The following is a 107,102-nucleotide window of genomic DNA, read 5'->3' on the forward strand; positions in this document are numbered from 1 at the left end:
GGATAAGTCTGTCTGGGGATTGGGGTCGCTCGGCCTTTAACTGATTTGTGCAACAAAGCCCATCAGAGCCTTCAAGCAGTTGATACCCATGATTCCACATTGCCAAATATTTTGATATTGGTAACTTATTTCTTCCGCTTCGAAGGTTGGGGAGATGCATGCTCTCTCCATCTTTAGGATCATGTGGCGAAAAATATCTATCTTGTTGCTGGGGTGTTGGCATGGTTGTAGGCCATTTCCCTTGTTGCTTGGACTCTAAAATAAATGCATGAAATTCGATAAGTCGTTTGAAAGGTGGATTGACCCACTTTCGCGGTGGATTTTTCCCAAGCTGTATCTGATCCAGATCGGCTTCAGGTAGAACCAGAGAAAACAATGGTATTCGCTCCATGCGATAAACATCACTGCAAAAAAACTGACTGTCACAAAACTCAACATCAAGGCAAGCTAATAGTGAAATCAAATCGTGCCAAGTGCTTACGCCTGCGGCCTGATGAATTATTTCAATATCATCTGTGCCTTCCTGCAGGGCTTTTCGGAGTTCTTGCAGAATTTTATCTTCTTTTATGTAAGTGACAGCGTCACTGCTGTAGAGGGGGTGGCCAAGCAACTTGGTGCGCCGTGCTTTAGTATGCTCAGGGGGGAGGGCATTCCCAATCCACCCAAGCTAAGAATTAGCGAGGGCACACATATCAAAAAGTGGCCGTATAAGGATATATTTCAGTGATTTCAGAGCACTTTGCTGATCGGTTGAGTAATGCTCGAACACTCCCGAGAAGTCACTTCTCTTCTTGCTGTGGCCTGCCGGCTCCAGGACGTTTACCACCTAGTTTTTTTCCTATGAGTTCTCGACTCTGGTGCCAGCCCTCGGCCCTGAGAAGCATCGGCCAGATCAAAACTGGATGAGCCTGGATGTGTGCGTTGACGATTCGATACAGCGACGTAGCCTTATATGACAAGCCTTCTGGGTCATGCAAAATACTCAAAATAAGTTGTACGGCATTTTCATCCGTTAGTGCGTGCTGGGCATGTCCAAGCTCGCGCCAAACAGCAGGGCGCCGTTCTGCAAGCCATGATGCAACATCATGCTCAGGAAATAGCATCTGGTCTTGAAACTGGCTGTCGTGAAACCTGATCACTTCGCGAGTCAGAATGTGATTGATGACATCCTCTAATAGCTCTTTTTGCCTTACCCCTTCTTTGTAACGCGCAGCTGCTTTGCGCGTGTCACTCCCAGGCAGCATGGGATCACTTGGCGCATGGTATCCGCATAGTTTTCGGCCGGGTAACGGTTGGCGCCAGCACAACTCACAGAAACGCAATGGATCAATGTGTCGATGGTTTTGAGGATATCGAATGTCCTCCACCGAGAGATGCAGATAGCCGCAGTGCTGAATGAAGATATTCACTTCAATTGGTACGAATTCCAGGTCCCTTGGTGGTTGCTTCGTATGGGAGTGCACGAGCTTTACAGCAGATGCTATCTGCTGAAGTTTTTTATCGTGTTCAGCACAGAAGCCAAGGGCGCCGTACAAGAAGTAGATGCTGTCCCAGCTCGCCTTCTTCTCCTTGTCAAATACGGCACGCCCTTCCGTGGATGCTAGTGGTCGCAAGTAGCAACGGATTAGTTTCTGAGCTATTGCAGGGGTAACTGCGCCCGCAGAAGCAACAACCTTGATGAATCGCAGGCCATATACGACCTCCATGTTCGTAAACCGCGCACGGATGAACTCATCGTCGACATAGAGCGGCATAAATCAAATGTCCATTCTGGGCAGTAGCATGAGCCATGGCGCATCAATAGCATGAGCAGTCGTGATATTGAGGGGTGTCAAGGGTGAAACCGTGGAAACGATGACAGTCGCCGAAGTTAGCCAGATCTTGCGGATATCGGAACATACGGCACGCAACCGGCTAAGTTTGGGCTTGCCCATGCCGCCATCATTCCGTGTCGGTCGGAGGCGACTGTTTCTGCGTTCGGAAGTGGAGCGCTGGCTTGCCGAACGAGCAAATCTTATCCAGCCTACAAATTAACAGTTTGAATCAACGCCGGAGACGTAGATGTAACTAGAAAACGAACGCGTAGAACGATCACTGCAATTTTCGAGAGTAGAAAAGACAAACCCCCGAGCTATCGGTCAGTTGGCGCTGAACGATTCGGGGGTCTGCTGACAATTCTTGCGGGACTGTCACAGGCATCTTGGCTTTTCTAGGACGGGCTGTCAAGCGCATTCTGCGCTTGCGCCCTCTCTCGCCCGTTTGAACCGCACAGCGGCGGGCAAAGCCCGGCCAGAGAAGCCTCATGTCTTGTCATGTCCAGCTGTTCCGCACTTTTGCGGAACACTTGCAATCCGATGAATTCCGAGAGAGCGCACGTCACCCCGAACGTCCCACAGCATTCACCCGAAAAGGCGGAAAGCTGCCCCTACCTAGCTTGATTGCAGTCATGATCAGCGGTATGCGCATGAGTGTTCGTGCTGAACTTGACCAGTTCTTTGCCCATCTGCGGCAACAAGCACAGCTGGTTCATCACGTTTCTGAACAAGCATTTGCACAAGCACGAGCCAAGGTGTCCGGTGCCGCGATCCCCTCTCTCAATGATTGGTTTATCCGACACGTGGATGCTGCCGGGTTAATCCCTCGGTGGAAAGGCTTAAGGTTAGTGGCCGCAGATGGGTCAAAACTACACTTCGGTTTAAGGGAAAGTCATATACCACGTGCCGCCAGCACTGAACAGAACGCATTCGCGCTGTTCCTGCCTGGTGTTGAAATGACGCTAGCGGCAACGCTTTATGATACCAGCGTAGGTGAACGTCAAATGCTGTTTGAGCACCTGGAAAAGCTGGGAGCAGATGATGTGCTCTTGCTTGATCGTGGCTACCCGTCTCGGTGGCTAGTCGCTACGCTAAATCAAGCAGAAATCAAGTTTTGCATGCGTGTGGACCGAGCAGACAAGGGGGGCTTCGAATGCGTGCGTAAGTTTTTGCGTTCTGAAGATGTAGAGACCATTGTCACGCTGAACGCGCCGGACCAAAGTGATGTTGCTGATTACGGTTGCCCAGATACGCCGCAAGAAGTTCGCCTTGTACGCAGCATTTCCCCTGATGGCAGCACCACTCATGTGTTGATGACCAACTTGCTTGATTCCCAAACATTTCCAGTGGCCGAGTTTAGTGAACTTTACCACCAACGATGGCGGATCGAAGAGGCCTTCAAACGGCTGAAGCATCGCCTGAATTTGGAACACGTGTCTGGACTGTCTCAACTGGCGGTGATGCAAGATTTTGCTGCCAAGGTGTTATGTGACAATTTGCAAGCTTTGGCTTGCCTCGCTGCGGCGGCAGATAAACCGCTTCGAGAGCAGAAAAGAATTAATCACGGATATGCTCATACGGTACTAAAGCGAGTACTACCCCCTATCCTTTTGCTGGCTGCAAACGCGACTTCACTGCTCAAGGATGCTTTTCTACTGATTGCGAGCAGCACCTATCTTCATCAGGATGGGTTATCTAAACCAAGAAAATCAAGGGGCAAGCCACATAAGCACTTGAGCAATAAGCCATGCTGAGGCCGGAGGTGAGCACGTTCATCAAACAGGTTATTGCCGCGAATCTGAATCAACAGCCACCGAATGACTCATAACGCAGCATCCAGCAGCACTACGCCGACTCATTGGCATTACAGCCGTTCAGCCCCTCGCGCTTGAATGGCTGCAGTAGAGGACAAAGCTGACAGCGCAGTCTCGACGAAACTCGAGCCAATTCAACCCGAAATTGGACACCAGTGCAGACGCCACTATGCCCCCCCAAAAGCTAGATGCCACCTATGGATTAACGATCGTCATCACTACTCCCCTCTGGTAGACTTTCTCCGATCTACATCGACTCTAACATAGAATAGTTGAGCACCAATGCCATGAACACCGAACCGTGGGTCACCGCCGAGCATGTCGCCCAGCATTTGGGCGTGGCCAAGGACACTGTTTATCGCTGGCGCGAGCGCAAAGGACTGCCCGCGCATCGCGTCGGACGACTGTGGAAATTCCAGTTGTCCGAGGTGGACGAATGGGTACGTGCAGGCGGTGCGGATGAAGAACAACAAAAGCAAGACTGATCGAGAACTGAATTATGCGTACGACCAAAAAACCGGCACACAAGCCCAGCCAACCTTTCCCGTTAGCAGCCGACACCCTGCATCAGGAAGGCAATTGGCTGTGGATTCCGTTGCGCAAGGAGTGGCGCGACGTCACAAACAAACCTGAGGAAATCGTTCGCCAGAAGTTCATTCGAACACTGGTCGAGCATTATGGCTATTCCCTCGATCAGATGGATCAAGAGCAGCGCACACAGTATGGGCATCGCAGTCCGCGCGCCGATATCGTTATCTGGCAGTCTGCTGATGAAAAACACAAAAAATTCCCCATCCTCGTCATTGAGTGCAAGACTGACACCATAGAGATTCAGGAGCGCGACTACTACCAGGCTGCGTCTTACACCGTGGCATCTGGCTGTGAGATCTTCATCGCCACCAACCTGCGCCATACCGCAGTATTTAAACTGGTGGCCCGCATGCCCGGCGAGTTCGTCGCCATTAATGAAATCCCCAAGGCCACAGACTGGGGCGACGCCAAGCGCCTGAAGGAAGTGCTCGACAGCCTACGCGCCTTCAATCGCAAAGAGTTTCAGGACCTGCTGTTCGTTTGCCACAGCATCCTGCGCGATGTGCACAAGATGGATCCTGGTCGTGCATTCGACACCATTTCGAAGATCCTCTTCATTAAGATGTATGTTGAACGCTCGGGGCAGCATGGAACCTTCACCACTGACTACCTCGACCGGCGCGCCGCCGTGCGCCTGCCCACCGATCTGGCTGTGCACGATGGTCTATTCGAGCAGACCAAGGCTTTCTATCGCGCTGACGAACTATTTACCGCTACCGATAAACTGGACATTTCGGAAGAGACTTTCCGTCGTATCGTCAAGCAACTCGAACGCTTTGATCTCTCCAAGACCGGAGACGACATCAAGGGCCTAGCCTTCGAGAAATTTCTCGGCACTACCTTCCGGGGGGAGCTTGGCCAGTTTTTCACCCCGCGCCCGGTGGTGGAATTTATGGTTGATCTGCTCAATCCGCAGGAAGGGCAATTAATTTGCGACCCAGCCTCGGGTTCGGGCGGTTTCCTTATCCGCGCCTTCGAGCATGTCCGCGCCCAGATCGTGGCCGACGTCCAACGCCAGAAGGACGATGCACGCGCTCGGATCGAAGCGAAGTACCTGCCTTCAGAGAACGAGTCTGACGAGCAACGAGACGCGCGAGAAGACAAGACCGAGCGCGAAATCGAGCAAGAATTTGCACGACTCAACCATCAATTGCTGCCAAGCGGTGACGACAACAAGCCTATCGATACCCGCGTGGGGCGCTTGGCCTGGAAATGCATCTACGGCACCGACGCGGAACCGCGTGCCGCTCGCACCGCCAAGATGAATATGATCATGCACGGTGACGGGCATGGCGGCATTCACTATCACGACGGTTTGCTCGACATCAACGGCATCTTCAATGGCCGCTTTGATCTCGTGCTGACCAATCCGCCTTTCGGCTCCAACGTCGGCAACGACCAGAAAGTTGGAGGCAGTGATGAGACCCGCGTACCCACCGACGAAGCCTATATCACCCGTTGTCGGGAACGCGGCTACGGTGATGCTTGGGAAGAAAGCCATCAACGCCTGCTGGATGCCGCTGCCGCCAAGACCCCGATCCTTGACCTGTTCGAGATCGGCAAGGGCAAGAACAATCGGCCCACCGAACTGATTTTCGTTGAGCGATGCCTGAACCTGCTCAAGCCCGGTGGGCGCATGGGTATCGTCCTGCCCGATGGCAATCTCAACAATCCCTCGCTGGCCTGGCTGCGCCGCTGGGCCGAAGGCCGCGCCAAGTTGCTGGCTGTGGTCAGCTTGCCCGAGGAAACCTTCAAGTCGAGTAACGCCACGGTCAAAGCATCCTTGGTGTTTCTGCGCAAATTCACCGATGACGAATCGATTGCGTGGGAAGCCGCATGGACTCAAGCTCATTCCGAGCTTGATGCAGACTTTGATACGCAGCGCACAGCGCAGCACTTGGCTTACGCATCGCGCATCGTCAGCGGCGAAGATGCAGAAGTACAGCGCTTGCTGGATGAACTGGCAGCACTTGGCTTGAACCGCACCTTGCTGCCCTGGCAGCGCGGCGAAGCACCGGCGTATCCGCGCACCTGCCGACCGACAACCCAAGGCAAGCCGGTCTGGCTGGGTGACGTCGCCAGGGAACACAAGAAGGCAGTTGTCGAATTTAAGAAACAAGCTGCAGCTGCGTTGGCTGGCGTACAAAAGCACAGCGATGCACTGCTGTCGGAGTTGAAGTCCAAGTACAAGAGCATCGACGAAGCCCACTCCGTCGCCCTGTGGGCGCGCGTGCGCGAGTTGTTTGATTACCCGGTATTCGTGGCCGCCCCCAAAACTGTCGGTATCACCTCCACCGGCGAAACTGGTGAAGGCGTGGCGACAGAGCTACCCGATTTACTCAAAGCTTATCGCGAGTTTGAAAACTGGTTAGCGCAAGGCGCGCAGCCGGAGGCCACGCCAAATTTTCCGGTGCCCTCCGCTGCGTAATCCGGCGGTGGAGGGACATAGAACGCTGGGTTGAGACGGCAGCCGGTGAAGTACGCGCCAGTGGCTTTCCGCTACACCCCTTGAGTGAGTTAATCATTCCGCGTCACGAACCCGTGCGCGTTAACGGCACGCTTGGTGACTGGCAGGCCATCACCATCAAGTTTTCGGGCGAGGTACTGCCACGTGATCGGGCCGAGGCCTTCAAGGGGGCAATGTTTGCGGCGTATCCCGGCGATCTGGTTTTTTCCAAAATCGATGCACGCAATGGCGCGGTGGGGCTGATCCCTGGCAGCATTCCCAAGGCGGTCATCACGCCCGAGTACCCAGTCTTTACGCCCAAACCGGAAAAATTGCGGCCCGCATTCCTGAACCACCTGTTGCGCGCCGCGCATTTCAAGGCTGACTTGCAGCGTAAGGCATCGGGAACCAGTGGTCGAAAGCGGGTCACGCCTGAGAGCTTCTTAAGTCTCGTCGTGCCGGTACCACCCCTGAACGAGCAAGATGCACTAGTCACCGCCTACACCGAAGTCTTGATTCGTGCTGCGCAAATGGAGCAAGAGGCCGATGCCATCGAGCGCGCAGGCTGGCAGGTGTTTGAAGCCGCGCTGGGCGTAGCCCCGCCACCGCCTCTGCCAGACAAGCCGGTGTTCGTGGCCCGCTTCAAGAATGTAGAGCGGTGGAGTCACGAGAGCATTTTGCGTGGAACCACACCGGCTCCTGACTCGGACAGTGGCGTCCCTACAGTTCCGCTCGGGCAGATTGGCAAAGTCAGCTACGGCATTCAGAAGTGCCCAGCAAATCGCCCCGCTGTGCACTCCCGCCCGTATCTGCGCGTTGCTAATGTGCAGCGCGGCGCACTTGACTTGGATGAGATCAAGTACATCAACGTCCCCGACGAGGAAATGCCAAAGCTGCGACTCGAAGTGGGTGACGTGCTGCTGTGCGAGGGGAATAGCCCTGATCTGGTCGGGCGGGGTGCAATCTGGCGAGGCGAAATCGAGGACTGCGTCCATCAGAACCACGTCCTTCGCGTGCGCGTTGATCGCGAACGCCTACTTCCCGAGTTCGTGTTGGCGGTGATCAACTGCAGCCACGGCCAAGCGTACTTCCGCAGTAAGGCCAAGCGCACCACCAATCTAGCGTCGATCAACAGCAAGGAAGTGGCGGGCCTGCCAGTTCCGGCGCTGTCGATTGCACAGCAGCAAGATGTACTGGACGCACTGCACGCGCAGGAGCAAGCCGCGCAAACCAAACGCACCGAAGCCGCTGCCCTGCGCCAATCAGCCTGGGCCACATTCGAGGCCGCGCTGTTCACCACCACCGAGGAATCTGCCGCATGAGTGATTTCCAACAGCAATACGCCCTGTGGGATGAATTCCTGTCGGCTTGGCCCGCCTCACGGCTATCCATGATGACCCTCGAAGAGTACAGCCAGGCAGGCTCAAAGGACAGTTTCACCTACTGGATCGAATCGCGGCTCGACGAACTGGGTAGCATTTGGGGTGGCTCGTCGTTCAAGTTCGGCGTGTTTTCGCGCAAGGACACCAAGGATAAGGAGTCCGGAACGAAGCTGAGCTACTCCGACACGCACGGGTGGTATTCAACACTTGGCACAACAGCTGAGGCTGCATTCGTGCAGGTGCGCAGTTTTGTTGTGCAGGTGGCGGATTGGGCGGTCAAGGGTGATCTGGATTCGATTGAAACCTTTGAGCATCTGGGCGAGGCCTTCAAGTGGAAGATCGCCTTCCACTACCAGAACCGGCAGACTCCAGTGATCGTGGATATCTTCAAGCGTGCGCCGCTGGCTGTGTTTGTTGGTGATATCGCAAGCCAGCGAATGGCGGCATTGCAGAAGTCGGCGCTGGCTCAGCGACAGAACGATATCGGCATCCTAGAGTTCGGGCACCAGATTTGGGAGGCGTGGAGCCAGAAAAACCTGGCGATCTGGAAACTCTCGCACGGCGATCAGCCATTTACGCCAGCCGAGCGGCAAACTTTCATGGATGACTTGAAAGTGGCCGTACACAAAGACACGGGGAAAGAGCAAGGCAAGAAGTTCGCTGAGGCCCCTGTTGGCACCCTGTTTTTTCTCTGTCACGGCAACAGCCCACAGCGAATTGGACAGTTCACTTCAGTAGCCACTCCCTGTGACAAGGGTGATGGGTGGCTTCAACGAGATTACCGCCTGCTCAAGCCTGCCATACGGACAGACCGTTATACGCGGAATTCAAAGTACTGGTCGCCACAAGGCAATTCGACATTTTCCCAAGTCGGTGCCCACGATTTGCCAGAATTCGAAACCACTTTCCTCAAGCCATATTTCGGTACGGATCTAGCAGAGCTGGCTGCACTTTCTGGCGAATTTATCGAAGCGGCAAGCTTGGGGGGCGGAATGTCGCCGACCAAACCGGCACAAGCACTAATCATTGGCACCAAGCCAATTGTCACTTGCTTCAACCGCATCTACTACGGCCCGCCCGGCACCGGTAAAACGTACACGCTGATGCAACTGCTCAAGCGTGATTACGAGCCACAAGCCGCATCTATCACCACTGAGGAATGGCGCACCCAGATCATTGGAGAGAAGATCGCGGTGCTGAAGTGGTGGGAAGGCGCTGCCGCTGCGCTGTACGACTTGGGTGGCAAGGCCAAGGTGGCGGATATTGCCGAGCATCGCTTCATTCAGGCCATCACCGCCGCCAATGGATCGAATCGCAATGTGCGCCAAACGCTGTGGCGCACATTGCAGAACCACACCGTGGATGAATCCACAACGGTGAAGGTGAAAAAACGCCTGAGCCCGGCCGTGTTCGACAAGACGGCTGACTCGGTGTGGCAGTTCGCCGGTGACTGGCAGGATGCTTGCGCCGACTTGGTCACGCTGGTTTGTCAGCTCAAAGCGGGCCAGCAGGACGCCGCCACGGTACAGCGCTACAGCTTCGTGACCTTCCATCAATCCTACGGCTACGAAGAATTTGTTGAGGGATTGCGCCCCGTTCTGAATGGTGATGCCGAGGCGGGCGAAGTGGAATACGAAATTCGCCCCGGCGCGTTCAAGGAGCTGTGCCGCAAGGCCCGGCAGGCCCCCGACCAACGCTTTGCGATGGTGATCGACGAAATCAACCGGGGCAACATCAGCAAGATCTTTGGTGAACTGATCACCCTGATTGAGCCGGACAAGCGCGCCCCACTCGATGGCAGCAAGCCGCCCCTGGAGCTGACACTTGCCTATTCGGGGGAGAAGTTTTCGGTGCCTTCAAACGTAGACATCATTGGCACGATGAATACAGCGGACCGCTCGCTTGCCTTGCTGGACACTGCCTTGCGCCGACGCTTCGACTTCGTGGCGCTGTTGCCTGATACCCGCGCCGAGAAAGATGCGGATGATCCGTACAGCGCGCCACTGGCGGGCTTGGTGGTCACCACAGCAAACGGTGCGATTGATGTGGGGCGGATGCTGGAGCGTATCAACGAACGCATCGAAGCCCTGTACGACCGCGATCACTGTATCGGCCACGCTTATCTCACGGTACTGACCAATGTAGACGATGGTCATGCCCGCTTTGAAAAATTGGCCGACATCTTCCGCAATCGCATCGTGCCTTTGCTGGAGGAATACTTCTTTGAAGATTGGCGCAAGATTCGGCTGGTATTGGGTGACAACCAGAAGTCTGAGCCGGCCCAATTCATCACCGAGAGCGATGCCCACGAACAGCACTTGAGCGACTTGTTCGGCAACGACCATGGCCTGGACAGCTACGCCACCAAGCGCCGCTATCAATCGCAATCGTCAGCGTTTGCCAACCCCGCCGCGTACCTTGGCATTTACCAGTCCTTGGCTTGAGGAGGGGATCAATGTCTGGCACCACGATCTACGAATTTGATGTGCTGGCAGCTGATGCCCCCGGCGTATCCGATACCGTAGGCCTGCGTTCGGTGCCGCCGCAGGTGTTTGCCTGGCTGGAGTCGCAGGCCCTGAGCCTGGCCGAAGTGGGCGAAATCGCGTGGCTGCGACTGTCTCAACGGCGAGGTCGGTGGGCCGTACAGGTGGCCAGTTTCGTGGGCGTGATCCGGGCGCCGGATGGGTATCAGATCGAGGTGTTACCCAAAGTCGCCAAGGCCATCGGCGGCGGGGATGATGAGGCGCGTGAGCTGCTGATTGAAATGCTTCGTTGCCTGGGTGGCTTTCGCCATATCCAGACCGACAGCGCCCAGCTGGTGGCCACCCGCATGCCGTTGCTCGAGGTGTTCATCGGTGAGTTCCTGCGGGCCGTGGAGCACCTTGTCAAACGCGGCCTGCGCAGTGATTACAACCCGCAGCAAGACAATCTGTTTGCCTTGCGCGGCAAGTTGCAGATGGCAACGCACCTGCGACGCAACCTGTGTCGCCGCGACCGCTTTTTTGCGGAGTTCGACGAGTTTTCACCTGACCGGCCAGAAAACCGTCTGTTGCACGCGGCATTGCGGCGCGCGCTGGCCTGGACAACCTCGCAGACCCATCAGCAACTGGCACGCGAGCTGTGCTTTGTGTTTGCCGAGGTGCCTGCATCACAGCATCCCTCTGCGGACTTCCAGCGGGTCCGCTTGGATCGCGGCATGGCGCACTACGACGGGGCCCTTGCGTGGGCGCGATTGATTCTGGAAGACAAATCACCACTCACCGGCGCAGGCGGTCATCGGGCGCCATCTCTGCTGTTTCCGATGGAGGCAGTATTCGAGGCCTTCGTCGCCAAGCACCTTGCTCGGCAACTTGGGCAGGGGCTCACACTGCGCACGCAGGCTCGCAGCCTGTCGTTGGTCAGGCATCTTGAGAAAGACTGGTTCCGCCTCAAGCCAGATCTGCTGGTGCAGGCATCGAAAGTAAATCGCTTGGTGCTGGACACCAAGTGGAAGCTGATCGATAGCCAGCAGGCCACAGGTTCGGAAAAATACGGGCTGGACCAAGGGGACTTCTATCAGCTCCACGCCTATGGCCAGAACTATCTCGACGGCGATGGTGATGTGGTATTGATCTACCCGAAAACGGACGTCTTCAACAAGGCCCTGCCAGTGTTCAAATTCCCAAAATCATCAGGACTGCGGCTGTGGGTACTACCGTTCTGCCTGAGGGACAAGCGATTGCTGTTGCCGCCGTGCGGCAGCCTGGGTGCGCTTTTCTTAAATGCGCAGTGAGTCTCCTCAGATTTCGTAGTCACTTCAGCATCAGCTTGATCTTGCAAACAACTCTTCTGGGCGGAGTGGCCGAATGACAGAAATGGCCGAGTTGGAGACGGTCAGACCAGCTACCCTTAAGCCAAAAGTGAAGAGGAGCGGCGGGGTCATTCTGCAATTTTGTTAGCTTGGGTGGATTGAGGGCATTCCATTCATCGCAAGCAACATCCAGTGCATTTGCTAACTGCATGCTTCGTTCGTAGCGATAGAGGCCGTGACCAGAAACTATATCGATCAGAGTGGAAAATATGCCGGTAGTCCCATTGCATCTAGTCGAGGCACCATAAACGCGATCGTTAATATTTTCTTTATTCCATCCCGCGATTTTTAGCTTCTCAAATACTGTGCGTTCAATTTGCTTTTTGGCGTATTCGACTTTTTCCGGGCTTTTCGGCCCACCATTTTTCCATGTCTTGACGTCGACACCGCTAAGGTCGGCTAGTATACTTGATAATTTTTTGCCGTAGATATCTTGAAGGAGTAGCGTGCCAATCGATGCGAGCATGGAAAGTTTCCCATTCTTTAATTGGGGTGCGAGAAAATAGCCTAACAGGTGGCTTCGATACGTGATCTCGTTCTCTCATCTCTGTACATATGCACGTATCGGCAGTCGGGGAGTATGTTATTTTTGGGCGATTCTAGTCTGAAAGTCAATAGGCTAAGATGAAGCACAAGTCACCAAACGGTATGACCGCCAAGCCATTGAGTATCAGGTTTTAACGGGATGCTTAGGTGGCTGTGGCACTGCCTGTGCATTGCACGACACATGAGTTTATTCTCGATTAGTTTAAAGGATGAGTCCGCATGTAAAGCTCAGGCAGGGTAATGTCTTTAAATTGATCGAATATAATCCAATTTTTGTATCTAGGCTCCCATCGTCCACGATCACGAAAAATCGCCTCCACAATGCGATGAGTTGGCTCGTCAAAGCGGGGTGTTGTGGGTATATCCTAAGGTGCAAAAAATCTACATAGCCGCGTTGACCTGGCGATAGAGAATGACCATGCGAGTTTTCATTGCTGGCTCGATGAACATCAAACACCTTGATCCCAAGGTCAAGGAGCGCATCGACAACATCGTGGCACAGGACTTTGAGATCGTTGTTGGCGATGCCGGCGGAGCTGACACGTTGGTCCAATGGCACCTATTCAACCACGGCACGACGAGGACAACTGTCTTCTGTAGCGGTGAGCAGCCCAGAAACAACGTGGGCCACTGGCCCGTTCAGTACGTCGAGACAAACCACTCTAAGGGATCGCGTGCGTTCTTCACCGCCAAAGACATCCGCATGGCAGAGGTGGCGGACATCGGCTTGATGATCTGGGATACGAGAAGCACGGGTACGCTCAGCAACGTCATAGAACTTCTGGCGCGCAAGAAGAAGTCTGTCGTTTTCGTGAACAAGGCAAAGGTCTTCAAGAACATCGGGACTATCGAACAGCTCGAGGAACTGCTCTCGTATATGTCGGAATACGCCAAGAAGAAGGCTGACGAGAAGATCAGGCTGTTCGATCGGATTAACGAGCTGAAGCATGAACAGATGCAGATATACGTCTGCAATAGACAGCACTCGGATGAATAGGGGAATAGCTTGAATTTAAGGAACTTAAACCATCCATATTATCGCTCAGTCTCTCGCTGCGAACTCCACGCCGCCCGCATCACTTGCGCATCCTCGATGTGAATGATGTAGGCGACGATAAAAGCGCATTAAATAAATCAAGCCAGCACTCAATTCATGGGCCGTGCAAGCCGGGATAACTCCATCAAGACAATATCTTTAAATCGTTCGAAGATAATCCAGTTGTTATACCTCGGCTCCCAGCGTCCTCGACCACGACAAATCGCCTCCACAATGCGACGAGTGGGCTCATCAAAGCGGTGATAAACCGAGTAATTGCCATAGGGCAAGCGTCTGAACCAGATCCATATATTGCCGACTGCAAAGCGTTGCACATCAGGCCATGGGTCTAACTGGACAGGCTGGAGCATCAGGCTGTCTTGCTTGTTCTCTGCCGCAACCGGGTCCGCACTCATTTCAATCCACTTACGCCTGGCCAGATCGAACAACACAGTATCTTCCAGCTCGTTCCAGGCCCACGGTAGGGCGACCATATCGCTCAGATCAATCTCAAGTGTAGGCAGCTCCAGTTGGCCTAACTTGGCAGCTTTTTCGTCATCGACCTTGTGATGCACAGCAATCTCAATAGCAAACGTCCCTTGCAAGGACTCTACATAACAGTCGACAACTACATCACCGGCATCCGCCTCCAAGCGCTGCTCAAGCAGCACTTTTGTCAGATTTAGGTCGGTATCTTGTTGCAGGGAGAGTTGGCCGGCAGGGGTTTTGAGACGGCGAAATTCCAACACAACCTGTTTAGCGGCTTGATGCAAGGCTGTTTCAGCACATCCTTGAGGATCAGTACCAGCCTCATGGGCAAAGTGATGGGTTTTCTCGCGACCAGCATTCTTTGCAATCAATCGCTTATGGCATCCGGGACAGATGCACTCGCAACTCAAACCGGTTGGCATATCATCTACATGGACCATGCGGCCGTCGTCAGCGAGGGCGAAGGTCATCATCGGTTGGGTGTGGCTGGTCATGGTGTTGACTCCTGAGCGTTGAACACAGAAGTCACGCTAGAGGCAGATATGCGGTTAGAATAGTCTCAAATCGTCATAAAACTGTTTTGGACAGTTATGGAAACGTTTGAAAAGCAAGAAGAAATGATGATCGACGTGGGGCCGGTGGGTACGCAAGACTATCAGTCTGGGCTGCTATGCCTGCAGGGTTTCCTTCTGCATGTGCGAAAGGCCACGAAGCCGTATCGAGTGTTGCAGGCATGGCTGGACTATGAAATCCAACGTGTCAGGGAGGGACATGACTCCACACCATATGAAGCAGAGAACCTCCGGGCCTGCTTGGGCGAGGTTAGCGACAAGTCTGCATCGGGGTGGCTGGCCCCGATCTGGAAGGTCTTGCAAGATTTTGATGAAATCCACGGTGACGGTTTAAGAAGCTGGGCTGCCCAACATGACTACTCGGGTTTTTGCCTGCCTGCCAAGCAGGCCAGCCCTGGCGGATCTGGCAACACCTCTAAGTATTTCTTCCACTACATCGCTGTTACCCAAAAGCAAACTGCTCCCAGTCAGTCAGGGCCACCCACAGCAGGCATCACGATTCAGTACATCATGGACACCCAGATTCAACCCGCCTGGTGGGTTGGGTGGTTCCTTAAGTCAGGGTACAAGCTGTATGGCTGGAAAAAATGGGTTTTTCTCGCGTACTGCTTGATCACCTTCATTACCGTCGGTGGCTACCTCCTGCTGTCTTTTCTCTCGATAGTTTATGACCAACATAGCTTTTCTGATTTTATTAAATTAGTTGGCTCATCTGTCGGTGTAGGTATCATTGGCTACCTTTGTCTTGGGCCTTATGTTCGGCTTGCCAACTGGCGCATTACGATGGCCCCGCTGCTATTCACGGCATTCAACGAGGTAGACCACGCACAACTGGAGTTGGTGACTCTTTCAGAGGATCCATCTGGTGCGAAAAGAGAGATGCATTTGGTACGTTATAGCGCACAGTGCCCAATCTGTTCGGCTCGGGTTCTATTGAGAAGGGGAGGGCGTCAGTTTCCAAATAGACTGGTCGGGCGTTGTGAAGAGTCACCTGCTGAGCATGTTTTTAGTTTTGACAGGGTCGGTGGGCGTGGCCAAATTATGAGGCTTTGATTAAGCATGCTTGACTAACACCAGATTACTCTCAGAGGCATCGTGGGCTACGGCGGCTCTTCAAGTTACGTCTCCATTGTTCCATCATGCATTAGAGGGCAGTGCCAAGCGGAATCTGGGGGCAATACGCCAGACAGTCTCGGCCCTTGTGGTATTTTCGAATGTCTTAATAATATTAAAGGAGCATCATGAGCATTGTGATCAGGTCGGGCAAACAAGGAGATATGCCTTGGATCGTTGCCCTGCTACAAGAAGGCGCTCAACAGGGGCATTTCGGCCCCACCATCGCGAACCAAGCGGCCCCTCTTTTGAACGCGATTTTTAACGGCGGCGGCTTCATGATGATGAAGCTCCGGGGCGGGATTCAGGCCCCCTGTTTTGTTACAGCAGCGGTCCTGGTTGCCGAGATCGATGGGACCCCTGCGTCGTTCCTGATCCCCCTGAAAGATGGGAATGAAGTGGAACTACATCTGGCTGGGACTCGTAAGCAGTTTCGGCGAAATGGGTGTTTCAGGGAGCTGACGCGCCATGAAGTCGGCAAACACACTACGAAAGTGAAAATCTTCGCCCGCTGCTACAAGAAATCAACTTGGGCAGTCGAGGCCTTAAAGAAAGAGAACTTTGAGATCACCAAGAGCGGTGATCCATTGGAATTGTCATTGTCTCGCTAAAACCGTCAAAGGGATCTTCTATGTTCTCGTGGCTAAATTGGATCAAGGACAAGCAAAAACAGAAGCGCATGGAGAAGTTCGCTGAGGAGAGGCGATTCGAGCTCAATGGAGAATATGGCTTCAGTGTTGACGGTCTACTTGTCCGGGAGTTCGGGTACCTACTTTGCTATGTCACGCAGGGGAAGCATGACTCTTTCCTGAAATTTGATGAAATTGCAGACGATTTTACCGCCATCAATGGTGCCATTGTCATCGAAATGAAGCGCGACATTCCTCGCTAAGAAGAAGTTAATTTTGCCACTCACGAAGATGCAATTCGGAATTTGAAAAATCTCCAATACATCGTGAAATGTATCGCCGATTACGCCGATCTCGCCAAACAGCTCGGACTGCCCGCAAACCCTGAATTTAATTGATGCAAAGTAACAGTGGTATGCCCAAGCAAACGCTAGGCTAGCTTATAAATAATTGACTAGAAACCGCACGTGATCATCGCCGGAGTTGCCGATGTCTGATTCCAGTCGTACGTCTTCGCTCACTACCGAGTATGCAGCTGACAACGTTTGCCGCATTCTTACCCTTGATGGCGGTGGCGCAAAAGGTTTTTACACACTTGGAGTTCTCAAGGAAATTGAAGCCATGCTTGGTTGCCCGCTGTATAAGAGATTCGATCTTGTATTCGGCACGAGCACTGGCGCAATCATTGCTTCGCTCATAGCGCTCGGATACGAAGTAGACCAAATACATGCACTCTATGTCACGCATGTGCCAAGGGTCATGGCCTGCAAGTCAGCCACCGCTAGGACGGAAGCACTCCAATGCCTAGCAAAAGAAGTCTTCAAGGATAAGACTTTTGAAGATGTCATGACGGGAATTGGTATTGTTGCCACCCGCTGGATGACAGAGCGGCCGATGATCTTTAAGGGAAATATTACGCAAGCGCATGGACGCAAGGGAACCTTCAAGCCAGGCTTTGGAGTAAGTATCGCTGATGCTGTACAAGCGTCTTGCTCGGCTTATCCATTTTTTGAGAGGAAAGTAGTCGTGTCAGCGGGAGGAGACAAAATCGAGCTAATCGATGGCGGTTATTGTGCGAATAACCCCACCCTTTTTGCAATTGCGGATGCGACTGTTGCCTTAGAAAAAGAGCGTAAAGATCTCCGGGTGGTAAATGTAGGTGTCGGAATATACCCTGAGCCTAAACCTAGCATCCTGATGCGAATTGCGAAGAAATGGCTTGCAGTACAGTTGCTTCAGAAGACCCTAGAAATCAACACCCAATCCATGGATCAACTTCGCGACATCTTATTCAAGGACGTTCCAACGATTCGGATAAGCGATACCTTTGAACGGCCAGAAATGGCGACAGATCTTCTGGAGCACAACATAGATAAGCTGAATATCCTTCGGCAACGCGGCAGCGAATCGTTCGCCACACGCGAAGTGCAGTTGAGGGAGTTTCTTATATGAGGGCAAGGTGGCATGGGAATCCCTGAATCACAGCTTGAGATCTGGTCCCACCAAGGATCTATCACGCAGTCTTCCACGACTTACAACACAGTCAAGAGTGCGCTAGAAGCCACGAACACCGCATATCACGGCAAGAATTACAAGGTCTTCCTGCAGGGTTCTTATGGGAACGATACTAATATCTACGCGGAAAGCGACGTTGATGTAGTCATCCAACTCGACGATGTCTACTATAGCGATATCACCGAGCTATCGCCCGAAGACAAGAAGGCATACGACCGCGCATTTATTCCAGCTAGCTACACATACGATCAATACAAGAAGGATGTTATTGCTGCCCTCGAAGTCCGATTTGGTTCTGATGTAAAGACTGGTGGGAAAGCCATTGCCGTTGCCGCGAATGGCGGTAGGCGTAAAGCCGATGTAATTGCGGCGATGCAATTCCGTCGGTACTGGAAGTTCAGGGGTGCCTATGACTCGATATATGACGAAGGCATTTGCTTCTTCAGCGCAGCTGGCGAACGCATTGTTAATTATCCCAAGCAGCACTCAGAAAACCTAACTAGAAAGCACCAGAGCAGCAATACATGGCTGAAGCCTATGGTTCGAGTGCTGAAGAATCTTAGAGGGAGGCTTGTTGCCGACGGCACATTAAAGGTGGGGATAGCACCGTCGTATTACATCGAAGGTTTGCTCTACAACGTTCCAAATGAAAAATTTGGATCTAGCTATGTTGATAGCTTCATCAATGCGATGAACTGGATTCAGACAGAAGCAGATAAGAGCAAGTTGGTGTGTGCCAATGAGCAGTACTATCTGCTTTGGGAGGGGGCTCACACCTCTTGGGAAAGAGACGACGCAGAGGCGTTTATTGAAGCTGCTATCCGATTGTGGAATGACTGGTGACATGAAGCAGATACAAGTAGTCACCCAGAAGAAAAGGCACAGCAGTCTGTGAATTGGAGGAGTCATATATGGCAGGTCGCCTCATTTATCTTTTTATGTGGGGGTACCAGGTTAGCTACAGAATTAGCATTCAATGCTTGGCTAGAGATGTGCTAAAAAAATTAGGTGCAGAAGCGGAGGCTGAAGCACTTCTTGTAGGAGTGCGCAGTCCTGACAGCCAAAACCGTAACCAGGTGTGTGTAGAGCCGGAAGATGGAAAGTGGCCTCTGTCTCTATTTGATGGTTTGCTGGCAGCAGTCGAATCGACTTTTCAAAGCCACCACTTACAGGACATATTTTTTGGCGATGAGCCAAGTATGCGCGACAAACCAGAGTGGATGCGTCGCGATTCGGTACGCACGTCTGTAGCCAAGGCACTGGAAACCTTCGACCTCGCACATGATGTGATTTCCTTCTGCGGCGAACCTAGACGCATCGGTGATTATTACGTAGCGCCGGTAATCCAAATTCCCAAAGCAACCTTCATTCAATTTCCTGCTTTACCTCCCAAATCTATTGAAGAAGGGCGACGAGGGTACGGATTCCGAAGTCTGATACATGCAGCAATGTACGCCGTTCTTCATGAGGCAACTGAAGAGTTGCACAATCCAGATCCTGGACGTTTTACTCATCACAGCATGAGAGGCGCAGAGGAGATAATCCGTATTGCTGCGAAGGATTTTCTACACACTCCCGGACTGTCTATCGAGAAACGGTATATCCATACCAATCTTTTCGAAGCCTTGAACTTTGTCTCTTCTCTTATGTACGAGGGAGCGAAAGGTATTGGTCATATCATTCTCGTCGATCCAGAGAACGAAGCGGTTGAGTTTTTGGCGAAGTTTGTTGAGCCCGTACCTTTTCGTGAGCCCCGATGGGTTCGGAAAATTTTGCAAATGGCGACGACGGGAGTCGGAATCATCGCGAATAGTCAGTACATATATGGACTTGGTCAGCTAAAGGCGTCACATAACCCTAGTGCGCAAGATGCATTCACGGTTGCCTTCGTCGATCACTATCACTGGGAGTTACGTTGTGGCAGCCAAGTCCTGTTTCGCAGTCACTATGCAGAGCCTAAGCTTCCACAGGAACCCTTCGAAAAACCTGCCTTCCTTGCAAACTACACTCGATTGTTTCCTCTGTCGTCGCAGGAGGACGGATTGCACTTATGGAATTTACTTCTGGCTCAGATTCGCCAAGAGCATGGCAGCATGATCGTTGTCGCGGAAGATGCGGCCAGCGAGGCGCAACGACTTAGCAAACAAGCTACCAATATATTGCCAACTCGGCTTTCCGAGGAGCTGCTCCGAAGTGTAAGCAGTATCGACGGAACTATACTACTTGACCCCTGCGGGCACTGCCATGCCTTCGGCGTCATTCTAGATGGAGAGGCGAACGACAAATGCACTCCCTCAAGAGGGTCTCGATACAACTCTGGCGTGCGTTACGTACAGGAAAAAAAGCATCGAAGGCTTGCTATTGTTGTGTCAGATGATCGTACGGTCGATATTATTCCTCCACTAAGACGGCTGGTCAGCCGTCGATTGATTGAACGACACGTGGCTGCGTTTGAAGTGGCAAATCTTGATAACTATCATGATTCACGAAACTGGCTCGATAAACATCGCTTCTATATCAATGCTGAACAGTGCGAACGTATTAACATGGCGATTGCGAGGCTTGATGAACTTCCGAAAGAGGTAGGTCTGATCTACTTTGGTACAGAGAAGTTTGATGCACACCCCGAGATGGAGGAGAGCTATTATTCCGATTAGAAAATAGCATGTGACACATTTCGGGCTGCAGAGGGGCTTGATTGTGCCCAGCCTACTTGGAGACGGTGCCTCCCCACACTGAAAGCTCTCTGCGAGCTGGTAATTTCCGGGCTATGTAGGTCATCGTGAGGAGCATGATAGAACATTGCACCCCGCTAATATAAAATGGTCTACTTTATTCGCCTCATGCCAAAGCCAATTACGTGAAATTCAGTTTAAATGCAAGAACCACTACTCCGTGATATAGCCACCCGGTATCTGTTGCCGTTTTTCTCAGGTGCTCAACTGGACCCATCTTCGGCCCCCTCAACTGCACGCGAAAGCACTGTCTCTTTCGTAAATCCTCAATTGATTCACTTCAAGGTCAATCGATATGATCCATATCGACTCCAGTTCAGGCGCGATCAACCGTTCGCGCAGAAAGGGGATCCAGCGAGAGAGACTCGTCTGATTGAGGCATTTATCGATACTCTTAAGAGTATGGAGGATGCACTAGAGACAAATCTCAAGGAAGACCTGCTCTTGACATTCCCGCGACGTGTTGTTGCTAAGACGGTCGCCAGCAAGGAAGAAACCGAGCCGACTGTACTGGCAGTGATTGATCAACTATTACAGTGGGCCTCGCGTCTGTATGAGGGAGTACCCATCTCTAGTGCGGTTGGTATTACAACGATCAAAGACGAATCCTCACAACTGAATCTGAAAGACATCAGTAGTCACGATTTTGGCGCTGTTCTATCTAATGGAGTCGATACCTTGCTCGAGTTCGATCAGGGGTTGCGGTTCTTGGGACATCGCGTTCTTCAGCCGACTGCCAAAAATACAAGCTTTAGCCCTTGGAAACATCGTGCAATAGCCGACTGGACCTTAGGTGAGCCGGAGCGAGTTGCCTTGGTACTTAATAGACTCGGTGAAATTCTGATCTTCAGCCATGGGCAGTTGCTTTTTGCCAAACGAGGCGGTGCTTGGCACTTCTTGACCCATGAACCAGTCGTTCGTCAGATGTCCATCCCTAGGGACCCAACTGTCCGACGAGCCATCTACGAGACAGCACTGGATGCGTCTTTCTCCAGAACTGGTGCCTGTCTTGGTGTCGTGAGCAATGGACGCAACTACACCCAAGTTATAGATCAAGCTGATTTGCTGGCATCGTCCACTTCTGCCAAATCAGTTGCTATCCGGAAGATCATCGATCAAAAGCCTTTCCAAGATATTCCTCGTGCGCTTAGACAAGAATTAGTTGCTATTGATGGCTCAACAGTTGTCGATCACAAAGGTCGGGTGCTTGCTATCGGCGCTATATTGAAACTTCCTGGAGGAAGCAAGGGAGGGGGAAGGACAGCAGCGGCAATCGAGCTAGGAAAACTGGGGTTAGGCGTCAAGGTATCCCAAGACGGAGGCATAACTGGCTACAGTAATAAAAATGGGGAGGTGTAGTGGTCAAGTTTTTCCGGACACCGCAATAGTTACCTGACCAGTCGTTTGCCGCTCGAAGGCGTTGGGCGACTGGTAGCCTAATTTTGAATGCCGCCGGCGGGTGTTGTAGAACCCTACGATGTAGTCAGCCACGTCACGCATCGCCTCTTCCTGATTGGCGTAATTGCGCCGCCAAACGCGCTCCATCTTCAGATTGAGGAAGAAGCGTTCCATTACCGCGTTGTCCCAGCAATTGCCTTTGCGGCTCATGCTGCAGACCAGACCGTGGCGTTGCAGCAGCGCCTGGTATTCAGCGCTTGCGTACTGGCTGCCACGGTCGGAGTGCACAATCAGTCCGGCAACTGGCTGACGCTGTGCAATCGCCATCTGCAAGGCCGTGCAGACTAGTGCCGCCGGCATCGTCGGCGCCATTGCCCAGCCGACGATCTTGCGCGAGTACAGGTCAAGCACCGCCGCCAGGTACAGCCAGCCCGTCCGGGTGCGGATATAGGTTATATCCGACACCCAGGCCTGGTTTGGTGCTCCCGGTTCGAACTGGCGATCCAGCACATTCTCAGCCACAGGCAGGTTGTGTTTGCTGTCAGTGGTGTGAACAAATTTGGGTTTCCAGCACACGCGCAGGCCATGTTCGCGCATCAGTCGACGGACACGGTAGCGGCCAATCATCATGCCTTTCCCGGCCAGTTCGATCACAAGCCGGCGACTGCCATAGGTGGCCCCGCTCGCCTCAAACGCGGCCTTGACCTGCACAGCAAGGGCACAGGCCGCAGGCTCGCGAGCGGAACGCTGGCAAGCGTCGTAGTAACCGGAACGGCTGATACCGAGAAGTCGACAAACACGGCGTACGGGGATGGCCTCCTGTTGCAACTGACGAACCAGCCGCTGGCTTACTTCAGTTCCCGGGCGAAGAAGGCCGATGCCTTTTTTAATATTTCGACATCCTGGCGCAGCCGGCGATTCTCTTCCTCGAGCTGACGGATACGCTGCTGTTCTGCTGTCAGCGGCTTGCCCAGCCCGGGTTGGCCGGCCTGTTCGGCATCAAACTGCGTGAGCCAGCGCCGCACGGCGGTTTCTCCCAGTTCCATATCCCGGCAGACTTGGCTGACGCTCAAGCCCTGCTCCTTGATCATCTTGACGACCTGCAGCTTGAAGCTGGCGTCGAAGCTTCTTCGTGTTCGTGTCATTCAACTTCCCTCAATGGATGGATTATCCACCTATCGAGGTGTCCGAGGAGATTGAACCACTACAAGGTGACATTTCGTGCGATGTAAAGTGCATAATCTTAGAAATTTTCTACTGATTTAACGAGCTATCTGATGAAAAATAAATCGTTTCGCCCAGACTTCAGCAACCCACATCAGAACGCCATTGTTGGTGCGTACTGGACTGGCGACCTAGGCTACGCATATCGGGAAGGCTTCATGCAGGCGACGTTAGCTTTGCTCGCCACCGCTACCGCGGAGTCCTACGTCGACCCCATTACCGGCGAGACTGCCCTCGTCTTCGTAGACGCGCTTGTCTACCCGATTTGCTTCAATGCCAGGCATTTCATTGAGCTGTTCCTGAAAGACTCGATTCGGGCCGTCTCAGCTCTGGGTACGAATGCAGCCCAGATCGGCGTCATCGCCACTCATGACTTAACCAGGCTGTGGGCAGACTTTGCAGCCGCCATCGCGCGCGACAGTCGTCTCGTGGAGCTCGGAATGCCGCTGGAAGAGGTGTTCAAGGACATTGCCGAGGTCGACAACACCGGCATGACGTTTCGGTACTCTCATGATCTTGACGAGAACATACATCTGCCCGGCATCGAGCATATCAGCTTAGGTGTGCTCGGCGACCGCTTGCGGGAGATGTTCAAGCAGGCGGAAGAGTTCTCTGTATGCTTGACGGTGCTGCAACAGGAATACGCGCAGAGCACGTTTACTGGGAAGTTGCATCGAGCGAACATTGAGGCTATTGCTAGGCGACTACCTCCTCATGAGAAGTGGGCAGAGGAGCTCAAGCCAGTCAAGAAAGAAATATGTGATCAGCTTGGGCTGTCGTCGAACGAGTTCTGTAAAGCTCTTGTGCTGATAAAGCGTCACAGAGAGTTTGCCGGCCTAATCGGACTCGAGTTACCGCTCGCGGAGCTGCCTATAGACGTGTTCACACGCCTCGCACGCGTGCACGCTGGCGAAGTTGCCCACGATGTGATTATGAGGGATGAATGGCTGAGCTTGGATGCAGTGATGGAGATTAGCCGCTTGAACTCGTACAGCGAGGAATACGATCGGTATCTGAAGCACATCTCGGATCCTGATTACGAAGGTCCATTTGACCCCGCTCATATCGCCAGAAACGCGTACGCACGTAATCAGCGTTTGCATGGTGGGCTGGTGAAGCTCGGTCAGCGAACACTTCTGGCAGCACTTGCGGAAGCCATCCCGCACCTAGCCGAGCCCATGAAGATACCGCCTAAGCGTACCGCAGAGGAGGTTTCAGCTCTCGTGGAAGAGATGTTCACGCACCTCAGGCGTTCACATCCAGGCCCCGAAACCATTGAGGGTGACGGGCCTGGTGAGGACTGACCACGCGCCGTGGCCCTCAGCAAAGAGTTGTCCACCAGTTCTGTGGACAACCTTGTGGTGCGCAGGAGCCAAGTGCTCGCTGGAGCGCATGGAAGCACTAACTCAGACCCCGTGCTCCGTTTGGCAGCAGAGGGACCATACGCGGACAATTCGGCCAAATCTGCCAGTAGGGGCTATCAAGAAATCCTACTGATTTCATTTATTGAGCGGTTATCAGATGTGCAGTTCTAAAATGCAAATGCAGCCAGTGCAGCATCGGCTACCGCACAGTGCCGTGCGAGCGCTGGCTCAAGCTGAACCAGCCGGCGGAGCGTGAGTAGGAACTGTTTCGCAGTCTCCTTATCTTCAGCCTTGAAGGCGATCTCGGTTATCCACTCGCCTGCAAAACGTGCCCAATCTTCGAGAATCTCGAACGAGGCAGCAGCAATCATCGCAATGCGCATCTCGTTACCGGGATCGGCTGTGAGCCGCTTTCGGTGCCTCAGAACACGAGTCAGAATACGTAGTGCATCAGCAAGATCAGTTCCTCGTGTGACTGCGGCTACAATTGCCAGCCCACTAATGAGACCGAAGGTTTTGCTCTCATCTTCAGCATCCTCTATGGAGAATTTGACCCGCTGCAGAGCTGCCGCAGCCAGGTTCGACTGACCCTCTGGCAAATCGAATAGGAGGGCGGCATTGACCAGTCCTACAAAGGAGTTTGCTTCAAGGCGGTCAGCTTCAAGCGCTGATCTCACATCATTCAGAACGTTATCAGGAATTGGGAGTCTGGGTGTTATCGCACCTTCTAATGGGCCCGGAAGGATTGGAAACGGCCAGCGGACAGCGCTCGCAAGCGTTGAGTCCGGACCGAGAAGAAGTGCGCGCAAAGACTCGGTTTGAATTTTTGCTTCGTTCCGGCTGGCGGCATTCGCGATTCGTCCAATAAACTCGGCCCGGAGTTGGTCAGCACTTACGAAGTCTGGGAGCCAGCGCGGTTCGCTGCGAAGATCGATCAGTCCCTGCAGGAAGAAGATGTGGCCCAAACCTAAGCTCTGTGCCCATTGTGTAACGCTAGCCGGGTCGATACTGGATTCATTGATTGCACGGATAACGAGGGAGGCCTGTGCGATCGCAGCGTGCTTTCGATAAAACGGTGGGGCATTCTTTAGTGTGTGCCTCCTGGTCAGCTCCGAAGCTACCATGACGATCATCGCGCAGAACAGTGCGAAGCCGCTGCTATCGTTCTCCGGGTCATCTGTGACAAACCCTTCAACGATCTGTTCAATGAACGGGGCAAGCTCGGGGTGAGTATCCAGGTGAGAAAGCGCGACTTCCACCGCGCCGATGCGCGAAATCGGATCGCCATGCTCTGACAGCCACTGATAAGCGTGGGTTAGCTCCTCGCGGCCGAGATCTTCGATTCGGATGCTTTCCGCAATCAGTCCCAATGAGCACGTCAGCAGTGCATAGAGAAACCCCTGGGAGTCATTCCTGCGCTGAAGGCCTGCAATTAGCGGTTTCGCCCCAGTCTCAATGTATTCCGCGACTGTCATTGCCGAGCCGAGGTGCCCCACGAGCCGTTCATAGTAGCGAAGCTCATGCGGCACCAGGGTTGCCACATCGGCACTCCCCCGTTCCATGCCGGCCTGCAGAGTGAGGTAGTTGCTCACAGGCGTCTGTGCGATATCCTTCATCAGCTCATCAAAATTATCGTTGCTGAGCTGTGCACCTCTTAGGTTGTCCAGCCAGTTTTGGGTGGCAGCACCATCAAAGTTGATCTCTTTTGCAGTCTTCTCAAACCAGTCAGTTCTAGTGGTCATGTCTTCTGCGAGTGCAGAATAGTCCATGATTGAATAACGTGTACCGCCAGCGCAAATAGAAAACACTAGCGTTTCACCTTGCTGCTGCGTGAGCACCTCCCATGCGACATCATTTTGGTCCTGGACGGTAACCGCGATTCCCTGATTGCGGATGGCGTTCCGCATTCCATCGTAAAGCCGATCGCGAAGAAACGAAGGTCCGTTCTTGCCTAATGTTACGCTGATAACCGTCGAAATATCCAACCGCTCGAGGAATGACTTGTCCTCAACGAGAGCATGCCGGATATCGGGTGGAAGCAGATTAAGAACTGCTTCGACAAGCATGGACTGTGTCGCCTCTCTATTCATCGACAGCCTCCAGATCCCTGGCCAAAGACTCAACGTTCTGTGAGACAAATGCCTTTGCATGTTCGATCAGAAATGCATAGGTCTCGGGGTCTTCTTCCTCAATCGGGCTAAGGATGCGCGACTGAAACCAGCGCCAATATGCCTGTTTTACCGGCTCGGGCTGGGCCACGGGCAGCATCATCAGGTGTGCAACCCAGTTTTGGTACCTCTCCATCAATTGCCATGTATTCTCGTCCAGACGATTCGCCCAGCCCCTGACATCACCCAGCGCCAGAAGCCAGTCTGATCTCGCAACAGCTGCGGACTCGTCTAGGTTCGGCTTCCACTGATCCTTCAGCGCTAGAAGGCAAGCGCCGATCATGCCATCCAGCCAGGCGAGCTCTTTAGGCAGCTGGAGAAGCTCACTCATCCGGACGCGTAGGATGCTTTCACGTATCGCTCGTAGTTCCCCAGTTTCAATGAGGACGCCATTGGTGAAGGGCGCCACGGAAACAAGTCCCGACAGCTCTGTATAGTCGAGCGGCATCAAGGCAAAGTGAGCCCGACGCAACGTGGTCCGTGCCTCCTGTTTGCGCTGTACGGAGAGCACGCCGCGACGCTGCAGGACATCCAAGATATCCGGCATCGTCAGCAGTGGCTTGGTTACGGTTTCTGACGTAAAAGATGTATGCTGGTTGATAAATCGGTCATCACTAACACATACATCAGCCTCATTTATCAGCTTCAGCATAGCGAAGGTTGGATGTGCCATGATGTTCTGAGATCCGTTCTCATCGTTGACCCGGATCGCTCTGCCAAGTCGAACCTTGCCGCGCTCTAGGCCCGCCCGCACATGCGTGCGCATTCGTTCAACGATTGAAACTACGTCGGTACCCTTTGCGTCGTATGCGATGAGCGCATCTGCCTCCTCAATCTCACTTCGCGAGACTACTGCTGTGATATTGGCGCGGTGTAGTTTGGGCAGAAGACCGAGAAATTCGAGATGCGAGACAGCGAGATCGTCCAGATAAAGAACAGCCCCGTCGGCGATCTCGGGCTTAAATGGCCAAGGTACTTCGCGTATCTTGAGCGCCGCATGTGCCTCTTCGGCTTCCTGCGTCGTAAGCACACCCTTCTGCGTAAGCTTATCGACTACATCGAAACAACTGCAGAGATAGGGTTCATACCCGGTAAGATTTGCTTCCCCCTTCATGAAAGTACTGGCTCTGTGGATGGGGCCACCACGGACAACCAACCGCTGTCTTGCAGCATGGTCCTTAGATGAGGCTTCGGCAATCAGTGCAGCCAATTCTTCACCGACCTCTTTGACAAGGCTTTCGGGTGGGTTCGAGCTGCCGTCGAAGGCATGCAGATGCCGCTCGGCAATCATTCGCCGAAGCTCGCGGGCAGCGATTATCCGACTTGGCTGATGATACAAGATTCGTGCCTTCTCTTTGAGAAGCCAGCCAAAGGTGTTGTGAGGGATGATGACTTTCTCAAATGTCGAGATGCAAAGGTCGAGAATCCCTAAGAACTCTGCGGTCATTAGGGCTGTCGGATCCATGGCGATGATCTGCGGGTCAACTGTGTTTGTTCCGCGTGAACCGCTGAAGCTATAAACCTGCGGCCGTCTACGAACGTCCGGTTCACTCATATTACTGAGTGCAGGAAACAGAAAGAGGCTTAGAAGGGAGCGATTGAGAAGTCGGCCTGCTGTAAAGATGGGGATTTCAGCCTTGGCGAGTAGGCTCCAGGTATCCGTCTCGTGCTTATCCCAGCCCGGTTTGCGGTCGATCAATTCCTCGATCGATATTTGTTGAATAGGGCCGTCGCTAGCTTGTGCTGAGAGCTCAACGGATCGCTCAAGCCATTGATGAACCTCAAGACTGCTCTCCCAACCGGCAGCCGACGCTGCATGGTAGCAGCTGATAAGAATGCCCGGATCATCGGCCGCCAGATGCGCTGCCTCTCGCACGAGATCCTTCCCTCGCGCGACACCGATGAGCTGCGCGATCTGACCGGCCTGGATCAGCTCAAAAGCTGTCCGCTCTGCACGGGCGTTCCACTCACTTTCGACGAAACCCTGCAGTGACTCCCAGTCACCAGAAGCCGTGGCAAGATTAATTTGCAGTTGGCGCGCATCGGTCGAATCATTTGTTTGACGCAGTGCGTTCAGTGTCGTACGTGCTTCATCAAGACAACCTCGCTCAAACAGCGTCTGTGAGTGGAGGAGGCGAAGTTTGTCGTACCGATCTGTGAGGACGGGGTATGCGGCAAACACTGCGAGTACGTCATCGAGACGCCCTTGGTTGTACAGCGCAATCACGTAGCGGCGGGCGTCAGCGATATCGCCAGTTTGGTCTAATAGGGACTTCCCATACTCAGCCGTCTTGTCCCAGTTTTTTGCCTCGTCGTATGCGGTCACAAGGAGGCGCAGGTCTGTGATGGATTTACTATGCTCGTAAGTCGCAAGCCGCTCAGCTATAGGGTCGCCCCCCGCGAGCTCAGCTAGCAGTCGGCGAAGCCGACCCGTTTCGGCGTCAGTAAGGCCTCGATCTATGGCTTCCTGCAGACGTGCCTGGGCCTGTACAGTTTGACCAGAGGAGGCCAGCATCTCGATTTCGAAGCAGTAGATTGCCTGCCAATTAAGGTGTTCTAGGAGCTGCCTACGGTACTGATCAATATAGGCCGCAGCTGCTGCATGACTCTTCTGTGTAAAGGCGAGGGAAAAGCGTGCGATTGCTGCATTGTAGGAGGCCCCTCCACTCAGTGCGGTCTGGCGGTCGACCTCCTTCTCCACTTGCAACAGATCAAGCTCGATACCAAATTGAAGCGCTAGGTTCAGGCGCCGAAGGAGGGTCTCTGGGTCCTTGATGCTCGCGGCTAATTCCTGCTGCGCTTCAGCCATCGTCTCCGGGTCCACGAGCCGCAGCCAGAGGCCTCGGTCATCCGAGTACCCAGCAACTGAGGGCATCCCGAGCGTGTCGGCAACTGATCGCATCCGCTTGTAGAGCTTTGCCGCCGTGCGTCTATAAGTAAGGTCCTCTGGCTTGCTACGCAGAGGATAGTTCGCAGCATCGAAAGGTAGATATTGCATCAGTGACACGCGCAGCTCGTCTGGAGCCGCCTGCGCTAGATGTGCGTCCGCGGCTGCAATGATTAATGCAGGCGAGCACTCATAATCGGCTTCTGTTAGGGCGGTTGCTGCTTCAAGCGCACAGCTCCATTCGCCGTTTTCCAGCGCCCCTTGGAGATAGAAGAGCTTGGCGTCGCTATCAAGATCAGTGATTGACAGCCCGGTTTGTTGGAGCCAATTTCCAGCTTCTTCAAAGCCCTGGACTTTAAGAACGCTAATATAGGCTGCGCCGCGGCTTATCGGCGTATTGACCGTAGCCAGTTCGCCCAAAGCCTTCTGGAGCTCCCCACGCCCAACCAATATGAGGCTGTGCGCTACAGCACACAGTTCATCGCCTGGGTTAGTTACGGAGTCGAGAATTGATTGGGCTTCATCAGGCTCTGACGTTGATAGACATCTTGCGCACCACGCGCAGGCCTCATCTTTCGCTCTCCTGCTTGCTAACGCAAGGCTGCCACTCTGCAGGCTTGTTGCTAATTTCCTCGCTTCGTCTACCGTATTAAAAACAGCAAATAACCGGCCTTTGCGCAAGCGTTCCAGTTGGCGTGCCACTTCTGCATCAATCACAGCAGTGTCGACTGCCATTGCCGGCAATCCTTGCTCAATTGACTTTGCTAACTCCGCAAGAGCCTCGCGCTGTGCTTGGCTGCCCTCTGTCAGTTTCTTGAGCTGGGTCGTGTTCCTCTCCATGGCCTCCACAGTCTGCGAAAGTTGCGCAGAGCTATCAAAAGGGCGGCATATAAAGTCCCGCAGGTGGACGTAGACGTCAGTATCGCGAGTGGCAGGTTTGCAGATAGTGGTATGGCTTTCGTCGACAGTTAATGGAAGCTCTGGCAAACCAGCATCGGCGCTATTCGACCATACGATGGTCCCCGCTAGTTCAGGGAGGTTAAGACCCCAAACACGTTCTGGTCGGCCTTCCGCAAGGAGCAGGTGTTCGATGCCGTTATCACGACTGAACTGGCGGTACCAGAAATTGAGATCTTTGAGCTGAGGGCTTCCGAGGAGTAAATCTCGTGTTGCTGCAGAGGGGCGCACCAAAAACCATAGTGCCTTTCCGACATTGGCAAGCAGTGCACCTCGATGCGGCGTGCCAAGAAAGGCAACCCGCTTGATACGGGCAAGCAAATCCTCAGCCTTTCTATTGCTGGCAGAGTCACGGTCCGCGTTTCGCAGAAGCTGTTCGACTACGAGGCCGCCCAGACTGTGCACAACGAAGATGATGTTCCCTTTCTCGAGTCGTGGCTCTACAAGGAGGCGGGCAAGTATGTTGTCCGCTCGATCGGAGAGAGGCAGGCCGTGCCCGCGCCAATTGGTCTTGGCCGCAGGGTAGCCTATCAGCCAAAGCCCAATTCTGGAGACATCTTCGGCAAGCCATCTCGGCCAAAGCACTGGCGGGTTGGAGTCCTTGACGGTCCATGTCTCTGTCAAATGTCCCGATAAGCCATGAACAAATACGACATGAGTTTGAACGTCGTCATAGCTCTCGGAAAGGGCGCGGAGCTCGGCCAGATTACTCTCCTTTTAGCTGCTGGAGATGGGGTGCCATGATATCTACAGAGTGGCATCCACAAATAGCTTGAATTGTCTTGTATGGATATTATGTTTGTCACGCTTGAACTAACCTCCGGCAGGTTTGACTTTGACCACCTGCTGTTGGTTGATAGCAACCATACTAGCACAAGAGCATTATCAACTGCTTGGGCCAAGGAGCCGAAGCCCCTATCCGTAGCTGGTGCGTGACCGTTTTATAGGCAGTCACCTTCCTGCACATGACAAAGGCCCTGCAACTGCAGGGCCTTTTCTTCGAGCAAAGCAGGATTTCATGCTTTGGCTATCGGAAATTGCAAACTTTGACTACAAAATTTCAAGCTTTCCGATTTCTGACAATTAAATCAATCCCAGCTCAACGCGCCACCAGTTTGATACTCGGTGACGCGCGTCTCGAAGAAGTTCTTTTCCTTCTTCAGGTCGATCATCTCGCTCATCCACGGGAACGGGTTGTTCACGCCGGGGAACAGCTGCTCCAGGCCGATCTGCTGCATGCGGCGGTTGGCGATGAAGCGCAGGTATTCCTTGAACATGCTGGCGTTCAGGCCCAGCACGCCGCGCGGCATGGTGTCTTCGGCGTAGGCGTATTCCAGCTCGACCGCGTGGCGGAACAGCTCGGTGATCTCGGCCTTGAATTCTTCGGTCCACACTTCCGGCTGTTCCAGCTTGATGGTGTTGATCAGATCGATGCCGAAATTGCAGTGCATGGACTCGTCGCGCAGGATGTACTGGTACTGCTCGGCGGCGCCGGTCATCTTGTTCTGGCGGCCCAGCGCCAGGATCTGCACGAAGCCGACGTAGAAGAACAGGCCTTCCATGATGCAGGCGAACACGATCAGCGATTTGAGCAGGGTCTGGTCGGTTTCCAGGGTGCCGGTCTTGAATTCCGGGTTGCACAGCACGTTGATGAACGGGATCAGGAACTCGTCCTTGTCACGGATGGACTTGATCTCGTTGTAGGCGTTGAACACTTCGCCTTCGTCCAGGCCGAGCGATTCGACGATGTACTGGTAGGCGTGGGTGTGAATGGCTTCGTCGAAGGCCTGGCGTAGCAGGAACTGGCGGCATTCCGGGCTGGTGATCTGGCGGTAGGTGCCGAGCACGATGTTGTTGGCGGCCAGGCTATCGGCGGTGACGAAGAAGCCGAGGTTGCGCTTGACGATGCGCATTTCGTCTTCGGTCAGCTGGCCGGTTTTCCACTGTTCGATGTCACGCTGCATGTTCACTTCTTGCGGCATCCAGTGGTTGGCGCACTGGGCCAGGTATTTTTCCCACGCCCATTTGTGCTTGAACGGCACCAGCTGGTTGACGTCGGTGGTGCCGTTGATCACGCGCTTGTCGGCGGCGCTGATGCGCTTCGGGCTGTTGGTGTTGCTCGGGGTGGCGGTCGGGATCGGATCGTCAAAGCTCAGCATGGAGGCTCCAGTTATTTTTTAAGTTTAAAGTTTTGCTTGCGGCCAACCTTGGGTTGGCCTTTTGTTTTTCAGGAGGCAGCGCGCGGCTGCCTCCGGTGATTCAGTTGCTGCGCCCGGCCTTGCCGCTGAACGGCTGCAGGCGGATGGCGCTCAGGTCGTTGACCTTCCACACGCGGCGCATGTGGCCGAAGTCGCGTTTTTGCTCGTCGCCGAATTCCACGTCCGGCCGGTAGTCCAGATTGAAGCGTAGCTGGCCCAGGTAGACGGTTTCGCCGGCGCGGACTTCAAACGGCTTGTCGAGGCGGAAGCTGGCGTAGCCCTTGTAGTTGAACACCAGCTCGTTGCCCGGATCGTCGTTCCAGCGCGCGTAGCCGGTTTGCAGCTGGTAGCGGCCCGGTGGCAGCGTCAGCAGTTGCAGCTTGCCGTCTACCGGCGTCATGCCTTCTTCGCCAAACACGGTATCGGTGCCGAAGTTGGCGTACACCATGCCGTAGCGCTCGTTATCCAGTCCGCGCCAGCTCAGGTTGGCGGCAGCGTAGCCGGGGTTGTAGGTGCGCACGGTCATGGAAAACACGGCGTAGCCCAGGCCCGCGGGCGGCGTCAGCGATCCGTGCAAGGTGTCGGCCATCGTGGTGCAGCCTGCCAACAGGGCGGCGGCACACAGGGTCGGTAAGTGGCGCATGGTGCTCTCCTTGACGACTTGTTCCTGCTGCTTGGACTGGACGACGGGCGACCGGGTTCGGCTCATCCCTCAGCCGCCTCGCGGGAAGCGGCTGAGGGATGAAGGTTGGCCGCATGCGGCCAACCTTTAGCGGGCTACGGCCTTGCGGCCGTGCCCACGCGGGGACAACTTACTGGCAGCTCTCGCAGTCAGGGTTGTCGATGGAGCAGAACTTGGCGTCGGTGGCCGGGGTGTTGTCCACTTCCGCTGCGGCGGCTACCGGGGCGGAGGCCACGGCGTTCAGCTCGCCGCCACGGCCGGTGGATTTCTCCGCCGAGCTGGCGCCCAGGGTGCGCAGGTAGTAGGTGGTTTTCAGGCCACGAATCCATGCGTACTTGTACAGCTCGTCCAGCTTCTTGCCCGATGCGCCGGCCAGGTACAGGTTCAGCGATTGCGCCTGGTCGATCCACTTCTGGCGACGGGCGGCGGCGTCCACCAGCCATTTCGGGTCCACTTCGAACGCGGTGGCGTAGATGGCTTTCAGCTCGGCCGGTACGCGGTCGATGCGGCCCAGGCTGCCGTCGAAGTATTTCAGGTCGGCGACCATCACTTCGTCCCACAGGCCCAGTTTCTTCAGGTCGCGCACCAGGTATTCGTTGGTGACGGTGAATTCGCCGGACAGGTTGGATTTCACGAACAGGTTCTGGTAGGTCGGCTCGATCGAGGCGGACACGCCGATGATGTTGGCGATGGTCGCGGTCGGGGCGATGGCCAGGCAGTTGCTGTTACGCATGCCGTGTTCGGCGATGCGCTTGCGCAGCACGCTCCAGTCCATGCGCTCGCTGCGGTCCACTTCCAGGTAGCCGCCGCGCTCGGCTGCCAGCAGGTTGATGCTGTCGTGCGGCAGGATGCCGCGATCCCACAGGCTGCCCTTGTACGACGGGTAGCGGCCACGCTCTTCGGCCAGCTCGGTGGAGGCGAGGTAGGCGTAGTAGGCGACGGCTTCCATCGACACATCGGCGAATTCCACGGCCGCGTCGGAGGCGTAGGCGATGCGCATCTGGTGCAGGCAGTCCTGGAAGCCCATGATGCCCATGCCCACCGGACGGTGCTTCAGGTTGGAGTTGCGCGCCTTCTTCACCGGGTAGAAGTTGATGTCGATCACGTTGTCCAGCATGCGCAGCGCTACGCGCACGGTGCGGGCCAGCTTCTCGGTGTCCAGTTCCAGCTTGCCGCCGACGTCCTTCATGTGACGCGACAGGTTGACCGAGCCCAGGTTGCAGACGGCGATTTCGTCGTCGTTGGTGTTCAGGGTGATCTCGGTGCACAGGTTGGAGCTGTGGACCACGCCCATGTGCTGCTGCGGGCTGCGGATGTTGCACGGGTCCTTGAACGTCACCCACGGGTGGCCGGTTTCGAACAGCATGGTCAGCATCTTGCGCCACAGGCTCAGCGCCGGGATCTGTTTGAATACCTTCAGCTCGCCGCGACGGCCTTTTTCTTCGTAGGCGGTGTAGGCCTTTTCGAAGGCCTGGCCGTACAGGTCGTGCAGGTCCGGGCATTCGGACGGCGAGAACAGTGTCCACTCGCCGTTTTCCATCACACGCTTCATGAACAGGTCCGGAATCCAGTTGGCGGTGTTCATGTCGTGGGTGCGGCGGCGGTCGTCGCCGGTGTTCTTGCGCAGTTCGAGGAATTCCTCGATGTCGGCGTGCCAGGTTTCCAGGTAGGCGCACACCGCGCCCTTGCGCTTGCCACCCTGGTTGACGGCGACGGCGGTGTCGTTCACCACTTTCAGGAACGGCACCACGCCTTGCGATTTGCCGTTGGTGCCCTTGATGTGGCTGCCCATGGCGCGCACCGGCGTCCAGTCGTTGCCGAGGCCGCCGGCGAACTTGGACAGCAGCGCGTTTTCCTTGATGCCTTCATAGATGCCGTCGAGGTCATCGGCGATGGTGGTCAGGTAGCAGCTGGACAGCTGGCTGCGGCGGGTGCCGGCGTTGAACAGGGTCGGGGTGGACGACATGAAGTCGAAGCTCGACAGCACGTTGTAGAACTCGATGGCGCGGTCTTCGCGGTTCACTTCGTTCAGCGCCAGGCCCATGGCGACGCGCATGTAGAACGCCTGCGGCATTTCGATGCGGGTGCCGTCGATGTGCAGGAAGTAGCGGTCGTACAGGGTTTGCAGGCCGAGGTAACCGAACTGCAGGTCACGTTCCGGCTTCAGTGCGGCGCCGAGTTTTTTCAGGTCGAATTCGCCCAGCTTTTCGTCCAGCAATTCTGCCGCGATACCTTTCTTGATGAAGGTCGGGAAGTACAGCGGGTAGTGGCTGCCCATCTCTTCCTGGGCGATGGCTTCGCCGAGGATTTCGAGGCGGATGTTGCCCAGCAGCAGGCGGGCGGTCACGTAGTCGTAGGCCGGGTCCTGCTCGATCAGCGCGCGGGCGGCCAGGATGGCGGACTTGTTGACTTCTTCTTCCGGCACGCCGTCGTAGATGTTCTTCAGCGTCTCGGACAGGATGGCGTCCACGTCGGTGGCGGCCAGGCCCTGGCAGGCGGATTCGATGCTGGCGCGCAGGCGGGCCACGTCCAGCGGCTGCTTGCGGCCGTCCTTGCGGATCACGTTGATCTGGATCTGGTGCAGCGCTTCGCCACGGGCGGCGCGCTCCTGGGTGCGCTGCTCGCGGTACAGCACGTAGGCGCGGGCGACGTCGTGTTCGCCGGAGCGCATCAGCGACAGTTCAACCTGGTCCTGGATGTCTTCGATGTGGATGGCGCCGCCTTCCGGCTTGCGACGCATCAGCGCGCTGACCACGCCTTCAGTCAGCTGCGCGACCTTGTCGCGGATGCTGGCGGAGTTGGCGCCCTGGGCACCCATTACCGCGAGGAAGGTCTTGGTCATGGCGATGGAGATCTTGACCGGCTCGAACGCGACCACGGCGCCGTTGCGGCGGATGGTCTTGTACTGGCTGTAGTCGTCCTGGGGAGCGGCGGCGCGGCCCAGTTCGGCAGCCATTTTCCCGTCAAAAGTAGTGGTTTGCATTGTCATGTTTCCCTCGTGGTGGGGTGGGGTTGTTCGGATGACCCTGCGGCCTGCCTTGCAACAGCGGACGGCCCCGGGTTGGCCGGGTGGGTGGCCCGCGTTGCTCGGGTTCGTGACGGCTGTGGACAACTCTGTTGAAAAGCTGTGTGCCAGCTGTGCACAAACACAAGATGTACTGTCGTGACGCGAGAATGGCGCAAATTCTAGTGGTTAAGGCGATGCCGAACAAGTCTTGACAGGCGGCGGAAACGCGCAAACCCGCGCCGTTGCTGGCTTTGCGGCGGCAGAAATATTTTCGGGAATTTTTGTCGCTTGTGGCGCCGCTGGCGGATGTCTTGCAAAGACAAGGGTTTGCCGCCGCCGCGCCGGTTGTCATCTCATCGCAACATCATAACGATGTGGCATGGATGCGACGTTTTGCCCAAGAAAAAGGGCAGCCGCAGCTGCCCGTTGACCACAACATCTGGTGTGTTTGCTTACGGCTTGATCCAGATGAGGCTGGCCATGCGCCCGGTCACGCCATCGCGGCGGTAGGAGAAGTAGCGTTCGCGGTCGATCACCGTGCACTCGTCGCCGCCGTAGACTTCGCTGATGCCGATGGCCGCCAGCCGCTGCCGTGCCAGCAGGTAGATGTCGGCCAGGTACTTATCGTCGCCGATCGAGTCGAAGGCCTGCACCGCGTGCACGTCGTGCGCGAGGAAGGCGTCGCGCACCTCGCTGCCGACCTCGAACGCGTCCGGGCCGATGGCGGGACCGAGCCAGGCGACAAGGCTGGCCGCAGGTTCGTTCATTGCGCTGACGGTGGCTTCGATCACGCCGTTCAGCAGGCCGCGCCAGCCGGCGTGGGCGGCGCCGACCACGCTGCCGGCTCGGTCGGCCAGTAGCACCGGCAGACAGTCGGCGGTCATGATGCAGCACACCGCGCCGGGGGTGCGGCTGAAGCTGGCGTCGGCCTGCGGTGGCTGGCCGGGTGCGACGCTGGCGGCGTCGACCACGGCGATGCCGTGCACCTGCTGCAGCCAGGCCGGTTCCGCCGGCAGCCGTTCGCGCACGCGGGCGCGGTTGGCGGCAACGTTGGCCGCGTCGTCGCCGACGTGGTCGCCCAGGTTGAGGCTGGCGTAGGGTGGCGGGCTGACGCCGCCGTCACGCGTCGTGATCAGCGTGCCGACCTTGCCGGCCAGCGGCCAGTCGGCCTCGCGCCACGACAGGTCGACCGGCTCGGCGGGGGTGTCAGCGGATGTAATGGGTTTCCACATCGTAGTCGTCCTCGTCCCAGTCATCGTCGTCGTCTTCCATGGCCGCACCGAACGGCGTCTGCGCCTTGGCCTTGTTCAGCTTGATCTCGCGCTCGTCGCGCAGGATGGCCAGCAGCGCCTTCATGTCGTCCGGCAGCGGCGCGCTCCAGCTGTGGGTGGCACCGGTGACCGGGTGCACCAGCGACAGCTTGTAGGCGTGCAGCGCCTGGCGGCCGAGCTTGCGCACCGCTTCGTCGACGGCTTCGCTGCCGTGGTGGCGGGCGTTGCCGTACAGCGGGTCGCCAGCCAGCGGGTGCTTGGCTTCCTTCATGTGCACGCGGATCTGGTGGGTGCGGCCGGTTTCCAGTTTGCACTCCACGTAGCTGAAGTCGTCGTAGCGTTCCAGCACGCGCAGGTGGGTGATCGCCGGCTTGCCGCCGAAACGCACCACCGCCATGCGCAGGCGGTTGTGCGGGTCGCGACCGATCAGGGTTTCGATCTTGCCGTCGTAGGGCACCACGCCGGTGGCGACTGCGCGGTAGATGCGTTTCACGGTGCGCGCCTGCAGCTGGCGTACCAGGTCGGTCTGCGCCTGCAGCGTCTTGGCGACCACCATCAGGCCGGAGGTGTCCTTGTCGAGGCGGTGCACGATGCCGGCGCGCGGGATGTGCGCGAGTTCCGGGTGGCGGAACAGCAGGCCGTTGAGCAGGGTGCCGCTCCAGTTGCCGACCGCCGGGTGGACCACCATGCCGGCCGGCTTGTTGACCACCAGCAGGTGTTCGTCTTCGAAAATGACCGGGAAGGGTACGTCTTCCGGCACGTAGGACAGCGCTTCCGGCGCGGCGACCACTTCCACGCGCACGATCTCGCCGCCCAGCAGCTTGGTCTTGCCGGGGACGATCTTGCCGTCGACGCTGACCTTGTCGTCCTTGATCCATTGGGTCATGCGGCTGCGCGAGTAGTCCGGCAGCATCTTGGCCAGCGCGGCGTCCAGGCGTTCGCCGGACAGCTCGTAAGGCACGGTAAACTGTTTGGCCTCGCCGCCGGTTTCCGCTTCGCTATCCAGGGTGTCGTCGTCCAGTAGCTCGTCGGGGTTGGTGTCGTGTTCGTTCATGTCTTTGCTGGCGTGAGGTAAATCGGGTGATTTTAAAGGAGTCGGGCGGGATTGTCCCGTTGCTGTTTGCGCGCCGCCCGAAACGGCGGGGGTGCGCAAAATGCTGTTTTGGTTATAATCGACGGCAGTCAAACAAGGACACCTCATGAAAAAAAGTTTTGTAGCCTTGCTGGCCGTCGTGTTGATGGCAGGTTGCGCCACGGTGGATACCAAGGATGAAACCCGTGGCTGGACGGTAGAGCGCATCTACGCCACCGCGCGCGAAGAGCTGGACGGTGGCAACTACCAGCGCTCGCTGAAACTGTATGAAACCTTGCAGGCGCGCTTCCCGTACGGGCGCTACGCGCAGCAGGCACTGATGGACGAGGCCTACACCCATTACAAGGATGCCGAGCCGGAGCTGGCGATTGCTTCGGCCAACCGTTTCATCCGCCTGTATCCGTCGCACCCGAACCTGGACTACATGTACTACCTGAAGGGCCTGGTGTACTTCAATGAGGACAGTTCGTGGATGTCGCGCCTGTCCGGCCAGGACATGAGCGAGCGTGACCCGAAGGCGGCGCGCGAATCGTACCAGGCCTTCCAGGAACTGGTGGCACGCTTCCCGCAGAGCCAGTACAGCGCAGACGCCACCGAGAAGATGGTGCGCCTGATCAACGCGCTGGGTGCCAGCGAAGTGCACGTCGCCCGCTACTACATGAAGCGTGGTGCCTGGCTGGCGGCAATCAACCGTGCGCAGACGGTGGTGAAGGAGTACGCCAACACCGGTCATAACGAAGAGGCGCTGGCCATCATCGTGGTGGCCTACGAGCGGCTGGGCATGAAGGACATGGCGGCCGATGCCCGTCGCGTGCTGCAGCTGAACTTCCCGCAGAGCAACTATCTGCAGGCGCCGTGGCAGGTGCGCGAGCAGTCGTGGTGGAAGTTCTGGGGCTGATGCCCTTGCGGCCAACCCCGGCACAAAAAACGGCACCCGCGGGTGCCGTTTTTCATTGCTGCGTCAGTGGCTTATACTGCGTCTTCGTTGGTCTCGCCGGTGCGGATGCGGACCACCTGTTCCACGGCGGTGACGAAGATCTTGCCGTCGCCGATCTTGCCGGTGCGCGCGGTGCTGACGATGGACTCGATGGCGCGATCGACCAGGTCGTCGGCGATGACGACCTCGATCTTGACCTTGGGCAGGAAGTCGACCACGTATTCCGCGCCGCGATACAGTTCGGTGTGTCCCTTCTGGCGGCCGAAGCCCTTGACCTCGGTCACCGTCAGGCCGTTGATGCCGATTTCGGACAGCGCTTCACGCACTTCGTCCAGCTTGAACGGCTTGATGATCGCTTCGACTTTCTTCATTGAAGTAACTCCTTGAATTTTTGCGGGTAAGCGCGTGCGAACGGCGCCTGCTGTCAGACAAAATACGAATTCTGGCCTTATATAGACAGGGGGTTTCGTGTATTATGACGCGCTTCCCTGATCCTTGTCTTCATTGTTGCGGGTATCCAATGTCGCACGTTCTCAAGCTGCGGGGCGGTGTCGCCCTGTCCCAGTTCCGACTCGATAAACTTCTTGCTGCTGCTCGCGAAGCAGGTCTACCCGATCTGACTATTGCGGCGGAGTACTGGCACTTTACCGAAAGTGAAGCGCCACTGAGCGAGGCGCAAGTCGCCGTGCTGGAAAAATTGCTGACCTACGGCGAACCGCCGCTGGCGCAGCAGCCTACCGGCGATCTTTTCCTGGTTACACCGCGTCTTGGTACGCTGTCGCCGTGGGCCTCCAAGGCGACCGATATCGCCAGCCACTGTGGTCTGGAGCAGGTATTGCGCATCGAGCGCGGCATTGCCTACCACATCACCGCGGCCACCCCGCTGACCGAAGAGGCTCGCCAGCGTCTGGCCGGCCTCCTGCACGACCGCATGACCGAGACCGTACTGCCGTCGCTGGATGATGCCGACCGACTGTTCGTGCACATCGAGCCGCAACCGTTGTCCACCGTCGATATCCTCGGCGGCGGCAAGGCGGCGCTGGATGCGGCCAACCTTGACATGGGTCTGGCGCTGTCGCCGGACGAGGTCGACTACCTGGTCGAAAACTTCATCAAGCTGGAGCGCAACCCGACCGACGTCGAGCTGATGATGTTCGCGCAGGCCAACTCCGAGCACTGCCGTCACAAGATCTTCAACGCGCAATTCATCGTCGACGGCGTGGAGCAGGGCAAGTCGCTGTTCCGCATGATCCGCGACACCCACGACGCGCACCCGCAAGGCACCCGCGTGGCGTACAAGGACAACGCCTCGGTGATCGACGGCGCCACCATCGAGCGCTTCTACCCGCAGCCGGACAGCAATACCTACGCCTACAGCGAAGAGCCGACCCACATCCTGATGAAGGTGGAGACGCACAACCACCCGACCGCGATCTCGCCGTTCCCCGGCGCCTCGACCGGTAACGGCGGCGAAATCCGCGACGAAGGCGCCACCGGCCGCGGCTCGCGCCCGAAGGCCGGCCTGTCCGGTTTCACCGTCTCCAACCTGAACATCCCGGGCTTCCAGCAGCCATGGGAAGACGCCAGCTACGGCAAGCCGGGCCGCATCGCCTCGGCACTCGACATCATGATCGAAGGCCCGATCGGCGGCGCCGCGTTCAACAACGAATTCGGCCGTCCAAACCTCGCCGGCTACTTCCGTACCTTTGAAGAAAACTTCCAGGGCGAGCGTCGCGGCTACCACAAGCCGATCATGATCGCCGGCGGCCTGGGCAATATCCAGGAACAGCAGATCTTCAAGAACGAGATTCCGGAAGGCGCGCTGCTGATCCAGCTGGGCGGCCCGAGCCTGCTGATCGGTCTGGGCGGCGGCGCGGCATCCTCGATGGATACCGGTGCCAACAGCGAAAACCTGGACTTCGATTCGGTACAGCGCGGCAACCCGGAAATCGAACGCCGTTGCCAGGAAGTGATCGACCGCTGCTGGCAGCGCGGTGCGGCCAACCCTATCGTGTCGATTCACGACGTCGGTGCCGGCGGCCTGTCCAATGCCTTCCCCGAGCTGGTGAACGACGCCGGCCGTGGCGCCATCTTCCATCTGCGCAAGGTGCACCTGGAAGAAAAGGGCATGACCCCGATGCAGATCTGGTCCAACGAATCGCAAGAGCGCTACGTGATGGCCGTGATGCCGGCCGACCTGGAGCTGTTCACCGCCATCTGCGAGCGCGAGCGCTGCCCGTTCGCGGTGCTGGGCGTGGCCACCGACGACGGCCACCTGCAGGTGCGCGACGACTACTTCGACAACAACCCGGTCGATATGCCGCTGGAAGTGCTGCTGGGCAAACCGCCGCGCATGACCCGCGACGTGACGACCCGTACCGTGGTGACCGACGCTCTCGACGCCGCGCAATACGATACCAGGGAGTCGGCGTACCGCGTGCTGCGTAACCCGACCGTGGCCGACAAGTCGTTCCTGATCACCATCGGCGACCGTACCGTGGGCGGCATGACCGCGCGCGACCAGATGGTCGGCCCGTGGCAGGTGCCGGTGGCCGACGTCGCCGTGACCGCGATGGGCTTCAACACCACCAAGGGTGAGGCGATGGCGATGGGCGAACGCACACCTGCGGCACTGTTCTCGGCGCCGGCCGCCGGCCGCATGTCGGTGGGCGAATCGCTGCTGAACCTGGCTGCGGCCAACGTGGGCGAGCTGGGCAACGTCAAGCTGTCCGCCAACTGGATGGCCGCTGCCGGTCACCCGGGTGAGGACGCCAACCTGTACGCCACCGTGAAGGCGGTATCCGACATCTGTATCGACATCGACGTCAGCATTCCGGTAGGCAAGGATTCGCTGTCGATGAAGACGGTATGGGAAGACCAGGGCGAGAAGAAGTCGGTGACCGCGCCGCTGTCGCTGATCATCTCCGCGTTTGCCCCGGTGGCCGACGTGCGCAAGACCGTCACCCCACAACTGCAGGCCGCCGACAGCGCGCTGCTGCTGCTGGACCTGGGTGCCGGTCGCAACCGCCTCGGCGGTTCGATCTTCGGTCAGGTGTGGAACGACATGAACGGCCAGACGCCGGACGTGGATCAGGCCGCCAAGCTGGCTGCTGCCTTCCACACCATCCAGTCGCTGGTGCAGGACGAGCTGCTGCTGGCCTATCACGACCGCTCCGACGGCGGCCTGTTCGCCACCCTGGCGGAAATGTGCTTCGCCGGCCACCTCGGCGCGCAGGTCGAGCTGTCGGTACTGAGCGACGACAATGCGGCCAACGTCAACGCCGTGCTGTTCAACGAAGAGCTGGGCGCGGTGATGCAGGTTGCCGTCGACCACATCGATGAAGTGCTGGCGCGCTTTGCCGCCGCTGGTCTCGGCGCCGAAACCAGTGTCATCGGCGTGCCGACCGACGACAACACCCTGACCCTGCTGCACGGTGAGGAAGTGGTGCTGGCCGAATCGCGCGTTGCGCTGCAGCAAGCCTGGTCCGAGACCAGCTACCGCCTGCAACGTCTGCGCGACAACCCTGCCGGCGCCGACAGCGAATACGCACAGATCGCCGACACCGCCTCGCGCGGCCTGTTCGCCGAGCTGACCTTCGACACCAAGGACAATCCGGCGGCGCCGTTCATCGCCACTGGCGCGCGTCCGCGCATCGCCATCCTGCGTGAGCAGGGCGTCAACGGCCAGATCGAGATGGGCGCGGCGTTCACCCGTGCCGGTTTCGAGGCGGTTGACGTGCACATGTCCGACGTGATCGCCGGTCGTGTCCAGCTGGCCGACTTCAAGGGTCTGGCGGCCTGCGGCGGCTTCAGCTACGGCGACGTGCTGGGCGCCGGCGAAGGCTGGGCGAAGAGCATCCTGTTCAACGCGCAGGCTCGCGAACAGTTCGAAGCCTTCTTCGGTCGTGGCGATACCTTCGCGCTGGGCGTGTGCAACGGCTGCCAGATGATGTCCAACCTGTCGGACATCATCCCGGGCGCGCAGTACTGGCCGAAGCTGAACCGCAACGCGTCCGAGCAGTTCGAGGCCCGCTTCGCGATGGTGGAAGTCACCGAGTCGCCGTCCATCTTCCTGCAGGACATGATCGGCTCCAAGCTGCCGGTGGTGGTGTCGCACGGCGAAGGCCGCGCGGTGTTTGCCCCGGGCGCGCAGGAGCAGGTGCTGACCGCGCTGCGTTACGTGGACTTCAACGGCCAGGCTACCGAGACCTACCCGATGAACCCGAACGGCTCGCCAGCCGGCATTACCGGTGTCACCACGCCGGATGGCCGCTTCACCATCATGATGCCGCACCCGGAGCGCGTGTTCCGCACGCTGCAGAACAGCTGGCATCCGGCGGAGTGGGGCGAGAATGGCGCCTGGTTCCGCATGTTCGCCAGCGCCCGCCGCTGGATCGGCTAAGCCGCTTGCTGTCAGGTAGACAGAACACCCCGCCACGGCGGGGTGTTTTTTTTATGGCGCCACCGGATGGCGCAAGGTTGGCCGCAATGAAAAACGCCGGCCATGTGGCCGGCGTTGCTATTGGCGGGGTGCGGGTTTAGTCGCGGTCGCCAGCGAAAGCCATCAGCAGGTGCAGCAGGCTGGTGAACAGGTTGTAGATGCTGATGTAGATGCCCAGTGCCGCCGAGATGTAGCTGGTCTCGCCACCGTCGACGATGGTTTTGACTTGCCACAGGATCATCAGCGAGCTGAACAGCGCGAAGGCGGCGGAAATCACCAGCGACATCAGTGGCAGCTGCAGGAAGATGTTGGCAACCACGGCCACCATCAGCACGATGGCGCCGACCATCAGGAACTTGCCCATGCCGCTCAGGTCACGCTTGGTGGTGGTGGCGATGCCGGCCATCACGGCGAAAACCAGCGTGGTCGCGCCGCCGGCAACCATGATCAGTTGCGAGCCGTTGGCCAGCTTGAACGCGGCCTGCAGCAAGGGGCCTAGCAGCACACCCATCAGCAGCGTGAACAGCAGCATCAGCGGCACGCCCAGTGCGTTGTTGCGGTTGGCTTCGATGGCGAAGGTCAGGCCGTAGAAGACCGCTAGGATGGCGATCATGCTCATGATCGGGCTGCCGGCCATGAAGGCGAAGCTCATGTTGGCACCCACTGCCGCGCCGATGACGGTCGGTATCATCGACAGGCCGAGCAGGGCGTAGGTATTGCGCAGCACCTTGTGCTGGCTGCCACTCAGGGTGGTGCTTTGGTAGGCGGTGTGCAAATTGGGTTGCATGGCGAAGAGACTCCTTGCTGTTGTTGTTTGGCTAATGCAGGTCATGGACAATATACCCGCAGGATAGTTTCTCCATCAAAAAATATTTGGAACGGGATCTTGCCTCGCCTGGGCTTGTCTACTATTATGCGCACTCTGCTGAAGCAAGGCAGTGAGTCGCGAAAGTGGCGGAATTGGTAGACGCACTGGATTTAGGTTCCAGCGCCGCGAGGCGTGAGAGTTCGAGTCTCTCCTTTCGCACCACTACATTGCTTCACGGTAAACACTAAACCGCTCAAACCCAAGCACAGCAAAGGTTTCGGCGGTTTTTTGTTTTGGTGTGCCCGGATTGATGCCTATCTGCTGGCGACCACTGCCCAAGCGCGATGCACTGTTCATTTGGTGGCTGCGTGCTATACTCATCCCTTGCTTTTGTCGCCAGAATGCGGGCGAGCGGGGCGGCGCCCTGACTGATCCGCCTTCGGCAATACCTCTGAATTGGTGCAAAAAGCAGGTTCCGCCGGTTCTTGTAAAATGTTCCGCCATCTTGCTTTTTGTCTCTGGCTTTAATCTCCCACACCTTTAAATCTAAGGATTGGACATGCAAGTACAATTGGAAACGTTGAGCGGCCTTGAGCGTCGCATGAGCATTGCCTTGCCAATGGCGGCAATCGACGCACAAGTTGCCGAGCGCCTGAAGCGCGTGGCACGCACGGCCAAGATTCAGGGTTTCCGTCCAGGCAAAGCCCCGGCCAAGATCGTTGAGATGAACTATGGCGCGCAGGTTCGCGAAGAAGTGCTGGGCGAGCAGGTGCAGCAGGGTTTCTACAAGGCCGCCGTCGAGCAAAAGCTGCGCGTAGCTGGTTACCCGCGTTTTGAATCGGTTGACGCCGCTGGCGACGCCGAAAGCTTCAAGTTTGCCGCTACCTTCGAGGTTTATCCGGAAGTCGTGGTGGGCGATCTGGCCGGCAAGGACATCGAAAAGGCGAACACGCCAGTGACCGACGCCGAGATCGACAAGACCATCGACATCCTGCGCAAGCAGCGCACCCGTTTCAACCACGTTGAGCGTGCCGCCGCCGAAGGCGATCGCGTGATCATCGACTTCAAGGGCAGCATTGACGGCGTGGCCTTCGAAGGCGGCTCCGCTGAAAACTTCCCGTTCATGATCGGTCAGGGCCAGATGCTGGCTGACTTCGAGAATGGCGTGAAAGGCCTGAAGGAAGGCGAAACCGTCAGCGTGACCGTGAACTTCCCTGAGGACTACCATGGCAAGGATGTTGCCGGTAAGACTGCAGTCTTCGACATCACCCTGAAGAGCGTTGCCGAAGCGCAACTGCCGGAAGTGAACGAAGAACTGGCCAAGCAGCTGGGCATCGCCGACGGTGACGTGGAAAAAATGCGCGCCGAAATCCGCAAGAATGTGGAGCGTGAGGTGAAGCGTCGCCTGACCGCCCGCAACAAGGAAGCGGTAATGCAGGCGCTGCTGGATGCGACCACCATCGAGCTGCCGAAGTCGCTGGTCGAGCTGGAAGTTGGCCGCCTGATGGAACAGGCCCGCAAGGACCTGGAACAGCGTGGCATGGCCATGAAAGACATGCCGCTGCCGGCCGACCTGTTCACCCAGCAAGCCGAGCGCCGCGTGGCACTGGGCCTGATCCTGGCGGAAGTGGTGGAAGCCAACAAGCTGGAAGCCAAGCCTGAGCAAGTCAAGGCCATGATCGAAGAGTTCGCCGACAGCTACGAGCAGCCGGCAGACGTGCTGAGCTGGTACTACGCCAGCCCGGATCGTCTGGAAGGCCCGACTTCGATGGTTCTGGAAGACAACGTGGTTGAATTTGTGCTGTCCCGTGCCAATGTTGTCGAGAAGGAACTGTCGTTTGATGCCTTGATGGGCAACAACGGCCAATAATCAACTGTAATCCGGAGAGGTCGATGAAATCGATGATTGAACCGCAAGGTTTGGGGCTGGTGCCCATGGTGGTGGAGCAGAGCGGTCGCGGCGAACGTGCCTATGACATCTTCTCCCGCCTGCTCAAGGAACGCATCATTTTCCTGGTCGGGCCTGTCACCGATGAGTCGGCCAATCTGGTCGTGGCACAGATGCTGTTCCTGGAGTCGGAGAACCCGGACAAGGACATCTATCTGTACATCAACTCCCCGGGCGGGTCGATTACCGCCGGCATGTCGATTTACGACACGATGAACTTCATCAAGCCGGACATCTCGACCCTCTGCATTGGTCAGGCTGCCAGCATGGGCGCTTTCCTGCTGTCCGCCGGCGCTAAGGGCAAGCGTTTCACGCTGCCGCATAGCCGGGTGATGATCCACCAGCCGCTGCTGTACGGCGGCGGCCTGAGTGGCCAGGTGACCGATATCGAGATTCATGCGCGCGAGCTGGTGAAGACCAAGCTGCAGATGAATGAATTGCTGGCCAAGCATACTGGCCAGACGCTGGAACAGATCCAGGCGGATACCGAGCGTGACAACTTCATGTCCGCGGAGCAGGCGCTGGCTTACGGTCTGATCGACAAAGTGCTGACTTCGCGTGCCGAAGTGGCTGCCTAATTCGGGAATGGTGTGAATGGCTGACAAGAACAGCGAAAAACTGCTTTACTGCTCTTTCTGCGGCAAGAGCCAGCACGAAGTGCAGCGTCTGATCGCCGGCCCGCAGGTCTACATTTGCAATGAATGCGTCGATCTGTGTACCGACATCATTCATGAAGAGCTGGAGGCCAAGCTGGGCGATGCGGCTACGCCGGAAGAGGTCGCGGCCAAGCTGCCGACGCCGCAGGAGATCCGAGCCAGCCTGGACCAGCACATCATCGGCCAGGAACAGGCGAAGAAGACCCTGTCGGTTGCGGTGTACAACCACTACAAGCGTTTGTACACGGCGAGCAGCAAGGACGACGTCGAGCTGGCGAAGAGCAACATCCTGCTGATTGGTCCGACCGGTTCCGGCAAAACGCTGCTGGCGCAAACCCTGGCGCGCCTGCTGGACGTGCCGTTCGTGATTGCCGATGCCACGACCCTGACCGAAGCCGGTTATGTGGGCGAGGATGTCGAGCACATCATCCAGAAGTTGCTGCAGAAGTGCGACTACGATCCTGAAAAGGCGCAGCGCGGCATCGTGTACCTAGACGAGATCGACAAGATTTCGCGCAAGTCCGAAAACCCGTCCATCACCCGTGACGTATCGGGCGAGGGCGTGCAGCAGGCCCTGTTGAAACTGATCGAAGGTACGGTGGCCTCGGTGCCGCCACAGGGTGGTCGCAAGCATCCGAACCAGGAGTTCATCCAGGTCGACACCACCAATATCCTGTTCATTTGTGGCGGTGCGTTTGATGGCCTGGAAAAGATCATCCGTCGTCGCTCGGAAAAGGGTGGTATCGGTTTTGGTGCCGAAGTGACCTCCAAGGATGACGGCAAGTCGCTGTCTGCCCTGTTCCAGGATGTCGAGCCGGAAGACCTGATCCGTTTCGGCCTGATTCCGGAGCTGATCGGTCGTCTGCCGGTGGTGGCGACGCTGGAAGAGCTGGACGAAGAGGCGCTGGTCAACATCCTGACCCAGCCGAAGAATGCGCTGATCAAGCAGTACCAGCGTCTGTTCTCGATGGAGAAGGTCGATCTCGAAGTGCGTCCTTCCGCGCTGCGCCTGATTGCCAAGCAGGCACTGATCCGCAAGACCGGCGCCCGCGGCCTGCGTTCGATTCTGGAGCGTGCACTGCTGGACACCATGTACGAGCTGCCGTCGCTGGACGGTGTGACTCGCGTGGTGGTCGACGAAAAGGTGATCGAGAAGGGCGACAAGCCGCTGTTCATCTATCAGGACACGGACGACCAGACGGCACAGTCCGCCTGATCGCTTAGCGCCCCAGAAAACCGCCGGTAACGGCGGTTTTTTATTTTAAAACTACGGCGATCTGCTTTAGCATGCTTGATAAGTGTCAACATGCCCTTATCTGTAATCGCAACTGAATTCCTCCCTGTTAAGGTTAGGTGATATGCCCCAAACCACCGAACTCACTGATAAAGCCACGCTGCCACTGTTGCCGCTGCGCGATGTCGTTGTCTTCCCCCACATGGTCATCCCGTTGTTTGTCGGGCGTGCCAAGTCCATCCGCGCGCTGGAAAAAGCCATGGATGACGGCAAGCAGATCCTGCTGGTAGCCCAGCGCTCGGCCTCCAAGGACGAGCCGTCTGCCGAGGATCTGCATGCCATCGGCACCGTGGCCACCATTCTGCAAATGCTCAAACTGCCTGACGGCACGGTCAAGGTGCTGGTCGAAGGCCGGCAGCGTGCCAAGGTCGATCTGGTGCATGGCGATGCCGACGAGTATTTCACCGCCGATATCACGCCGGTGGCGCTGGACGGCGCCGATACCGCCGAGGTGGAAGCATTGCGCCGCGCGCTGCTGGCCCAGTTCGAGCAGTTCGTGAAGCTGAACAAGAAAATCCCGAGCGAGATCCTGTCTTCGCTCAACGGTATCGACCGCGCCGGCCGTCTGGCGGACACCATCGTTGCGCATCTGCCGCTGAAGTTGGAGCAGAAGCAGGAAATCCTGGAGATGTTCGACATCCAGGTCCGCATCGAACACCTGCTGGGCCTGATGGAGAGCGAGATCGACATCCTGCAGGTGGAGAAGCGCATCCGTGGTCGCGTCAAGCGCCAGATGGAGAAGAGCCAGCGCGAGTACTACCTGAACGAGCAGGTCAAGGCGATCCAGAAAGAGCTGGGCGAGGACGACGAAGCCAGCGAGATCGACGAGCTTGAGAAGAAAATCAAGCTGGCCGGCATGACGAAAGAGGCCAAGGACAAGGTGATGGCGGAGCTGAAGAAGCTCAAGATGATGTCGCCGATGTCCGCGGAAGCCACCGTGGTGCGTAACTACATCGAAACCCTGCTCGATCTGCCGTGGAAGAAGAAGACCAAGGTCAGCAAGGAAATCGATGCCGCCGAGGCCATCCTCGACGAAGACCACTTTGGTCTGGAGAAGGTCAAGGAACGCATTCTGGAATACCTCGCGGTGCAGAAGCGTGTCGACAAGCTCAAGGCGCCTATCCTGTGCCTGGTCGGGCCGCCCGGTGTGGGCAAGACCTCGCTGGGGCAGTCGATTGCCCGCGCCACCAACCGCAAGTTCGTGCGCATGGCGCTGGGCGGCGTGCGTGACGAATCCGAGATCCGCGGTCACCGCCGCACCTATATCGGCTCCATGCCGGGTAAGGTGCTGCAGAACATGAGCAAGGCCGGCGTGAAGAACCCGCTGTTCCTGCTGGACGAAGTGGACAAGATGGGGGCCGACTTCCGTGGCGATCCGTCGTCGGCGCTGCTGGAAGTGCTGGATCCGGAGCAGAATCACGCCTTCGTCGATCATTACGCCGAGGTGGACTTCGATCTGTCCGACGTGATGTTCGTGGCGACCGCCAACTCGCTGAACATTCCGCCAGCCCTGCTGGACCGCATGGAGATCATTCGTCTCTCCGGCTACACCGAAGACGAGAAGGTCAGCATCGCCGTCAAGTATCTGGTCGACAAGCAGATGAAGGCCAACGGCGTTGCCGAAGGCGAACTGGTGATCCAGGAGGCCGCGATCCGCGACATCGTGCGCTACTACACCCGCGAGGCCGGGGTGCGTAGCCTGGACCGCGAAATTGCCAAGATCTGCCGCAAGGTGGTGACCCAGCAGTCGCTGAAGAAGGACGGCAAGAGCAGCAAGGTGACGGTGACTCCGAAGAACCTCGACAAGTATCTGGGCGTGCAGCGCTTCGAATACGGCATTGCCGAGGAGCAGAACCGTATCGGCCAGGTGACCGGTCTTGCGTGGACCGAGGTCGGCGGCGAGCTGCTGACCATCGAGGCAGCGGCCTTGCCGGGCAAGGGCAACATCATCCGCACCGGTCAGCTGGGCGAGGTGATGCAGGAGTCGATTACTGCGGCGATGACCGTGGTACGCAGTCGTGCCGCGCAACTGGGTATCCGTCCGGACTTCTACGAGAAGCACGACATGCACATCCACGTGCCGGAAGGGGCGACTCCCAAGGATGGGCCGTCTGCAGGCGCTGCAATGGCTACCGCGCTGGTTTCGGTGCTGACCGGCATCCCGGTGCGTGCCGACGTGGCGATGACCGGCGAGATAACCCTGCGCGGCGAAGTGCTGCCTATCGGCGGTCTCAAGGAGAAACTGCTGGCGGCGCAGCGTGGCGGCATCAAGCACGTGCTGATTCCGAAGAACAACGTCAAGGATCTGGCCGAGATCCCGGCCAACATCAAGAGCAAGCTGGACATCCATCCGGTGAAGTGGTTTGACGAGGTGCTGGCGCTGGCGCTGGAGCATGCGCCGGAGCCGCTGGCCGATGCCGCGTCGACTGTTGCAAATCCGGTGGCGGATGATGCGCAGAATGCCCCTGTTGTAACGCACTAATGACGCTTTGTTTTGATTTAGCTGGAAAAGCGCGCTAGCATCGGCTTCCAGAAGGGGTTGACTCAGGCTTGACCCTAGCTGGAAGCCGCTTGACACAAGGTTTTTGGCCTTGTTATAAAGCTAGCGGTTTATTTCAGTACTACGTACACCGAGAATGACGAAAGGGGACTTAACGTGAACAAGTCTGAACTGATTGACGCGATTGCCGCCAAAGCAGACATTTCTAAAGCAGCTGCTGGCAAAGCGCTGGATGGCATGATCGATGCCGTAACTGACGCGCTGAAGGCTGGCGACACCGTCACTGTTGTAGGCTTTGGTACTTTCTATGTTGGCGAACGCGCAGAGCGTAGTGGCCGCAACCCGAAAACGGGCGAAACCATTACCATCGCTGCTGCCAAGTCTCCGAAATTCCGTGCCGGCAAGGCACTGAAAGACGCGCTGTAAGAGTGCACCTTCCCGGGTAGCCGGGAGACAGGTTGGTTCCCGTCCTGTCGTCTTGTGAGGGGAGTGCACTTGAAGGCTTGAGGCAGCAAGTGTCGTGGCCCCGGCCACAGACTCCGCCAGACAAACAACAAGGTGAACGGCAAAACCGTTCACCTTGTTTTTTTGGTAACAAACCGAATCCATGTTCAATTTTGTCCAGAACAATCAAACGGCGATCAAAGTCATTCTTGGCGCGGTAGCGCTGACCTTTGTCGGCTTTGGCGTTGGTAGCTATACCGCTGCCGTTGACGAGCCTTTCCTGGCCAAAGTCGGCGACAACAAGATTTTTGCCCGCGACGTCGAGCGCCAGCTGGAAGGCCAGCCGGCCAACGCCGCGACGCGCCAGGCGGTGTTGGAGAACCTGATTCGCCAGCAACTGCTGATTGCTGCGGCTGAACGCAACGGCATCACGCCGAGCGTGGGGCAGCTGCGCCAGGCGATTGCCACCATCCCGACCTTCCAGGAAAACGGCAAGTTCAGCCCGGCCCGTTACGCCGAATTCATCAAGAGTCGCTACCGCTCGGCCGAGGATTTCGAGGCGGACGTCCGCCGCGACCTGATGCTGCAGACGCAGATCACGCCGTACCTGAATACCCATTTCGTGTCGTCCAGCGTGCTTGCCCGCATGGGCGCGCTGTTCGGCGAGTCGCGCGAAGTGCGCGAAGTGCTGATCACGCCGGCCGGCTTTGCCGCCGACGTCAAGATCGATGACGCTGCCATCAAGGCTTACTACGACAGCAACAAGACACGCTACCAGGAGCCGGAGTCGGCGGTGATCGAGTATGTGTCGCTGTCGCTGGACGAGGTGGCGGCGACGCAGGTAGTCAGCGACGCCGAGGCGCAGGCCTACTTCGACAAGCACAAGGCAGAATTCGGCAGCGAAGAGCGTCGTGTGTCGCACATCCTACTGACCGTGGACGCGGCGGCCAAACCGGAAGCCAAGGCGGCGGTGAAGGCGCAGGCGGAAGCACTGCTGCAGCAGGTCAAGGCCAACCCGGCCGGCTTTGCCGCTCTGGCCAAGACCCGTTCGCAGGACCCGGGCTCCGCCGAGCTGGGCGGTGACCTTGGTTTCTTCGGCCGTGGCGCGATGGTCAAGCCATTCGAGGAGGCTGCCTTTGCGCTGCAGCCGGGTCAGATCAGCGGCGTGGTGGAAACCGAGTTCGGCTTCCACATCCTGAAACTGGATGAAGTGAAGGCGGTCGATTTCGCCGGCCAGAAGGCGGCGGTGATCGAGAAGCTGAAGCGCGACAAGGCCGGCGCCAGCTACCGCGCACAGCTCGAGAAGATGGGCGACCTTGCCTACCAGCAGCCGGACTCGCTGCAGGCACTGGCCGAGCAGCTGAAACTGACGGTGAAAACCGGACCGGCGATGAGCCGCAGCGGTATCGCCGGCGACGCGGTGCTGGGCAATGCCAAGGTGCTGGAAGCGGCATACGGCGACGATGTGCTGAAGAAGAAGCACAACAGCGAGCCGGTAGAGTTGTCGGCCAGCAATGCGGTGGTACTGCGCGTGAAGCAGTACCAGCCGCAGCGCCAGAAGCCGCTGGCCGAGGTGCAGGCGCAAGTACGCGCCGAGCTGACCGCGCGTGAGGCGGCCAACCGTGCCGAGAAGCGCGGCCTGCAACTGGTGGCCGACTTCAAGGCCGGCAAGGGTCTGGATGGCCAGAGCTGGGGCGCGTTGCGCAAGGTGTCGCGTCGTGCCGCCAACGGCATGGCCGTGCCGGAATTGCGCGCGGTGTTTGCGGCCAACGTTGGCAAGCTGCCGGCGTTTGCCGGTGCCCGCCGCGACAACGGCGACTACGTGATCTATCGCATCGACAGCGTCGACAAGGCACCGACCGCTTCGGCGCCGGAGCTGGCGCAGCTGAAGGGCGTGCTGGGCGAGATGTCGGCCAATACGGTGCTGATCTCCTACCTGGACGAGCTGCGCAATCGTGACAAGGTGATGATCAGCCAGCAGCCGGCGGATCAGTAAACCGCCAGCCAGCAAAAAGGCCCCGCAAGGGGCCTTTTCTGGTTTTGCCCTCGGGGCGAGGATCAGGCGGCGAAGTTTTTCGCCACGAAGTCCCAGTTCACCAGCTTCCAGAAGCCTTCCAGGTAGTTCGGGCGGCTGTTGCGGTAGTCGATGTAGTAGGCGTGTTCCCACACGTCGCAAGTCAGCAGCGCTTTCTTGTCGGTGGTCAGCGGGGTAGCGGCGTTGCTGGTGGAAACCAGATCCAGGCTGCCGTCGGTGTTCTTCACCAGCCAGGCCCAGCCGGAGCCGAAGGTGCCAACGGCACAGGCGGCAAACGCTTTCTTGAATTCGTCGAAGGAGCCCCACTTGGCGTTGATGGCGTCAGCCAGTGCGCCGGTCGGCTCGCCACCGGCGTTCGGTGCCAGACCGAACCAGTAGAAGGTGTGGTTCCAAACCTGGGCGGCGTTGTTGAAGATGCCACCGGAGGATTTCTTGACGATTTCTTCCAGCGAGGCGTTCTCGAACTCGGTACCCTTGATCAGGTTGTTCAGGTTGGTGATGTAGGTCTGGTGATGCTTGCCGTAGTGGAATTCCAGGGTTTCCTTGGAAATGATCGGTGCCAGGGCGTCCAGCGCGTACGGCAGTTCGGGCAGTTTGTGTTCCATCGTGCTCTCCAGAGTTAGAAAGTAAAACAGCATGCGCTGTTCGACCAATGAAGTTTACTGTAATTGTGCCAATGCGCCAATTCTTGACTAAATCACTACACTAAAGGTTCGCTTTGTGCATTTCGACGTAATTGTGATCGGCGCCGGTGCCGCCGGCATGATGTGTGCCGCCACCGCCGGCCAGCGCGGCCGCCGCGTGCTGCTGCTGGATCACGCGACCAAGCTGGCGGAGAAAATCCGCATTTCCGGCGGCGGCCGCAGCAACTTCACCAATGTGTACGCCCGTCATGACTGCTACGTGTCGGAAAATCCGAACTTCTGCCGCTCGGCGCTGGCGCAGTACACGCCGCAGCACTTCATCGCGCTGATGGAGCGCCACGGCATCGCCTACCACGAGAAGAAACTGGGACAGCTGTTCTGCGACGACAGCAGCCAGCAGCTGATCGACATGCTCGATGCCGAGTGCCGTGCGGCGGGTGTCGACCGGCGCATGGGCGTCACCGTGCACAAGGTTGGCCGCAACGAAACATTCCAGCTGGAAACCAGTGCCGGCAGCTTCAGTTGCGAGTCGCTGGTGATCGCCACCGGCGGGCTGTCGATCCCGCAGATCGGCGCCACCGCCTTCGGTTACCAGATCGCCGAACAGTTCGGCCTGCCGGTGACGAAGCTCGATCCGGCGCTGGTGCCGCTGACCTTCCACGTCGAGGACGCCGCGCGCTTTGCGCCGCTGGCGGGGGTGTCGCTGGACACCGAGGTGCGCATCGGCAAGGTGCGCTTCCGCGAGAGCGTGCTGTTCACCCACAAGGGCTTGTCCGGGCCGGCCATCCTGCAGATTTCCAGCTACTGGCGGCCGGGACAGGAGATCGTCATCGACCTGCTGCCGGATCTGGATGTCGACGCGTGGCTGGAAGAGCGCGCCGGCAGCGAGCAGCTGCTGGCCAACGCCATGGGCGAACTGGGCTGGCCGAAGCGTTTTGCCGAGGCGTGGCTGGACGGGCAGGGCGCCAATGTGCGTGGCAAGGATCTGGCCCCGAAAAAGCGCCGCCAGCTGGCCGAGACACTGCACAACTGGCGCGTGCTGCCCAACGGCACCCAAGGCTACAAGAAGGCCGAGGTCACCCGCGGCGGTGTGTCCACCAGGGCGCTGTCGTCGAAGACCATGATGGCGAACGACGTGCCGGGGCTGTTCTTCATCGGCGAGGTGGTCGACATCACCGGCTGGCTGGGCGGTTATAACTTCCAGTGGGCGTGGTCTTCCGGCTTTGTCGCCGGCAAAAACTGTTAGAATCACGCTCTCTCCTGCCTGGCTGCGGCCAACCTTGTCGCGTGCGCCAGTACACGCCAGCGGTTGGCCGCACCACGGCTAAATGGCATCACCGGATACCCCAAGCTTTATGAGCGATTACGATTTCAACGACTCCTCGGTGGCGGCCATCCGCACGCCGCCACACTCGATCGAGGCCGAACAATCGGTACTGGGCGGCCTGCTGCTGGACAACAGCGCCTGGGAAAAGATTGCCGACCTGCTGACCGAGGCCGACTTCTACCGCCACGATCACCGCGTGATCTTCAAGCACATCGCCAAGCTGGTCGACATCGCGCGCCCGGCAGACGTGGTCACCGTTTCCGAAAGCCTGGACAAGAATGCCGAGCTGGGCAGCGTCGGCGGCCTGGCTTACCTCGCGATGCTGGCGCAGAACACGCCGTCGGCGGCCAACATCCGCCGCTACGGCGAGATCGTGCGCGAGCGCTCGGTAATGCGTTCGCTGGCGCTGGTCGGCACCGAGATCGCCGAGTCGGCCTACAACCCGCTGGGCCGCGACGCGGCGCAACTGCTGGACGAGGCCGAGGGCAAGGTGTTCCAGATCGCGGAATCCACCGCCAAGTCCAAGCAGGGCTTCCTGGAAATGCCGGCACTGCTGAAAGAGGTGGTCGAGCGCATCGACATGCTGTACAGCCGCGACAACCCGGACGAAGTCACCGGCATCCCGACCGGCTTTACCGATCTGGACGCCAAGACCTCCGGCCTGCAGCCTGGGGATCTCGTGATCGTCGCCGGTCGTCCGTCCATGGGCAAGACCGCGTTCTCGATGAACATCGCCGAACACGTGGCGATCGAGGCCGGCCTGCCGGTGGCGGTGTTTTCGATGGAAATGGGCGGCACCCAGCTGGTGATGCGGATGCTGGGTTCGGTCGGCCGGCTGGACCAGCACATCCTGCGTACCGGCAAGCTCGGCGACGAGGACTGGCAGAAGCTGACCTACGCGATCGGCAAGCTGTCCGATGCGCCGATGTACATCGACGAAACCCCGGCGCTGACCGCGCTGGAGCTGCGCGCGCGCGCGCGACGGCTGGCGCGCCAGCACGGCGGCAAGCTCGGCCTGATCGTGATCGACTACATGCAGCTGATGTCGGGCTCCGGCCGCAGCGACAACCGCGCCTCGGAGCTGGGCGAGATCTCGCGCGGCCTGAAGGGCCTGGCCAAGGAGCTGCAGGTGCCGGTGATCGCGCTGTCGCAGCTGTCGCGTAGCGTGGAACAGCGTACCGACAAGCGGCCAATGATGTCCGACTTGCGCGAATCCGGCGCCATCGAGCAGGACGCCGACATCATCATCTTCATGTACCGCGACGAGTACTACAACGCCGATTCGCCGGACAAGGGCCTGGCCGAGGCCATTATCGGCAAGCACCGTAACGGCCCCACCGGCAAGGTGCGGCTGGCCTTCCTCGGCCACTACGCCAAGTTCGACAACGCGGCGGTACACGGCGTGTCCGGCTGGGCCGACGCCGACGGTTAAGCAATTTGTTGCGGCCAACCTTGCAGGGTTGGCCGCAGGTCTAGACAGGGAATCCCGATGAGCTTTTTCGACAAACACGTTTTTGTCTGCTGCAACCAGCGCGCCGAAGGCGAAATGTGCTGCAACAACTTCGGCTCCAGCGAGCTGCTGGGCTACATGAAAGACCAGATCAAGGCGCGCGGCCTGAACGGCAGCGGCCAGATCCGCATCAACAAGGCCGGCTGTCTCGGCCGTTGCGACGAAGGCCCGGTGCTGGTGGTGTACCCGCAGGAGACCTGGTACACCTTCATCGACAAGGCCGACATCGACGAGATCGTCGAGGAGCACATGGTGCATGGCCGTATCGTGGAAAGGCTGAAAATCTGATGCTGAAGGCCTTGCAGAAGATCGACATCGCCGGCCCGGCCGGCGCGCTCGAAACCATCGTCATCCCTGCCGTCGGCGAGCAGACCGGCATCGCGGTGGTGTGCCATCCCAACCCGACGCAGGGCGGCACCAATACCAACAAGGTGATCCAGACCGCGGCCAAGGCGCTGTCGCAGCTGGGCTATACCTGCTACCTGCCCAATCTGCGCGGCGTCGGCAACAGCGGCGGCGAGCACGATCACGGCATCGGCGAGGTCGACGACGTGATCGCGGTGGTCGACTACGCGCGCGCGCAGCACGGCGCACTGCCGCTGGCGCTGGCCGGTTTCTCCTTCGGCGGCTTCGTCGCGGCGCGTACCCGCGCGCGTATCGAGGCCGACAAGCTGCTGCTGATGGGGCCGGCGGTGGGCAAGTACGCGATTCCGACGCCGGAAGTGCCGGCCGACACGCTGGTGATCCACGGCGAGGCGGACGAGGTGATCCCGCTGGAAAACGTGATGGCGTGGGCGCGGCCGCAGCATCTGCCGGTGATCGTGCTGCCGGAGGCCGGCCACTTCTTCCACGGCCGCCTGGTGCAGCTGGCGAGCGTGATCAAGCGCTGCTGGTAAGCCGCGCGCCTTGCCGCTGGACAAAACGTTGGCCGCAATCGCGCGATTGCGGCCAACGTTTTTATTTACGGCTGAATCTTTCAGCGCAGGTAGTCGCCGTCGGCTTCCGGCTGGTAGCTGACCGCCAGCACCTCGATGCGGGTGTGACTGCCGTCCGGCAGCGGCCAGTCGATCTGCTGGCCGACGGCCAGCCCCAGCAGCGCGCTGCCGATCGGCGCCAGGATGGAAATGCGGCCGTTGTCGGCATCGGCGTCGGCCGGGTAGCACAGCGTGATCTCGCGCTCCTCGCCGCTATTGTGCAGGCGGATGCGGGCGCGGCTGTTCATGCTGATCACGTCGGCCGGCATGTCCCGAGGCTCGACCACCTCGGCGCGGTCGAGCTCTGCTTCCAGTGCGGTCACCCCCGGGAAATCCTTGACCGAAACCCGTTCGATCAGGTTGGTCAGACGCAGGTGGTCCAGGCTGGACAGGGTGATCGCCGGCAGGCTGCTCATGGTCGCTCCTTCAAGGGTAGGGGCGGGATGTTCCCGCACAATGCAAAACGTGATGCGGCGGCAGGCTGCATCACGATGTCTGCATCATAGCCGATTCGCGCTGCGGCGGGCAGGGCGCCGCCGCTTGCCGCCTTGCCCCGGTGGTTGGCGACTCCTCCTTTCGAACTAGTTTCCCCCGCCAATTGGCCTTGTCCGGCTAACCCTTAATCGTCGTAGGGTTTAACCCTGTGGCGAATGTTGGCCGCATGTGCGGCGGCGTAAGGTGTGAGCTGTACTAATTGCGCGGGTAGCTCACCATGGCTTCGAATACTTACAAGCAATACGCTGTGCTGGCCTCCAGCACGGTGGCGTTTACCGTGTGCTTCATGATCTGGATGATGTTTGCCGTATTAGGCATTCCGATCAAGGAACAGCTTGGCCTGTCGGAAACCCAGTTCGGCATCCTGGCGGCGACGCCGGTGCTGACCGGTTCGCTGGTGCGGGTGCCGCTGGGCATCTGGACCGACCGCTTCGGCGGCCGCATCGTGCTGTTCCTGCTGATGCTGACCTGCGTGCTTCCGATCTACGCGATGCAGTTCGCCACCGAGTACTGGCACTTCCTCGCCATCGGCCTCTGCGTCGGCCTCGCCGGTGGTTCGTTCTCGGTGGGCACTCCCTACGTGGCGCGCTGGTTCCGCAAGGATCAGCAGGGCATGGCAATGGGCGTGTTCGGCGCCGGTAACGCCGGCTCCTCGCTGACCAAGCTGATCGCCCCCAGCATCATCGCCATCGGCGGCTGGCAGCTGGTGCCCAATGTCTACGCCGCGGTGATGCTGGTTGCCGCCATCCTGTTCTGGTTCTTCTCCTTCCACGATCCCAAGCACGTGGTCACCAGCAAGGCTTCACTGTCGCAACAGCTGGCGCTGATGAAGGACCCGGCAGTGCTGCGCTACTGCCAGTACTACTCGGTGGTGTTCGGCGGCTATGTCGCGCTGGCGCTGTGGATGACCAAGTACTACGTCGGCGAATACGGCTTCGGCATCAAGGAAGCCGCCTTCCTGGCCGCCTGTTTCTCGCTGCCCGGCGGTGTGCTGCGCGCGGTCGGTGGCTGGCTGTCGGACAAGTACGGCGCCTACAAGGTGACCTGGGGCGTGATGTGGGTGTGCTGGATCGCCTTCTTCATCCTGTCCTACCCGCAGACCCACTTCATCATCCAGACCGTCAAGGGCCCGCAGGGTTTCGACATCGGCCTTAACGCCACCATGTTCACCCTGATCCTGTTCGCCGTCGGTGTGGCGATGGCGATCGGCAAAGCCTCGGTGTTCAAGTTCATCGCCGACGAATTCCCGGACAATATCGGCGCGGTGTCCGGCGTGGTCGGTCTCGCCGGCGGCCTGGGCGGCTTCCTGCTGCCGATCATGTTCGGCGCGCTGGTGGACCTGACCGGGGTGCGCTCCAGCTCCTTCATGCTGCTGTACGGCACCGTGTGCGTCTCGCTGATCTGGATGCACTTCTCCTTCCGCGCCGTGCGCCGCGCCGAGGAAGCAAAAGACGCCGTGCTGGCTACGGCCACCCGCTGACGGCAGGCCCGTTCACTGACCAATTTCGATGGTATCGGGGCGGCAGGGGCCGCCCCGCAGAGAGGATGACATCATGTCTCATGTACTGACCCGCTGGGAGCCGGAAAGCCCCAGCTTCTGGCAGCAGGACGGCAAAGCCGTCGCCCGCCGCAACCTGTGGCTGTCGATTCCGGCGCTGACGCTGGCCTTCATCATCTGGCAGGTGTGGAGCGTGGCGGTGCTGAACATGCCGAACATCGGCTTCAGCTACTCGCAGAACCAGCTGTTCTGGCTGGCGGCCCTGCCGGCGCTGTCCGGCGCCACGCTGCGCATCTTCTACTCCTTCATGGTGCCGATCTTCGGCGGCCGCCGCTGGACGGCGATCTCCACCGCCAGCCTGCTGATCCCGGCGATCGGCATCGGCTTCGCGGTGCAGGACCCGAGCACCAGCTACGTCACCATGCTGATCCTGGCGCTGCTGTGCGGTTTCGGTGGCGGTAACTTCAGCTCCTCGATGTCCAACATCAGCTTCTTCTTCCCGAAAGCCGAAAAGGGCACCGCGCTGGGCCTGAACGCCGGCCTGGGCAACCTCGGCGTGTCGGTGGTGCAGTTCGTGGTGCCGATCGTGATCACCATGAGCCTGTTCGGCGCCGTCGGCGGCGAGCCGCAGACCTGGGTGAAGGGCGAGGCCACCAAGCAGATGTGGCTGCAGAATGCCGGCTTCGTGTGGGTGCCGTTCATCATCCTGTCCACGTTGGCCGCATGGTTCGGCATGAACGACATCGCCTCGGCCAAGGCCTCGTTTGCCGACCAGGCGGTGATCTTCAAGCGCAAGCACAACTGGCTGATGTGCTGGCTGTACATCGGCACCTTCGGCTCCTTCATCGGTTTTGCCGCCGGTTTCCCGCTGCTGATGAAAGGCCAGTTCCCGGACGTTGACCCGAGCAAGTACGTGTTCTTCGGCCCGCTGGTCGGCGCGCTGGCGCGTCCGGTTGGCGGCTGGCTGTCGGACAAGGTGGGCGGCGCCAAGGTGACCCAGGTGGTGTTCGCGCTGATGATCGCCGCGGTGTTCGGCGTGCTCAACTTCCTGCCGCACGGCGGCCAGGGCGGCAACTTCCAGGGCTTCTTCGCCATGTTCCTGTGCCTGTTCGCGCTGACCGGCATCGGTAACGGCTCCACCTTCATGCAGGTGCCGGCCATCTTCCTGACCCTGCACCAGCGCATGGCCGGCAAGGGCGAAGCGGCGCAGAAAAAAGCGGTCGCCGACGCCACCAAGGAAGCCGCGGCGGTACTGGGCTTCTCCGGTGCCATCGGTGCCTACGGCGGTTTCTTCATCCCGAAAAGCTACGGCACCTCGATCGCCATGACCGGCGGCGTGGAAGCCGCGCTGTACGCCTTCATCGCCTTCTATGTCAGCTGCCTGCTGATCAACGGCTGGTACTACGCCCGCAAGAACGCGGAAGTGCCTTGCTGACGACTTCTCCAAGTTTGCGGACTTTTTCTGCAATCTTCTTCGGCGCCCTTCGGGGCGTTTTTTTTTGCGCCTCGGTTCGCGACAGAGCGCAGGGCGTGATGAATTACTAGATATGGATCAAGGCTGCCGGCGAGCGACGCCGGCTATACGTCATGGCCTGCCGACGGCACGCATGACGGACCATCCGGCTGCGTGATGTCCGCGACCTTAAACGGCTGGATCTCTCTTCCGGAGTGTGACGATGACCATCAAACTGAAGTTGCTGTGTTTTACCGTTTTGGCCCTGCTGGCGGCGCTGGTGCCCAGCATGGTGGGCCTGAACGCCTTGCGGGCGGCCGATGCCAAGCTGGACGTGGTCAACGAGACCATCATCCCGCGGCTGGGGCTGGTGGCGAATATCCGCAGCACGTTCAAGGATCTGCGTATCGACGACATCCTGCAGGTGTACGAGCAGGACAGCCGCTTTCAGCTGCAGGCACGGCTGCGCACCCGCGAAACCTCGGACAAGCTGCGCCAGCTGCTGCGGCAGCTGAAATCGCAACTGCGCGATCCGGCGGCGCTGGCCAACCTGCAACGCTTCGACTCGCTGTTCCAGCAGTACCTGCTGCTGCTGGACCGGGTGCACGCGGTGCGGGTGACGCCGGGCATGACGGCGCCGCAGCTGTCGGCGGCGATGGAGCCGTGGCGCCAGGTGGGCACCGAGCTGGGCGGCTCGGTGACGGCCATCGTCAACGACGTGCTGGCGGAGGGGCGCCACAACCGGGCGCAGGCCGAGGCGGAGATGGCCGCGGCCAAGCTCGCGTTCGCGGTGTCGCTGCTGCTGTCCATGGTGCTGCTGTTCGGCTGTGGCTGGCTGATCCTGCGCAGCATCAACCGTCCGGTGCAGTCGGCGGTGCTGGCGGTGCGCGGCATTTCCGACCGCCAGGACCTGTCGCAGCGCGTGGCGGTGCACAAGGATGACGAGATCGGCGGCCTGCTGAAGGCGTTTAACCACCTGCTGGGCAAGATGCGCGACTCCATCCACCAGATCGGCGACCACTCGCACGCGGTGACGGTGGCGGCGGAAGATCTCAGCGTGGCGTCTGACCAGGTGAAGAGCGGCGCCCACCACGCCAGCGTGTCGGCGACGGAAATGGCGGCGGCGGTGGAGGCGGTCACCGTCAGCATCGGCCACATTGCCGAGCGCACCCGCGATGCGGACCGGCTGGCGACGGCCTCCGGGCAGCAGGTGGTGCAGAGCGAACGCATGATCCGCGATACGGTGAGCGAGATCGAGAGCATCGCCAGCGCGGTGAACGACACCGCGCGCAACGTGCAGGAGCTGCAGAGCCGCAGCGAGTCGATCGGTTCGGTGGTCAACGTGATCGGCGACATTGCCGACCAGATCAACCTGCTGGCGCTGAACGCGGCGATCGAGGCCGCCCGTGCCGGCGAGTTCGGGCGCGGTTTCGCGGTGGTGGCCGACGAGGTGCGCAAGCTGGCCGAGCGCACCACCGCGTCCACCGCGCAGATCCACGCCACCGTGTCCAGCATCCGCGAAGGCTCGAACGCCACCGTGCACCTGATCGGCGACGTGGTTGGCCGCGTGGAGCAGGGCGTGGCGCGGGTGCGCGAGGCCGGCGTCGCCATCGGCGAGCTGCGTACCCTGGCCGGCCAGGTCGGGCAGCAGGTGGCGGATATCGCCGCCGCCATCCACGAGCAGAGCGAAGCCAGCGGCCGCATCTCGCAGAAGGTGGAAGGCATCGCCCAGATTGCCGAGGAGAGCAGCGCCGCGGCCCAAAGCACCGCGCTCAATGCGCTGCGCCTGCACGAGCTGGCGCAGAACATGCGCCGCGACGTGGCCTGTTACACCACTTGAGCTAGGGTCGCTGCCGGCGGAGGCCGGCAGCGGGCAGGGTGGTAATTTTCTTACATGAAGCTTACATTTAATTGACAGTGCGAACCGTCTCTGCCGCTGTGGTAGCAGAGACGGATTTTTTCAAGGCAATGAAAATCAAAGGAAAAAATCTCTGTCGGTGAGCGGATTGCCGATTAATTACTGTAAGAATAGTGAAAGTAATCGAGTACAAGCCGCATAGTCATTAGACTACCGCTCCCACGCATAACAACACACGGAGCCTTAGTCACATGCCACAGCATGTCCACACAGCACAATACGGGAAGCCGCTGGCGGTGCTGACTTCCCTGTTCTTCATGTGGGGTCTGATCACCTCGCTCAACGACATCCTGGTGCCGCACCTCAAGGGCGTGTTCTCCCTGAGCTATGTGCAGGCGGCGCTGGTGCAGTTCAGCTTCTTCACCGCCTATTTCGTCGTGTCCCTGCCGGCGGGCCGGCTGGTGCAGGCCTGGGGCTACCAGCGCGGCATTGTCGCCGGCCTGTGCACCGCCGGTGCCGGCTGTCTGCTGTTCTATCCGGCGGCAGCCAGCCTGTCGTATCCGGCCTTCCTCGGTGCGCTGTTCGTGCTGGCGGCCGGCATCACCGTGCTGCAGGTTGCGGCCAACCCTTACGTGACGCGCCTGGGACCGGCGAAGACGGCGTCCAGCCGCCTCAACCTGACCCAGGCCTTCAACGCGCTGGGCACCACCGTGGCGCCGTTGCTGGGCGCGATGCTGATCCTGGTCGACAGCCACGACGGCGCGGTGGCCGAAGCCAGCGCGGTGCAGCTGCCGTATCTGGTGCTGGCCGGCCTGCTGTTCGCCATCGCGGTGGTGTTCGCGCTGCTGCGCCTGCCGGCGATCAAGGACGAGCATCCGCAGCAGGCGGCCGCCGCCGGCGAGGTGGTGCGTCACAGCGTGTGGCAGTACCGTCATCTGGTGCTGGGCGCGGTGGCGATCTTCGTCTACGTCGGCGCCGAGGTCAGCATCGGCAGCTTCCTGGTCAGCCTGATGGAGCAGCCGGACATCGGCGGCCTGAACCAGGCCGATGCCGGCCGCCTGCTGGCCGTGTACTGGGGTTGCGCGATGGTCGGCCGCTTCCTGGGCAGCGTGGTGATGCGTCACGTCGCCGCCAGCAAGGTGCTGGCCTGCAATGCGCTGCTGAGCGTGCTGCTGATCGCCGCCGCGGTGCTGTGCGGCGGCAAGCTGGCGATGTACAGCCTGCTGGCGGTCGGGCTGTGCAACTCGATCATGTTCCCGACCATCTTCTCGCTGGCGCTGAACGGGCTGGGGCGTTTCACCAGTGCCGGCTCCGGCGTTCTGTGCATGGCCATCGTCGGCGGGGCGCTGATGCCGCTGCTGCAGGCGTCGCTGGCGGATGGTCTCGGCCTGCTGCTGTCCTTCGTGGTGCCGCTGCTGTGCTACCTGTTCATCTTCTACTACGGTGTCGCCGGTCACAAACCGCGCCACGCCACCCCGGACCTGGCGCTGGCGACCTCCTGATGTCGCCGCCAGCCTGACGCAGCCCTGCCGACAACCGTCGGCAGGGCTTTTTTCATGACGGTGACAACGCCTGCCGCGGCGGGCGGACACCTCCCGACGCCGGCACCGCCTACCTCTTTCGAACTAGTCGCCTTCCTCCCTCTGCGCCATGCCGCTGCCACCTGTGGCGAATGGGCGCCATTGCCCCGTTTTCCTATTCTGTCAACCGTGACCACAGGTATCCGCATTCGCTTGCGGCCAACCTTTGCGGGCCGCGATGGCGGCAAAAATACGGAGGCAAAATGAGCCACTTTCTCGACAGACTGAATTTTCTGGGCAAGGTGAAATCCACCTTCGCCGATGGCCACGGTGCGGTGGTAAAAGAAGACCGCAAGTGGGAAGACGGGTACCGTCAGCGCTGGCAGCACGACAAGATCGTGCGTTCCACCCACGGCGTGAACTGCACCGGCTCCTGTAGCTGGAAGGTGTATGTGAAGAACGGCCTGATCACCTGGGAAACCCAGCAGACCGACTACCCGCGCACCCGCCCGGACCTGCCCAACCACGAGCCGCGCGGCTGCCCGCGTGGCGCGTCCTACAGCTGGTACGTGTATTCCGCCCAGCGCGTGAAGTACCCGATGGTGCGCGGCCGCCTGATGAAGCTGTGGCGCGAGGCCCGCAAGACCATGGGCGCCATTGACGCCTGGGAAAAGATCAGCCAGAACCCGGAAACGGCCAAGCAGTACAAGTCCAAGCGTGGCCAGGGCGGTTTCGTGCGCGCCAGCTGGGACGAAGTGAACGAAATCATCGCGGCATCCAATGCCTACACCATCAAGAACTACGGTCCCGACCGCGTGATAGGTTTCTCGCCGATTCCAGCGATGTCGATGGTGTCCTACGCCGCCGGTAGCCGCTACCTGTCGCTGATCGGTGGCGTGCCGCTGTCGTTCTACGACTGGTACTGCGACCTGCCGCCGGCCTCGCCGCAGGTATGGGGCGAGCAGACCGACGTGGCCGAATCGGCCGACTGGTACAACTCCACCTACCTGATGGTGTGGGGCTCCAACGTCCCGATGACGCGTACCCCGGACGCCCACTTCTATACCGAAGTGCGCTACAAGGGCACCAAGACCGTGGCGGTATCGTCCGACTTCGGCGAAATGGCCAAGTTCGGCGACATCTGGCTGGCGCCGAAGCAGGGCACCGATGCCGCACTGGCGATGGCCATGGGCCACGTGATCTTCAAGGAATTCCACCTCGACAATCCGTCTGCCTACTTCACCGACTACATCCGCCAGTACACCGACATGCCGATGCTGGTGACGCTGCGCCAGGACGGCGGCCGCTACGTGCCGGACTACTTCCTGCGCGCCTCGCACCTGGAAGCCAATCTGGGCGAGAACACCAATCCGGAATGGAAAACGCTGATCATCGACGAGCTCAGCGGCAAGATCGTGGCGCCGAACGGCTCCATCGGTTTCCGCTGGACCCAGCCGGAAGGCGAAGCCGGCAAGTGGAACCTGGAAGAAAAGGACGGCGGCAACGGCAACGAAGTCAAGGGTCGCCTGTCGCTGATCGAGCAGCGTGACGACGTGGTTGGCGTGGCCTTCCCGTACTTCGGTGCCGAGCACGACGAACTGCTGACCCGCAACGTGCCGGTCAAGCGCATCACCCTCGCCGACGGCAAGCAGGCGCTGGTGGCCACCGTGTTCGACCTGATGGCGGGCAACTACGGCATCGACCGCGGCCTCGGCGGCGGCAACGTGGCGAAGGACTACTTCGACGACGTACCGTACACCCCGGCCTGGCAGCAGAAACACACCGGCGTGAAGCCGGAGATGGTGATCCAGGTGGCGCGCGAATTCGCGCAGAACGCCGACCAGACCCGCGGCAAGTCGATGGTGATCGTCGGCGCGGCGCTGAACCACTGGTACCACATGGACATGACCTACCGCGGCATCATCAACATGCTGATGATGTGCGGTTGTATCGGCCAGAGCGGCGGTGGCTGGTGCCACTACGTCGGCCAGGAAAAACTGCGTCCGCAGACCGGCTGGGCCCCGCTGGCCTTCGCCGCCGACTGGAACCGTCCGGCACGCCAGATGAACGGCACCAGCTTCTTCTACGCGCACACCAGCCAGTGGCGCCACGAGAAACTGGGCGTTAACGAGATCCTGTGCCCGACCGCCAACGGCAGCATGGCCAACATGGCGCTGATCGACTACAACGCCAAGGCCGAGCGCATGGGCTGGCTGCCGTCGGCGCCGCAGCTGACCACCAACCCGCTGGACGTGACAAGGTTGGCCGCAGCCGAAGGCAAGGACCCGATCGCCTACGCGGTGGAAAACCTGAAGTCCGGCAAGCTGGACATGTCCTGCAACGACCCGGACAACCCGAAGAACTTCCCGCGCAATATGTTCGTGTGGCGTTCCAACATCCTGGGTTCCTCCGGCAAGGGCCACGAGTACTTCCTGAAGTACCTGCTGGGCACCCAGAACGCGGTGATGAACGGTGAAGAAGGCTGCATCAAGCCGAGCGAAGTCACCGTGCGTCCGGCGGTGGAAGGCAAGCTCGACCTGCTGGTGGTGCTGGATTTCCGCATGTCCACCACCTGCCTGTACGGCGACATCGTGCTGCCGACCGCGACCTGGTACGAGAAGGACGACCTGAACACCTCCGACATGCACCCGTTCATCCACCCGCTGTCGGAAGCCGTGCAGCCGCTGTGGCAGGCGAAGAGCGACTGGGAAATCTACAAGGGCTTCGCCAAGGCGATCTCGGAAGTGGGTGGCGACTACCTCGGCGTGCAGAAGGACCTGGTGCTGACCCCGCTGATGCACGACACGCCGGAAGAACTGGGCCAGCCGTTCGACCCGCGCGACTGGAAAAAGGGCGAGTGCGAGCCGATCCCGGGCAAGACCATGCCGAAGATGACGGTGGTGGAACGCGACTACCGCAAGATCTATGACAAGTTCACCTCCATCGGCCCCTTGCTGGAAAAAGTGGGCAACGGCGGCAAGGGCATCGCCTGGAAGACCGGCCACGAAGTGGACATCCTGCGCGGCCTGAACAAGACCGTGGCAGACGGCGTGGCTGCCGGCCAGCCGAAGCTGAATACCGCCATCGACGCGGCCGAGATGATCCTGACGCTGGCGCCGGAAACCAACGGCCACGTGGCAGTGAAGGCGTGGGAAGCGCTGTCCAAGGTGACCGGCCGCGACCACACCCACCTGGCGCTGCCGCGCGAGCATGACTCCATCCGCTTCCGCGACGTGCAGGCGCAGCCGCGCAAGATCATCTCCTCGCCGACCTGGTCCGGCCTGGAAAGCGAAGAAGTGAGCTACAACGCCGGCTACACCAACGTGCACGAGCTGATTCCATGGCGCACCATCACCGGCCGCCAGCAGTTCTACCAGGATCACCAGTGGATGCGCGCCTTCGGCGAAGGCCTGTGTGTGTACAAGCCGCACGTGGACCTGAAGACCACCGAGGCCATCCTGGGCAAGAAGCCGAACGGCAACAGCGAGATCGTGCTGAACTGGATCACGCCGCACCAGAAGTGGGGCATCCACAGTACCTACTCCGACAACCTGCGCATGCTGACGCTGTCGCGTGGCGGCCCGCACGTGTGGATCTCGGAAGTGGACGCCAAGAAGGCCGGCATCGTCGACAACGACTGGATCGAGGTATTCAACGTCAACGGCACGCTGACCGCCCGTGCGGTGGTATCGCAGCGGGTGCCGGAAGGCATGAGCCTGATGTACCACGCCCAGGAGAAGATCGTGAACGTGCCGGGCGCGGAAACCAGCGGCAAGCGCGGCGGTATCCACAACTCGGTAACGCGGGCGGTCACCAAGCCGACGCACATGATCGGCGGCTACGCACAGCTGTCGTGGGGCTTCAACTACTACGGCACCGTCGGCTCCAACCGCGACGAATTTGTGGTCGTACGCAAGATGAAGAACGTGGACTGGCTGGACAAGCCGCTGGCTGATAACGCCTAAACCCTTTTGGCCGCGAAGCCCGCGCCGGCATGCAGTGACGCTGTAAGGTGTCGTGCGCGGGGTTTGTCGCAAAAAACAGGAGTATCACAATGAAAATCCGTGCCCAAATCGGTATGGTGCTCAACCTCGACAAGTGCATCGGTTGCCATACCTGTTCGGTAACCTGCAAGAACGTGTGGACCAGTCGCGACGGTGTCGAATACGCGTGGTTCAACAACGTCGAGACCAAGCCCGGCATCGGCTATCCCAAGGACTGGGAAAACCAGGACAAATGGCAGGGCGGCTGGGTGCGCAAGCCCAACGGCAAGCTGGAGCCGCGCCAGGGCGGCCGCCTGAAGATCCTCGCCAACGTGTTCGCCAACCCGAACCTGCCGGCGATCGACGAGTACTACGAGCCGTTCACCTACGACTACGAGCATCTGCAGAACGCGCCGGAAATGATCACGCCGCCGACCGCGCGCCCGGTGTCGGTGCTGACCGGCAAGAAGATGGACAAGATCGAGTGGGGCCCGAACTGGGAAGACGACCTGGGCGGCGAGTTCAGCAAGCGTTCCAAGGACGCGCTGTTCGAAGGCATCCAGAAGGAGATGTACTCGGCGTTCGAGAACACCTTCATGATGTACCTGCCGCGCCTGTGCGAGCACTGCCTGAACCCGGCCTGTGTCGCCAGCTGCCCGTCCGGCTCCATCTACAAGCGTGAAGACGACGGCATCGTGCTGATCGACCAGGACAAGTGCCGCGGCTGGCGCATGTGCGTGTCGGGCTGCCCGTACAAGAAGATCTACTACAACTGGACCACCGGCAAGGCCGAGAAGTGCATCTTCTGCTACCCGCGTATCGAAGCCGGCCAGCCGACAGTGTGCTCCGAGACCTGCGTGGGCCGCATCCGCTACCTGGGCGTGCTGCTGTACGACGCCGACAAGATCGAAGCCGCCGCCAGCGTCGAAGATCCGAAGAGCCTGTACGAGGCGCAACTGGGTGTGTTCCTCGACCCAAACGCGCCGGATGTGATCGCCGAAGCCAAGAAGCAGGGCATCGCCGACAGCTGGCTGCTGGCTGCGCAGAACTCGCCGGTCTACAAGATGGCGATGGAATGGAAGGTGGCGTTCCCGCTGCACCCGGAATACCGCACGCTGCCGATGGTGTGGTACATCCCGCCGCTGTCGCCTATCCAGTCCGCGCTGGAAAACGGCCTGATCGGCGAGAACGGCATCATCCCGGACGTGAAAGACCTGCGCATCCCGATCCAGTACCTGGCCAACCTGCTGACCGCCGGCAAGGAAGAACCGGTGGTGAAGGCACTGGAAACCATGGTCGCCATGCGCCGCTACATGCGCAAGAAGAGCGTGGAGAAGGTCGTCGACGAAAGCACGCTGAAGGGCACCCATCTCAAGGCCGCGCAAGTGGAAGAGATGTACCAGGTGATGGCGATCGCCAACTACGAAGACCGCTTCGTGATTCCGTCCAGCCACAAGGAGATGGTGGAAAACACCTTCGACGACAAGGCCAGCTGCGGCTTCACCTTCGGTAACGGCTGCTCCAGCGGCACGTCCGAGCCTAGCCTGTTCGGCAAGAAGAAGGCTTCCCCCATCGTGTTCCACGACATGCGTCGCGACCGCAAGGCCAACGCCGGAGAATGAGCATGCACAACCCGATGATTTATCGTGCGCTGGCGGCGCTGCTGGGGTACCCGCAGCCCGACCTGATCGCCGCGCTGCCGGAAATCCGCGCGGTGCTGGCCGACGACGCCACCTTGGTGGCCGTGGTCGAGCCGCTGCTGCAAAGGTTGGCCGCAGGCGAGCTGATCGAGGTGCAGCAGGACTACGTGCAGATCTTCGACCGCAACCCGTCGCACTCGCTGCACCTGTTCGAGCACATCCACGGCGAGGACCGCGCCCGCGGTCAGGCGATGGTGGACCTGATCGAGGAATACAAGGCGCACGGCTTTGAGCCGGTCAGCGAAGAGCTGCCCGACTACGTGCCGCTGTTCCTGGAATTCCTGTCGCTGTGCGAGGCCGACGAAGCCAATCGCCTGCTGGGTGACGCGGTGCACGTACTGGCCCACGTCGCCGGCCGGCTGGTGGAGAGCGGCAGCGACTACGCCGGCGTGCTGCAGGCGCTGGTCTCGCTGTCGCCGGTAGCACCGGAGCCGCTGTCGGTGCCGCCGATCCGCGACATGGACGAAGCGCTGGAAACCTTCGGCCCCGGTGCCGATGGTGTCGAGCCGCTGCTGAAGCCGACGCTGCCGCACATCGCCCCGGTCAATTTCTATCCCAAGGGTAGCGGCCCGGCCGCCTGCCATTAATCCGCTGACGGTCCGGGTGGGCGCTGGCGCCCGCCCGTTGGCCGCAAGGAGAAAGACATGGACTACTTGCATCAATTCGTTTTCGGGATCTATCCCTACATCGCGCTGGCCATTTTCCTGCTCGGCAGCCTGATGCGCTTCGAGCGCGAGCAATACAGCTGGAAGAGCGAATCCAGCCAGCTCTTGCATCGCGGCAGCCTGCGCCTGGGCAACATCCTGTTCCACCTCGGCATCATCGGCCTGTTCTTCGGCCACGCCGTGGGTCTCTTGACCCCGGTGGCGGTGTGGGACGCGCTGGGCGTGACGCACAGCTTCAAGCAGGTGTTCGCGATGACCGCCGGCGGCATCATGGGCACGCTGTGCCTGATCGGCGTGCTGCTGCTGCTGCACCGCCGCTTCTCCAACGACCGCCTGACGGCCAACACCACCTGGCGCGACAAGCTGGTGCTGCTGTGGATCCTGGCCACCCTGCTGCTCGGCCTGGGGACCATCTTCGTCTCCGCCGGTCATCTGGACGGTCATGAAATGGTGCTGCTGATGACCTGGGCACAGCACATCATCACCTTCCGTGGCGATGCCGCCACCTTTGTCGCCGGCGTGTCGCCGATGTTCAAGGCGCACCTGTTCATGGGCATGAGCCTGTTCGTGATCTTCCCGTTCACCCGTCTGGTGCACGTGTGGAGCGGTTTTGGTGCCGTGAGCTACCTCGGCCGCACCTGGCAGCTGGTACGGCCGCGTCATTAACAAGCATGGTTGTTGAAAAAAGGCCTGATTTCGCAATCAGGCCTTTTTTGTGCTTAATCAACGCGGATGTTGCAGCGCACTGTAATACTGACGGCGAATCAAGCCGACCCTGTGATTGCAGTGCAGCATGTCGACTGCACAATCAATCGTCGATGCACTATGCTTGGTGCTTATCCAAAATAAGACATGACCGGGTCGCAACGGTGTACGCGCGCCTGACAAGATTTCTCTACCCACCGGAGTCCACGCCATGCTTTCCCGCCTCAGTATTGGTCACAAGCTGATCCTGCTTGTGCTGCCGTTCGGTCTGATGACCTTCTTCTTGGCCTCGACGCTGTCGTTGCAGCGCTACAGCTTCCTCGGCGACATGCAGCAAGCCAAACACCTGGTCTCGGTCTCGACGCTGGCTTCGACGCTGGTGGACACGCTGCAGGCCGAGCGCGGCCTGAGCAACGGCTACCTGAACGGGCAGGGTGCACTGCCCGCCACGCTGACCGAGGCGCGCACCAAGGCCGACACCGCGCTGAAGGCACTGGAAAGCACTGCAACGACACTGCCGGAAGGCGAGGTCAAACAGCGCGTCACCACCGTGGCCGGCGGCGTGCGCGGCCTGCTGGGCCAGCGTGGCGCCATCGACGGCCGCAGCCTGGCGGCGCCGGCCGCCTTTGCCGCCTACAGCCAGCAGATCGAGGCGCAGATCGCACTGGTTTCCAGCCTCGCCACCGCCTCCGACGAGGGCGACGTCATCCGCTTCAGCACCGCCTTGTCCAACCTGCTGTGCACCAAGGAATACGCCGGCCGCGAGCGCGGCTTCGTCAACGGCGCGCTGGCCGGCGGCGGCCTGACCCAGGCCAGCCTCGGCCAGGCCATCGGCCTGCAGGCACGCCAGGACGCCTGCGCCGGACAGCTGCTGCTGCTAGCCCCGCCGGAACTGGCGCAGTCGTTGCAGCCCTTCCTGCAGTCCGATGCCGCCGCCACCCTGAAACAGCTGCGCAGCAGCATCTACGGCGCCGAGCCGGGCACGCCGGCTAGCGTGACGCCGGAACAGTGGTTTGCCGCCACCTCGGCGCAGATCGCCCAGCTGAAAACCGCGCAGGAAAAGCTGCTGCAGCAGCTGGATGACGTGGTGGCACGGAATATCGACGAAGCCTGGCAGAGCCTGATGATCACCCTCGGCGGCACCCTGGCGCTGTCGCTGCTGCTGCTGATCGGCGGCCTGGCGGTGTACCGCAGCATCCGCAAGCCGGTGATGCGCCTGGAGCAGCTGATGACCAGCATGAGCCACAATCTGGACCTGGCGCCACGCGCGAAGCTGGAAGGCGACGACGAGATCGCGCGCATGGGGCGTGCCTTCGACGAGCTGGTCGATGCCTTTGCCGGCACCCTGAAGGTGGTGAAGAGCAATGCCCACAGCCTGATGAGCGCCGCCGAGGCGCTGCAGACGGTGTCGGCCCGCGCCGCCTCCGCCGCGGAAGCGCAAAGCGAATCGTCGACCCAGATCGCGGCGGCGGTCGAGGAAATGACCGTCGGCATCGCCTCGGTGCGCGACAACACCCACGACAACCTGGCCGTGGCGCAGCAGATGCAGCAGGGCGTCAACGCCGGCCGCGAGCGGATGCAGGAGACCACCCAGGCGATGCAGCACACCGCCGGCTCGCTGGACAGCGCCGGCGAGGTGATCGTCAGCCTGGCCGACAAGTCGCAGAGCATCCGCCAGATCATCACCGCGATCCGCGACATCGCCGACCAGACCAACCTGCTGGCGCTGAACGCGGCGATCGAGGCCGCCCGCGCCGGAGAAATGGGCCGCGGCTTCGCCGTGGTCGCCGACGAGGTGCGCAAGCTGGCGGAACGTACCGGCAAGGAAACGGTGGAAATCACCCAGCTGATCGAGGTGATCACCAACGAGACCGCCAACGCCGCCGGCCAGATGCGCACCGCGCGCACGCGCATGGAAAGCGGGCTGGACCTGGTGCAGGCTACCCTGCAGGATCTCGACGGCATTCACGACGAGGCCAACCAGACCGCGGCCAAGAGCCAGGACACCGCCGCCGCGATGCAGCAGCAGGCCTCGGCCAGCAACGAAGTCGCCGTCAACATCAGCCGCATCGCCTCGCTGGCCGAAGACAATGCGCTGATCGTCGACGAGGCGGCGGCACTGTCGGCGCAGCTGAACCAGACCGCGACCGAACTGGTGGCGCAGGTCGACCGCTTCAAGCACACCTCGCAAGCCTGAGCCGCGTTTCCCGCCCGGCAATGACAATGCGGCCAACCTTTACAAGGTTGGCCGCATTGTTTTGGGCGCGAGGTACGGACGGTCGCTAGTCCTGTGCCACCGGTGACAGTGCCCGGCGCACGGTGTCCTCGTCCAGCGCCGCCGAGCACAGCTCGATGAAGCGGTAGGCGTAGCTGCGCAGGTAGTGGCCGCGACGGATGGCGACGCGGGTGGTCTGGTGGCCGAACAGCGGCGCGCCTTCCACCACCTTGACCTGCGTATCGCGCTGCGGGTCCACCGCCATCGAGGCGATGATGCCGACGCCCAGTTCCAGCTCGACGTAGGTCTTGATCACGTCGGCGTCCAGTGCCGCCATCACGATGTCCGGCGCCAGCGCGGCGTCGGCGAAGGCGCGGTCGATCTGCGCGCGGCCGGTAAAGCCCTGGTGGTAGGTGACGATCGGGTACTCGGCCAGCGTCTCCAGCGTCAATGCCTGCTGGTGCAGCGGGTGCGCCGGCGGCGCGATCACCGCGTGGTGCCAGCTGTAGTAGGGGAAGGACACCAGTTCCGGCACCTCGGCCACCGCCTCGGTGGCGATACCGATGTCGGCCTCGCCGGCCAGCAGCAGGCGTACCAGCTCGTCCGGGCTGGCCTGGTGCAGCACCAGGTGCACCTTGGGGAAGGCCTTCTTGAACGCGGTCACCACCTTGGGCAGCGCATAGCGCGCCTGGGTGTGGGTGGTGGCGATGGTGAGCTGGCCTTCGTCGCGCTGGCTGAACTGCTCGGCCAGGCGCTTGATGTTGCCGGCGTCCAGCAGCATGCGCTCGACGATGGTCAGCAGCTCCTTGCCGGGGTCGGTGAGGCCGAGAAAGCGCTTGCCCTTGCGCACGAACAGCTCCACGCCCAGCTCGTCTTCCAGGTCCTTGATGTGCTTGGACACGCCGGACTGCGAGGTGAACAGCGCGTTGGCCACCTCGGTCAGGTTGAAGTTCTGGCGAACGGTCTCGCGGATGATGCGTAGTTGCTGGAAGTTCATGCCGCACCTGCCGTTTCGGGGTTGGCAAACACGCGCACGCTGCGCGGTTGCAGGCGTACCGGCTCGCCGGCAATCAGGCTGCCGGCCAGCGGGTGGCTGGCGGGCAGTTCGACATCGAAATGCTGGCCGGCCACGTCGTCGCGGCCTTCCAGCTCCACGCGGGTCAGCGCGCCCAGCGTCAGCACGCGGCTGACCCGCGCCGGAATGCCGTGGCCGAACTCCTGGCGCACGATGTCCAGCTCGTGCGGACGCACGAAGGCGATCACCTCGCCGTGCTGGGCATGCTGCTCGGCGGTGAGGGTGGCCTTGCCGATGGCGATGCCGCCGGCGCTGCTGCGGCCCTCGAAGCGGTTGGCCGCACCGAGGAAACCGTACACGAAGGGCGTCGCCGGCTGCTGGTAGACCTCGGCCGGGCTGCCGATCTGCTCCACGCGGCCGTGGTTCATCAGCACCACGCGGTCGGCCACTTCCAGCGCCTCTTCCTGGTCATGGGTGACGAAGATCGACGTGATGTGCAGCTCGTCGTGCAGGCGGCGCAGCCAGCGGCGCAGCTCCTTGCGCACCTTGGCGTCCAGCGCGCCGAACGGCTCGTCCAAGAGCAGCACGCGCGGCTCCACCGCCAGCGCTCGGGCCAGCGCGATGCGCTGGCGCTGGCCGCCGGACAGCTGCGCCGGGAAGCGGTCGGCCAGCCAGTCCAGCTGCACCAGTTGCAGCAGCTCGTGCACCTTGCGCTTGATTTCGCTCTCGGACGGGCGGATGCCGCGCGGCTTCATGCGCAGGCCGAAGGCCACGTTGTCGAATACCGTCATGTGGCGGAACAGCGCGTAGTGCTGGAACACGAAGCCGACCTGACGCTCGCGCACGTGGGTATCGGAGGCGTCGTCACCGTCCAGCAGCACGCGGCCGCTGTCGGCCTGCTCCAGCCCGGCGATGACCCTTAGCAACGTCGTCTTGCCGCAGCCGGACGGACCGAGCAGCGCCACCAGCTCGCCGCTGGGGAAGTCCAGCGTCAGGTTGTCGAGGGCGATGAAGTCGCCGAAAGCCTTGTGGATGTTCTGTACCTGGATGCTCATCTTGTTTCTCCGTGGCCGCGTCGCGCGCGGCCAGCTCAAATTGGGGCAAGGTTGGCCGCAACGGCCAGCCTGTCGCGATCAGTCATGCGCCTGCGCGGCGCGCCATTCGATCCAGCTCTTCACCGCCAGCGTCACCAGCGCCAGCAGCGCCAGCAGGCTGGCCACGGCGAAGGCGGCAGCGAACTGGTACTCGTTGTAGAGGATCTCCACGTGCAGGGGCAGGGTGTTGGTCTCGCCGCGGATGTGGCCGGATACCACCGATACCGCGCCGAATTCGCCCATCGCCCGCGCATTGCTGAGGATCACGCCGTACAGCAGCGCCCAGCGCACGTTCGGCAGCGTCACGTGCCAGAACACCTGCCAGCCGCGCGCGCCCAGCACCACCGCGGCTTCTTCTTCCTCGCGGCCTTGCGCCTGCAACAGTGGAATCAGCTCGCGGGCGACGAAGGGCACAGTGACGAACACGGTAGCCAGCACGATGCCCGGCACCGCGAAGATCACCTTGATGTCGTGCTCCAGCAGCCAGGGGCCGATCCAGCCGTGGCTGCTGAACACCAGCACGTAGATCAGGCCGGCCACCACCGGCGACACCGAGAAAGGCAGGTCGATCAGCGTGATCAAGAGCTGCTTGCCGCGGAAATCGAAGCGGGTGATCGCCCACGCCGCCGCCACGCCGAACACCAGGTTCAGCGGCACCGAGATCACGGCGGCCAGCAGGGTCAGCTTCACCGCCGACAGCGCATCCGGCTCCACCAGTGCGTCGAGATAGGTCTCCCAGCCCTTGGCCAGCGCCTCGGCAAACACCACCGCTAGCGGCAGCAGCAGGAACACGGCGAAGAAGGTCAGCGCCACGCCGAGGATGGTGTACTTGACCCACGGTGCCTCGCGGGTGGCCTGGCGGCTTTCCAGCAGCGCGGCGCGGTCGTGCTGGGCATACAGATTGGCAGTGATGGCGGCCATTATTCGCTCCTCCCGTTACGGCGTGCCTGCCACGCCTGCAAGCCGTTGATCGCCAGCAGCAGCAGGAACGACGCCACCAGCATCACGCTGGCAATGGCGGTGGCGCCGGCGTAGTCGTACTGCTCCAGCTTGCTGATGATCATCAGCGGGGTGATTTCCGACACCATCGGGATGTTGCCGGCGATGAAGATCACCGAGCCGTACTCGCCGACGGCGCGGGCAAATGCCAGCGCGAAACCGGTCATCAGCGCCGGCTGCAGCACCGGCAGGATCACGTGGCGGAAGGTCTGCCAGCGGTGCGCACCGAGGCTGGTGGCGGCTTCTTCCAGCTCGGTCTCCAGGTCTTCCAGCACCGGCTGCACCGTGCGCACCACGAAGGGCAGGCCGATGAACACCAGCGCCACCAGCACGCCCAGCGGCCCGAACGCCACCTTGATGCCCAGCGGCTCCAGGTACTGCCCCAGCCAGCCGTTGCCGGCGTACAGCGCGGTCAGCGCGATACCGGCCACCGCGGTGGGCAGCGCGAACGGCAGGTCCACCAGCGCGTCGACCAGCTTCTTGCCAGGGAAGCGGTAGCGCACCAGCGACCACGCCAACAGCAGGCCGAACACGGTGTTGATGGCGGCGGCCAGCAGCGCCATGCCGAAACTCAGCCGGTAGGAGGCCAGCACCCGCGGGGCGGTCACGGCGTCCCAGAACGCTTCCAGACTCAGGCTGCTGGCGCGGATGAACACCGCCGCCAGCGGAATCAGCACCACCAGCGACAGATAGGTCAAGGTAAAGCCCAGCGACAGGCCGAAGCCGGGTAACACGCGGGGCAGGGTCGGCGCTTTGGTCATGGGGCACCTCCGTCATGGGTAGTAGGCATCGCGGCATCCTGTTTTTATATAACTGCAAACAGGATATTGCCGAGGGCTTTATTCCGAAAATAAGGAATTCTTCGTTGCTTATTCACTAAGCGAAAAAGCCGGTGGCGAAACGGGGGGCGCGCTAGCAGGCAAGCCCTCAGCCGATGAGCGGCGGCCGCGGCACAGGGGGTGCAAATGGAAGCAGATCGGGAAGGGAAGAACGGGGCTCAGCCAGCGGCCGGAGCCGGGGTGCAGGCGGACTACAGGTTGCCTTGCGGCCAACCTTCCACCTGCCGGCGCAGCTGTTGCAGCAACAGGCGCAGTTCGCCGAGCGCGGCGTCGCCTTCACCGCGCAGGGTGTGCAGCCGGCTGCCCCAGCGACTGGCAAAGGCGACGGTGCTGGTCAGCCGCGGCCAGTGCGCCTGCGGCGGGTGGCAGACGGTGAGGCTGGGGAAGGGCAGCGGCGTGGCGGCGGCCAGGTCGCCGCTGGGAGACAGCAGCAGCGCGCCGAGGGCGCGCTGCGGATGGTGTGCCAGCACCGTCAGCGCCGGCAGGCACAGTTCGCCGGCGGCCAGCAGCAGCACGCTCTTGCCGTGGCCGTGCAGCCACTCGTCCAGCTCGGCCGGCCGTGCCAGCAGCAGCGCGTTCTGCTGGTGCCCGAGCCGCAGCAGGGTGTGGCCATCCGCCTCGCGGGCGTCGGCCAGCACCAGCAGCGTGCTCAGCGCGGCAGCCGGCTCAACGGGCAATGATCTGGTCAAAGATCGCTCCATCGGCGAAGTGGGTCTTCTGGGCTTTTGTCCAGCCGCCGAACACCTGGTCGATGGTGAACAGCTTCACCTTGCTGAACTTGTCGGCGTACTTGGCGGCCACCTTGGCGTCACGCGGACGGTAGTAGTTGGCCGCGGCCAGTTCCTGGCCTTGCGGGCTGTACAGGTATTGCAGGTAGGCCTCGGCCACCTTGCGCGTGCCCTTCTTGTCGACCACCTTGTCCACCACGCTCACCGGCGGTTCGGCCAGGATGGACAGCGACGGCGTCACGATGTCGAACTTGTCCGGGCCCAACTCCTTGGTGGCGAGGTAGGCTTCGTTTTCCCACGACAGCAGCACGTCACCGATGCCGCGCTGGGTGAAGCTGACCAGCGAGCCGCGGGCGCCGGAATCCAGCACCTTCACGTTCTGGAACACCTTCTTCACGAAGTCCTGCGCCTTGGCGTTGTTGCCGCCCGGCTGCTTCAGCGCGTAGCCCCAGGCCGCCAGGTAGTTCCAGCGCGCACCGCCGGAGGTTTTCGGGTTCGGCGTCACCACTTCCACGCCGGGGCGGGTCAGGTCGTTCCAGTCCTTGATGCCCTTCGGGTTGCCCTTGCGCACCAGGAACACGATGGTGGAGGTGTACGGTGACGCGTTGTTCGGCAGGCGTTTCTGCCAGTTGGCCGGGATCAGCTTGGCCTCGGTGTGCAGCGCGTCGACGTCGTAGGCGAGCGCCAGCGTCACCACGTCGGCCTCCAGGCCGTCGATCACGCCGCGCGCCTGCTTGCCGGAGCCGCCGTGCGACTGCTTGATGGTGACGGTTTCACCGGTCTTGGCCTTCCAGTGCTTGGCAAAGGCGGTGTTGAAATCCTGGTACAGCTCGCGCGTCGGGTCGTAGGACACATTCAGCAGGCTGACATCGGCGTAGGCGAAGCTGGCGCTGCCCAGCAGCAGGGCGGCGATGATCTGGCGGGACGAGAACGACATGATGGTTTCCTTGTGTGCGTGCAGTGATGACCCCACTGTAGCGGGCGCCCTTATGCAAACAAACCAAGAAAATCTGTATTGCTAATCGCGTTTGGCGATATGGGAGGAGGGGGTTAGCCCGGTTGCAGCGCGCCGGCCGACAGCCGGATGCGCTGCCCCGCGCTCAGCGTGGCGGCGTCCTGCGCGCTGAGCAGCACTTCCACCAGCTCGCCGGCGACCAGCACCGTCACCCGCCACATCACGTCGGCCGGCTGGCAGGCCAGCACCTCGCCGTGCAGCGCGACGCGACTGCTGTCGCGCGGCGTCTGCAGGAACACCTGCGCCGGCGTGCCCTGCGCGCCGATGCGGCCGTGCTCCAGCTGCAGCACCTGGTCGGCCACCGCGAAGATCTCGCCCAGGTCGTGGCTGACCATCACCGTGGTCAGCGCGAAGCGCTGGTGCATGTCACGCAACATCCGCTGCAGCTCGCGGCGCAGGCCGTGATCCAGCGCCGACAGCGGCTCGTCCAGCAACAGCAAGGTTGGCCGCATCGCCAGCGCCCGCGCCAGCGCCACGCGCTGCTTCTGGCCGCCGGACAGCTGCGCCGGACGCTGCCGCGCCAGCGCCGCCAGTCCGCACACTTCCAGCAGCTCCCGCACCAGGGCGCCATCGCCGCGCGCGGCGCCAAAGGCGATGTTGTCGGCCACGCTGAGGTGCGGGAACAGCGCGTAATCCTGGAACACCATGCCGATGCGGCGCTGCTGCACCGGCAGGCTGCGGCCACCGTGCAGCCAGTCGGCGCCGTTCACCCGCAGCCAGCCGCCATCGGCCGCTTCCAGCCCGGCCAGTAGCCGCAGCAGCGTGGTCTTGCCGGCGCCGGACGCGCCGCTGAGCACGGTGAAACTGCCGGTGGCCAGCGTGGCGGCGACGTCCAGCTGCAGCTGGCCGTTGGCGCCGTGGCGGGTCTTCTGCAGCGAAAATTCGATCATGCGATACGCTCCGCGCGGCGGCGCAACAGGTTGACCAACAACACCACGGCGAAGGAGAACGCGCACAGGATGGCGGCGTAGGCGTGGGCGGCCGGGTAGTTCAGCGCCTCGACCTCGTTGTAGACCGCGATCGACGCCACCCGCGTCACGCCGGGGATGTTGCCGCCTATCATCAGCACCAGGCCGAATTCGCCGACGGTGTGGGCAAAGCTCATCACCACGCCGGCCACCAGCGCCGGCCGCACGCAGGGCAGCTCGACGCGCAGCAGGGTGGCGAGCCGCGATTTGCCCATGGTCCAGGCCGCCTCGCGCAGGCTGGGCGGCAACCCGCTCAGCGCCGCCGCCACCGGCTGCACCATGAACGGCAGGCTGAACAGCACCGAGCCGATCACCAGCCCGGCAAAGGAAAACACCAGGTTGACGCCGAACAGCTCGCGCAGCCAGGCGCCGGGCGCATTGGCCGGCGACAGCGCCAGCAGCAGGTAGAAGCCGAGCACCGACGGCGGCAGCACCAGCGGCATCGCCACCAGCGTGTCCACCAGCGGCCGCAGCCGCGAGCGGCTGTGCGCCAGCCACGCCGCCAGCGGCAGGCCGAGCAGCAGCAGGAGCAGGGTGGTGGTCGCCGCCAGCCGCAGGGTCAGCCACAGCGGGGCGAGGTCGAGTCCGTTCATGGCGTCGGCTCCAGCAGTTGCAGCGCATTGGACTTGATCAGCGCGTACACCGTCATGCCCTCATGCAGCGCCAGCGAGTCGCAGGAGCGGCGGGTAATCACCGCGTGCAGCGTGGCACCGCCGCTGTGCAGCGTGACATCGCTGAACAGCGCGCCGTGGCGGATGGCCACGATGCGGCACGGCAGGCTGTTGCGGATGCTCAGCGTCGGGCACGGCGCGGTGGACAGCGCCACGTCCAGCTCGCGGAACAGCACCTCCACCGCTTGCCCGGCCTGCCACGGCGGCAGCGCGGCGCTGGCGAACGCGGTGCAAGGTTGGCCGCACAGCGTCAGCTCCAGCAGGTGCAGGCCGTCGGCGCTGTGCAGCGCGCGGATGGTCGCCGGCAGCCGGTTCATGGCAGACGGTAGCCGTAGCGCTGCAGGATCTGCCGCGCGGCCGGGCCGGACAGGTAGTCGAACAGCTTGCGCGCGTCCGGATTGGCCGCCGCGGGTTTCAGCAGCACCATGTCCTGCACGATGGGCTGGTGGCTGGCGGCCGGGATGTCCACCCAGCGACCCGCGCCCTTCATCTGCGGCGCCAGCACCAGCGCCTTGGCGACAAAGCCGGCCTGTGCCGCGCCGCTGACGACGAACTGCGCCGCCTGCGCGATGTTGTCGCCGCTGACCAGGCGCGGCGTGACGCTGGCGCTCAGCCGGTAGTAGTCCAGCACCCGCAGCGCCTCGCTGCCGTAGGGCGCGGTACGCGGATTGGCGATGGCGACCTTGCCGCTGCCGGCGGCCAGCCACTGCTGCCATTGTCTGGGGTTGAACTGCGGGTCTTTCGACCACAGCACCAGCGCGCCCAGCGCGTAGCTCTTGGGCGCCTGCAGCGTAAAGCCGGCCTGGGCCAGCTTCTGCGGGAACTCGTTATCGGCGGACAGGAACAGTTCGAACGGCGCGCCGTTCATGATCTGGGTGGCGATTTTGCCGGAGGAGGCGAACGACGGTTGCACCGCGATGCCGGTGTCGCGGCTGAAGCTGGCGGCGATGTCGGCAAACGCGTACTGCACGTTGGCCGCCACCGCCACCTGTACCGGCGCGGCGTTGGCGAAAGCGGCGGCGCACAGCGCCAGCAGCGACAACAGGGTAGGTTTCATCAGGTTTCCGTTCAGTCGAGTATGCCCAGAATCACGCTCTGGGACGAGAACAGCGCGCACACCGCGTCGTCCACCGCGATGGCGAGGCTGGCCAGGCTGTCGTTGTCGACCATCGCGCACAGGCTGTAGCCGCCGGGCAGGGTGACGATCACCTCGCTGTTGACCAGGCCGGCGGTGATGCGGCCAACCTTGCCCGGCAGGCGGTTGGCGATGGCGATCTGCGCCGCCGCCTGCGGCAGTGCCAGGGTGATCCACGACGCCTTGATCAGCGCGATGGCATGGCCGCCTTCGTGCAGCGCCAGCTCGTCGCAGCTTTCACGGGTGATCTGCGCCTGCAGCTGGCTGCCGCCGGGCAGGCGCAGGGTGATGGTGTCGTTGACCGCGCCGCGCTGGATGTGGCTGATTTCGCCGGCCAGCTGGTTGCGTGCCGAGGTGCGCACCGCCAGCCGGCCCAGCAGTGCCAGCGTCTGCCGCTCCTGCATGGATCCGGCCTGCAGCGCGACGCCGGTTTTCTCCCACGCGTCCAGCAGCTGTTCGCCCAGCGCGGTCAGCCGCGTGCCGCCGCCGCCCTTGCCGCCGGTCAGCCGCGCCACCAGCGGTTGCGGGCTGAGGTTGTTGATGTTGTCGATGTGCTGCCACGCCGCCTTGTAGCTGAGCTGGCACTGGCGCGCGGCGGCGCTGATCGAGCCGTGCTCGCGGATGGCGCGCAACAGCGCGATGCGCTGGCCGGTGCCCTTGCCGGCGAACGGGTGCAGCAATTCGCTCATCGCTATTCTTTCGCTATTCAAAAACGGGATAACGTTAGCGCGGAACAAGGGGCCGCGCAAGCCCCTTGTCATGACGCATCGTCTCAAAACCGGTTCAAAGTCTCGCGAGCTAGGGCGAGACAAGGCGAGAACGGCTGAGGAAGCGGAGTTGACATGGGTCAATGAGCATTCCGAAGCCGTTTTCAACGCGGTATCGCCGAAGCGCAGCAGACATTGAGCAGGTTCTCAGGCCTTGTCCAGGCCGTGCTCCACCGCGTACACCGCCGCCTGCACCCGGCTGCTCAGGCTCAGCTTGCGCAGGATGTTCTGTACGTGCACCTTGATGGTGCTTTCCGCCAGGTCCAGCGCGCGGGCGATTTCCTTGTTGCTGGCACCGGAGGCGAGGTAGCTGAGCGTTTCGCGCTCGCGCGGCGTCAGGCTGTCCAGTTCCTGGTTGCGCGGTTCGGCGGCCGGCGCGCGCAGACGCGCCACCAGCTTGGCGGTCATCTCCGGCGACAGCACGCTGTCGCCGTCCACCGCGCGGCGGATACTGCTGAGCAGGAAGTCGGCGTTGATGTTCTTCAGCAGATAGCCGCGCGCGCCGCTCTTCATGCACTCGGCGAGGTCTTCGCCGTCCTCGGACACGGTCAGCATCAGCACCGCCAGCTGCGGCTGGGTGACCAGGATCTGCGACAGCGCGTCGCGGCCGTGCATCACCGGCATGTCCAGGTCCAGCAGCACCACGTCGGGCTTGAGCTGTTCGGCCAGCTTGACGCCTTCCAGCCCGTCGGCGGCCTCGCCGATGACCTCGAAATCCGGCTGGCGTTGCAGCAGCGCCTTGAGGCCGCTGCGGAACAGGGTGTGGTCGTCGACCAGTAGGATACGGATGGCAGTACTCATGCGGCTTGTCTTTCTGTGTGCGGCAGGGTGAGGGTGACGGTGGTGCCGCCGCCCTCCCGGTTTTCGATCTGGATGCGGGCGTTGATGCGCGATGCCCGCTCTTGCATGATGGACATGCCGACGTGGCGTGCCTGGCGCGCGGCCAGCACCGCGGCGTCAAAGCCGCAGCCGTCGTCGCTGATGCGCATCACGAAGTCGTCGTGGTTGTCGATGTCGATGTCGACGCGGTGCGCCTGCGCGTGCTTGCGCACGTTGGACAGCGCCTCCTGCAGGATGAAGATCACCTGCAGCTGCTGTTCCGGGTTCAGCGGCAGGCCGTTGCCGCGCAGCTGGTACTGGGTCAGCACCCGTGCCTGCTGCTCGAAGCGCTTGAGCAGGGTGTTGACCGCGTCGGGGAAGTCTTCCTTGCTGATGCGGGTGCGGAAGTTGAGCAGCAGCTCGCGCACGTCCTCGTAGCACTCCTGCACCCCGGTCTTGATGAAAGCCAGGTTCTCGCGCGCCTGCTCGTCCTGGGTATCGCCGAGCGCGCTTTCCAGCATCTGCACCTGCAGGTTGAGGAAGGACAGCGACTGCGCGATGCTGTCGTGCAGGCCCTGCGCCATCAGGTTGCGCTCTTCCGATACCGCAAACTGGCGGTCGCGGGCGGCGAGACGCAGGTTCTCGATGGCGACGCCGAGGTGGCTGCCCAGCGTCTCGATCAGGAACTGCTCCTGCGCGCTGAGGCGGGTGTCGTCGCGGAAATAGAGGGTGAAGATGCCGACATTCTGCTGGTTGACGCGGATGTGGAAGATCGACACGCTGCGGAAACCGGCGCGCTCGCAGTGCTTCTGCTCCTTTTGCGGCAGCTCGCGGAACAGGCGGATCACCGAGCTGGGCTGCTCGACGGCGGCGCCGCAGTAGCAGCTGTCGATGTGGGCGCAGTCGTGGGTGTGGATCATGCCGTCCGGCAGACCGATCTGCGCCACCGGTTCCAGCTTGCCGCGCTTGCTGTCGACGATGCGCACGCTGGCGGCGTCGGCATTGGTCAGCTGGATCAGGCGCTCGATGAAGCCCTTGCACATGGTGTTGAGGTCGTGCGATTCGTGCAGGTAGGCGGTGACGCCGTACAGCGTGGTCAGCTGGCGGTTTTTCTCGTCCAGCGAGCGCGTCTTGTCACGCACCTTGTCTTCCAGCGTCGCGTACAGCTCCTGCAGGCGGCCGGCCATCTGGTTGAAGCCGGCGGACAGGACGGCGAATTCGTCGTTGCCGACCACCGGCACCCGGGTCGCCAGCTCGCCGTCGCGCACCTGCACGATGGCGTCGCCCAGCTCGTTCAGCGGGCGGATGATCAGCAGGAACATCAGGTACATCATGGTGATGGCGCCGATGATGGCCATCGCCATCAGCGTCATCTGGAAGAAGCGCAGCAGCGTGGTATTGCGCGCGTTGTCCTCTTCCACCAGCCGCACCAGCTTGTCGATGCGGTTGACGAAGGCGCCCAGGTCGACGCGGCTGGTATTGCGCCGCGGGTCGCGCTGCGCCTGTTCCAGTTTCGGCAGCATCTGGTGCTGCCAGTAGTTGGCGATTTCCGCCGCCTGCGAGCGCACTTCGGCGTTGTCGGGCAGGAACAGCGGCCGCGCCGGGTCGCCCTTGCGCAGTCGTGCCATGGTGTCGTTGAACAGGGCGGCTTCCTGCTGGACCTGGTCCGGGGCGGCACCTTCGCTGACCAGTAGCGCGACGCGGTAGCTGCGCATGCGCAGGCTGCCGGCGTCGTTGATGGCGGCGGCGCCGCCTTCCAGTTTCCACGACAGCACCAGGGTGTAGCCGATGGAGGTCATCGCCAGCACCAGCCAGACGATGGTCAGGATCAGCAGCTTGCTGGACAGGCTGCGTACGGAGGGTGGGGCGGGCAGGGGCATGGCTTAGGTCGTCCGGCGTATGGTCAGCAGGGAGCGCGCGGCGCAGAATCGTCGCTGTCGGCTTGCCAGTGGCCGCTCTTGCCGCCCTGTTTTTCCAGCAGGCGCACGCCGTCGATCTGCATGCCGCGGTCTACCGCCTTCAGCATGTCGTAGACGGTGAGCAGGCCGGCCATCACGCCGCTGAGCGCTTCCATTTCCACGCCGGTACGGCCCACGGTCTCGCTGGTGACGAAAATGTCCACCCGCGACAGCGCCTCATCCACGCTAAAATCGACGTTGACGCGGGTCAGCGCCAGCGGGTGGCACAGCGGAATCAGGTTCGCGGTTTGCTTGGTACCCTGAATGGCGGCCAGGCGGGCGATGCTGATGACGTCGCCCTTCTTGGCGTTGCCGCCCTGCAGCAGCGCGAAGGTGGCCGGCAGCATGGTGATATGACCGGTGGCCACCGCCACGCGGCGGGTTTCCGGCTTGTCGCCGACGTCGACCATGTGGGCCTGGCCGGCGGCATTGAAGTGGGTAAGCGGATTCATCTGGATCATCGGGAGTGGAGTCTGGTTGAACGATAGCGCCGTATGGCGTAGACCACAATCCACCAAAGGGAGAGGGTATGCAAAAAGTGCTGGGCATTGCCGGCTGGTCCGGCAGTGGCAAAACCACGCTGATCGGCGCGCTGTTGCCGCGACTGGCCGCGCGCGGGCTGACGGTGTCGGTGATCAAGCACAGCCACCACGACATCGAGCTGGACGTGGCCGGCAAGGACAGCCAGCGCCACCGCGCCAGCGGCGCGCACGAGGTGATGGTGGTGTCGCCCAACCGCTTCGGCCTGTTTGCCGAGACGCCGCAAGCGTTGACGCTGGAGCAGCAGCTGTCAAGGTTGGCCGCAGTCGACCTGGTGCTGCTGGAGGGCCAGAAAACACTGCCGGTGCCGCGCATCGAGGTGCACCGCACCGCCTGCGCCAAGCCGTGGCTGTACCCGGACGACCCGTTCGTGATCGCGCTGGCCAGCGACTGCGCCGCCGAAACCGATTTGCCGCAATTGCCGCTGGACGACCACGCCGCGATTGCCGATTTTATTGCCAACTGGCTGAAGGATTCTGCATGAGCATCACGCTACTGTATTTTGGTGTCCTCAAGGACACGCTGGGCTGCAGCACGGAAACGCTGGCCTGGGACGGCGGCACCGCCGCCACCTTGCTGGACCTGCTGCGCGGCCGCGGCGAGGACTGGTCGCAGGCGCTGGCGCCGGGCAAGGTGTTCCGCCTGGTGGTCAACCAGCAGATCGTGCGCGGCGACGCGGCGATTCCGGACGGCGCCGAGGTCGGCATCCTGCCGCCCGTGACCGGGGGCTGACATGTACTGCGACATTACCGTCCAAACCGCCACCTTCGACCTTGGCGCCGAAGAGCTGGCGCTGCGCGCGCACGCCGGCGACGCCGGGGCGCTGGTGGCCTTCCAGGGCATGGTGCGCGCCCACGACGAGGCCGTGCCGCTGGCGGCGCTGTTTCTCGAACACTACCCCAGCGTGACCGAGGCCGAGATCCGCCGCATCGCCGAGCAGGCCGCCGCGCGCTGGCCGCTGAGCGCCTGCCGCGTCATCCATCGCGTCGGGGCGCTGGCGCCGGGCGAGCCCATCGTGCTGGTGATCGTCGCCGCCGGCCACCGTGCCGGCGCCTTTGCCGCCGCCGAATACCTGATGGACTATCTGAAAACGCAGGCCCCATTCTGGAAGCGCGAGGATTTTGTCGACGGCAGCAGCCGCTGGGTCGAGGCCAAGGCCAGCGACGACGCGGCATGCGAGCGCTGGCATGACTGATCACGTCGCGGTGCTGCTGCTGGCCGGGGGTGAGGGCCGGCGCATGGGCGGTCAGGACAAGGGGCTGCTGCCGTGGTGCGGCCAACCCTTGTATCGCCACGTGCTGGCACGGCTGGCGCCGCAGGCCGGCTGGCTGGCGATCAGCGCCAACCGTCATCCGGACGACTACGCGGCCAGCGGCCACGACGTGTTTGCCGACGCGGCGGCCTGGCAGGGCATGGGGCCGCTGGCTGGGGTCGCCACCCTGGCGGACAAGCTGCCGGACGGCATCGACTACGTGCAGCTGGTGCCGTGCGACGCACCCTTGCTGCCGGCCGATCTGGTGGCGCGGCAGCTGGCCATCCTGCAGGCAGAGCGTCGCGCCGACGCCTGCTGTCCCTACACCATCAACGGGCCGCAGCCGGTGTGCGCGCTGCTGCGCCGCAGCGCGCTGGCGCGGCTGCCGGACTATCTGGCTAGCGGTAGCCGCAGCCTGCGCGGCTTTCTCGCGCTGCTGGATTGCCGCATCGTCAACTTCGACGATACCCGCGCCTTCAGCAATCTCAACGATCCGCAGTCGCTGGCCAGTCTCGGCCAGTAGGCAAGTGCAGTCAGTCCGCAAAGCATTGCGGCCAACCTTGTGCAAGGTTGGCCGCAATACTTTGCAGGCGCCGGTTGACCGCCTGTCCCAATGCCGGGCGTTGGCGGTGACTTGCTGCCTGGCTTGTGCCAGATGCGCCCTGGATAACGTGCCGGTGGTGATTGCATCACGATCAAGACCGGGGCCGATGGCGATCCGAGAGGTCCTTGATTCCAGCGGCAGATGCAAAAAATGGCGCCACGAGGGCGCCATATCGCATGCGAGGAACGGGATTTATTGCTGGCCGAGCGGGCAGACCAGCGGCACGAACTGGTTGGACGGTGCGTCCAGCCCCCACAACGTGCCGTCGTTGAGATCGAAATACCAGCCGTCGAGGGCGACTTCGCCGGCTTTCACCTTGTCGGCCAGCCACGGGTAGGTCAGCAGGTTGTTGAGCGACACCAGGATGCCGGCCTGCTCGCAACGACGCAGGCGGGTGGCCTCGTCCTCGGCCGCGTGGTGGCGATAGACCAGCTCGCGCGCCGGGGCGGCGATGTCCAGCCAGCGGGTCAGTGCACTGTCCTGGGGCGTGCTGCGCTGCATTAGTGCACGAATGCCCCCGCAACCGGCATGGCCCATCACGATGATGCGCGCCACCTGCAGGTTGAGCACCGCGAATTCCAGCGCCGCGGCGACGCTGGCGTGCTGGTTGTCCGGCGAACAGGGCGGCACCAGGTTGGCGACGTTGCGGATCACGAACATCTCGCCGGGCTGGCTACCCATCAGTGCCGGCGGGTGCACGCGCGAATCGCAACAGGCGATCACCAGCGTGACCGGGTGCTGGCCGTGGCGCAGCGCGGCGAACAGGTCGTTATCGGGAGAGAAGTACTGCTGCTGGAAACGGCGGAAACCTTCCAGCAGCGGGTCGGCCAGTGGCATGTCAGCCTCCGGTCATCGACATGAAGCGCACGATGCGCGTCGGTTGCTCGAGAAATTCGTGCTTTTCCGGTTTCAGCTCGATGGCGTCGCGGATGGCGGCCTCCAGCTCGGCGTCGCTACAGCCGGCACGCAGCAGCGGGCGCAGCTCGAAACGTTCTTCCTGACCCAGGCACATGTACAGCGTGCCATCCACCGACAGTCGCACGCGGTTGCAGCTGGCACAGAAGTGCTGCGAGATCGGGGTGATCAGGCCGAGGGTGAAGCGGCCGTCCGGCGTGCGCCAGTAGCGGGCCGGGCCGCCGCCCAGCGGCTTGTCCGACGGCAGCAGGCCAAAGCGCGGCTGCAGTTGTGCCAGCAGCTTTTGCAGGTCGAGGCCGGCGGTGTGCTGGCCGGTGCTGCCCATCGGCATCGCCTCGATCAGGCGCAGGATGAAGCCGTGCTCGATGCAGAACGCGACCATGGCTTCGATGTCGCCGTCGTTGACGCCCTGCATCGGCACCATGTTGATCTTGATGCTGTCGAAACCGACCTGGCTGGCGCTGGCGAGGCCGGACAGCACCTTGTCCAGGCAGTCGCTGCCGGTGATGCGGCTGACGCAGTCGTCGCGCAGCGAATCGAGGCTGACATTGATGCGGTTGACGCCGGCGGCGCGCAGTGCCTGCGCCTGAAGGCTGAGCTGGGTGGCGTTGGTGGTCAGCGACAGGTCGTCGACGCCGTCCAGCGCCGACAGGCTGGCGGCCAGCGCCGGCAGGTTGCGGCGCAGCAGCGGCTCGCCGCCGGTGAGGCGGAAGCGGCGGGTGCCCAGGCGGCTGAATGCGGCCACCACACGGGTGATCTCGTCGAAGGTCAGCCAGTTGCTCGGTTCCTCAAAGCCCTTGAAGCCTTTGGGGATGCAATAGGTACAGCGCAGGTCGCAGCGATCGGTGACTGAAATACGCAGGTAGTCGATGGTGCGGCCGAAACGGTCTGACAACATGCGGCGTCCTTCCGTTAAATGGGGGGTATGTCTCATTCTACTCACTAGCAAACAGCCTGCCAGCCACACAAAGCATTATCGCGGCTAGACCGTAAGAACTAGGAGGCGCCCTGACACTTGGTCGTGGCAGGGCGCCGCAGCTTACAGCGCGTGGTGAAACGGCGTGCTTGCCGGGCTCAGTCCTGGGCCGGCAGGAAGTAGGGATTGAAGCCGATGCGGCCGTAGCCGGCGTCGCCGGCGAGCAGGTCCAGCGCCAGCGACGCCACGTCGTCGGCAAAGGCGTCGGCGTTGCCATCCTGCAGGCGCGACACCACCTTCAGCGCGCCGTGACAACTGTCGCAGCACTCCAGCTCCTGCGTGCCGCGATGGGCGTGCGGCTGCTTGCGGTCCGGCTGCGGCGCGGCGGCGTCACGGCTGGCGAGGCTGCGGTACTGCAGCTGGCGGGTGTTGCCGCAGGCGACGCACTTGACGCGGCTGACGTGCCATTCGCTGGCGCACAGCGAACAGCAGACATGGCGCACGGCGTGGCCGCTGTCGCCACGGCGCAGCACGGACGCCACCGGCAGGCCGCCGCAGGCCGGGCAGCATGCAGACTCGCCGGTCGGCAGCGCGGCGACATCCTGCTGCCGCACGACGATGGTGGCCTGTACCTGCAGGGCGGCGCCGAGCAAGGGCCAGGCGGCGGCCAGCGGGCTGTGCGCGTCGTACCGGCCGTGGCGCAGCGCGTCGGCCAGCGCCTGCAGCACGGCATCGTCCAGCGCCAGCAGGCACAGCAGCGCACCGTGGCTGTCCGGCGGCAGCTCGACGTCGAGGTGGCGCTGCAGCAGCGTCAGCAACTGGCGCAGGCTGGCACTGTCGGCCACCGCGTGCTCCACCCGGGTGGCCAGGCAGGCGTGCTGGGCGCGCGCCAGCGCGGCACAGAACAGCAGGAAGTCACGCATCGGGTGGTCTGCGGCCAACGTTGTCAGGCGCTCGGCGCGGCGGCTGAACACGGTCATGCCGGCCAGGCGCAGCGTCGGGCCGGCAGTATCAAGAAACTGGGTCATGGTGGGGTCTCGTCAATTCGGGGCAGATCAGGCGCGGCAGCTGGCTGTAGGCCACCAGCCGCCCGGGGCGGGCAAAGCCGGCCAGCAGCAGGCCGCAGGATTCGGCCAGCGTCACGGCGTAGGCGGTCGGTGCCGATACCGCCACCAGCGCGGCGATGCCGGCGCTGGCGGTCTTTTGCACCATTTCGTAGCTGGCGCGGCTGGAAACCAGCACGAAGCCGTCGCCTGTGTCGATCCGCTGCCGGCGCAGCGCGCCGATCAGCTTGTCCAGCGCGTTGTGGCGGCCGACGTCCTCGCGCGCCAGCAGGATGTCGCCGTCGGCACTGCAGAAGGCGGCGCCGTGGGCGGCCCCGGTGGCGTGGTGCCACGGCTGCCAGTGCGGCAGCTCCGCCACCGCGCGGGCGACCGCGGCGGCGCGCAAGGTTGGCCGCAGCGATAGCGGCGCGATGCTCTGCGCCACCGCGTCCAGGCTGTCGACGCCACAGAGGCCGCAGCCGGTACGGCCGGCCATGCTGCGCCGGCGCTGCTTCAGCGCGGCAAAGCGGGCGCTGGCGATCTCCAGCCGCAGCTCGACACCGTGCTCGCCGGCGACGATCTCGCAGTCGTACAGCTCGCCGGGGGCGTGCAGGATGTGCTCGCTCAGCGAAAAGCCGAGCGCGAAGTCGGCCAGGTCGCAGGGCGTGGCCAGCAGCACCGCGTGCGACACGCCGTTGTACACCATCGCCACCGGCACTTCCTCGATCAGCTGGTCCTCGGCAAGGTTGGCCGCAGTCCCTGCCAGCCGCAGCACCGGCAGGTGGCGGCTGGCCGGCAGCGCGTCGATCGCCTGCGGCAACGGGCAGTGGCCGCTCATTTCTGTTTGCCCGTCACTTCGCGGTACCAGCGCGGGTGGTGCTTCTTGGCCCAGGCGTGGGTAACCACGCCTTCCACCATTGCGCGGATAGTGCCTTTCACCCAGAACGCGGCGTACACGTGCACGATGATGCTGGCGATCAGCGCGATGGCGGCGCAGGCGTGCGCCAACAGCGCGACGCGGATCAGCGGAATCGGCAAGTGGATGGCGAAGTAGGGGCGCCAGGCGATGACGCCGGACGCCAGCAGCACCAGCATGCAGGCGCACATCATCCAGAACATGCCTTTCTGGCCACCGTTGTACTTGCCGGTGTCGCCGACCTCGTGGCCCTGCATCACCGTTTTCACCGACTTCATCCACTGGATGTCGTCACGCGTCAGCAGGTTGTGGTGCCAGTAGCGGAAGAACTGCCGCGCAAAGGCGACGAACATCAGCACGCCGACAAAGGGGTGGATGATGCGCGCCAGCTGCGGCGTGCCGAACACGCCGGTGAGCCAGAAGAAGGCCGGGTAGAAAAACGCCAGCCCGGACAGCGCCAGCAGGATGAAGCAGACGGCGACCACCCAGTGGTTGATGCGTTCCGGGGCCGAGTAGCGCTGGATCAGTTGCGGTTTCATGCCTTGTCCTCCTCTTTCTCCTTGCGGCCAACGTTGGCCGCAGCCTGGCTGTCGTCCTCGTCGTCGGCGCGGTTGGGGCCGACGGTGATGTAGTGGAAGAAGCCGAACAGGCCGGCGGCGGCGATGCCGATGGTGGCCAGCGGCTTGAGCCAGCCTTTCCACAGCTGCACGGTGGGGCTGATCTGCGGGTCTTTCGGCAGCCCGGAGTACTGCTCCGGCTTGTCGGCGTGGTGCAGCACGTACATCACGTGGGTGCCGCCGACGCCCTGCGGGTCGTACAGGCCGGCGTTGTCATAGCCGCGGGTTTTCAGGTCGCTCACGCGCTGCTCCGCCACCACCTTCATGTCCTCCTTGGAGCCGAACTGGATGGCGCCGGTGGGACAGGTCTTGACGCAGGCCGGCTCCTGGCCCACCGCCACGCGGTCGGAGCACAGTGTGCACTTGTAGGCCTTGTTGTCCTTCTGGCTGATGCGCGGCACGTTGAACGGGCAGCCGGACACGCAGTAGCCGCAGCCGATGCAGTTTTCCTGGTGGAAATCGACGATGCCGTTGCTGTACTGGATGATGGCGCCCGGCGACGGACAGGCCTTCAGGCAGCCGGGGTCGGCGCAGTGCATGCAGCCGTCCTTGCGGATCAGCCACTCCAGCTTGCCGTTGCTCTCTTCCTCGGCGAAGCGCATCACCGTCCACGCGTCGGCGGAAAGGTCGGTCGGGTTGTCGTAGACGCCGATGTTGTGGCCGACTTCCTCGCGGATGTCGTTCCACTCCGAGCACGCCACCTGGCAGGCCTTGCAGCCGATACAGGTGGATACGTCGATCAGCTTGGCGATCTCGATGGTCTTGCGCGCTTGCGGGCTGGCCGTGGGGCTGGCGGAGCGGCGGGTAATGTCCAGGGATTGCAATGCCATGTCCGGCGCTCCTTATGCTTTTTCCAGATTGACGAGGAAAGACTTGTACTCCGGGGTCTGCGTGTTGCAGTCGCCGACCGCCGGTGGCAGCGCATTGGTGAGGTAACCCTTCTGCGCCACACCCTCCCAGCCCCAGTGCAGCGGGATGCCGATCTGGTGCACGGTCTGGCCGTTGACCTTCAGCGCCATCAGCCGCTTGGTGACCACCGCCTTGGCCTTGATGAAGCCACGCTTGGAGCTGACCTTCACCGTGTCGCCCTGGACGATGCCTTTTTCGCGCGCCAGCGCCTCGCCGATCTCGACGAACTGCTCCGGCTGCGCGATGGCGTTGAGCAGTACCGACTTGGTCCAGAACTGGAAGTGTTCGGTCAGACGATAGGTGGTGCCCACGTACGGGTAGTCGTGATGGGTGCCCAGGCGTTCGCGGTCGGTCTTGAAGATGCGCACCGCCGGGCTGCTGACCACTTTCGGGTGCAGCGGGTTGGTGCCGATCGGGCTTTCCATCGGCTCGTAGTGCTCGGGGAAGGGGCCGTCGGCCAGCTTGTCGGTGCAGAACAGCCGCGCCACGCCTTCCGGGTTCATGATGAACGGGTTCATGCCACTATCCGGGCCGGCGTCAGCCTTGAAGTCGGGGATGTCGGCGCCGGCCCATTTTTCGCCGTTCCAGCCGATCAGCTTGCGCTTGGCGTCCCACGGCTGGCCGGCCGGGTCGCAGCTGGCGCGGTTGTACAGGATGCGGCGGTTGGCCGGCCACGCCCAGGCCCAGCCGGGGGTGTTGCCAAGGCCGGTGTCGCTGTTGTCGCGGCGTGCCATCTGGTTGCCGGCCTGCGTCCAGCAGCCGGCAAAGATCCAGCAGGCACTCGCGGTGCTGCCGTCGTCTTGCAGCGCGGCAAAGCCGGGGATCTGCTCGCCTTTCCTGGCCAGGAATTTCCCCGGCTCTTTCGGGTCCGGCAGGTCGGCCAGTGCCTTGCCGTTCATTTCCTTGGCTAGTTCCTCCGGCGACGGTGCCGCCGGGTCGCGGTAGTTCCACGCCACGTTGAGGATAGGCTCCGCCACCTTGCCGCCTTCCTTGCGGTACAGCTCGCGCAGCGCGGTGAACAGCTCGCCGATGATCTCGTTGTCACCCTTGGCCTCGCCCGGCGCGTCGGCGCCTTTCCAGTGCCACTGCAGCCAGCGGCTGGAGTTGACGATGGCGCCGTCTTCCTCGGCAAAGCAGGTGGACGGCAGGCGGAACACCTCGGTCTGGATCCTGGCCGGATCGACGTCGTGGCTGTCGCCGTGGTTCTGCCAGAAGGTGGAGGTCTCGGTGGCGATCGGGTCGATGATCACCATGTATTTCAGCTTGGAGAAGGCCGCGGTGACCTTATTGGCGTCGGGGAAGGACGCCAGCGGGTTGAAGCCCTGCACGATAAAGCCGTTCATCTTGCCCTGGTGCATCAGCTCGACGATGTGCAGCACGTCGTACAGCTTGTCCCACTTCGGCAGCCAGTGGTAACCCCAGTCGTTGTCCTGGCGCGCGTTGTCGCCCCACAGCCACTTCATCAGGCTGACGAAGAACTTCGGCGTGTTGCCCCAGTAGTTCATCTGCCCAGGCTGCAGCGGCTTGGGCGTGGTCTTGGCGAGATAGCTGGCGAAGTCGGGGTGGTCCTTCTCGTTGGGCAGCGTCAGGTAGCCGGGCAGGCTGGTCGACAGCAGGCCGAGGTCGGACAGGCCCTGGATGTTGGAGTGGCCACGCAGTGCGTTCACGCCGCCGCCGGGCATGCCCATATTGCCCAGCAGCAGCTGGATGATCGCCATGGTGCGGATGTTCTGCGCGCCGACGGTGTGCTGCGTCCAGCCCAGCGCGTACAGGATGGTGCCGACCTTGTCCGGACGCGCGGTCTCGCCCAGCTGTTTACAGACTTCGAGGAAGCCCTCCACCGGCGTGCCGCACAGGTTAGTGACCACTTCCGGCGTGTAGCGGGCGAAGTGCGCCTTCATCAGCTGCCACACGCAGCGCGGGTGTTGCAACGTCGGGTCGGTTCTGGCGTTGCCGGCCTCGTCCAGCGCGTAAGTCCAGCTCGTGCGGTCGTACTTGCCCTTGGCCTCGTCGTAGCCGCTGAACAGGCCGTCCTCGAAGGCAAAGCCGTCGCCGACGATGAAGCTGGCGTTGGTGTAGGCCTTCACGTAGTCCCAGTGGACCTTGTCGTTGGCGATCAGCCAGTTGATGACACCGCCCAGGAAGGGGATGTCGGCGCCGGCGCGGATCGGCAGGTAGAGGTCGGACACCGCAGCGGTGCGGTTGTAGCGCGGATCGACCACGATCAGCTTGGTGCCGCGCGTCTTCTTGGCCTCGATCGCCCACTTGAAGCCGACCGGGTGCGCCTCGGCGGCGTTGCCGCCCATCACCAGGATGAAGTCGGCGTTCTTGATGTCGACCCAGCTGTTGGTCATCGCGCCGCGGCCGAAGGTGGACGCCAGCGCCGACACTGTCGGCCCGTGACAGACGCGCGCCTGCGCGTCGGTGGCGATGATGCCGAGGCTGCGCAGGAATTTCTGGGTGATGATGCCGGTCTCGTTGGAGCCGGCGGAGGCGGTCAGCATCGCGGTGGTCAGCCAGCGGTTGACCGGCACGCCGTCGGCGTTGTTCGCGACGATATTGGCGTCGCGGTCGGCCTTCATGTGGCGGGCGATGCGGTGGATGGCGTCGTGCCAGCCGATGCGTTTCCACTCGCTGCTGCCGGCCTCGCGCACTTCCGGGTATTGCAGCCGTTTCGGGCTATGGATGAAGTCGAGCAGGCCGGCGCCTTTCGGGCACAGCGAGCCGCGGCTGACCGGGTGATCCGGATCGCCCTCGATGTGGAAGATCTCCGACCTGGCGTTCCTGGCGCCATCGCCGAGGCTGTACAGGATCACGCCGCAGCCGACCGAACAGTAAGTACAGGTGTTGCGCGTCTCCCTGGCGCCCATCAGCTTGTACTGGCGCACCTCGGCCAGCGCCTGGCTGGGGCTGAAGCCCATGCCCACCAGGCTGGCGGTGCCGATCTGCGCCGCGCTCAGTTTGAAGAACTGCCGCCGGTTCACTTCCATCATGGCTCTCCTCTTGTTTTTGGGTTGTCGCGTTTGACGCGGGCGAGCCCGCGCAATAGCCTTGGCATAGCATTTGCCGTGCCCGTGGTAGGGTTTTTGCCAATATCCAGCACAAACAGGCACTTGCGTCATGAATGCCGGCCATCAGGCCCGGCTTGAACGGACAAATAGTCGCAACGCCGCTGCGCGGGCTGGGTCAATTTGTCCATGAGGGGAACAAGCTTTTGCAGCAAGACGAAACGTTGGCCGCAAGCAAGAATGCGGCGGCCAGGCAATGGGACAGCTACAGCGTGCTGGTGGTCGATGACGAGCCGGGCATGGTCAATTTCATCAGGCGGGCGCTGGAATCGCGCTGCGGCAGCGTGCACACCGCCGGCAGCGTGGAAGCGGCCGAACCGCTGGTGGCGCAGCAGCGCTTCGACCTGATCGTGCTCGACATCTCGCTGCCGGGCGTGTCCGGCGTCCACTGGCTGAAGCAGCTGCGCGAACGCGGCGTCAACAGTGAGGTGATCCTGATGACCGCGTTTGCCGACGTGGAAACCGCCATCGACGCGCTGCGCGCCGGCGCGTCGGATTTCCTGCTCAAACCGTTCTCGCTGGCGCAGCTGATCAACGCCGCCCGGCGCGCCTTCGAGCGCGCGCGGCTGGAGGCGGAAAACTGGGTGCTGCGCCGCGAGGTGGCGTCGCACGCCAGCCGCAGCAAGGTCAGCCGCGACGGCCTGATCGGTCGCTCGGCGGCGATCGCCGAGCTGCGCGGCCTGCTGCAGCGCTTCGCGCCGATGCCGTCGACGGTGCTGATCCAGGGCGAGTCCGGCACCGGCAAGGAGGTGGTGGCACGGGCGCTGCACCAGCTCAGCCCGCGCGCCGACGCCAGCTTCGTGCCGGTCAACTGCGCGGCGATCACGCAGGAGCTGATCGAGAGCGAGCTGTTCGGTCACCTCAAGGGCGCCTATACCGGCGCCGCCGCCAGCCGTGACGGCCTGTTCTACTACGCGCGCGGTGGCACGCTGTTCCTGGACGAGGTGGCCGAGCTGCCGCTGGCGATCCAGGCCAAGCTGCTGCGGGTGCTGGAGGAGCGCAGCATCCGCCCGGTCGGCTCGGAGCAGGAAATCAAGGTCGACGTGCGCGTGATCGCCGCCAGCAACAAGCCGCTGGCGGACGAGGTCGCCGCCGGCCGCTTCCGTGCCGACCTGTACTACCGCTTGCAGGTGCTGGAGCTGGCGCTGCCGCCGCTGCGCGAGCGCACCGAGGACCTGCCGGAGCTGGTGGCGCACTTCATGGACCTGCTCAGCCCAGCGCTGGGCGTGGCGCCGGTGGAGGTGGAGCCGGCGCTGCTGGCGGCGATGGCCGCCTACGACTGGCCGGGCAATGTGCGCGAGCTGAAAAACCTGATCGAACGCTCGCTGATCCTCGGCTACCTGCCGCAGGACCTGCCGGCGACGCGGCTGCCGCCGGCCGTCGGCGAGCTGGCGGCCGGGGCGGCGCCGGCGGAAGAAAGCCTGAGCCAGGTCGAAACCCGACATATCCGCGCGGTGCTGGCCGCCTGCGCCGGCAACAAGTCGGAGGCGGCGCGCCGGCTCGGCATTTCCCGCAAGACCCTGGAGCGCAAATGCCTGTCCTGGGGCGAGTAAACGGCCTGTGGCGGCGCCTGCTGCAGCCGCTGAACCGTTCGGTGCGCACCCGCTTCGTCACCTTGGCGCTGCTGCCGCTGGTGGTCGGTTTTCCGGTGCTGCTGCTGTTGCTGGCCGGCTGGGGCGGGGCGGCGTTCGAGGAGCTGCTGGTTTTCAAGGTGCGCAGCGATCTGGCGGTGGCGGCCACCTATTTCGAGCGGGTGCAGAGCGACGTTGGCCGCAGCATCGAGGCGCTGGCCAGTTCCGAGGCGCTGGCCGATACCCGGCGCCAGCCGCGGACAAGCTCGCCCGACGCGCTGCTGCGTGAGCGGGCGCGCAGCCTGGGGCTGGACTACCTGCTGTTGCTGGACGCACGGCAGCGGGTGGTGGCCGCTTCGCTGCCGGCCAGCCTGGGCCTGCGCTACCCGCAGCCGGCGGTGGTGCTGGCCGCCAGCGGCGGCACGCAGCGCGCCACGCTGGACGTGTTTACCCCGGCGCAGCTGGCCGCGCTGTCGCCGCTGCTGCAGGCGCGCTCGCACATCGAATTGCTGGCGACGCCCGGCGCGCGGCCGAGCCGGCGCAACGTCAGTGACAACGGTCTGCTGCTGCACGCCGCGGCCAGGGTGCCGGGGCAGCCGCTGGTGCTGGTCGGCGGCGTGCTGCTGAACCGCAACATCGAGTTCATCGACCGCATCCGTCATCTGGTGTATCCGCAGGGGTCGCTGCCGATCCGCAGCCGCGGCTCGGCCACGCTGTTCCTCGACGATACCCGCATCGCCACCACGGTGACTTACCCGCGCGGCGGGCGTGCCATCGGCAGCCGCGTGTCGCAGGAGGTGTCGGAACAGGTGCTGGGCCGCGGCCAGGCGTGGCTGAACCGGGCGCGGGTGATCGGCGACTGGTATGTGTCCGGCTACCAGCCGCTGCTGGACAGCCGCGGCCAACGTATCGGCATGCTGTACGTCGGTTTCTTGGAGCAACCGTTCGTGCTGGCCAAGTGGATGGCGCTGGCGGTGCTGTTCGTGCTGTTCGCCATCACCATGGCGGCGGCGACGTGGGTGAGCTGGCGCTTTGCGCGCTCGGTGATCGCCCCGGTGGAGCGCCTGCGCCAGACCATGAGCGAAGTGGCCGCCGGCCGGCTGGATGCCCGTGTCGGCGCCTTGCCGCAGCAGGACGAGCTGGCCTTGCTGGCCGCCCATTTCGACGCGCTGCTGGCGCGGCTGGAGTCGCAGAACCAGGCCATGCTGCGCTGGGCCGGCGAGCTGGACGACAAGGTGGCGGAGCGCACGCGCGAGCTGGCGGCAGCCAACCACACCCTGCTCAGCGCGCAGCAGCAGCTGTTCAAGTCGGAAAAACTGGCCGCCATCGGCCAGCTGGCAGCCGGCACCGCGCACGAGATCAACAATCCGGTGGCGGTGATCCAGGGCAATCTGGAGCTGATGCAGGAGCTGCTCGGCGAGGCGGCGGCGCCGGTGCTGCCGGAAATCCGACTGATGCGCGAACAGGTGCAGCGCATCCGGCTGATCGTGGCCAAACTCTTGCAGTACGCGCGGCCGAGCGAATACGCCGGCGACCTGCAGCAGGTGCAGCCGCAGGAGGTGTTCCAGGACAGCCTGTTGCTGGTCGGCTACCAGATGAACCGCGGCAATATCGCGGTGGTGAAGCAGTGGCACAGTAGCGCCACGCTGCTGGCCAACCGTTTCGAGCTGCAGCAGATCCTGATCAACCTGATCCTGAACGCGATCCAGGCGATGCCGCAGGGCGGGGTGCTGACGCTGTCGGCGCACGACGCGCCCGGCAGCGACGGCCGCCCCGGCCTGCGCCTGAGCGTGGCCGACAACGGCGACGGCATCGCCGAGGCCGACATGGCGCGGCTGTTCGATCCGTTCTTCACCAGCAAGCACGACGGCACCGGCCTTGGGCTGTGGGTGTGCCAGGGGCTGGCGGAGCGCGGTGGCGGCGTGATCGAGGCCGCCAACCAGCCGCAGGGCGGCGCGGTGTTCAGCGTGTGGCTGCCGTGCGAGCCGGCACTGGCCGCGGTGGGGCTGGCAGTGTTATAAGCACCGCTGCAGAAATCGGCGTGTCGTGCCGACGCAGAACAAGGCTGACAGCCAGCAGGAAAACAAGCATGGATATTCATACACGAGTGCGCGACGTGGCGCTGGAACTGGTCGGCGCCGGCGTGTGGCCGACGGTGCAGGAGGTGCGCGCGCGGCTGGGCACCGGCTCCAATACCACCATCAACAACACCCTGCGCCAGTGGCGGCAGGAGTTTCTCGGCAAGATGGCAACCAGTGCCCGGCACCCGGACTGGTCGCCGGCGCTGGCGCAGGCCTTTGCCCAGATCTGGCAGCAGGCCTGCGGCGAGGCGGAGCAGAACCTGGCCGGCTTGCGCGAAGAAGCGCAGCAGGAAGTGGCACGGCTGGTCGCCGAGCTGGCGCAGGCGCAGCGCGGACTGGTCGCCGCCGCCGCGCAGCAACAGGCGCTGAGCCAGCGCTGCGACAGCGCCGAGCAGGAGCGGCAGCAGCTGGCGGCCAGCCTCGCGCAGTTACAACAGGCGTTGGCGGCGCAGGAGGCACGCGCCCTCGCCAGCGAGGCGGCACTGCAGGAAGCGCGCGGCCAGATCGTCGCCACCCAGCAGGCAGCCGACCAGCGTGTCGAGGCGCTGGAAGCGCGCCATGCGGGGCAGTTGCAGCAACTGCAGCAGGACGGCGAGCGGCGCGAGGCGCTGGCCTACGAGCGGCTGGAAGGCATGCGCATCCAGCTGTATCAGCAGGTGGAGGACGAACGCACGCTGTTGCGCCAGCGCGAGCAGCAGTGGCAGGCGGAGCGGCAACAGCTGGCGCAGCAACTGGCGACGCTGCGCGACAGCAGCCAGCAGCAGCTGGCGCAACGCGCGCAGGAGAATGGCAGGTTGGCCGCAGAGCTGGCGGCGTTACAGGAGAGGCTGGCGGAAAGCGAGGCGTTGCGGCAGCAGTGGCAGCAACGTCATGACGAGCTGGCCGCCGCCGAGCAGCAGCGCAGCACGGTCCTGCAGCAACTGCAGCAGGAACAGACGCTGCTGCAGCAGCACCGCCTGCCACACCTGCTACTGTGGCTGCAGGCCGAACAGGCGCAGCTGGGGGCGATGCCGGCGGCGCAGCTGGCGGAGCAGGTCAGGAGCTTGCTGGCTGGCTGAACAGCTTGCCCAGCGCCGCGCACACCGGCGCCAGGTAGCGCTGGTCCAGCTCGCTGAACTGCGCCAGTTCGCTGGCGTCGATGTCCAGCACCGCCACCACCGTGCCGGCAGCATCGCAAACCGGCAGCACGATCTCGGAACGCGCCGCCGACGAGCAGGCGATGTGGCCGGGGAAAGCGTCCACGTCCGGCACGATCAGCGTCTGCGCCTGCGCCCAGGCGCTGCCGCACACGCCGCGGCCTTTCGGGATGCGGGTGCAGGCGATCGGGCCCTGGAACGGCCCCAGCACCAGCTGCTCGCCCTTGACCAGGTAGAAGCCGGTCCACAGCCAGTTGAAGGTCTGCTGGATCGCGGCGCTGCAGTTGGCCATGGCGGCGATGATGTCGCTCTCGGATTCGATCAGTGCCAGCACCTGCGGTAACAGGGCCTGGTATTGCGCCTCGCGCGAGCCTTCGGCGATCAGCAGCTGTTCTGCCATGGCAGGACTCCATCAGTGTGAAAAAGGGGAACGCAGCATAACAAAAAAGCCGGGAAGGCATCCCGGCTTTTTGCGTGCGGCCACCCTTGCGGCGGTCGCGTTTACATCATGTGCTGGCCGCCGTTGATGGCGAAGTCGGCACCGGTCATGAAACCGGCCAGATCGGAAGCCAGGTAGTTGACCAGGCCGGCGATTTCTTCCGGCTGGCCCAGGCGGCCGACCGGAATCTGCGCGATGATCTTGTTACGCACGTCTTCCGGTACCGCCATCACCATGTCGGTGCCGATGTAACCCGGGCTGATGGTGTTCACGGTCACGCCCTTGCGCGCCACTTCCTGTGCCAGCGCCATGGTGAAGCCGTGCATGCCGGCCTTGGCGGCGGAGTAGTTGGTCTGGCCGAACTGGCCTTTCTGGCCGTTGATCGACGAGATGTTGATCACACGGCCGAAACCGCGCTCCAGCATCGATTCCACCACCGGTTTGCACACGTTGAACACGGAGTCGAGGTTGGTGCTGATCACCGCGTCCCAGTCGGCCTTGCCCAGCTTGCGGAAGCTGGCGTCGCGGGTGATGCCAGCGTTGTTGACCAGTACATCCACCGGGCCAAGCTGAGCGGTAACGGCGGCCACCGCCTGCTGGCACGAGTCGAAATCGCTGACGTCGCACTGGAAGGCGTGGAAGTCGTAGCCCTGTTCCTTCATGTCCGCCAGCCAGCCCTGTTCCTTGCCCGGCTTGCTGTAGGTAGTGGCCACGATGTGGCCGCTGTCGGCCAGCGCCTTGCAGATGGCGGTACCGATACCACCCATGCCCCCGGTAACCAACGCGATTCGCTTACTCATGATGCTGACTCCTTGTCTTTTTGTCGGAATGGAGGGGATGCTAGCGCCCCCTTGTTGTCATTTCATGACAGATTAGGGTCATCATCAGAAAATGTAAACGGATTGTTACGCGAAAATTTTATTCGTTAGGCATTAACAAGCTGGTTCGTCAGTTTCTGCAGCAAAGCCAGTCGGGCCGGGCGGATGCGGCCTTCATCGCTGGCGCTCTTGATCGCGCAATTGGGCTCGGCGCGGTGGGTGCAGTTGTGAAAGCGGCAGTGGCCGATATAGGGGCGCATTTCCGGGAACAGGCCGGCAAGCTCGGTGGCGGCTAGGTGACTGAGACCGAATTCCTGCAGACCGGGCGAGTCGATGAGATGGCTGTCGTCGTCCAGATGGTAGAGCGCGGCGTGGGTGGTGGTGTGGCGGCCGGCGTCCAGCGCGGTGGAAATATCACCGACGCGTGCCTCGGCGGCTGGCAGCAGCGCGTTGGTCAGCGTCGACTTGCCCATGCCGGACTGTCCGACAAAAACCGAGGTCTGGCCCTTGACCAGCGGCAGCAGCTCGTTGATGTCGTGCAGGGCACTGACCGTGACCAGGGTGTAGCCCAGTTCGCGGTACGGCTGCAGCTTGGCCAGCCAGTCGGCGGTTTCCGGCAGGTCGCACTTGTTGACGAGGATGATGGGCTCGATGTCGGCGGCCTCGGCGGCCAGCAGGCAGCGGTTGAGCAGCTCCTCGCTGGGCGTGGGCACCGCGGCGGTGACGAACACGATGCGCGTCACGTTGGCCGCAATCAGCTTGGTGCGCCAGTCGTCCTGGCGGTAGAGCAGGCTCTTGCGTTCGCAGGCCTGCTCGATCACCGCCTGTTCGCCGTTGATGACCGACAGCTCGACGTGGTCGCCGCAGGCGTAATCGACACGCTTGCCGCGGGTGGTGCAATCGTACTGCTGGCCGTCGCACTCGACGATGAAGCGGCGGCCGTAACTGCGGATGATCTGACCTTGCTGCCTCATTTGCCGGCCGCCAGTGCTTCGGTCTTGGCGGCGCAGATGAAATCGTTGAGGGTCAGCCCGCCGGCGTCGTGGGTGCTGAAGCGGACCACGGTGCGGTTGTAGTGCACCGACAGGTCGGGGTGGTGATCTTGCTGGTGGGCGATGAAGGCCAGCGCGTTGACGAAGGCCATGGTGCGGTAGTAGTCGTCGAAACGGAAGGTCTTGACCAGCTCGATGCCTTCTACCGCCCAGCCGTCGAGGTGGGCCAGCAGCTCGGTGCGGGTCTGTTCGCTGAGGGAGTGCAGGCCGTGCTGGGCCTCGCAGTGCATGTGTTGCAGATTCATTGTGCTTGCCTTTCCAGGTGGGCGATGCGCAGGCTCGCCGGTGGATGGGAATCGTAAAAGCGCGAGTGTAGCGGGTCTGGCGTCAGTGTGCTGGCATTGTCACGGTACAGCTTGACCAGCGCGCTGATCAGCTCGCTGGCGCTGCTGTGGCGGGCGGCGAAGTCGTCGGCCTGGTATTCGTGACGCCGCGACAGCTGGCTGAACAGCGGCGTCAGCGGGAAGGTGTAGGCCGGTGCCGCCAGCATGAACAGCACCAGCCCCAGCGCCGGTGCCATCTCGTCAACGCCCAGGCCGCTGTAGAAGGCCGGCAGCGTCAGCAGCCAGCCGAGCAGGGACAGGCTGAGGAAGGACAGCAGGAAGGTGGTGGCGATGCGCTGGCGGACGTGGCCGTGCTTGAAGTGGCCCAGTTCGTGCGCCAGCACCGCCTCCATCTCGCCCTCGTCCAGCTGGGTGAGCAGGGTGTCGAAGAACACGATGCGCTTGGTTTTGCCAAAGCCGGTGAAGTAGGCGTTGCCGTGGCTGGAGCGGCGCGAGCCATCCATCACGAACACGCCGTCGCTGTGAAAGCCGGTGCGCGCCAGCAGGTCGTCGATGCGCTGGCGCAGCGCCGGATCGGCCAGCGGGGTGAAGCGGTTGAAACGCGGCGCGATCAGCGTCGGGTACGCCCACAGCATCGCCAGGCTGAACAGTGTCCAGCTGCACCACACCCACAGCCACGCCCAGTCGCCGGCGGCGTGCAGCAGCCACAGGATCAGCGAGACCAGTGGTGCACCGACGATGACGGCCAGCGCGCCGCCCTTGGCCATATCGGTAAAGTAGAGCGGCCAGCTGGTACGGTTGAAGCCGAAGCGTTTCTCGATGATGAAGGTGCGATACAGGCCGAACGGCAGGCTGAGCACGCTGCTGAGCAGCGCCAGCACGCCGATCAGCGCCACGCCCTGCCACAAGCCGGCGAGCCCGCGCGCGGCCAGCTGCTGCCACAGCCATTGCAGGCCGCCGCCCAGCGTCAACGCCAGCAGCAGCGCACTGTCGGCGACCGCCTGCCACTGGCCGGGGCGCTGTCGTGCCACGCAGTAGTCGGCGGCAAGCTGGTGCTGCTGCAGCGTGATGCGGTCTCGGAAGGCGGCCGGCACCTCGGCCGCATGCTGGCGCACATGGCGGATCTGCCGTTGCGACAGGTAGAGCCGCAGCGCCAGCGACAGCAGCACGGCGAGCAGGAAAGACCAGGTGAATAGATTCATGGCGAGCCGGGTTTGCCCAAGGGCGGTTATTAAAGGAAAATGCCTGCATTTCGTTAGAGACGAGCATTATGCCGCAAGATCCCAAGCATCTCATCTGGCTGGACATGGAAATGACCGGGCTGGAGCCGGACACCGACCGCATCATCGAAATCGCGATGGTGGTCACCGACAGCGAACTGAACGTGGTCGCCGAATCGCCGGTGCTGGTCGTGCACCAGAGCGACGAAACGTTGGCCGCCATGGACGAGTGGAACACCAATACCCACGGCAAGACCGGGCTCACCGCCCGCGTCAAGGCCTCGACGCTGAGCGAAGCCGAGGCCGAGCAGCAGCTGCTGGCCTTCCTGCAGGAACACATCGCCAAGGGCGTGTCGCCGATGTGCGGCAATTCCATCGGCCAGGATCGCCGCTTCATGGCGCGCTGGATGCCGGAGCTGGAACGCTACTTCCACTACCGCAACCTCGACGTGTCGACGCTGAAGGAGCTGTGCAAGCGCTGGCGCCCGGACATCGCCAAGGGTGTGGTGAAGAAAGGCAAGCACGAGGCGCTGGCGGACATCCTCGAATCGATCGAGGAGCTGCGCTATTACCGCGAACACTTCCTCAAAGTGTAAGGCGATGCCCGGGATGAGCAGTTTCCTTGAACAGATGGCGCGCCAGCGCCACGCCGCGATCAACAGCACGCCGGTGTGGGCGCGGCTGCACCAGCACCAGCGTGCCACCCGCCACGTGCACATGCGCGAGCTGTTCGAGCAGGACGCGCAGCGTTTTCACCGCTATTCGCTGGAGCTGGACGGCCTGCTGCTGGACTACTCCAAGAACCGCATCACCGACCGCACCCTGGAGTTGCTGCTGGAGCTGGCCGATGCGGCCAACCTTGGGCAGTGGCTAGCGTGGATGCGCGACGGCGAGCGCATCAATGTCAGCGAACAGCGCGCGGTATTGCACACCGCACTGCGCCAGCCGGCCGGCCGCCGCGTGCTGCTGGACGGCGTCAACGTGGTGGACGAGGTGCAAGACGTGCTGGCGGCGTGCAGCCGCTTTGCCGAGGCCGTGCGCGGCGGCGACTGGCGCGGTCATGACGGCCAGCCTATCCGCGACGTGGTCAATATCGGCATCGGCGGTTCCGACCTGGGGCCGCTGATGGTGCACGAGGCGCTGCGCCCGTACTGCCGGCCGGGACTGAATGTCCACTTCGTGTCCAATGTCGACGGCCAGCATCTGGCGCAAACACTGGAACAGTGCCAGCCGGCGACCACGCTGTTCATCGTGGCCTCCAAGTCGTTCACCACCCCGGAAACACTGCTCAACGCCCACGCCGCCCGCCGCTGGCTGGTGGC

89 protein-coding genes and 1 tRNA gene are annotated in these 107,102 nt (G+C 61.6%); 47 read left to right on the forward strand and 43 right to left on the reverse strand.

What is annotated here, in order from left to right; genetic code table 11:
- Together IE100_RS07275 and IE100_RS07280 are read right to left on the reverse strand one after the other, a co-directional pair.
- A partial coding sequence (locus IE100_RS07275; protein ID WP_189373447.1) for a hypothetical protein occupies positions 1 to 610 on the reverse strand: 610 nt, incomplete at its 3' end.
- A gap of 169 nt (positions 611 to 779) precedes the next feature.
- Positions 780 to 1,754, reverse strand: a complete 975-nt coding sequence (locus IE100_RS07280) for a hypothetical protein (protein ID WP_189373448.1) — start codon at positions 1,752 to 1,754, stop codon at positions 780 to 782.
- Positions 1,755 to 1,854: 100 nt separating this feature from the next.
- Here IE100_RS07280 and IE100_RS16585 point away from each other — a divergent pair, with 100 nt between their 5' ends.
- The 7 genes from IE100_RS16585 (at position 1,855) to IE100_RS07315 (ending at position 11,819) form a co-directional block, all read left to right on the forward strand.
- Entirely contained in the window at positions 1,855 to 2,034 is a 180-nt protein-coding gene (locus tag IE100_RS16585; RefSeq protein ID WP_189373687.1) for a helix-turn-helix domain-containing protein, read from the forward strand.
- A gap of 268 nt (positions 2,035 to 2,302) precedes the next feature.
- A complete protein-coding gene (locus tag IE100_RS07290) occupies positions 2,303 to 3,568 on the forward strand; it encodes an IS4 family transposase (protein ID WP_189373449.1) in 1,266 nt (421 codons plus the stop codon).
- A 347-nt stretch (positions 3,569 to 3,915) separates the two neighbouring features.
- On the forward strand, positions 3,916 to 4,113 hold the full coding sequence (locus IE100_RS07295; protein WP_189373450.1) for a helix-turn-helix domain-containing protein: 198 nt from the start codon (positions 3,916 to 3,918) through the stop codon (positions 4,111 to 4,113).
- Between the two features lie 14 nt (positions 4,114 to 4,127).
- Positions 4,128 to 6,647: an N-6 DNA methylase gene (locus IE100_RS07300; RefSeq protein WP_189373451.1), complete on the forward strand. Its 2,520-nt coding sequence runs from the start codon at positions 4,128 to 4,130 to the stop codon at positions 6,645 to 6,647.
- 80 nt (positions 6,648 to 6,727) lie between these two features.
- Positions 6,728 to 7,987: a restriction endonuclease subunit S gene (locus IE100_RS07305; protein ID WP_189373452.1), complete on the forward strand. Its 1,260-nt coding sequence runs from the start codon at positions 6,728 to 6,730 to the stop codon at positions 7,985 to 7,987.
- Positions 7,984 to 10,491: an McrB family protein gene (locus IE100_RS07310; protein WP_189373453.1), complete on the forward strand. Its 2,508-nt coding sequence runs from the start codon at positions 7,984 to 7,986 to the stop codon at positions 10,489 to 10,491. The genes IE100_RS07305 and IE100_RS07310 overlap by 4 nt, the downstream gene beginning before the upstream one ends.
- 11 nt (positions 10,492 to 10,502) lie before the next feature.
- Positions 10,503 to 11,819, forward strand: a complete 1,317-nt coding sequence (locus IE100_RS07315; protein WP_189373454.1) for an McrC family protein — start codon at positions 10,503 to 10,505, stop codon at positions 11,817 to 11,819.
- Positions 11,820 to 11,838: 19 nt separating this feature from the next.
- On the opposite strand, the gene IE100_RS07320 is transcribed toward IE100_RS07315, so the two are convergent.
- Entirely contained in the window at positions 11,839 to 12,363 is a 525-nt protein-coding gene (locus IE100_RS07320) for a hypothetical protein (protein ID WP_189373455.1), read from the reverse strand.
- A gap of 498 nt (positions 12,364 to 12,861) precedes the next feature.
- Here IE100_RS07320 and IE100_RS07325 point away from each other — a divergent pair, with 498 nt between their 5' ends.
- Positions 12,862 to 13,440: a hypothetical protein gene (locus tag IE100_RS07325; RefSeq protein ID WP_229800273.1), complete on the forward strand. Its 579-nt coding sequence runs from the start codon at positions 12,862 to 12,864 to the stop codon at positions 13,438 to 13,440.
- A gap of 149 nt (positions 13,441 to 13,589) precedes the next feature.
- Here the strand turns inward: IE100_RS07325 and IE100_RS07330 are convergent, their stop codons facing one another.
- The gene (locus IE100_RS07330) at positions 13,590 to 14,462 is read right to left on the reverse strand and encodes a hypothetical protein (RefSeq protein WP_189373457.1); all 873 of its coding nucleotides are present in this window, start codon (positions 14,460 to 14,462) and stop codon (positions 13,590 to 13,592) included.
- Positions 14,463 to 14,558: 96 nt separating this feature from the next.
- Here IE100_RS07330 and IE100_RS07335 point away from each other — a divergent pair, with 96 nt between their 5' ends.
- The 7 genes from IE100_RS07335 (at position 14,559) to IE100_RS07365 (ending at position 21,891) form a co-directional block, all read left to right on the forward strand.
- Positions 14,559 to 15,593 carry a hypothetical protein gene (locus IE100_RS07335; protein ID WP_189373458.1) on the forward strand — a complete coding sequence of 345 codons (1,035 nt, stop codon included), beginning with the start codon at positions 14,559 to 14,561 and terminating at the stop codon, positions 15,591 to 15,593.
- 188 nt (positions 15,594 to 15,781) lie between these two features.
- Positions 15,782 to 16,264 carry a hypothetical protein gene (locus IE100_RS07340; RefSeq protein WP_189373459.1) on the forward strand — a complete coding sequence of 161 codons (483 nt, stop codon included), beginning with the start codon at positions 15,782 to 15,784 and terminating at the stop codon, positions 16,262 to 16,264.
- Between the two features lie 20 nt (positions 16,265 to 16,284).
- On the forward strand, positions 16,285 to 16,545 hold the full coding sequence (locus IE100_RS07345; RefSeq protein WP_189373460.1) for a hypothetical protein: 261 nt from the start codon (positions 16,285 to 16,287) through the stop codon (positions 16,543 to 16,545).
- 226 nt (positions 16,546 to 16,771) lie between these two features.
- Positions 16,772 to 17,734, forward strand: coding sequence for an anti-phage phospholipase (locus tag IE100_RS07350; RefSeq protein WP_189373461.1), 963 nt, complete (start codon positions 16,772 to 16,774; stop codon positions 17,732 to 17,734).
- 12 nt (positions 17,735 to 17,746) lie between these two features.
- On the forward strand, positions 17,747 to 18,640 hold the full coding sequence (locus tag IE100_RS07355) for an anti-phage nucleotidyltransferase (RefSeq protein WP_189373462.1): 894 nt from the start codon (positions 17,747 to 17,749) through the stop codon (positions 18,638 to 18,640).
- A gap of 68 nt (positions 18,641 to 18,708) precedes the next feature.
- Positions 18,709 to 20,454 carry an anti-phage protein gene (locus IE100_RS07360; protein WP_189373463.1) on the forward strand — a complete coding sequence of 582 codons (1,746 nt, stop codon included), beginning with the start codon at positions 18,709 to 18,711 and terminating at the stop codon, positions 20,452 to 20,454.
- Positions 20,455 to 20,673: 219 nt separating this feature from the next.
- Positions 20,674 to 21,891, forward strand: coding sequence for a hypothetical protein (locus IE100_RS07365; protein ID WP_189373464.1), 1,218 nt, complete (start codon positions 20,674 to 20,676; stop codon positions 21,889 to 21,891).
- Between the two features lie 3 nt (positions 21,892 to 21,894).
- Here the strand turns inward: IE100_RS07365 and IE100_RS07370 are convergent.
- Positions 21,895 to 23,075 (reverse strand): IS3 family transposase gene (locus IE100_RS07370; protein WP_229800274.1). Its coding sequence is split into 2 segments (ribosomal slippage): positions 21,895 to 22,808 and positions 22,808 to 23,075, totalling 1,182 coding nucleotides; the frame shifts between segments, so codons are not numbered across the junction.
- Between the two features lie 132 nt (positions 23,076 to 23,207).
- Here IE100_RS07370 and IE100_RS07375 point away from each other — a divergent pair.
- Positions 23,208 to 24,458, forward strand: coding sequence for a hypothetical protein (locus tag IE100_RS07375; RefSeq protein ID WP_189373465.1), 1,251 nt, complete (start codon positions 23,208 to 23,210; stop codon positions 24,456 to 24,458).
- Between the two features lie 227 nt (positions 24,459 to 24,685).
- On the opposite strand, the gene IE100_RS07380 is transcribed toward IE100_RS07375, so the two are convergent.
- The 7 genes from IE100_RS07380 to rluD all read right to left on the reverse strand — a co-directional run bounded on the left by IE100_RS07380 (position 24,686) and on the right by rluD (position 38,742).
- Positions 24,686 to 26,584, reverse strand: a complete 1,899-nt coding sequence (locus IE100_RS07380) for a hypothetical protein (RefSeq protein ID WP_189373466.1) — start codon at positions 26,582 to 26,584, stop codon at positions 24,686 to 24,688.
- 16 nt (positions 26,585 to 26,600) lie between these two features.
- A complete protein-coding gene (locus IE100_RS07385) occupies positions 26,601 to 30,851 on the reverse strand; it encodes a tetratricopeptide repeat protein (protein WP_189373467.1) in 4,251 nt (1,416 codons plus the stop codon).
- A gap of 767 nt (positions 30,852 to 31,618) precedes the next feature.
- On the reverse strand, positions 31,619 to 32,689 hold the full coding sequence (locus IE100_RS07390; RefSeq protein ID WP_189373468.1) for a ribonucleotide-diphosphate reductase subunit beta: 1,071 nt from the start codon (positions 32,687 to 32,689) through the stop codon (positions 31,619 to 31,621).
- A 100-nt stretch (positions 32,690 to 32,789) separates the two neighbouring features.
- On the reverse strand, positions 32,790 to 33,371 hold the full coding sequence (locus IE100_RS07395; RefSeq protein WP_189373469.1) for a hypothetical protein: 582 nt from the start codon (positions 33,369 to 33,371) through the stop codon (positions 32,790 to 32,792).
- Positions 33,372 to 33,540: 169 nt separating this feature from the next.
- Positions 33,541 to 36,393, reverse strand: coding sequence for a ribonucleoside-diphosphate reductase subunit alpha (locus tag IE100_RS07400; protein WP_189373470.1), 2,853 nt, complete (start codon positions 36,391 to 36,393; stop codon positions 33,541 to 33,543).
- A gap of 476 nt (positions 36,394 to 36,869) precedes the next feature.
- Positions 36,870 to 37,649, reverse strand: coding sequence for a peptidoglycan editing factor PgeF (gene pgeF, locus IE100_RS07405; RefSeq protein ID WP_189373471.1), 780 nt, complete (start codon positions 37,647 to 37,649; stop codon positions 36,870 to 36,872).
- Entirely contained in the window at positions 37,624 to 38,742 is a 1,119-nt protein-coding gene (gene rluD, locus IE100_RS07410; RefSeq protein ID WP_189373472.1) for a 23S rRNA pseudouridine(1911/1915/1917) synthase RluD, read from the reverse strand. The genes pgeF and rluD overlap by 26 nt, the downstream gene beginning before the upstream one ends.
- 145 nt (positions 38,743 to 38,887) lie before the next feature.
- Here rluD and IE100_RS07415 point away from each other — a divergent pair, with 145 nt between their 5' ends.
- On the forward strand, positions 38,888 to 39,679 hold the full coding sequence (locus tag IE100_RS07415) for an outer membrane protein assembly factor BamD (RefSeq protein ID WP_189373473.1): 792 nt from the start codon (positions 38,888 to 38,890) through the stop codon (positions 39,677 to 39,679).
- Positions 39,680 to 39,750: 71 nt separating this feature from the next.
- Here the strand turns inward: IE100_RS07415 and IE100_RS07420 are convergent, their stop codons facing one another.
- Positions 39,751 to 40,089, reverse strand: a complete 339-nt coding sequence (locus IE100_RS07420) for a P-II family nitrogen regulator (protein WP_189373474.1) — start codon at positions 40,087 to 40,089, stop codon at positions 39,751 to 39,753.
- Between the two features lie 149 nt (positions 40,090 to 40,238).
- On the opposite strand from IE100_RS07420, the gene purL reads away from it, so the two are divergent.
- Positions 40,239 to 44,120 carry a phosphoribosylformylglycinamidine synthase gene (gene purL, locus IE100_RS07425; RefSeq protein ID WP_189373475.1) on the forward strand — a complete coding sequence of 1,294 codons (3,882 nt, stop codon included), beginning with the start codon at positions 40,239 to 40,241 and terminating at the stop codon, positions 44,118 to 44,120.
- 136 nt (positions 44,121 to 44,256) lie between these two features.
- On the opposite strand, the gene IE100_RS07430 is transcribed toward purL, so the two are convergent.
- Positions 44,257 to 44,946, reverse strand: coding sequence for a Bax inhibitor-1/YccA family protein (locus IE100_RS07430; RefSeq protein WP_189373476.1), 690 nt, complete (start codon positions 44,944 to 44,946; stop codon positions 44,257 to 44,259).
- A gap of 158 nt (positions 44,947 to 45,104) precedes the next feature.
- Between IE100_RS07430 and IE100_RS07435 the strand changes: the two genes are divergently transcribed.
- Positions 45,105 to 45,189: transfer RNA gene (locus IE100_RS07435), tRNA-Leu, on the forward strand.
- Here IE100_RS07435 and IE100_RS16510 read toward each other — a convergent pair.
- Positions 45,190 to 45,324, reverse strand: coding sequence for a hypothetical protein (locus IE100_RS16510; RefSeq protein ID WP_268245215.1), 135 nt, complete (start codon positions 45,322 to 45,324; stop codon positions 45,190 to 45,192).
- A 202-nt stretch (positions 45,325 to 45,526) separates the two neighbouring features.
- Between IE100_RS16510 and tig the strand changes: the two genes are divergently transcribed.
- The 6 genes from tig (at position 45,527) to IE100_RS07465 (ending at position 53,805) form a co-directional block, all read left to right on the forward strand.
- Positions 45,527 to 46,837, forward strand: coding sequence for a trigger factor (tig, locus tag IE100_RS07440; RefSeq protein ID WP_189373477.1), 1,311 nt, complete (start codon positions 45,527 to 45,529; stop codon positions 46,835 to 46,837).
- 23 nt (positions 46,838 to 46,860) lie between these two features.
- The gene (gene clpP / locus IE100_RS07445; protein WP_189373478.1) at positions 46,861 to 47,493 is read left to right on the forward strand and encodes an ATP-dependent Clp endopeptidase proteolytic subunit ClpP; all 633 of its coding nucleotides are present in this window, start codon (positions 46,861 to 46,863) and stop codon (positions 47,491 to 47,493) included.
- Positions 47,494 to 47,509: 16 nt separating this feature from the next.
- On the forward strand, positions 47,510 to 48,787 hold the full coding sequence (gene clpX, locus IE100_RS07450; protein WP_189373479.1) for an ATP-dependent Clp protease ATP-binding subunit ClpX: 1,278 nt from the start codon (positions 47,510 to 47,512) through the stop codon (positions 48,785 to 48,787).
- A 142-nt stretch (positions 48,788 to 48,929) separates the two neighbouring features.
- A complete protein-coding gene (gene lon, locus IE100_RS07455; protein WP_189373480.1) occupies positions 48,930 to 51,347 on the forward strand; it encodes an endopeptidase La in 2,418 nt (805 codons plus the stop codon).
- A gap of 174 nt (positions 51,348 to 51,521) precedes the next feature.
- Positions 51,522 to 51,791, forward strand: a complete 270-nt coding sequence (locus IE100_RS07460; protein ID WP_017509554.1) for an HU family DNA-binding protein — start codon at positions 51,522 to 51,524, stop codon at positions 51,789 to 51,791.
- Between the two features lie 181 nt (positions 51,792 to 51,972).
- Positions 51,973 to 53,805: a SurA N-terminal domain-containing protein gene (locus IE100_RS07465; RefSeq protein ID WP_189373481.1), complete on the forward strand. Its 1,833-nt coding sequence runs from the start codon at positions 51,973 to 51,975 to the stop codon at positions 53,803 to 53,805.
- 62 nt (positions 53,806 to 53,867) lie between these two features.
- Here the strand turns inward: IE100_RS07465 and sodB are convergent, their stop codons facing one another.
- Positions 53,868 to 54,449, reverse strand: coding sequence for a superoxide dismutase [Fe] (gene sodB / locus IE100_RS07470; RefSeq protein WP_189373482.1), 582 nt, complete (start codon positions 54,447 to 54,449; stop codon positions 53,868 to 53,870).
- Positions 54,450 to 54,564: 115 nt separating this feature from the next.
- Between sodB and IE100_RS07475 the strand changes: the two genes are divergently transcribed.
- The 4 genes from IE100_RS07475 to IE100_RS07490 all read left to right on the forward strand — a co-directional run bounded on the left by IE100_RS07475 (position 54,565) and on the right by IE100_RS07490 (position 58,221).
- Complete coding sequence (locus IE100_RS07475; protein ID WP_189373483.1) at positions 54,565 to 55,734, forward strand: BaiN/RdsA family NAD(P)/FAD-dependent oxidoreductase; 1,170 nt, start codon at positions 54,565 to 54,567, stop codon at positions 55,732 to 55,734.
- Positions 55,735 to 55,843: 109 nt separating this feature from the next.
- A complete protein-coding gene (gene dnaB, locus IE100_RS07480) occupies positions 55,844 to 57,247 on the forward strand; it encodes a replicative DNA helicase (protein WP_189373484.1) in 1,404 nt (467 codons plus the stop codon).
- 57 nt (positions 57,248 to 57,304) lie between these two features.
- A complete protein-coding gene (locus IE100_RS07485; RefSeq protein ID WP_189373485.1) occupies positions 57,305 to 57,613 on the forward strand; it encodes a (2Fe-2S) ferredoxin domain-containing protein in 309 nt (102 codons plus the stop codon).
- Positions 57,613 to 58,221: an alpha/beta hydrolase gene (locus tag IE100_RS07490; RefSeq protein WP_189373486.1), complete on the forward strand. Its 609-nt coding sequence runs from the start codon at positions 57,613 to 57,615 to the stop codon at positions 58,219 to 58,221. Before IE100_RS07485 ends, IE100_RS07490 begins: the two co-directional genes overlap by 1 nt.
- 80 nt (positions 58,222 to 58,301) lie before the next feature.
- On the opposite strand, the gene rnk is transcribed toward IE100_RS07490, so the two are convergent.
- The gene (gene rnk, locus IE100_RS07495; RefSeq protein WP_189373487.1) at positions 58,302 to 58,715 is read right to left on the reverse strand and encodes a nucleoside diphosphate kinase regulator; all 414 of its coding nucleotides are present in this window, start codon (positions 58,713 to 58,715) and stop codon (positions 58,302 to 58,304) included.
- A 296-nt stretch (positions 58,716 to 59,011) separates the two neighbouring features.
- On the opposite strand from rnk, the gene IE100_RS07500 reads away from it, so the two are divergent.
- The 9 genes from IE100_RS07500 (at position 59,012) to IE100_RS07540 (ending at position 74,373) form a co-directional block, all read left to right on the forward strand.
- A complete protein-coding gene (locus IE100_RS07500) occupies positions 59,012 to 60,274 on the forward strand; it encodes an MFS transporter (RefSeq protein ID WP_189373488.1) in 1,263 nt (420 codons plus the stop codon).
- A gap of 73 nt (positions 60,275 to 60,347) precedes the next feature.
- Entirely contained in the window at positions 60,348 to 61,727 is a 1,380-nt protein-coding gene (locus IE100_RS07505; protein WP_189373489.1) for a NarK family nitrate/nitrite MFS transporter, read from the forward strand.
- A gap of 241 nt (positions 61,728 to 61,968) precedes the next feature.
- Entirely contained in the window at positions 61,969 to 63,585 is a 1,617-nt protein-coding gene (locus IE100_RS07510; RefSeq protein WP_189373490.1) for a methyl-accepting chemotaxis protein, read from the forward strand.
- Between the two features lie 269 nt (positions 63,586 to 63,854).
- Entirely contained in the window at positions 63,855 to 65,105 is a 1,251-nt protein-coding gene (locus IE100_RS07515; protein ID WP_189373491.1) for a sugar MFS transporter, read from the forward strand.
- Between the two features lie 281 nt (positions 65,106 to 65,386).
- Positions 65,387 to 69,088: a nitrate reductase subunit alpha gene (locus IE100_RS07520; RefSeq protein WP_189373492.1), complete on the forward strand. Its 3,702-nt coding sequence runs from the start codon at positions 65,387 to 65,389 to the stop codon at positions 69,086 to 69,088.
- 89 nt (positions 69,089 to 69,177) lie between these two features.
- On the forward strand, positions 69,178 to 70,728 hold the full coding sequence (gene narH / locus IE100_RS07525) for a nitrate reductase subunit beta (RefSeq protein ID WP_189373493.1): 1,551 nt from the start codon (positions 69,178 to 69,180) through the stop codon (positions 70,726 to 70,728).
- A gap of 2 nt (positions 70,729 to 70,730) precedes the next feature.
- Positions 70,731 to 71,393 (forward strand): nitrate reductase molybdenum cofactor assembly chaperone, encoded by a 663-nt coding sequence (gene narJ, locus IE100_RS07530; RefSeq protein WP_189373494.1) that lies wholly within the window; start codon positions 70,731 to 70,733, stop codon positions 71,391 to 71,393.
- A 57-nt stretch (positions 71,394 to 71,450) separates the two neighbouring features.
- On the forward strand, positions 71,451 to 72,137 hold the full coding sequence (gene narI / locus IE100_RS07535; RefSeq protein WP_189373495.1) for a respiratory nitrate reductase subunit gamma: 687 nt from the start codon (positions 71,451 to 71,453) through the stop codon (positions 72,135 to 72,137).
- A gap of 250 nt (positions 72,138 to 72,387) precedes the next feature.
- The gene (locus tag IE100_RS07540; RefSeq protein WP_189373496.1) at positions 72,388 to 74,373 is read left to right on the forward strand and encodes a methyl-accepting chemotaxis protein; all 1,986 of its coding nucleotides are present in this window, start codon (positions 72,388 to 72,390) and stop codon (positions 74,371 to 74,373) included.
- Positions 74,374 to 74,458: 85 nt separating this feature from the next.
- On the opposite strand, the gene IE100_RS07545 is transcribed toward IE100_RS07540, so the two are convergent.
- The 14 genes from IE100_RS07545 to moaC form a co-directional block, all read right to left on the reverse strand.
- Complete coding sequence (locus IE100_RS07545; RefSeq protein ID WP_189373497.1) at positions 74,459 to 75,388, reverse strand: CysB family HTH-type transcriptional regulator; 930 nt, start codon at positions 75,386 to 75,388, stop codon at positions 74,459 to 74,461.
- Complete coding sequence (locus tag IE100_RS07550) at positions 75,385 to 76,461, reverse strand: sulfate/molybdate ABC transporter ATP-binding protein (RefSeq protein WP_189373498.1); 1,077 nt, start codon at positions 76,459 to 76,461, stop codon at positions 75,385 to 75,387. Before IE100_RS07550 ends, IE100_RS07545 begins: the two co-directional genes overlap by 4 nt.
- 78 nt (positions 76,462 to 76,539) lie before the next feature.
- Positions 76,540 to 77,421, reverse strand: a complete 882-nt coding sequence (gene cysW / locus IE100_RS07555; protein ID WP_189373499.1) for a sulfate ABC transporter permease subunit CysW — start codon at positions 77,419 to 77,421, stop codon at positions 76,540 to 76,542.
- Entirely contained in the window at positions 77,421 to 78,260 is an 840-nt protein-coding gene (gene cysT / locus IE100_RS07560) for a sulfate ABC transporter permease subunit CysT (protein ID WP_189373500.1), read from the reverse strand. The genes cysW and cysT overlap by 1 nt, the downstream gene beginning before the upstream one ends.
- A 269-nt stretch (positions 78,261 to 78,529) precedes the next feature.
- The gene (locus IE100_RS07565; RefSeq protein ID WP_189373501.1) at positions 78,530 to 79,027 is read right to left on the reverse strand and encodes a hypothetical protein; all 498 of its coding nucleotides are present in this window, start codon (positions 79,025 to 79,027) and stop codon (positions 78,530 to 78,532) included.
- Entirely contained in the window at positions 79,005 to 80,003 is a 999-nt protein-coding gene (locus IE100_RS07570) for a sulfate ABC transporter substrate-binding protein (protein ID WP_229800276.1), read from the reverse strand. Before IE100_RS07570 ends, IE100_RS07565 begins: the two co-directional genes overlap by 23 nt.
- Before the next feature lie 113 nt (positions 80,004 to 80,116).
- Complete coding sequence (locus IE100_RS07575) at positions 80,117 to 80,971, reverse strand: ABC transporter ATP-binding protein (protein ID WP_189373502.1); 855 nt, start codon at positions 80,969 to 80,971, stop codon at positions 80,117 to 80,119.
- Complete coding sequence (modB, locus tag IE100_RS07580; RefSeq protein WP_189373503.1) at positions 80,968 to 81,642, reverse strand: molybdate ABC transporter permease subunit; 675 nt, start codon at positions 81,640 to 81,642, stop codon at positions 80,968 to 80,970. Before modB ends, IE100_RS07575 begins: the two co-directional genes overlap by 4 nt.
- Entirely contained in the window at positions 81,639 to 82,037 is a 399-nt protein-coding gene (locus tag IE100_RS07585) for a TOBE domain-containing protein (protein WP_189373504.1), read from the reverse strand. The genes modB and IE100_RS07585 overlap by 4 nt, the downstream gene beginning before the upstream one ends.
- Positions 82,034 to 82,777 (reverse strand): molybdate ABC transporter substrate-binding protein, encoded by a 744-nt coding sequence (modA, locus tag IE100_RS07590; RefSeq protein WP_189373505.1) that lies wholly within the window; start codon positions 82,775 to 82,777, stop codon positions 82,034 to 82,036. The genes IE100_RS07585 and modA overlap by 4 nt, the downstream gene beginning before the upstream one ends.
- 11 nt (positions 82,778 to 82,788) lie before the next feature.
- Positions 82,789 to 83,544, reverse strand: a complete 756-nt coding sequence (locus IE100_RS07595; protein ID WP_189373506.1) for a TOBE domain-containing protein — start codon at positions 83,542 to 83,544, stop codon at positions 82,789 to 82,791.
- Positions 83,545 to 83,769: 225 nt separating this feature from the next.
- Positions 83,770 to 84,423, reverse strand: coding sequence for a response regulator (locus tag IE100_RS07600; protein ID WP_189373507.1), 654 nt, complete (start codon positions 84,421 to 84,423; stop codon positions 83,770 to 83,772).
- Entirely contained in the window at positions 84,420 to 86,321 is a 1,902-nt protein-coding gene (locus tag IE100_RS07605; protein WP_189373508.1) for a type IV pili methyl-accepting chemotaxis transducer N-terminal domain-containing protein, read from the reverse strand. Before IE100_RS07605 ends, IE100_RS07600 begins: the two co-directional genes overlap by 4 nt.
- Before the next feature lie 23 nt (positions 86,322 to 86,344).
- Entirely contained in the window at positions 86,345 to 86,851 is a 507-nt protein-coding gene (moaC, locus tag IE100_RS07610) for a cyclic pyranopterin monophosphate synthase MoaC (protein ID WP_189373509.1), read from the reverse strand.
- A gap of 77 nt (positions 86,852 to 86,928) precedes the next feature.
- Between moaC and mobB the strand changes: the two genes are divergently transcribed.
- The 4 genes from mobB to mobA are packed head-to-tail and all read left to right on the forward strand — an operon-like array spanning position 86,929 to position 88,714.
- Positions 86,929 to 87,423, forward strand: a complete 495-nt coding sequence (mobB, locus tag IE100_RS07615) for a molybdopterin-guanine dinucleotide biosynthesis protein B (RefSeq protein WP_189373510.1) — start codon at positions 86,929 to 86,931, stop codon at positions 87,421 to 87,423.
- Positions 87,420 to 87,671: a MoaD/ThiS family protein gene (locus IE100_RS07620; protein ID WP_189373511.1), complete on the forward strand. Its 252-nt coding sequence runs from the start codon at positions 87,420 to 87,422 to the stop codon at positions 87,669 to 87,671. The genes mobB and IE100_RS07620 overlap by 4 nt, the downstream gene beginning before the upstream one ends.
- Position 87,672: 1 nt before the next feature.
- Positions 87,673 to 88,134, forward strand: a complete 462-nt coding sequence (locus IE100_RS07625) for a molybdenum cofactor biosynthesis protein MoaE (RefSeq protein WP_189373512.1) — start codon at positions 87,673 to 87,675, stop codon at positions 88,132 to 88,134.
- A complete protein-coding gene (mobA, locus tag IE100_RS07630; protein WP_189373513.1) occupies positions 88,127 to 88,714 on the forward strand; it encodes a molybdenum cofactor guanylyltransferase MobA in 588 nt (195 codons plus the stop codon). Before IE100_RS07625 ends, mobA begins: the two co-directional genes overlap by 8 nt.
- Before the next feature lie 273 nt (positions 88,715 to 88,987).
- Here mobA and IE100_RS07635 read toward each other — a convergent pair whose 3' ends face one another.
- The 7 genes from IE100_RS07635 to fdnG all read right to left on the reverse strand — a co-directional run bounded on the left by IE100_RS07635 (position 88,988) and on the right by fdnG (position 97,101).
- Positions 88,988 to 89,632 carry a carbonic anhydrase gene (locus IE100_RS07635; RefSeq protein ID WP_120809921.1) on the reverse strand — a complete coding sequence of 215 codons (645 nt, stop codon included), beginning with the start codon at positions 89,630 to 89,632 and terminating at the stop codon, positions 88,988 to 88,990.
- Between the two features lies 1 nt (position 89,633).
- Positions 89,634 to 90,608, reverse strand: coding sequence for a GTP 3',8-cyclase MoaA (gene moaA / locus IE100_RS07640; protein WP_189373514.1), 975 nt, complete (start codon positions 90,606 to 90,608; stop codon positions 89,634 to 89,636).
- Positions 90,609 to 90,784: 176 nt separating this feature from the next.
- Positions 90,785 to 91,654: a formate dehydrogenase accessory protein FdhE domain-containing protein gene (gene fdhE / locus IE100_RS07645; RefSeq protein WP_189373515.1), complete on the reverse strand. Its 870-nt coding sequence runs from the start codon at positions 91,652 to 91,654 to the stop codon at positions 90,785 to 90,787.
- Positions 91,638 to 92,507, reverse strand: a complete 870-nt coding sequence (fdhD, locus tag IE100_RS07650; RefSeq protein ID WP_189373516.1) for a formate dehydrogenase accessory sulfurtransferase FdhD — start codon at positions 92,505 to 92,507, stop codon at positions 91,638 to 91,640. Before fdhD ends, fdhE begins: the two co-directional genes overlap by 17 nt.
- Positions 92,504 to 93,124 carry a formate dehydrogenase subunit gamma gene (locus IE100_RS07655; RefSeq protein ID WP_189373517.1) on the reverse strand — a complete coding sequence of 207 codons (621 nt, stop codon included), beginning with the start codon at positions 93,122 to 93,124 and terminating at the stop codon, positions 92,504 to 92,506. Before IE100_RS07655 ends, fdhD begins: the two co-directional genes overlap by 4 nt.
- Positions 93,121 to 94,032 carry a formate dehydrogenase subunit beta gene (gene fdxH, locus IE100_RS07660; protein ID WP_189373518.1) on the reverse strand — a complete coding sequence of 304 codons (912 nt, stop codon included), beginning with the start codon at positions 94,030 to 94,032 and terminating at the stop codon, positions 93,121 to 93,123. Before fdxH ends, IE100_RS07655 begins: the two co-directional genes overlap by 4 nt.
- Before the next feature lie 12 nt (positions 94,033 to 94,044).
- The gene (gene fdnG / locus IE100_RS07665) at positions 94,045 to 97,101 is read right to left on the reverse strand and encodes a formate dehydrogenase-N subunit alpha (protein ID WP_189373689.1); all 3,057 of its coding nucleotides are present in this window, start codon (positions 97,099 to 97,101) and stop codon (positions 94,045 to 94,047) included.
- A 224-nt stretch (positions 97,102 to 97,325) separates the two neighbouring features.
- Between fdnG and IE100_RS07670 the strand changes: the two genes are divergently transcribed.
- The 3 genes from IE100_RS07670 (at position 97,326) to IE100_RS07680 (ending at position 101,889) form a co-directional block, all read left to right on the forward strand.
- Positions 97,326 to 98,732 (forward strand): sigma-54-dependent transcriptional regulator, encoded by a 1,407-nt coding sequence (locus IE100_RS07670; protein WP_229800277.1) that lies wholly within the window; start codon positions 97,326 to 97,328, stop codon positions 98,730 to 98,732.
- Positions 98,711 to 100,771, forward strand: a complete 2,061-nt coding sequence (locus IE100_RS07675; protein WP_189373520.1) for a sensor histidine kinase — start codon at positions 98,711 to 98,713, stop codon at positions 100,769 to 100,771. The genes IE100_RS07670 and IE100_RS07675 overlap by 22 nt, the downstream gene beginning before the upstream one ends.
- Before the next feature lie 68 nt (positions 100,772 to 100,839).
- Entirely contained in the window at positions 100,840 to 101,889 is a 1,050-nt protein-coding gene (locus IE100_RS07680) for a DNA-binding protein (protein WP_189373521.1), read from the forward strand.
- On the opposite strand, the gene msrC is transcribed toward IE100_RS07680, so the two are convergent.
- From msrC to IE100_RS07705, 5 genes are all read right to left on the reverse strand, one after another.
- Entirely contained in the window at positions 101,867 to 102,367 is a 501-nt protein-coding gene (gene msrC / locus IE100_RS07685; protein ID WP_189373522.1) for a free L-methionine (R)-S-oxide reductase MsrC, read from the reverse strand. The two genes, IE100_RS07680 and msrC, sit on opposite strands and share 23 nt — an antisense overlap.
- 101 nt (positions 102,368 to 102,468) lie before the next feature.
- Positions 102,469 to 103,206: a beta-ketoacyl-ACP reductase gene (locus IE100_RS07690; RefSeq protein ID WP_189373523.1), complete on the reverse strand. Its 738-nt coding sequence runs from the start codon at positions 103,204 to 103,206 to the stop codon at positions 102,469 to 102,471.
- Between the two features lie 125 nt (positions 103,207 to 103,331).
- Positions 103,332 to 104,198 (reverse strand): ribosome small subunit-dependent GTPase A, encoded by an 867-nt coding sequence (gene rsgA / locus IE100_RS07695; RefSeq protein WP_189373524.1) that lies wholly within the window; start codon positions 104,196 to 104,198, stop codon positions 103,332 to 103,334.
- A complete protein-coding gene (locus IE100_RS07700; protein WP_189373525.1) occupies positions 104,195 to 104,521 on the reverse strand; it encodes a 4a-hydroxytetrahydrobiopterin dehydratase in 327 nt (108 codons plus the stop codon). Before IE100_RS07700 ends, rsgA begins: the two co-directional genes overlap by 4 nt.
- Positions 104,518 to 105,762, reverse strand: coding sequence for a M48 family metallopeptidase (locus IE100_RS07705; protein WP_189373526.1), 1,245 nt, complete (start codon positions 105,760 to 105,762; stop codon positions 104,518 to 104,520). The genes IE100_RS07700 and IE100_RS07705 overlap by 4 nt, the downstream gene beginning before the upstream one ends.
- Before the next feature lie 68 nt (positions 105,763 to 105,830).
- Here IE100_RS07705 and orn point away from each other — a divergent pair, with 68 nt between their 5' ends.
- Both orn and IE100_RS16415 read left to right on the forward strand, forming a co-directional pair.
- Positions 105,831 to 106,376 (forward strand): oligoribonuclease, encoded by a 546-nt coding sequence (gene orn / locus IE100_RS07710; RefSeq protein ID WP_189373527.1) that lies wholly within the window; start codon positions 105,831 to 105,833, stop codon positions 106,374 to 106,376.
- A 34-nt stretch (positions 106,377 to 106,410) separates the two neighbouring features.
- Positions 106,411 to 107,102, forward strand: a 692-nt coding sequence (locus IE100_RS16415; protein ID WP_506016871.1) for a phosphoglucose isomerase-related protein, incomplete at its 3' end; no start/stop codon positions are given.

Origin of the sequence: Vogesella alkaliphila (assembly GCF_014652475.1) — a bacterium.
GTDB lineage: Bacteria > Pseudomonadota > Gammaproteobacteria > Burkholderiales > Chromobacteriaceae > Vogesella > Vogesella alkaliphila.

Bases quoted from the DNA above. Each gene is read 5' to 3' on its own strand.
- IE100_RS07280 (WP_189373448.1), bottom strand. From the start codon at position 1,754: ATGCCGCTCTATGTCGACGATGAGTTCATCCGTGCGCGGTTTACGAAC.
- IE100_RS16585 (WP_189373687.1), top strand. From the start codon at position 1,855: ATGACAGTCGCCGAAGTTAGCCAGATCTTGCGGATATCGGAACATACG.
- IE100_RS07290 (WP_189373449.1), top strand. From the start codon at position 2,303: ATGTCTTGTCATGTCCAGCTGTTCCGCACTTTTGCGGAACACTTGCAA.
- IE100_RS07295 (WP_189373450.1), top strand. From the start codon at position 3,916: ATGAACACCGAACCGTGGGTCACCGCCGAGCATGTCGCCCAGCATTTG.
- IE100_RS07300 (WP_189373451.1), top strand. From the start codon at position 4,128: ATGCGTACGACCAAAAAACCGGCACACAAGCCCAGCCAACCTTTCCCG.
- IE100_RS07310 (WP_189373453.1), top strand. From the start codon at position 7,984: ATGAGTGATTTCCAACAGCAATACGCCCTGTGGGATGAATTCCTGTCG.
- IE100_RS07315 (WP_189373454.1), top strand. From the start codon at position 10,503: ATGTCTGGCACCACGATCTACGAATTTGATGTGCTGGCAGCTGATGCC.
- IE100_RS07320 (WP_189373455.1), bottom strand. From the start codon at position 12,363: ATGCTCGCATCGATTGGCACGCTACTCCTTCAAGATATCTACGGCAAA.
- IE100_RS07325 (WP_229800273.1), top strand. From the start codon at position 12,862: ATGCGAGTTTTCATTGCTGGCTCGATGAACATCAAACACCTTGATCCC.
- IE100_RS07330 (WP_189373457.1), bottom strand. From the start codon at position 14,462: ATGACCAGCCACACCCAACCGATGATGACCTTCGCCCTCGCTGACGAC.
- IE100_RS07335 (WP_189373458.1), top strand. From the start codon at position 14,559: ATGGAAACGTTTGAAAAGCAAGAAGAAATGATGATCGACGTGGGGCCG.
- IE100_RS07340 (WP_189373459.1), top strand. From the start codon at position 15,782: ATGAGCATTGTGATCAGGTCGGGCAAACAAGGAGATATGCCTTGGATC.
- IE100_RS07345 (WP_189373460.1), top strand. From the start codon at position 16,285: ATGTTCTCGTGGCTAAATTGGATCAAGGACAAGCAAAAACAGAAGCGC.
- IE100_RS07350 (WP_189373461.1), top strand. From the start codon at position 16,772: ATGTCTGATTCCAGTCGTACGTCTTCGCTCACTACCGAGTATGCAGCT.
- IE100_RS07355 (WP_189373462.1), top strand. From the start codon at position 17,747: ATGGGAATCCCTGAATCACAGCTTGAGATCTGGTCCCACCAAGGATCT.
- IE100_RS07360 (WP_189373463.1), top strand. From the start codon at position 18,709: ATGGCAGGTCGCCTCATTTATCTTTTTATGTGGGGGTACCAGGTTAGC.
- IE100_RS07365 (WP_189373464.1), top strand. From the start codon at position 20,674: ATGCAAGAACCACTACTCCGTGATATAGCCACCCGGTATCTGTTGCCG.
- IE100_RS07375 (WP_189373465.1), top strand. From the start codon at position 23,208: ATGAAAAATAAATCGTTTCGCCCAGACTTCAGCAACCCACATCAGAAC.
- IE100_RS07380 (WP_189373466.1), bottom strand. From the start codon at position 26,584: ATGCTTGTCGAAGCAGTTCTTAATCTGCTTCCACCCGATATCCGGCAT.
- IE100_RS07390 (WP_189373468.1), bottom strand. From the start codon at position 32,689: ATGCTGAGCTTTGACGATCCGATCCCGACCGCCACCCCGAGCAACACC.
- IE100_RS07395 (WP_189373469.1), bottom strand. From the start codon at position 33,371: ATGCGCCACTTACCGACCCTGTGTGCCGCCGCCCTGTTGGCAGGCTGC.
- IE100_RS07400 (WP_189373470.1), bottom strand. From the start codon at position 36,393: ATGCAAACCACTACTTTTGACGGGAAAATGGCTGCCGAACTGGGCCGC.
- pgeF (WP_189373471.1), bottom strand. From the start codon at position 37,649: ATGTGGAAACCCATTACATCCGCTGACACCCCCGCCGAGCCGGTCGAC.
- rluD (WP_189373472.1), bottom strand. From the start codon at position 38,742: ATGAACGAACACGACACCAACCCCGACGAGCTACTGGACGACGACACC.
- IE100_RS07415 (WP_189373473.1), top strand. From the start codon at position 38,888: ATGAAAAAAAGTTTTGTAGCCTTGCTGGCCGTCGTGTTGATGGCAGGT.
- IE100_RS07420 (WP_189373474.1), bottom strand. From the start codon at position 40,089: ATGAAGAAAGTCGAAGCGATCATCAAGCCGTTCAAGCTGGACGAAGTG.
- purL (WP_189373475.1), top strand. From the start codon at position 40,239: ATGTCGCACGTTCTCAAGCTGCGGGGCGGTGTCGCCCTGTCCCAGTTC.
- IE100_RS07430 (WP_189373476.1), bottom strand. From the start codon at position 44,946: ATGCAACCCAATTTGCACACCGCCTACCAAAGCACCACCCTGAGTGGC.
- IE100_RS16510 (WP_268245215.1), bottom strand. From the start codon at position 45,324: ATGAACAGTGCATCGCGCTTGGGCAGTGGTCGCCAGCAGATAGGCATC.
- tig (WP_189373477.1), top strand. From the start codon at position 45,527: ATGCAAGTACAATTGGAAACGTTGAGCGGCCTTGAGCGTCGCATGAGC.
- clpP (WP_189373478.1), top strand. From the start codon at position 46,861: ATGAAATCGATGATTGAACCGCAAGGTTTGGGGCTGGTGCCCATGGTG.
- clpX (WP_189373479.1), top strand. From the start codon at position 47,510: ATGGCTGACAAGAACAGCGAAAAACTGCTTTACTGCTCTTTCTGCGGC.
- lon (WP_189373480.1), top strand. From the start codon at position 48,930: ATGCCCCAAACCACCGAACTCACTGATAAAGCCACGCTGCCACTGTTG.
- IE100_RS07465 (WP_189373481.1), top strand. From the start codon at position 51,973: ATGTTCAATTTTGTCCAGAACAATCAAACGGCGATCAAAGTCATTCTT.
- sodB (WP_189373482.1), bottom strand. From the start codon at position 54,449: ATGGAACACAAACTGCCCGAACTGCCGTACGCGCTGGACGCCCTGGCA.
- dnaB (WP_189373484.1), top strand. From the start codon at position 55,844: ATGAGCGATTACGATTTCAACGACTCCTCGGTGGCGGCCATCCGCACG.
- IE100_RS07485 (WP_189373485.1), top strand. From the start codon at position 57,305: ATGAGCTTTTTCGACAAACACGTTTTTGTCTGCTGCAACCAGCGCGCC.
- IE100_RS07490 (WP_189373486.1), top strand. From the start codon at position 57,613: ATGCTGAAGGCCTTGCAGAAGATCGACATCGCCGGCCCGGCCGGCGCG.
- rnk (WP_189373487.1), bottom strand. From the start codon at position 58,715: ATGAGCAGCCTGCCGGCGATCACCCTGTCCAGCCTGGACCACCTGCGT.
- IE100_RS07500 (WP_189373488.1), top strand. From the start codon at position 59,012: ATGGCTTCGAATACTTACAAGCAATACGCTGTGCTGGCCTCCAGCACG.
- IE100_RS07505 (WP_189373489.1), top strand. From the start codon at position 60,348: ATGTCTCATGTACTGACCCGCTGGGAGCCGGAAAGCCCCAGCTTCTGG.
- IE100_RS07510 (WP_189373490.1), top strand. From the start codon at position 61,969: ATGACCATCAAACTGAAGTTGCTGTGTTTTACCGTTTTGGCCCTGCTG.
- IE100_RS07515 (WP_189373491.1), top strand. From the start codon at position 63,855: ATGCCACAGCATGTCCACACAGCACAATACGGGAAGCCGCTGGCGGTG.
- IE100_RS07520 (WP_189373492.1), top strand. From the start codon at position 65,387: ATGAGCCACTTTCTCGACAGACTGAATTTTCTGGGCAAGGTGAAATCC.
- narH (WP_189373493.1), top strand. From the start codon at position 69,178: ATGAAAATCCGTGCCCAAATCGGTATGGTGCTCAACCTCGACAAGTGC.
- narJ (WP_189373494.1), top strand. From the start codon at position 70,731: ATGCACAACCCGATGATTTATCGTGCGCTGGCGGCGCTGCTGGGGTAC.
- narI (WP_189373495.1), top strand. From the start codon at position 71,451: ATGGACTACTTGCATCAATTCGTTTTCGGGATCTATCCCTACATCGCG.
- IE100_RS07540 (WP_189373496.1), top strand. From the start codon at position 72,388: ATGCTTTCCCGCCTCAGTATTGGTCACAAGCTGATCCTGCTTGTGCTG.
- IE100_RS07545 (WP_189373497.1), bottom strand. From the start codon at position 75,388: ATGAACTTCCAGCAACTACGCATCATCCGCGAGACCGTTCGCCAGAAC.
- IE100_RS07550 (WP_189373498.1), bottom strand. From the start codon at position 76,461: ATGAGCATCCAGGTACAGAACATCCACAAGGCTTTCGGCGACTTCATC.
- cysW (WP_189373499.1), bottom strand. From the start codon at position 77,421: ATGGCCGCCATCACTGCCAATCTGTATGCCCAGCACGACCGCGCCGCG.
- cysT (WP_189373500.1), bottom strand. From the start codon at position 78,260: ATGACCAAAGCGCCGACCCTGCCCCGCGTGTTACCCGGCTTCGGCCTG.
- IE100_RS07570 (WP_229800276.1), bottom strand. From the start codon at position 80,003: ATGTCGTTCTCGTCCCGCCAGATCATCGCCGCCCTGCTGCTGGGCAGC.
- IE100_RS07575 (WP_189373502.1), bottom strand. From the start codon at position 80,971: ATGATCGAATTTTCGCTGCAGAAGACCCGCCACGGCGCCAACGGCCAG.
- modB (WP_189373503.1), bottom strand. From the start codon at position 81,642: ATGAACGGACTCGACCTCGCCCCGCTGTGGCTGACCCTGCGGCTGGCG.
- IE100_RS07585 (WP_189373504.1), bottom strand. From the start codon at position 82,037: ATGAACCGGCTGCCGGCGACCATCCGCGCGCTGCACAGCGCCGACGGC.
- modA (WP_189373505.1), bottom strand. From the start codon at position 82,777: ATGAAACCTACCCTGTTGTCGCTGCTGGCGCTGTGCGCCGCCGCTTTC.
- IE100_RS07595 (WP_189373506.1), bottom strand. From the start codon at position 83,544: ATGAGCGAATTGCTGCACCCGTTCGCCGGCAAGGGCACCGGCCAGCGC.
- IE100_RS07600 (WP_189373507.1), bottom strand. From the start codon at position 84,423: ATGAGTACTGCCATCCGTATCCTACTGGTCGACGACCACACCCTGTTC.
- IE100_RS07605 (WP_189373508.1), bottom strand. From the start codon at position 86,321: ATGCCCCTGCCCGCCCCACCCTCCGTACGCAGCCTGTCCAGCAAGCTG.
- moaC (WP_189373509.1), bottom strand. From the start codon at position 86,851: ATGAATCCGCTTACCCACTTCAATGCCGCCGGCCAGGCCCACATGGTC.
- mobB (WP_189373510.1), top strand. From the start codon at position 86,929: ATGCAAAAAGTGCTGGGCATTGCCGGCTGGTCCGGCAGTGGCAAAACC.
- IE100_RS07620 (WP_189373511.1), top strand. From the start codon at position 87,420: ATGAGCATCACGCTACTGTATTTTGGTGTCCTCAAGGACACGCTGGGC.
- IE100_RS07625 (WP_189373512.1), top strand. From the start codon at position 87,673: ATGTACTGCGACATTACCGTCCAAACCGCCACCTTCGACCTTGGCGCC.
- mobA (WP_189373513.1), top strand. From the start codon at position 88,127: ATGACTGATCACGTCGCGGTGCTGCTGCTGGCCGGGGGTGAGGGCCGG.
- IE100_RS07635 (WP_120809921.1), bottom strand. From the start codon at position 89,632: ATGCCACTGGCCGACCCGCTGCTGGAAGGTTTCCGCCGTTTCCAGCAG.
- moaA (WP_189373514.1), bottom strand. From the start codon at position 90,608: ATGTTGTCAGACCGTTTCGGCCGCACCATCGACTACCTGCGTATTTCA.
- fdhE (WP_189373515.1), bottom strand. From the start codon at position 91,654: ATGACCCAGTTTCTTGATACTGCCGGCCCGACGCTGCGCCTGGCCGGC.
- fdhD (WP_189373516.1), bottom strand. From the start codon at position 92,507: ATGAGCGGCCACTGCCCGTTGCCGCAGGCGATCGACGCGCTGCCGGCC.
- IE100_RS07655 (WP_189373517.1), bottom strand. From the start codon at position 93,124: ATGAAACCGCAACTGATCCAGCGCTACTCGGCCCCGGAACGCATCAAC.
- fdxH (WP_189373518.1), bottom strand. From the start codon at position 94,032: ATGGCATTGCAATCCCTGGACATTACCCGCCGCTCCGCCAGCCCCACG.
- fdnG (WP_189373689.1), bottom strand. From the start codon at position 97,101: ATGGAAGTGAACCGGCGGCAGTTCTTCAAACTGAGCGCGGCGCAGATC.
- IE100_RS07675 (WP_189373520.1), top strand. From the start codon at position 98,711: ATGCCTGTCCTGGGGCGAGTAAACGGCCTGTGGCGGCGCCTGCTGCAG.
- IE100_RS07680 (WP_189373521.1), top strand. From the start codon at position 100,840: ATGGATATTCATACACGAGTGCGCGACGTGGCGCTGGAACTGGTCGGC.
- msrC (WP_189373522.1), bottom strand. From the start codon at position 102,367: ATGGCAGAACAGCTGCTGATCGCCGAAGGCTCGCGCGAGGCGCAATAC.
- IE100_RS07690 (WP_189373523.1), bottom strand. From the start codon at position 103,206: ATGAGTAAGCGAATCGCGTTGGTTACCGGGGGCATGGGTGGTATCGGT.
- rsgA (WP_189373524.1), bottom strand. From the start codon at position 104,198: ATGAGGCAGCAAGGTCAGATCATCCGCAGTTACGGCCGCCGCTTCATC.
- IE100_RS07700 (WP_189373525.1), bottom strand. From the start codon at position 104,521: ATGAATCTGCAACACATGCACTGCGAGGCCCAGCACGGCCTGCACTCC.
- IE100_RS07705 (WP_189373526.1), bottom strand. From the start codon at position 105,762: ATGAATCTATTCACCTGGTCTTTCCTGCTCGCCGTGCTGCTGTCGCTG.
- orn (WP_189373527.1), top strand. From the start codon at position 105,831: ATGCCGCAAGATCCCAAGCATCTCATCTGGCTGGACATGGAAATGACC.